General features: G+C 67.3%; 113 protein-coding genes, 1 tRNA gene, 1 other RNA gene and 1 pseudogene (2 of these 116 running past the window's edge). 70 read left to right on the forward strand and 46 right to left on the reverse strand.

Going from position 1 to position 111,193, the window contains the following annotated elements; genetic code table 11:
- The 5 genes from EGY25_RS10685 to EGY25_RS10705 form a co-directional block, all read right to left on the reverse strand.
- A protein-coding gene (locus tag EGY25_RS10685; RefSeq protein WP_135194948.1) for a beta-ketoacyl-ACP synthase III crosses the window boundary here: on the reverse strand, positions 1-121 show its beginning. The gene continues 1,031 nt to the left of window position 1, outside the view; 121 of the gene's 1,152 nt are visible here — the first part of the coding sequence; it begins with the start codon at positions 119-121; its stop codon lies beyond the left edge, outside the window.
- 90 nt (positions 122-211) lie between these two features.
- Positions 212-2,266 (reverse strand): capsular polysaccharide biosynthesis protein, encoded by a 2,055-nt coding sequence (locus EGY25_RS10690; protein ID WP_245159438.1) that lies wholly within the window; start codon positions 2,264-2,266, stop codon positions 212-214.
- A 220-nt stretch (positions 2,267-2,486) separates the two neighbouring features.
- Entirely contained in the window at positions 2,487-3,335 is an 849-nt protein-coding gene (locus EGY25_RS10695; protein WP_135194949.1) for an HpcH/HpaI aldolase/citrate lyase family protein, read from the reverse strand.
- On the reverse strand, positions 3,335-4,012 hold the full coding sequence (locus EGY25_RS10700; protein WP_135194950.1) for an SDR family NAD(P)-dependent oxidoreductase: 678 nt from the start codon (positions 4,010-4,012) through the stop codon (positions 3,335-3,337). The genes EGY25_RS10695 and EGY25_RS10700 overlap by 1 nt, the downstream gene beginning before the upstream one ends.
- Positions 4,013-4,058: 46 nt before the next feature.
- Positions 4,059-4,556: a GAF domain-containing protein gene (locus tag EGY25_RS10705; RefSeq protein WP_135194951.1), complete on the reverse strand. Its 498-nt coding sequence runs from the start codon at positions 4,554-4,556 to the stop codon at positions 4,059-4,061.
- 283 nt (positions 4,557-4,839) lie between these two features.
- Here EGY25_RS10705 and EGY25_RS10710 point away from each other — a divergent pair, with 283 nt between their 5' ends.
- The 4 genes from EGY25_RS10710 (at position 4,840) to EGY25_RS10725 (ending at position 7,696) form a co-directional block, all read left to right on the forward strand.
- On the forward strand, positions 4,840-5,109 hold the full coding sequence (locus EGY25_RS10710; protein WP_135194952.1) for a hypothetical protein: 270 nt from the start codon (positions 4,840-4,842) through the stop codon (positions 5,107-5,109).
- Between the two features lie 2 nt (positions 5,110-5,111).
- Positions 5,112-5,459: a hypothetical protein gene (locus tag EGY25_RS10715; protein WP_135194953.1), complete on the forward strand. Its 348-nt coding sequence runs from the start codon at positions 5,112-5,114 to the stop codon at positions 5,457-5,459.
- A gap of 196 nt (positions 5,460-5,655) precedes the next feature.
- Positions 5,656-6,069, forward strand: coding sequence for a TadE/TadG family type IV pilus assembly protein (locus tag EGY25_RS10720; RefSeq protein ID WP_135194954.1), 414 nt, complete (start codon positions 5,656-5,658; stop codon positions 6,067-6,069).
- Position 6,070: 1 nt separating this feature from the next.
- Complete coding sequence (locus EGY25_RS10725; protein ID WP_135194955.1) at positions 6,071-7,696, forward strand: TadG family pilus assembly protein; 1,626 nt, start codon at positions 6,071-6,073, stop codon at positions 7,694-7,696.
- Between the two features lie 161 nt (positions 7,697-7,857).
- Here the strand turns inward: EGY25_RS10725 and EGY25_RS10730 are convergent.
- A tRNA-Ile gene (locus EGY25_RS10730) sits at positions 7,858-7,933 on the reverse strand.
- Positions 7,934-8,144: 211 nt separating this feature from the next.
- On the opposite strand from EGY25_RS10730, the gene EGY25_RS10735 reads away from it, so the two are divergent.
- On the forward strand, positions 8,145-8,939 hold the full coding sequence (locus EGY25_RS10735; protein ID WP_135194956.1) for an SIMPL domain-containing protein: 795 nt from the start codon (positions 8,145-8,147) through the stop codon (positions 8,937-8,939).
- A gap of 125 nt (positions 8,940-9,064) precedes the next feature.
- On the opposite strand, the gene panD is transcribed toward EGY25_RS10735, so the two are convergent.
- Complete coding sequence (gene panD, locus EGY25_RS10740; RefSeq protein WP_135194957.1) at positions 9,065-9,421, reverse strand: aspartate 1-decarboxylase; 357 nt, start codon at positions 9,419-9,421, stop codon at positions 9,065-9,067.
- A gap of 223 nt (positions 9,422-9,644) precedes the next feature.
- Here panD and sppA point away from each other — a divergent pair, with 223 nt between their 5' ends.
- The 3 genes from sppA to EGY25_RS10755 all read left to right on the forward strand — a co-directional run bounded on the left by sppA (position 9,645) and on the right by EGY25_RS10755 (position 12,627).
- Positions 9,645-11,423, forward strand: a complete 1,779-nt coding sequence (gene sppA / locus EGY25_RS10745; protein ID WP_135194958.1) for a signal peptide peptidase SppA — start codon at positions 9,645-9,647, stop codon at positions 11,421-11,423.
- Positions 11,424-11,528: 105 nt separating this feature from the next.
- A complete protein-coding gene (locus EGY25_RS10750) occupies positions 11,529-11,852 on the forward strand; it encodes a hypothetical protein (protein ID WP_135194959.1) in 324 nt (107 codons plus the stop codon).
- A gap of 13 nt (positions 11,853-11,865) precedes the next feature.
- Positions 11,866-12,627 (forward strand): N-acetylmuramoyl-L-alanine amidase, encoded by a 762-nt coding sequence (locus EGY25_RS10755; RefSeq protein WP_135194960.1) that lies wholly within the window; start codon positions 11,866-11,868, stop codon positions 12,625-12,627.
- Here the strand turns inward: EGY25_RS10755 and EGY25_RS10760 are convergent.
- On the reverse strand, positions 12,624-12,917 hold the full coding sequence (locus EGY25_RS10760) for a type II toxin-antitoxin system RelE/ParE family toxin (RefSeq protein ID WP_135194961.1): 294 nt from the start codon (positions 12,915-12,917) through the stop codon (positions 12,624-12,626). The genes EGY25_RS10755 and EGY25_RS10760 overlap by 4 nt on opposite strands.
- Entirely contained in the window at positions 12,918-13,109 is a 192-nt protein-coding gene (locus EGY25_RS10765) for a hypothetical protein (RefSeq protein ID WP_135194962.1), read from the reverse strand. It lies immediately after the preceding gene.
- A gap of 79 nt (positions 13,110-13,188) precedes the next feature.
- On the opposite strand from EGY25_RS10765, the gene rnpB reads away from it, so the two are divergent.
- The 12 genes from rnpB (at position 13,189) to EGY25_RS10825 (ending at position 27,072) form a co-directional block, all read left to right on the forward strand.
- Positions 13,189-13,580: RNase P RNA component class A (gene rnpB / locus EGY25_RS10770), an RNA gene on the forward strand.
- A 414-nt stretch (positions 13,581-13,994) separates the two neighbouring features.
- Complete coding sequence (locus EGY25_RS10775; RefSeq protein ID WP_135194963.1) at positions 13,995-14,471, forward strand: division/cell wall cluster transcriptional repressor MraZ; 477 nt, start codon at positions 13,995-13,997, stop codon at positions 14,469-14,471.
- Positions 14,468-15,448, forward strand: a complete 981-nt coding sequence (gene rsmH / locus EGY25_RS10780) for a 16S rRNA (cytosine(1402)-N(4))-methyltransferase RsmH (RefSeq protein ID WP_135194964.1) — start codon at positions 14,468-14,470, stop codon at positions 15,446-15,448. Before EGY25_RS10775 ends, rsmH begins: the two co-directional genes overlap by 4 nt.
- Positions 15,445-15,888 (forward strand): cell division protein FtsL, encoded by a 444-nt coding sequence (gene ftsL, locus EGY25_RS10785; protein WP_135194965.1) that lies wholly within the window; start codon positions 15,445-15,447, stop codon positions 15,886-15,888. Before rsmH ends, ftsL begins: the two co-directional genes overlap by 4 nt.
- The gene (locus tag EGY25_RS10790) at positions 15,885-17,657 is read left to right on the forward strand and encodes a peptidoglycan D,D-transpeptidase FtsI family protein (RefSeq protein WP_135194966.1); all 1,773 of its coding nucleotides are present in this window, start codon (positions 15,885-15,887) and stop codon (positions 17,655-17,657) included. The genes ftsL and EGY25_RS10790 overlap by 4 nt, the downstream gene beginning before the upstream one ends.
- Positions 17,654-19,117, forward strand: a complete 1,464-nt coding sequence (locus EGY25_RS10795; RefSeq protein WP_135194967.1) for a UDP-N-acetylmuramoyl-L-alanyl-D-glutamate--2,6-diaminopimelate ligase — start codon at positions 17,654-17,656, stop codon at positions 19,115-19,117. Before EGY25_RS10790 ends, EGY25_RS10795 begins: the two co-directional genes overlap by 4 nt.
- Positions 19,110-20,528 (forward strand): UDP-N-acetylmuramoyl-tripeptide--D-alanyl-D-alanine ligase, encoded by a 1,419-nt coding sequence (locus tag EGY25_RS10800; RefSeq protein ID WP_135194968.1) that lies wholly within the window; start codon positions 19,110-19,112, stop codon positions 20,526-20,528. Before EGY25_RS10795 ends, EGY25_RS10800 begins: the two co-directional genes overlap by 8 nt.
- Before the next feature lie 9 nt (positions 20,529-20,537).
- A complete protein-coding gene (gene mraY, locus EGY25_RS10805; RefSeq protein ID WP_135194969.1) occupies positions 20,538-21,647 on the forward strand; it encodes a phospho-N-acetylmuramoyl-pentapeptide-transferase in 1,110 nt (369 codons plus the stop codon).
- A 4-nt stretch (positions 21,648-21,651) separates the two neighbouring features.
- A complete protein-coding gene (gene murD, locus EGY25_RS10810) occupies positions 21,652-23,043 on the forward strand; it encodes a UDP-N-acetylmuramoyl-L-alanine--D-glutamate ligase (protein WP_135194970.1) in 1,392 nt (463 codons plus the stop codon).
- Positions 23,040-24,218: a peptidoglycan glycosyltransferase FtsW gene (locus tag EGY25_RS10815; RefSeq protein ID WP_135194971.1), complete on the forward strand. Its 1,179-nt coding sequence runs from the start codon at positions 23,040-23,042 to the stop codon at positions 24,216-24,218. Before murD ends, EGY25_RS10815 begins: the two co-directional genes overlap by 4 nt.
- 438 nt (positions 24,219-24,656) lie before the next feature.
- Positions 24,657-25,745 (forward strand): undecaprenyldiphospho-muramoylpentapeptide beta-N-acetylglucosaminyltransferase, encoded by a 1,089-nt coding sequence (murG, locus tag EGY25_RS10820; protein WP_135194972.1) that lies wholly within the window; start codon positions 24,657-24,659, stop codon positions 25,743-25,745.
- Between the two features lie 190 nt (positions 25,746-25,935).
- Positions 25,936-27,072: a mechanosensitive ion channel family protein gene (locus tag EGY25_RS10825; protein ID WP_135194973.1), complete on the forward strand. Its 1,137-nt coding sequence runs from the start codon at positions 25,936-25,938 to the stop codon at positions 27,070-27,072.
- A 140-nt stretch (positions 27,073-27,212) separates the two neighbouring features.
- Here the strand turns inward: EGY25_RS10825 and EGY25_RS10830 are convergent, their stop codons facing one another.
- The 5 genes from EGY25_RS10830 to EGY25_RS10850 all read right to left on the reverse strand — a co-directional run bounded on the left by EGY25_RS10830 (position 27,213) and on the right by EGY25_RS10850 (position 32,978).
- Entirely contained in the window at positions 27,213-27,626 is a 414-nt protein-coding gene (locus EGY25_RS10830) for a surface-adhesin E family protein (RefSeq protein WP_135194974.1), read from the reverse strand.
- Positions 27,623-31,060, reverse strand: coding sequence for a chromosome segregation protein SMC (gene smc / locus EGY25_RS10835; RefSeq protein WP_135194975.1), 3,438 nt, complete (start codon positions 31,058-31,060; stop codon positions 27,623-27,625). The genes EGY25_RS10830 and smc overlap by 4 nt, the downstream gene beginning before the upstream one ends.
- Before the next feature lie 12 nt (positions 31,061-31,072).
- Positions 31,073-31,684 carry a thioredoxin domain-containing protein gene (locus EGY25_RS10840; protein ID WP_135194976.1) on the reverse strand — a complete coding sequence of 204 codons (612 nt, stop codon included), beginning with the start codon at positions 31,682-31,684 and terminating at the stop codon, positions 31,073-31,075.
- Position 31,685: 1 nt separating this feature from the next.
- Positions 31,686-32,330: a DsbA family protein gene (locus tag EGY25_RS10845; protein WP_135194977.1), complete on the reverse strand. Its 645-nt coding sequence runs from the start codon at positions 32,328-32,330 to the stop codon at positions 31,686-31,688.
- A gap of 96 nt (positions 32,331-32,426) precedes the next feature.
- A complete protein-coding gene (locus EGY25_RS10850; RefSeq protein WP_135194978.1) occupies positions 32,427-32,978 on the reverse strand; it encodes a DUF721 domain-containing protein in 552 nt (183 codons plus the stop codon).
- A 20-nt stretch (positions 32,979-32,998) separates the two neighbouring features.
- On the opposite strand from EGY25_RS10850, the gene mutY reads away from it, so the two are divergent.
- From mutY to EGY25_RS10865, 3 genes are read left to right on the forward strand one after another with little or no spacing between them, the layout of a single operon-like run.
- Positions 32,999-34,051, forward strand: a complete 1,053-nt coding sequence (gene mutY / locus EGY25_RS10855; RefSeq protein ID WP_135194979.1) for an A/G-specific adenine glycosylase — start codon at positions 32,999-33,001, stop codon at positions 34,049-34,051.
- Positions 34,052-34,063: 12 nt separating this feature from the next.
- The gene (locus tag EGY25_RS10860; RefSeq protein ID WP_135194980.1) at positions 34,064-34,342 is read left to right on the forward strand and encodes a BrnT family toxin; all 279 of its coding nucleotides are present in this window, start codon (positions 34,064-34,066) and stop codon (positions 34,340-34,342) included.
- Positions 34,296-34,562 carry a BrnA antitoxin family protein gene (locus EGY25_RS10865; protein ID WP_135194981.1) on the forward strand — a complete coding sequence of 89 codons (267 nt, stop codon included), beginning with the start codon at positions 34,296-34,298 and terminating at the stop codon, positions 34,560-34,562. Before EGY25_RS10860 ends, EGY25_RS10865 begins: the two co-directional genes overlap by 47 nt.
- A gap of 9 nt (positions 34,563-34,571) precedes the next feature.
- On the opposite strand, the gene EGY25_RS10870 is transcribed toward EGY25_RS10865, so the two are convergent.
- From EGY25_RS10870 to EGY25_RS10885, 4 genes are all read right to left on the reverse strand, one after another.
- Positions 34,572-36,719 (reverse strand): amylo-alpha-1,6-glucosidase, encoded by a 2,148-nt coding sequence (locus EGY25_RS10870; RefSeq protein ID WP_135194982.1) that lies wholly within the window; start codon positions 36,717-36,719, stop codon positions 34,572-34,574.
- Positions 36,720-36,868: 149 nt separating this feature from the next.
- Positions 36,869-37,984: a glycosyltransferase family 4 protein gene (locus tag EGY25_RS10875; RefSeq protein WP_135194983.1), complete on the reverse strand. Its 1,116-nt coding sequence runs from the start codon at positions 37,982-37,984 to the stop codon at positions 36,869-36,871.
- A gap of 210 nt (positions 37,985-38,194) precedes the next feature.
- Positions 38,195-39,271: a site-specific DNA-methyltransferase gene (locus EGY25_RS10880; RefSeq protein ID WP_135194984.1), complete on the reverse strand. Its 1,077-nt coding sequence runs from the start codon at positions 39,269-39,271 to the stop codon at positions 38,195-38,197.
- Positions 39,272-39,367: 96 nt separating this feature from the next.
- Positions 39,368-41,455 (reverse strand): catalase, encoded by a 2,088-nt coding sequence (locus EGY25_RS10885; RefSeq protein WP_135194985.1) that lies wholly within the window; start codon positions 41,453-41,455, stop codon positions 39,368-39,370.
- 182 nt (positions 41,456-41,637) lie between these two features.
- On the opposite strand from EGY25_RS10885, the gene murC reads away from it, so the two are divergent.
- Entirely contained in the window at positions 41,638-43,080 is a 1,443-nt protein-coding gene (gene murC, locus EGY25_RS10890; protein ID WP_135194986.1) for a UDP-N-acetylmuramate--L-alanine ligase, read from the forward strand.
- An 11-nt stretch (positions 43,081-43,091) separates the two neighbouring features.
- Here the strand turns inward: murC and EGY25_RS10895 are convergent, their stop codons facing one another.
- Positions 43,092-43,769: a hypothetical protein gene (locus EGY25_RS10895; RefSeq protein WP_135194987.1), complete on the reverse strand. Its 678-nt coding sequence runs from the start codon at positions 43,767-43,769 to the stop codon at positions 43,092-43,094.
- A gap of 92 nt (positions 43,770-43,861) precedes the next feature.
- On the opposite strand from EGY25_RS10895, the gene murB reads away from it, so the two are divergent.
- The 4 genes from murB (at position 43,862) to ftsA (ending at position 48,012) form a co-directional block, all read left to right on the forward strand.
- A complete protein-coding gene (gene murB / locus EGY25_RS10900; RefSeq protein WP_135194988.1) occupies positions 43,862-44,773 on the forward strand; it encodes a UDP-N-acetylmuramate dehydrogenase in 912 nt (303 codons plus the stop codon).
- Between the two features lie 74 nt (positions 44,774-44,847).
- Positions 44,848-45,789 (forward strand): D-alanine--D-alanine ligase, encoded by a 942-nt coding sequence (locus EGY25_RS10905; protein ID WP_135194989.1) that lies wholly within the window; start codon positions 44,848-44,850, stop codon positions 45,787-45,789.
- On the forward strand, positions 45,777-46,664 hold the full coding sequence (locus tag EGY25_RS10910) for a cell division protein FtsQ/DivIB (protein ID WP_209308034.1): 888 nt from the start codon (positions 45,777-45,779) through the stop codon (positions 46,662-46,664). The genes EGY25_RS10905 and EGY25_RS10910 overlap by 13 nt, the downstream gene beginning before the upstream one ends.
- Positions 46,665-46,719: 55 nt before the next feature.
- The gene (ftsA, locus tag EGY25_RS10915) at positions 46,720-48,012 is read left to right on the forward strand and encodes a cell division protein FtsA (RefSeq protein ID WP_135195618.1); all 1,293 of its coding nucleotides are present in this window, start codon (positions 46,720-46,722) and stop codon (positions 48,010-48,012) included.
- A gap of 219 nt (positions 48,013-48,231) precedes the next feature.
- Here the strand turns inward: ftsA and EGY25_RS10920 are convergent, their stop codons facing one another.
- On the reverse strand, positions 48,232-51,282 hold the full coding sequence (locus EGY25_RS10920) for a TonB-dependent receptor plug domain-containing protein (protein WP_135194990.1): 3,051 nt from the start codon (positions 51,280-51,282) through the stop codon (positions 48,232-48,234).
- A gap of 280 nt (positions 51,283-51,562) precedes the next feature.
- On the opposite strand from EGY25_RS10920, the gene EGY25_RS10925 reads away from it, so the two are divergent.
- From EGY25_RS10925 to lpxC, 3 genes are all read left to right on the forward strand, one after another.
- Complete coding sequence (locus EGY25_RS10925; RefSeq protein WP_135194991.1) at positions 51,563-53,617, forward strand: alpha/beta hydrolase family protein; 2,055 nt, start codon at positions 51,563-51,565, stop codon at positions 53,615-53,617.
- A gap of 230 nt (positions 53,618-53,847) precedes the next feature.
- The gene (gene ftsZ / locus EGY25_RS10930; RefSeq protein WP_135194992.1) at positions 53,848-55,440 is read left to right on the forward strand and encodes a cell division protein FtsZ; all 1,593 of its coding nucleotides are present in this window, start codon (positions 53,848-53,850) and stop codon (positions 55,438-55,440) included.
- A 186-nt stretch (positions 55,441-55,626) separates the two neighbouring features.
- Positions 55,627-56,526 carry a UDP-3-O-acyl-N-acetylglucosamine deacetylase gene (gene lpxC, locus EGY25_RS10935; RefSeq protein ID WP_135194993.1) on the forward strand — a complete coding sequence of 300 codons (900 nt, stop codon included), beginning with the start codon at positions 55,627-55,629 and terminating at the stop codon, positions 56,524-56,526.
- A 195-nt stretch (positions 56,527-56,721) separates the two neighbouring features.
- Here the strand turns inward: lpxC and pgeF are convergent, their stop codons facing one another.
- Genes pgeF through lgt form a run of 3 tightly spaced genes read right to left on the reverse strand, consistent with a single transcriptional unit; the run spans position 56,722 to position 59,463 of the window.
- Complete coding sequence (pgeF, locus tag EGY25_RS10940; protein ID WP_135194994.1) at positions 56,722-57,492, reverse strand: peptidoglycan editing factor PgeF; 771 nt, start codon at positions 57,490-57,492, stop codon at positions 56,722-56,724.
- A gap of 13 nt (positions 57,493-57,505) precedes the next feature.
- Positions 57,506-58,591, reverse strand: coding sequence for a class I SAM-dependent methyltransferase (locus tag EGY25_RS10945; RefSeq protein WP_135194995.1), 1,086 nt, complete (start codon positions 58,589-58,591; stop codon positions 57,506-57,508).
- Positions 58,588-59,463: a prolipoprotein diacylglyceryl transferase gene (gene lgt / locus EGY25_RS10950; protein WP_135194996.1), complete on the reverse strand. Its 876-nt coding sequence runs from the start codon at positions 59,461-59,463 to the stop codon at positions 58,588-58,590. Before lgt ends, EGY25_RS10945 begins: the two co-directional genes overlap by 4 nt.
- A gap of 174 nt (positions 59,464-59,637) precedes the next feature.
- On the opposite strand from lgt, the gene EGY25_RS10955 reads away from it, so the two are divergent.
- From EGY25_RS10955 to EGY25_RS10965, 3 genes are all read left to right on the forward strand, one after another.
- Positions 59,638-59,949: an accessory factor UbiK family protein gene (locus tag EGY25_RS10955; protein WP_135194997.1), complete on the forward strand. Its 312-nt coding sequence runs from the start codon at positions 59,638-59,640 to the stop codon at positions 59,947-59,949.
- Positions 59,950-60,025: 76 nt separating this feature from the next.
- Positions 60,026-60,529 carry a YbjN domain-containing protein gene (locus EGY25_RS10960; RefSeq protein ID WP_135194998.1) on the forward strand — a complete coding sequence of 168 codons (504 nt, stop codon included), beginning with the start codon at positions 60,026-60,028 and terminating at the stop codon, positions 60,527-60,529.
- 17 nt (positions 60,530-60,546) lie between these two features.
- Positions 60,547-61,335 (forward strand): pyrroline-5-carboxylate reductase family protein, encoded by a 789-nt coding sequence (locus tag EGY25_RS10965; protein ID WP_245159440.1) that lies wholly within the window; start codon positions 60,547-60,549, stop codon positions 61,333-61,335.
- Here the strand turns inward: EGY25_RS10965 and EGY25_RS10970 are convergent.
- The 3 genes from EGY25_RS10970 to EGY25_RS10980 all read right to left on the reverse strand — a co-directional run bounded on the left by EGY25_RS10970 (position 61,332) and on the right by EGY25_RS10980 (position 63,998).
- Positions 61,332-61,808: a hypothetical protein gene (locus EGY25_RS10970; RefSeq protein ID WP_209308035.1), complete on the reverse strand. Its 477-nt coding sequence runs from the start codon at positions 61,806-61,808 to the stop codon at positions 61,332-61,334. The two genes, EGY25_RS10965 and EGY25_RS10970, sit on opposite strands and share 4 nt — an antisense overlap.
- Before the next feature lie 86 nt (positions 61,809-61,894).
- Positions 61,895-63,262, reverse strand: a complete 1,368-nt coding sequence (locus EGY25_RS10975; protein WP_135195001.1) for an ATP-binding protein — start codon at positions 63,260-63,262, stop codon at positions 61,895-61,897.
- Positions 63,263-63,266: 4 nt separating this feature from the next.
- Entirely contained in the window at positions 63,267-63,998 is a 732-nt protein-coding gene (locus tag EGY25_RS10980; RefSeq protein WP_432417379.1) for a response regulator, read from the reverse strand.
- Positions 63,999-64,086: 88 nt separating this feature from the next.
- Here EGY25_RS10980 and EGY25_RS10985 point away from each other — a divergent pair, with 88 nt between their 5' ends.
- The gene (locus tag EGY25_RS10985; protein ID WP_135195003.1) at positions 64,087-64,965 is read left to right on the forward strand and encodes a branched-chain amino acid aminotransferase; all 879 of its coding nucleotides are present in this window, start codon (positions 64,087-64,089) and stop codon (positions 64,963-64,965) included.
- A 3-nt stretch (positions 64,966-64,968) separates the two neighbouring features.
- Here the strand turns inward: EGY25_RS10985 and EGY25_RS10990 are convergent, their stop codons facing one another.
- Complete coding sequence (locus tag EGY25_RS10990; RefSeq protein ID WP_135195004.1) at positions 64,969-65,604, reverse strand: NrsF family protein; 636 nt, start codon at positions 65,602-65,604, stop codon at positions 64,969-64,971.
- Complete coding sequence (locus EGY25_RS10995) at positions 65,594-66,148, reverse strand: sigma-70 family RNA polymerase sigma factor (RefSeq protein WP_348521859.1); 555 nt, start codon at positions 66,146-66,148, stop codon at positions 65,594-65,596. The genes EGY25_RS10990 and EGY25_RS10995 overlap by 11 nt, the downstream gene beginning before the upstream one ends.
- A gap of 140 nt (positions 66,149-66,288) precedes the next feature.
- Between EGY25_RS10995 and EGY25_RS11000 the strand changes: the two genes are divergently transcribed.
- From EGY25_RS11000 to EGY25_RS11020, 5 genes are all read left to right on the forward strand, one after another.
- Positions 66,289-66,582 carry a BufA1 family periplasmic bufferin-type metallophore gene (locus EGY25_RS11000; RefSeq protein WP_135195006.1) on the forward strand — a complete coding sequence of 98 codons (294 nt, stop codon included), beginning with the start codon at positions 66,289-66,291 and terminating at the stop codon, positions 66,580-66,582.
- On the forward strand, positions 66,582-67,442 hold the full coding sequence (bufB, locus tag EGY25_RS11005) for an MNIO family bufferin maturase (protein WP_135195007.1): 861 nt from the start codon (positions 66,582-66,584) through the stop codon (positions 67,440-67,442). The genes EGY25_RS11000 and bufB overlap by 1 nt, the downstream gene beginning before the upstream one ends.
- Positions 67,439-68,194 carry an HvfC/BufC N-terminal domain-containing protein gene (locus EGY25_RS11010; protein ID WP_135195008.1) on the forward strand — a complete coding sequence of 252 codons (756 nt, stop codon included), beginning with the start codon at positions 67,439-67,441 and terminating at the stop codon, positions 68,192-68,194. The genes bufB and EGY25_RS11010 overlap by 4 nt, the downstream gene beginning before the upstream one ends.
- Positions 68,195-68,198: 4 nt before the next feature.
- Positions 68,199-68,627, forward strand: coding sequence for a DoxX family protein (locus tag EGY25_RS11015; RefSeq protein ID WP_135195009.1), 429 nt, complete (start codon positions 68,199-68,201; stop codon positions 68,625-68,627).
- Between the two features lie 83 nt (positions 68,628-68,710).
- Positions 68,711-69,982, forward strand: coding sequence for a NupC/NupG family nucleoside CNT transporter (locus EGY25_RS11020; RefSeq protein ID WP_135195010.1), 1,272 nt, complete (start codon positions 68,711-68,713; stop codon positions 69,980-69,982).
- A gap of 20 nt (positions 69,983-70,002) precedes the next feature.
- Here the strand turns inward: EGY25_RS11020 and EGY25_RS11025 are convergent, their stop codons facing one another.
- From EGY25_RS11025 to EGY25_RS11035, 3 genes are read right to left on the reverse strand one after another with little or no spacing between them, the layout of a single operon-like run.
- The gene (locus EGY25_RS11025) at positions 70,003-71,112 is read right to left on the reverse strand and encodes a dipeptidase (protein WP_135195011.1); all 1,110 of its coding nucleotides are present in this window, start codon (positions 71,110-71,112) and stop codon (positions 70,003-70,005) included.
- Positions 71,113-71,154: 42 nt separating this feature from the next.
- Positions 71,155-71,661, reverse strand: a complete 507-nt coding sequence (locus tag EGY25_RS11030) for a MarR family winged helix-turn-helix transcriptional regulator (protein ID WP_135195012.1) — start codon at positions 71,659-71,661, stop codon at positions 71,155-71,157.
- Entirely contained in the window at positions 71,658-72,089 is a 432-nt protein-coding gene (locus EGY25_RS11035) for a PaaI family thioesterase (protein WP_055754103.1), read from the reverse strand. Before EGY25_RS11035 ends, EGY25_RS11030 begins: the two co-directional genes overlap by 4 nt.
- Before the next feature lie 47 nt (positions 72,090-72,136).
- Between EGY25_RS11035 and EGY25_RS11040 the strand changes: the two genes are divergently transcribed.
- The 15 genes from EGY25_RS11040 to EGY25_RS11110 all read left to right on the forward strand — a co-directional run bounded on the left by EGY25_RS11040 (position 72,137) and on the right by EGY25_RS11110 (position 86,253).
- The gene (locus EGY25_RS11040; protein WP_135195013.1) at positions 72,137-72,442 is read left to right on the forward strand and encodes a DUF3253 domain-containing protein; all 306 of its coding nucleotides are present in this window, start codon (positions 72,137-72,139) and stop codon (positions 72,440-72,442) included.
- Positions 72,443-72,576: 134 nt separating this feature from the next.
- Positions 72,577-73,209: a uracil-DNA glycosylase family protein gene (locus EGY25_RS11045; protein ID WP_135195619.1), complete on the forward strand. Its 633-nt coding sequence runs from the start codon at positions 72,577-72,579 to the stop codon at positions 73,207-73,209.
- 17 nt (positions 73,210-73,226) lie between these two features.
- A complete protein-coding gene (locus tag EGY25_RS11050; RefSeq protein WP_135195620.1) occupies positions 73,227-74,255 on the forward strand; it encodes an alpha/beta fold hydrolase in 1,029 nt (342 codons plus the stop codon).
- Between the two features lie 87 nt (positions 74,256-74,342).
- Positions 74,343-75,980, forward strand: coding sequence for a flagellar basal-body MS-ring/collar protein FliF (gene fliF / locus EGY25_RS11055; RefSeq protein WP_135195014.1), 1,638 nt, complete (start codon positions 74,343-74,345; stop codon positions 75,978-75,980).
- Positions 75,980-77,014: a flagellar motor switch protein FliG gene (fliG, locus tag EGY25_RS11060; protein ID WP_135195015.1), complete on the forward strand. Its 1,035-nt coding sequence runs from the start codon at positions 75,980-75,982 to the stop codon at positions 77,012-77,014. The genes fliF and fliG overlap by 1 nt, the downstream gene beginning before the upstream one ends.
- Position 77,015: 1 nt before the next feature.
- Entirely contained in the window at positions 77,016-77,678 is a 663-nt protein-coding gene (locus EGY25_RS11065; RefSeq protein ID WP_135195016.1) for a flagellar assembly protein FlbE, read from the forward strand.
- Positions 77,678-78,010, forward strand: coding sequence for a flagellar motor switch protein FliN (gene fliN, locus EGY25_RS11070; protein WP_135195017.1), 333 nt, complete (start codon positions 77,678-77,680; stop codon positions 78,008-78,010). The genes EGY25_RS11065 and fliN overlap by 1 nt, the downstream gene beginning before the upstream one ends.
- A gap of 40 nt (positions 78,011-78,050) precedes the next feature.
- On the forward strand, positions 78,051-79,463 hold the full coding sequence (gene flbD / locus EGY25_RS11075; RefSeq protein ID WP_135195018.1) for a sigma-54-dependent transcriptional regulator FlbD: 1,413 nt from the start codon (positions 78,051-78,053) through the stop codon (positions 79,461-79,463).
- Between the two features lie 2 nt (positions 79,464-79,465).
- On the forward strand, positions 79,466-80,362 hold the full coding sequence (gene bla / locus EGY25_RS11080; RefSeq protein ID WP_135195019.1) for a class A beta-lactamase: 897 nt from the start codon (positions 79,466-79,468) through the stop codon (positions 80,360-80,362).
- Positions 80,363-80,369: 7 nt separating this feature from the next.
- On the forward strand, positions 80,370-82,472 hold the full coding sequence (gene flhA, locus EGY25_RS11085; protein ID WP_135195621.1) for a flagellar biosynthesis protein FlhA: 2,103 nt from the start codon (positions 80,370-80,372) through the stop codon (positions 82,470-82,472).
- Positions 82,473-82,617: 145 nt separating this feature from the next.
- On the forward strand, positions 82,618-84,072 hold the full coding sequence (locus EGY25_RS11090) for a sensor histidine kinase (RefSeq protein ID WP_135195020.1): 1,455 nt from the start codon (positions 82,618-82,620) through the stop codon (positions 84,070-84,072).
- A complete protein-coding gene (locus EGY25_RS11095; protein ID WP_245159441.1) occupies positions 84,069-84,491 on the forward strand; it encodes a response regulator in 423 nt (140 codons plus the stop codon). Before EGY25_RS11090 ends, EGY25_RS11095 begins: the two co-directional genes overlap by 4 nt.
- A gap of 35 nt (positions 84,492-84,526) precedes the next feature.
- Positions 84,527-85,531, forward strand: coding sequence for a sensor histidine kinase (locus EGY25_RS11100; RefSeq protein WP_280643960.1), 1,005 nt, complete (start codon positions 84,527-84,529; stop codon positions 85,529-85,531).
- Between the two features lie 14 nt (positions 85,532-85,545).
- Positions 85,546-85,989, forward strand: coding sequence for an NUDIX domain-containing protein (locus EGY25_RS11105; RefSeq protein ID WP_135195022.1), 444 nt, complete (start codon positions 85,546-85,548; stop codon positions 85,987-85,989).
- A gap of 84 nt (positions 85,990-86,073) precedes the next feature.
- On the forward strand, positions 86,074-86,253 hold the full coding sequence (locus EGY25_RS11110; protein ID WP_135195023.1) for a CsbD family protein: 180 nt from the start codon (positions 86,074-86,076) through the stop codon (positions 86,251-86,253).
- 68 nt (positions 86,254-86,321) lie between these two features.
- On the opposite strand, the gene EGY25_RS11115 is transcribed toward EGY25_RS11110, so the two are convergent.
- Genes EGY25_RS11115 through EGY25_RS11140 form a run of 6 tightly spaced genes read right to left on the reverse strand, consistent with a single transcriptional unit; the run spans position 86,322 to position 90,231 of the window.
- Complete coding sequence (locus EGY25_RS11115) at positions 86,322-86,819, reverse strand: hypothetical protein (protein WP_135195024.1); 498 nt, start codon at positions 86,817-86,819, stop codon at positions 86,322-86,324.
- Between the two features lie 55 nt (positions 86,820-86,874).
- A complete protein-coding gene (locus EGY25_RS11120; RefSeq protein WP_135195025.1) occupies positions 86,875-88,053 on the reverse strand; it encodes a vWA domain-containing protein in 1,179 nt (392 codons plus the stop codon).
- Positions 88,053-88,355 carry a HepT-like ribonuclease domain-containing protein gene (locus EGY25_RS11125; RefSeq protein WP_167762535.1) on the reverse strand — a complete coding sequence of 101 codons (303 nt, stop codon included), beginning with the start codon at positions 88,353-88,355 and terminating at the stop codon, positions 88,053-88,055. Before EGY25_RS11125 ends, EGY25_RS11120 begins: the two co-directional genes overlap by 1 nt.
- Positions 88,356-88,374: 19 nt before the next feature.
- Positions 88,375-88,662, reverse strand: coding sequence for a nucleotidyltransferase family protein (locus tag EGY25_RS11130; RefSeq protein ID WP_135195027.1), 288 nt, complete (start codon positions 88,660-88,662; stop codon positions 88,375-88,377).
- A gap of 14 nt (positions 88,663-88,676) precedes the next feature.
- Positions 88,677-89,204: a GNAT family N-acetyltransferase gene (locus EGY25_RS11135; RefSeq protein WP_135195028.1), complete on the reverse strand. Its 528-nt coding sequence runs from the start codon at positions 89,202-89,204 to the stop codon at positions 88,677-88,679.
- Positions 89,205-89,226: 22 nt separating this feature from the next.
- The gene (locus tag EGY25_RS11140) at positions 89,227-90,231 is read right to left on the reverse strand and encodes a zinc-binding alcohol dehydrogenase family protein (protein ID WP_135195029.1); all 1,005 of its coding nucleotides are present in this window, start codon (positions 90,229-90,231) and stop codon (positions 89,227-89,229) included.
- Between the two features lie 122 nt (positions 90,232-90,353).
- Between EGY25_RS11140 and EGY25_RS16865 the strand changes: the two are divergent.
- The 6 genes and pseudogenes from EGY25_RS16865 to dxs form a co-directional block, all read left to right on the forward strand.
- A pseudogene (locus EGY25_RS16865) lies at positions 90,354-90,698 on the forward strand (histone deacetylase family protein); the annotation flags it as partial.
- 83 nt (positions 90,699-90,781) lie between these two features.
- Entirely contained in the window at positions 90,782-91,243 is a 462-nt protein-coding gene (locus EGY25_RS16870) for a hypothetical protein (RefSeq protein WP_280643951.1), read from the forward strand.
- 42 nt (positions 91,244-91,285) lie between these two features.
- Positions 91,286-91,948, forward strand: a complete 663-nt coding sequence (locus tag EGY25_RS11150; RefSeq protein WP_135195030.1) for a histidine phosphatase family protein — start codon at positions 91,286-91,288, stop codon at positions 91,946-91,948.
- Between the two features lie 48 nt (positions 91,949-91,996).
- Positions 91,997-92,248, forward strand: coding sequence for an exodeoxyribonuclease VII small subunit (locus tag EGY25_RS11155; protein ID WP_008260204.1), 252 nt, complete (start codon positions 91,997-91,999; stop codon positions 92,246-92,248).
- 79 nt (positions 92,249-92,327) lie between these two features.
- Positions 92,328-93,203: a polyprenyl synthetase family protein gene (locus EGY25_RS11160; RefSeq protein ID WP_135195623.1), complete on the forward strand. Its 876-nt coding sequence runs from the start codon at positions 92,328-92,330 to the stop codon at positions 93,201-93,203.
- A gap of 57 nt (positions 93,204-93,260) precedes the next feature.
- A complete protein-coding gene (gene dxs / locus EGY25_RS11165; RefSeq protein WP_135195031.1) occupies positions 93,261-95,174 on the forward strand; it encodes a 1-deoxy-D-xylulose-5-phosphate synthase in 1,914 nt (637 codons plus the stop codon).
- Between the two features lie 5 nt (positions 95,175-95,179).
- Here dxs and EGY25_RS11170 read toward each other — a convergent pair whose 3' ends face one another.
- Both EGY25_RS11170 and gcvA read right to left on the reverse strand, forming a co-directional pair.
- Positions 95,180-95,911 carry an NYN domain-containing protein gene (locus EGY25_RS11170; RefSeq protein WP_135195032.1) on the reverse strand — a complete coding sequence of 244 codons (732 nt, stop codon included), beginning with the start codon at positions 95,909-95,911 and terminating at the stop codon, positions 95,180-95,182.
- A gap of 32 nt (positions 95,912-95,943) precedes the next feature.
- Positions 95,944-96,873, reverse strand: coding sequence for a transcriptional regulator GcvA (gcvA, locus tag EGY25_RS11175; RefSeq protein WP_135195033.1), 930 nt, complete (start codon positions 96,871-96,873; stop codon positions 95,944-95,946).
- A 124-nt stretch (positions 96,874-96,997) separates the two neighbouring features.
- Here gcvA and cysG point away from each other — a divergent pair, with 124 nt between their 5' ends.
- The 5 genes from cysG to EGY25_RS11200 are packed head-to-tail and all read left to right on the forward strand — an operon-like array spanning position 96,998 to position 102,422.
- Positions 96,998-98,383 (forward strand): siroheme synthase CysG, encoded by a 1,386-nt coding sequence (gene cysG / locus EGY25_RS11180; RefSeq protein WP_135195034.1) that lies wholly within the window; start codon positions 96,998-97,000, stop codon positions 98,381-98,383.
- On the forward strand, positions 98,380-98,655 hold the full coding sequence (locus EGY25_RS11185; protein WP_135195035.1) for a DUF2849 domain-containing protein: 276 nt from the start codon (positions 98,380-98,382) through the stop codon (positions 98,653-98,655). The genes cysG and EGY25_RS11185 overlap by 4 nt, the downstream gene beginning before the upstream one ends.
- Positions 98,655-100,325, forward strand: a complete 1,671-nt coding sequence (locus EGY25_RS11190) for a nitrite/sulfite reductase (protein WP_135195036.1) — start codon at positions 98,655-98,657, stop codon at positions 100,323-100,325. The genes EGY25_RS11185 and EGY25_RS11190 overlap by 1 nt, the downstream gene beginning before the upstream one ends.
- On the forward strand, positions 100,309-101,388 hold the full coding sequence (locus EGY25_RS11195; RefSeq protein ID WP_135195037.1) for a phosphoadenylyl-sulfate reductase: 1,080 nt from the start codon (positions 100,309-100,311) through the stop codon (positions 101,386-101,388). Before EGY25_RS11190 ends, EGY25_RS11195 begins: the two co-directional genes overlap by 17 nt.
- Positions 101,389-101,423: 35 nt before the next feature.
- The gene (locus EGY25_RS11200) at positions 101,424-102,422 is read left to right on the forward strand and encodes a cysteine synthase A (protein ID WP_135195038.1); all 999 of its coding nucleotides are present in this window, start codon (positions 101,424-101,426) and stop codon (positions 102,420-102,422) included.
- Positions 102,423-102,584: 162 nt separating this feature from the next.
- Here the strand turns inward: EGY25_RS11200 and EGY25_RS11205 are convergent, their stop codons facing one another.
- The 7 genes from EGY25_RS11205 to flgF all read right to left on the reverse strand — a co-directional run bounded on the left by EGY25_RS11205 (position 102,585) and on the right by flgF (position 108,392).
- Entirely contained in the window at positions 102,585-104,372 is a 1,788-nt protein-coding gene (locus tag EGY25_RS11205; RefSeq protein WP_135195039.1) for a DUF885 domain-containing protein, read from the reverse strand.
- Positions 104,373-104,420: 48 nt separating this feature from the next.
- Positions 104,421-104,924, reverse strand: a complete 504-nt coding sequence (locus tag EGY25_RS11210) for a hypothetical protein (RefSeq protein WP_209308037.1) — start codon at positions 104,922-104,924, stop codon at positions 104,421-104,423.
- 8 nt (positions 104,925-104,932) lie between these two features.
- Positions 104,933-105,361: a hypothetical protein gene (locus EGY25_RS11215; RefSeq protein WP_135195040.1), complete on the reverse strand. Its 429-nt coding sequence runs from the start codon at positions 105,359-105,361 to the stop codon at positions 104,933-104,935.
- A 131-nt stretch (positions 105,362-105,492) separates the two neighbouring features.
- Positions 105,493-106,215, reverse strand: a complete 723-nt coding sequence (flgH, locus tag EGY25_RS11220; RefSeq protein ID WP_135195041.1) for a flagellar basal body L-ring protein FlgH — start codon at positions 106,213-106,215, stop codon at positions 105,493-105,495.
- Positions 106,216-106,227: 12 nt separating this feature from the next.
- A complete protein-coding gene (locus tag EGY25_RS11225; protein WP_135195042.1) occupies positions 106,228-106,845 on the reverse strand; it encodes a flagella basal body P-ring formation protein FlgA in 618 nt (205 codons plus the stop codon).
- Between the two features lie 3 nt (positions 106,846-106,848).
- Entirely contained in the window at positions 106,849-107,637 is a 789-nt protein-coding gene (gene flgG, locus EGY25_RS11230) for a flagellar basal-body rod protein FlgG (protein ID WP_135195043.1), read from the reverse strand.
- Positions 107,638-107,651: 14 nt separating this feature from the next.
- On the reverse strand, positions 107,652-108,392 hold the full coding sequence (flgF, locus tag EGY25_RS11235) for a flagellar basal-body rod protein FlgF (RefSeq protein ID WP_135195044.1): 741 nt from the start codon (positions 108,390-108,392) through the stop codon (positions 107,652-107,654).
- Between the two features lie 180 nt (positions 108,393-108,572).
- Between flgF and EGY25_RS11240 the strand changes: the two genes are divergently transcribed.
- The 4 genes in view from EGY25_RS11240 to EGY25_RS11255 are tightly spaced (at most 17 nt apart) and all read left to right on the forward strand, a layout consistent with a single transcriptional unit that may run on beyond the window.
- Positions 108,573-109,244, forward strand: coding sequence for a flagellar basal body-associated FliL family protein (locus tag EGY25_RS11240; protein WP_135195045.1), 672 nt, complete (start codon positions 108,573-108,575; stop codon positions 109,242-109,244).
- A gap of 2 nt (positions 109,245-109,246) precedes the next feature.
- Positions 109,247-110,290, forward strand: a complete 1,044-nt coding sequence (gene fliM, locus EGY25_RS11245) for a flagellar motor switch protein FliM (protein WP_135195046.1) — start codon at positions 109,247-109,249, stop codon at positions 110,288-110,290.
- Positions 110,290-110,880 carry a DUF6468 domain-containing protein gene (locus EGY25_RS11250; protein ID WP_135195047.1) on the forward strand — a complete coding sequence of 197 codons (591 nt, stop codon included), beginning with the start codon at positions 110,290-110,292 and terminating at the stop codon, positions 110,878-110,880. Before fliM ends, EGY25_RS11250 begins: the two co-directional genes overlap by 1 nt.
- 17 nt (positions 110,881-110,897) lie before the next feature.
- On the forward strand, positions 110,898-111,193 hold the 5' portion of the coding sequence (locus tag EGY25_RS11255) for a MotE family protein (RefSeq protein ID WP_135195048.1). It continues 616 nt past the right edge of the window; 296 of the gene's 912 nt are visible here — the first part of the coding sequence; it begins with the start codon at positions 110,898-110,900; its stop codon lies off the right edge, out of view.

Genomic DNA, 111,193 nt, shown 5'->3' on the forward strand with positions numbered 1-111,193 from the left:
GGGCGGCGTGGCGGGCGTTCCAGCCGTCGGCCCAGGCGTTGTAGCTGTCGACCAGCTCGGCGTTGGAGACCGACTGTTCGGGGGTGAAGAGGCCGGTGGCGGCGATCACTGCATTCGACACTTTGTGGTTCCTATCGCTCGACGCGCGGCGTCTCGCTGCTTGAGGATGTCTTGGTCTGCTTGAGGACAGTCCGTTTCCTATCAGAACGCGTCAATAGGACGGCGGCGGCCTGCGGTCGAGACTGGCGATTATGCCCGCGGCCCAGCGCTGGATCTGACCGCGCGGCGCCTTGGGCGTGGGCTGGTCGCGCGCCGCGATCAGGGCCTGGACTAGGTCTTCCGCCTCGCAGGGCCAGCCCGACGGCGTGACATAGATCGGATAATGGATCAGGGCCGCCAGGATCAGATGATCCACGGTCGCCCGGCGGGTGCGGCGCGCGAAAGTCAGCCGGTCGTCGGTCAGTCCCCATCCGGCATAGAAGGGCCGCCCATAGACCGACACGGCCTTGCCCCGCATCAGGGCCTCGAACCCGGTCAGGGAGGTCAGGGTCGCCACGCGTCGGCAGGCGTTCAGGCAGTCGACGATGTCCAGCCCGTCGGCGCTGGCGTCCACCGAGGCCATGGCCGAGGCGTCCAACTTACCGGGTCGATTGCCCGCCAGGACGTCGGGATGGTTGCGATAGACCAGGAAGGCGTCGGGATAGTCCGCCCGCGCGGCCTCGACCAGGGCGGAGTTGGTGGCCAGCTCAGGCTCGCAACCCAGCAGGATCGACTTGTCGTTCTCGACCTGGCCAACGACCAGCAGGATGTCGCGGTCGGCGGGCCAATCCGCCGGCGCCTGGCCTTTCAGATTGTATTTCGACAGGCCGGCCTGGACGATGCGCGCGCCCAGCGCTGCGGCGCGCGCCAGCTGCTGGGGTGTCGCGTCCGTCGTCTCGATCAGGGTCTCCAGCCGCGACGGGCGCGACGGGTCGTAATAGACGCCCTGATCGTCCAGGGCGACCGACAGAGCGCCCACGAAGTCCGACCCCAGGCCGCGCGAGCGGATGAAGCCATCCTCCATCCGCACGGTCAGGCCGGCGAATGCGGCCGCCGCCTGACGCGTCGCCTCACTCTCCTTGCCCGCCCACCAGATCAGCCGGCCGTTCGTGGCGGTCGCATGGGCGGCGGCGCGCGACGGCGACATGAAATACCGCATCGTCGCCTTGGGCGAGTTCAGCAGGCGGCGCACCGGCGGACGCTTGGCGGGCGCAAACCCCACCGCCGACCACGAGCCCGCCAGACGGTCGGCCCGGTCGCGCAGCGCGATCAACCGCTCCAGCGCCTGTTCCGCCTCACATCGCTCGCCCGTCACCGGATCGACATAGCGGCTGTAGGCGATCAGGGCGGCGGCGGCGACCTGTTCGATGGAGCGGACAACCCCACGCCGTCCGGTCTGAACCGCATCGGTCGTCAAGCCCCAGCCGGAATAGAAGGGCGCCCCGAAACACCGCACCGGCAGGCCGCGCAACAGGGCCTCGAACCCCAGCGCCGAGGTGACGCAGTAGACCGCATCGACCGCCGCCAGGAGGTCGGCGGGCCGCACGTCCGTGTCCACCAGGGTGACGCCGGCCAGATCCGTCACGCAGCCGCGCTTCTTGCCCGCCGCCACCGCCGGATGGCGTTTGACGATCAGCTGGGCGTCCGGTTCGTCGCGGCGGGCGGCGGCGATCATCTCGTCGAAACTCTGCGCCGTCGCCAGGCCATGGGCGATGGAGGCGTCGCCGAACGTCTGGTCCACGATCAGCACGCGGCGGCCGGGCTTCAACAGGCCCGGATCCAGTGACCCGCCCATATTGGTCTTGGACACGCCTGACGCGACGATCCGGTCGATCAGCCCCCGCGCTCGGGCGGTCATGGCCGCGTCGCACCAGTCGTCGGCCGTCTGGATCAAATGCTCCAGACGGCTGGGCCGCGTCGCATCATAATAGACGCCCAGATCGTCGACGATCAGGCTGAGGCTGGTCGCCCCCGCCTCGCCGATCCCGACCGACCGCAGGAAGCCGTCCTCCAGCGCCACATAGGGCCGCCCGTTCTTCTGCGCCCAGCGCCGCCCCGCCGCCGCCGTCTGCTTCATCCCCCAGCCCAGCACCGCCTGCACCTCGTCCCCCGGCACGCGACGCAGGTCGTAGTCGGGTAGGAAGACGTCGAGAAAGGGCACCTTCAGCACGCCGGGCGCACAGACCCAGGCCGGAATTTTCGAAGGCGTGTCGGCAGGTAGGGTCAAGGCGGGTCCGCTGAGTTTCGACGCGAGGTTTAAGGCGGTTGCAGGAATGCGGCTAGGCCCCACACCCGTCTCCTCCCCATTTCATGGGGAGGTGGCGCGGCGCGCCTTCGCGCCGTGACGGAGTGGTTCTGCGACGCATCACCGCCTCCTGTGGGACTTTCAAGAACCCCTCCACCGCTTCGCGGTCCCCCTCCCCACGATGTGGGGAGGAGACGGGCGGTCAGCCTTGCGCCCGCGCCAGCAGCGCCTTCGCCTGCTCCAGATGCAGCCGCTCGACCATGGCCCCGTCCACGCGGATGGCACCCTGGTTCCCGGCCTCCGGCTGCGCAAAGGCCGCGACCACCGCGCGGGCCTGGACGATCTCGGCGTCCGACGGCGAGAAGGCGGCCTTGGCGGCGGCGATCTGGGACGGGTGGATCAGGCTCTTGCCGTCGAACCCGTACAGCCGTCCCTGCGCCGCCTCGGCCGCCAGTCCGTCCGCATCGTCGATCCGGTTGAACACCCCGTCGATGGCCAGCAAGCCATTGGCCCGCGCGGCGGCGACCAGCATCGCCAGCCACGGCTTGAACGGCTCGCGATCCGCAGACGCCCCGGTTCCCAGCGCCCCCGTTCCCAGAGCCTTGCCCAGGTCGTTGACCCCCAGCATCAGCCCATCCAGCGCCCCGTCTGCGGATGCAATGTCGGCCAGCGTCATCAGGGCGCGCGGCGTCTCGATCATGGCCCACAGGGCGCACCCCTTGCCCAGGCCGGCGGACAGGGCGTGGACCGCCTCGGGCGTCTCCACCTTGGGCGCGACGACCAGCGTGGCCCCCGCCGCCTTCATCGCCGCCAGATCGTCCGGCCCCCAGTCCGTGTCCAAGCCATTGATCCGCACCCCCAGACGCGGCCCGAACCCGCCGCCGCGAACAGCCTCGACGGCGGCGGCGCGTGCGGCGGCCTTCGCCTCAGGCGCCACCGCGTCTTCCAGATCCAGCACGGCGACATCGCAATCCAGCGTCCGCGCCTTCTCGATCGCCCGCGCATTGGAGGCGGGCAGATAAAGGACGCTGCGGACCCGGTCGCTCCGCATCAGACGCGGCCCGTTACGGGCACCAGGGCGCCGGTCATGGCGCGGCTCTCGGGCGAAACCAGGAACAGGATCACCGCCGCCAGATCGGCCGGCGCGACCCAGGTCGCCGGATCGGCGTCGGGCATGTCCTTGCGGTTGGCGGGGGTGTCGATGATGGAGGGCAGGACGGCGTTGACGGTGACGCGGGTGGTCTTCAACTCTTCCGCCAGCGCCTGGGTCAGGGCGTGGACCCCGGCCTTGGCCGCCCCATAGGGCCCCATTCCGGCCTCGGCCTTTAGGGCGGCGGCCGATCCGACATTGACGATCCGTCCCTCGGGCGAGGCCGACAGCGCCGACAGCGCCGACCGGCTGGCGTTGACGGCGGTCGTGACGTTCAGGGCGTGCATCCGGTCCCAGGCCGGTTCGGCGTCGTCGGTCGTCTGCCAGACGAAGCCGCCGGCGATGTTCAACAGGGCGTCCAGCCGCCCGAACCGCGCTATGACCGCATCGATCGCGTCCTGCGCCTGGCCCGCGTCCGTCAGATCGACCCCGCCGACCTCCAGCACGCCCTGCGGCACGGGATGCCCCGCCGCATGATCGATGACCGCGACCTGCCAGCCGGCCTTCAACGCCGCCTCCAGCACCGCGCGGCCCAGGACGCCATGCCCGCCCGTGATTGCGACTGTCCGCTGTGTCATCCGATCCTCCATGTCGCCGGGGACCATAGAGCCGGCCGTCCTGCGATCAACCTGCCGCGAACACCCGCGCCATCAACCGCTCCAGCGCAACCTGATCCTCGGTGTCGAAGGCGGCCGGCGTCGTCGCATCCACGTCCAGCACCGCGATCAGCGCGCCAGACGCGTCCAGCACCGGCACCACGATCTCGCTGGCCGAGCGGCTGTCACAGGCGATGTGGCCGGGAAAGGCGTGCACGTCCTCGACCAGCTGCGTCTGCCGCGTCGCCGCCGCCGTCCCGCACACCCCGCGCCCGAACGCGATCCGCAGACACCCCAGCGTCCCCTGATACGGCCCGACCACCAACTCATCTTCCTTGTCCGGCGCCACGACATAGAAGCCGGTCCAGAAATAATGCGCGAACGCATCCGCCAGCATCGACGCCACCGTCGCCATCCGCGCCGTCACATTCGGCTCGCCGTCCAGCACGGCCAGGATCTCCGCCTCGACCTCCAGATAGCGCGCGGCCTTGTCCGAGGGACGATCGGTGCGAGCGACATAGGCCATGGGGGAACTCCGAGAGGGAACAGGCTGGCGATATAGGAGGGGGCTGGAAGGAAGGGGAGGGGGTAATAGGGATCATTCATAGGATCGCCGTACCTGCTTACGATGGAACACTTCGCCCGAACGTCCAGATATCGTTTCGAAAGGCAGATCGAAGCTAAGTTCGATGGGAAAGGAGCTGTATGGTCTGTTCCGTCTTAAACTCCGAATTAACCAGTCCGCCAGCAAACTGAGCGTGTGTAGATACGCGTCTTAATAGTCCCGGCTGTTTCCATAGGAGAGACCCATGGCCGCTAGACTTCAGATGATCGGTGCTGCCTTCAACGCCTGCCGCCACGTTACCGAGGGCGACGATATGGATCATATCGAACGACTCGAACAGTTGATCCTCAAACACAAACCTCTCGGCGCCGAGGATGCCAGCATCGTCCTGTTCACCGCTTTGGGCAACCTCCGCAACGGAGGGCGACCCGACGAGCTGGACGTCCACGCTGTCGAGCGCGTGATCGAATGGATCGAGCAGCAGTCGACACCGGCGCTTCAAGCCACGGGCTGACGATGTCGGTCGTGATCCTGGACGATCGCGCTTTTAGCCGGATCGCATCTTATGCGAGGGTTCATCCCGAGGTCCTCCAGTCACACTCGTCCCCGGAAGCCTTTACGCAGGCGATTTATCGCGCCAACGTCGAGGCCTTTCGGCGGCGATACCCGCAGTATAAAGACGCGCGTCCTCCGATTTGCGTCCAGTGGACCGACGAGGTTGATCCTGGCCACGTCATCAAAGCGATCGGGAGCTGGCGGTACAATGTCGCCCTGCCGGACGACCACCCTGTTGATCGCAGCATCGAGGCGATAGTCCAGCACATCGCGCAAACTCGGAAGCCGCTGGACCCTGCTCAATCATGAGGCTGGCTTCTCTTGGGATGACGCGCCTGGAGACGTCCGTGTCAGACGAATATCCCGGCGACCAAGATCTTGGTGACGTGCGCGTTTTCCTGACGCGGCTTGCCGCGTAAGTGGCAAGCACAACTGGCAACCATGGCGAGTAACGAGTCGTTATCTAGGCGTGTGGTACTATCTTGACGTGTGAGGAGCGCGTCAAATGGAACGTTCAATCCGTCGCCGTCCCGACCGCCAGGGCGCAGCCGCTGTCGAGTTCGCCCTCGTCGGTCCGCTGTTCATCGGCATTCTGATCGCCATCGTCGTCTATGGGTTCTGGTTCCTGAGCGCACAGTCCGTTCAATCACTGGCCGCAGAGGGCGCCCGCGCGGGGATCGCCGGCCTGGACGCAGCCGAGCAGACACGACTGAGCCAAGCCGTGGTGATGGCCCGAGGCCGCGACATGGGACTTCAGCCTGATCGGCTCTCCTCGCAGGTGCAGACCGATCACTCATCCTTGCGCGTCGTGGTCGCCTACGATCTCAGCGACCATCCGATCCTGCTCATCGGCGGGTTCCTGCCGCAGCCCCCCAAGACGATCGCGCGCTCGGCGGCGATCCAGATCGGGGATCAGTAGGATGATGCTGCGTCAGTTGTGGCCCGATCGCGACGGCGGCGTCGCTGTGATCAGCGCGGTTGGCGCGGCCCTGGCCTGTGTCGCGGCGGCGGTCGCCGTCGACCTCGGAGCCCTGGCGCTCCATGCCCGCAAGGTTCAGGGCGCTGCGGATCTCGCGGCCTTGGCCGCCGCCGGGCGACTGGACGGCGCCGACGCGGCCGCCCGAACGACGGTCGCGCTCAATCTCACGAACGTCCGCGTCATCGGGACTGAGACAGGCCGGTATGTGCCGGATCCGGCACGAACACCGACGGACCGCTTCGAAGCCGGCGCATCCGAGGTCGATGCGGCGCGCGTGACCGTCACCGCCAAGGCGCCGGTCTATTTTAGCCGCTGGCTCCTCGGCCGCGACGAGGTGCTGGTCACCCGCAAGGCGACGGCCGCTGCGCCGCAGACGCCGAAGGCGATGATCAGCCTCGGCTCGCGACTGGCCCGGCTGGATGGAGGCGTCGCCAATCAGGTGCTGAGCGGTCTGCTGGGCAGCCAGGTGTCATTGAGCGTGATGGATTACCGCGCCTTGGCGGATCTGGACGTCAATTTGCTTCAGTTCTCGGACGCCCTGGCCACCAAGGCAGGCGTGGCCGTTGGCGACTATGATCGCCTTCTGGCGACGGAAGTGGACGCCGGAGACGCGCTCGGCGTGGTGAAGGCGCTGGCGGGCGGACGCGACGGCGGCGCCCTGGGACAGTTGACCGCGGCGGCCGCCGGCGTGGACCTCAAGGTCGATCGCCTGATCGGCGCCGAGGTCGATGCCCGGCAGGGCTTGCGGGAAGGCCTGGACGCCGAGGTCAGCGCTTTGGATCTGGTCATGGCGATCGCAGAAATCGCGGGCGGCGACCGACAGATCGATCTCAAGCTCGGCGCCCAGGCCGGCATCGCGGATCTCAAGGCGACGCTGGCGATCGGCGAGCGGCCGAACACCTCGCCCTGGATCGCCGCAACTGCGCAAGGCGACCCCGTCCTGCGCACGGCTCAGGCGCGGCTCTACCTGCGTGCACGAACGGCGCAGTCACTATCAGGCCTGGCCCAGATCAATCTGCCGATCCTGATCGAGCTGGCACCCGCTGAAGCTCGGCTCGAACGGCTGAGTTGCGCGCCGTCGCGCGCCGTGCGCGTCGCGGCGAGGCCGGGACTGGCGCGCGCCATGGTAGGCGCGGTCGACGAAACCCGTCTGGACGATTTTAAGGCGCCCATCGCGCCGGTCAAGGCGACCCTCGCGGCCGTGCTGGGTATCTTGACGGTGAAGGGCAAGGCGGATGTCGAGATTGCGGATGTTGCGCCCCAGTCCGTCGTCTTCAACGCCGAAGACATCGCCGCACGCCGGATCAAGACCGTGAAGAGCCGGAACCTGACGACGGGCCTTGTGACCAGCCTCCTGCAGCGCCTTGAGCTCGACGTCATCGGCCTGCCCCTTGGCGGCATCGCATCGGCCGTCGGCCACCTCCTCGCGCCATTGGGGCCGGTTCTGGACAGCGCAATCTCGCCCATCCTCGACGTCCTGGGCCTTAAACTGGGAGAGGCCGATGTCGCGGTTCTCGGTCTCTCCTGCCCGGACACCGGCAGAGCGCCGCCACGTCTCGTGGGCTAGGCTGCTGGAAGGTCTGACGTTGCGAGCTGCCGGGCCATGGCCAGGATAAGCTTGCGTGCGCCGGCAGGGAGGTCCGACTCTAGCGTGATCAGTTCGTTGGCCCAAGGCGTGACGGTTTTTCAGGGATCGGTTGAGCCACTTTGGGATGGCCCGACAGGGATTGGTAGGCCCGGAGGGACTCGAACCCCCAACCAGACCGTTATGAGCGGTCGGCTCTAACCATTGAGCTACAGGCCCCCAAGGCGCGCCTCGGCGGAAGGGGTCTCGCCTAGCAGGCGCGGGCGCGGCTTGCCAAGCGGGGGCGGGCAAGAAGGCGATCTTTCGGCGATTTCACGAAGATGAACGGAAACTGCCAGGGCGCACGGGCGTTCGTTCAGGCGAGAACGGCCAAGGTCGTTGCAACGGATCGGCGAAGGCGCCGTCCTGGATCGCTTACGGAGAAGACCGCATGACCCGCACCCTGGCCGCCGCCCCCCTGAAGACCGTGTCGCTGAAGACCATCGCCCTGGGCGGCGCGGTCGCCGCCGCCGCCTTCCTGGCCGCCGCAACGCCGCGCGCCATGGCCCAAACAGCCGAACCCTCGATGGGAGCCATGCACATGATGCAACCCGCGCCGTCGCTGAACCTGTCGGCCTATGGCGAGGTCAAGGCCGCGCCCGACATGGCCACCATCACCTTCGGTGTCCAGACCGAGGCCGTGACCGCTCAGGAAGCCATGCGCGACAACGCCACGCAGATGACGCGGGTCGTCGCCGCCCTGCGCCGCGCCGGCATCGCCGAGCGCGACATCCAGACCTCGGGCCTGAACCTGTCGGCGCAATACGATTACGTTCAGAACGAACCGCCCAAGCTGCGCGGCTATCAGGCGGTCAACCGCGTGACGGTGGTGATCAACGACCTGACCAAGGTCGGCACGACGGCTGACGCCGTGGTCGCCGCCGGCGTCAACCAGATCGACGGCATCAGCTTCGGCCTGAAGGATCCGACGGTGGCCGAGAACCAGGCCCGCCAGCTGGCCGTGCGCAACCTGCAGGCCAAGGCGCAGCTGTACGCCCAGTCGCTGAACGTCCAGCTGTCGGGCATCCGCAACCTGACCGAAGGCGGCGGCTATACGCCCCAGCCGCCGATGCCGATGTTCGCCGCGCGCGCCATGTCGATGGATCGCGCCGAAAGCACCCCGGTCGCCGCCGGCGAACTGACGGTGCGGATCGACATCACCGGCGTCTACGACATCGCCCGGTGATCTGATCGGCCCAAACGAAGAAAGGCCCGCCGGCGACGGCGGGCCTTTTTGCTGGTCACTGGGACGTTGAGAGCCCCTCCACCGCTGCGCGGTCCCCCTCCCCACGAGGTGGGGAGGAGAGGGCTTCAGCCGGCGTGTTTGATCTCGTTAGCGTCGTCCAGCAGGACCACGTTGGGGTTCCACTGGCGGGCTTCTTCTTGGGGCATCTGGCCATAGGTGACCACGATGACCTTGTCGTTCTTCTGGACCAGGCGGGCGGCGGCGCCGTTGACGCCGATTACGCGCGAGCCGCGCGGGGCCTCGATGGCGTAGGTTGTGAAGCGCGCGCCGTTGGTGATGTTCAGCACATCGACCTGTTCGTGCGGATAGATGCCCGCCGCGTCCAGCAGGTCCATGTCGATGGCGATCGATCCCTCATAGTCGAGATCGGCCTGGGTCACCGTCGCACGGTGCAGCTTGGACTTCATCAGGGTGACCAGCATGGCGCGGTCTCCAAATATACGCGGGGCGCAGGCCCTCGCTCTCAGGCGGCTCATATAGGGATTTTCGAGGCCCGCATCAATCGGGGCGCCGCGCCGCAGCAAACGGTTTGCGTATGCGAACGCTAGCGCCCGTCGGATATTGCGCGACCTTCATTTGACGACGGCCCGCGTCCCCCTATGCTGGCGCGGCCATTTCCGGCCTGCGAGCGCGTTTCCCAATCCGATGAAGCAATTCTTCCTGACGGTCCTTGGTGTCTTCACCGGGTTGATCCTCTTCCTCGTCGTCATTCCCGTGGTGCTGCTGACCGTCGTCGTCGCCTCCTCGTCCAAGCCGACGACGCCGGCGAACACGGTGCTGGAACTGGACCTGCGCGAGGGGATCAGCGACCAGCCGTCATCCAATCCGTTCGCCGCCTTCGGCGGTTCGGGCCTGGCCCTGACCCAGGTCGTGGACGGCCTGCATCAGGCCCAGGGCGACAACAGCGTCAAGGCCCTGCTGATCCGCCTGCCGGAAAGCGGCATGACGCCCGCGACCGCCGACGAACTGCGCCAGGCCATCCACCGTTTCCGCAACTCGGGCAAGCCGGTCATCGCCCACAGCCAGGGCTTCGCGCCCGTCGGCGCAGTGATGTCCACCTATATGGTCGGGGCCTCGGCGTCGGAACTGTGGATGCAGAACACCGCCGGCTTCCAGGCCACGGGCTTCTCGGCCGACAGCCTGTTCTTGGGCCGCGCCTTCGAGAAATACGGCGTCAAACCCGACTTCGAACAGCGCTATGAGTATAAGAACGCCGTCAACGAATATACCCAGAGCGACTACACCGGCCCGCACCGCGAGGCCATGACGGCCTGGATGACATCCATCTACGACAGCGCCCTGGCCAACGCCGCCCGGGATCGCAAGACGACCGCTCCGGCGCTGAAGACGATTATCGAGGCCGGCCCCTATTCGGCGCCCCAGGCCCTGGCCAACCGACTGATCGACAAGGTCGGCCAGGTCGAGGAGGCCGAGGCCGCCATCAAGACCCGCGCGGGCAAGGGCGCCGAGATCGTCGAGTTCGGCAAATACGCCGACCAGAAGGGCGAACGCACCGGCTCGGGCAAGAACGCCATCGCCATCGTCGGCGGGGAGGGGGCCATCGTCACCGGTCGCGGCGGCGGCGGCAGCTTTGGCGGCGGATCATCCATCCACTCCGACGACACGGCCGAGTCCATCTACGACGCCATCGAGGACAAGAGCGTCAAGGCCATCGTCTTCCGCGTCTCCTCGCCCGGCGGTTCGCCGGAAGCCTCGGAACAGATCCTGGCCGCCGTGCGCGCGGCGCGGGCGGCGGGCAAGCCGGTGGTGGTCTCCATGGGCGCCTACGCCGCCTCGGGCGGTTACTGGGTCAGTTCGGAGGCCGACTGGATCGTGGCCCAGCCATCGACCCTGACCGGCTCGATCGGCGTGTTCGGCGGCAAGTTCGTGCTGGCCGATGCGCTGGGCCGGTTCGGCGTCGACATGCGCGAGCTGACGGTGGGCGGCCAGTACGCCGACGCCTTCTCGCCGACGCAGGCGTTCACCCCGGAGCAGCGCGCGGCCTTCGCCGGCTCGATGGACCGAATCTACGACGACTTCATCGCCCGCGTGGCGACGGGCCGCAAACTATCGCCCGACCGCGTGCGCGAGATCGCCAAGGGCCGCGTCTGGACCGGGGCTCAGGCCCTGCCTCTGGGCCTGGTCGATCAGCTGGGCGGCGTCACCGAGGCGGTGAACAAGGCCCGTGAACTGGCGAAGATTCCGTCCAACGAACCCGTCCGCTTCAAGCATTTCCCCAAGCAGCAGTCGCCGTTCGAGGCCCTGTCGGAAATGTTCGGCGTCCAGACCGAGGCCGCCAAGGCCCTGGTCATGCTGGGCGGCGTCATGGCCGATCCCCAGGCCCAGGCCGTGATGCGCCGCGTCGAAAGCGACCGTATGCGCGGCGAGGGCGCGGTGGTGCTGGCTGACCAGCCGATCTTCTGAAGGACCGCGACACACGCGACCGTGCGTCGCGGTCCATTGACCGCAGGCCCCGATGGACCGACATTGCGCGTCAGGCGTTCCTCGGATCGCCTGAAAGGATGATCCATGTTCCAGCCTGAACGTCTCGCCACCATCGGTTTCGCCGCCCGCCGCCGTCCCAATGGGATCGTGGCCTCCGTGATGTGGGTCGCCGGCATGATCGCCGCCGTCTGCGCCATGGCCGTGGGTGCGGTGCTGGCCATCTTCACCGCCGCCGCCGTGGCGGTGATCGCCCTGTTCGCCGGAGTGCTGGTCTTCCTGGTCGGACTGGTCATGCGGACCCGCCGCAACATGACGCCGCGTCGCCGCAACGGCGATCCCGACCTGATCGAGGCGCACAAGGTGGACGGCGCCTGGGTCGCCTATGGCTGGGAACGCAACGGCCGCTGAACGGGCGCCCGCCATGACATCCTACATCGACGCGCCTTCGCCCAACTTCGACGCGCGCCGTGCGCCGCCCGACATGCTGGTGCTCCACTATACGGGCATGCAGACGGGCGAGGCCGCTCTGGCACGTCTGCGCGACCCGGAAGCCAAGGTCTCGGCCCACTATCTGGTCGAGGAAGACGGCCGCATCTTCCAACTGGTCCCCGAGGAACGGCGCGCCTGGCACGCCGGTCGCGGGGTCTGGCAGGGCGAGGACGACTGCAACGCCGCCTCCATCGGCATCGAGATCGTCAATCCCGGCCACGAATTCGGCTACCGCGCCTTTCCCGAGGCCCAGGTCGCGGCGGTCATCGCCCTGATCGACGATATCCGTAGCCGCTGGAGCATTCCCGACAACCGCATCATCGCCCATTCCGACCTGGCGCCGGACCGCAAGGAAGATCCCGGCGAACTCTTCCCTTGGAAGCGTCTGGCCGAGGCCGGCCATGGCCTGTGGTTCGAACCGGCCCCCGAACGGATCCAGGCCCTGGGCGGCCTGCTGCAAAAGGGCGATCAGGGCATCGGCGCCATGGTCCTGCGCGCCGGCCTGCACCGTCTGGGCTACGGGCTGAAACCCGGCGGCGACTATGACGCCGAGACCGAAACCGCCGTCCGCGCCTTCCAGCGCCACTGGCGTCCGGCCCGCATCGACGGCGTCGCCGACGGCGAAACCCGCGCCCGCCTGGTCGGCCTGCTCCAACTCGCCAGCGCCGAGAGCGTCACGGGCGTGCTGAACTAGAGGTCCGCGCGGTCCTGGAAGGGGCTGTAAATCCGCACGACGGAGACTCTTCGCGCAACCTCGTCCACTTCATAGAATATGCGGTGGCCCTCGACGAGCCTCTCGCGCATGCCGTAATCGCCGACAGGCCAGCGCAACGGCGAATCTTTCAAATCGAGCAGGGCTTTACTGATCTTGCTGTAGCGTGCCGATCCACGCGCGCCGCTTCCCGGTTGCAGCAGCCAGGCCTTGGCCTCCGAGATGTCTTGTTGAGCGCGCGTCGCGATCCTCAGGACATACCGACGCGCCATTCAGCGAGCGGCGGCCTCTGCTTCCGCAATTTCGCCTTCCAGCCAGCGGTCGGCTTCATCGCCTTCGATAAACCGGCCGGCAGCAATGTCAGCCAAACCTTCGTTCAAAAAGGCACGCATGCGCTCCAGCCGCGCATCGCGTTCGGCTGACGTTTCGTCGTCACGGGCGGGTTTTGAAACAGCGGAGGCCATGACGGGATCATATCGCAATCGGCGCGATCATGCATCGCCGATATTGACCCTCATCGCCTCAGGGCGCATCTAGCGCGCGCCAGACGGCTGGGCGGTCGCGGCGGACTTCGCGTCCGTCGAGGAAAGTCCGGGCTCCACGGTGAAAAGGCGGCGGATAACTTCCGCCCGGGGCGACCCGAGGGATAGCGCCACAGAAAGCAAACCTCCGGCCTTGCGAGGCCGGTAAGGGTGAAAGGGTGGGGTAAGAGCCCACCGCGTGCCTGGCAACAGGGACGGCATGGCAAGCCCCGCCTGGAGCAAGACCAAATAGGGACATCGCGCGGGGTTCGCCTCGCGGGGCTCACCGCCTCAGATGTCCGGGTAGGTCGCGAGAACCGGTCAGCAATGGTCGGTCCAGAGGAATGATCGTCGCCGATCCAGGCTTTAAGCCTCGGAGCGGAACAAAACCCGGCTTACAGGCCGTCTGGCATACTTTTTTACTGGGCCTATCGCGCTTCGCGCTGCTTGAGGCCGTTGGGTGGGGCTTCCCGCATCGCCGATGCGGCGGTGGTTTGCGCGTCGCCTTGGTCCGAGTTCGGATTATCCCCGCATTTCAGCGTTCTGGCGGCAGGCCCCCAGGTTTGCAGTCGTTAACCTATTGTCTGTTCAAGGAAGGTTAGAACGCTTCACAGCCTGTGAATACTTCATCTGTTCCGTGTATGTTCCTGCTGTTCGACCGTGCTTAAGTCGTCACACGTCAAAACATGGTTAAATCTTGGCTTCGATCCCATTGAGGCCCATCTGATCCCATGCTATCCCACAATCATGATTTGGGGCTGAGAGGCGGGCGCGGCGGGCGTTCGTCAGGGCATCTAGGGGCGGGCCGAAAGGTTCGATTGGCAGGGCGTGTTTCTCTCGACCTATGAGAAGCAGCTGGACGGCAAGCGCCGTCTCCTCATCCCCAACGACTTCCGCACGACCGAAAACGGCGCAGCCAGCGGCGTCTTCATCTTCCCCTCGATCGAAGCGGACTGCCTGGAAGCGGGCGGCGACCGCCTGTTCGCCGCCTATGCCGAAATGATCGAGGCCCTGCCGTTCGGCTCCGAAGAGCGTTCGGCGCTGGAGTGGCAGGTCATGGGCGAGCAGGTGCGCCTGGCCTACGATTCCGGCGGCCGCATTACCCTGCCCGAAGCGCTGTGCAACGAAGCGGGCCTGGACGACACCGTCGTCATCGTCGGCCTGAATGACCGGTTCCAGATCTGGTCGCGCGAGAAATGGGCGGCCCGCCGCGCCGAGCAGCGCGCCTTGGCCAAGGCCGGCATGGCCCAGATCGGCGCCCTGAAACTGGCGGCACAGATGAAGCTGGCGGGAGGCGGATCGTGACCGACGCCTCCACCAACGCGCCCCACGCCCCCGTCCTGCTGGCCGAGGTGATCGAGGCCCTGGCGCCCGCGCCCGGCGATATCGTGATCGACGCCACCTTCGGCGCCGGCGGCTATACCCGCGCCATCCTGAAGGCCGGCGCCCAGGTCATCGGCCTGGATCGCGATCCGACGGTCCAGCCGCACGCCGACGCCGTCGCCCATGACTTCCCCGGCCAGTTCCAGCTGATCCGCACCCCCTTCTCGGGTCTGGCCCAAGCCTTCGCCGATAGCGGCAAGGCAAAGCTGGACGGCGCCGTCTTCGACATCGGCGTCTCTTCGATGCAGCTGGACCAGGCCGAGCGCGGCTTTTCCTTCATGCGCGACGGGCCGCTGGACATGCGGATGTCCGATGAAGGCGCGACGGCCGCCGACATCGTCAACGGCTGGGACCACGGCTCTCTGGCCCATATCTTCAAACTGTATGGCGAAGAGCGTCAGTCGGGCCGCGTCGCCACCGCCATTCTGCGCCGCCGCGTCGAGCGACCCTTCGACCGCACCCTGGATCTGGCCGAGGTGGTCGAAAAGGCCCTGGGCGGTCGTCGCGGTGCGCCGATCCATCCGGCGACGCGTGTGTTTCAGGCCCTGCGCATCGCGGTGAACGACGAACTGGGCGAACTGGAGCGCGGGCTGGAGGCGGCCGAGGCGACCCTGGCCCCCGGTGGGCGTCTGGCCGTCGTCACCTTCCATTCGCTGGAGGACCGGATCGTCAAGGCCTTCATGACCGAGCGCACGGGCAACAGCCCCGCCGGCTCGCGTCACGCCCCCATGGCCGTCGATCCGCGCAAGCCCAGCTTCACGCTTCAGTTCAAGGGCGCGCGCGAGGCGGGCGACGAAGAGCGTTCGACCAATCCCCGCGCCCGTTCGGCCAAGCTGCGCGCCGCCGTCCGCACCGACGCCCCGGCCTGGGGCAAGATCGGCGGGGGAGCCGCCGCATGACCACGGCGCCCTTCTTCACCTATTCCCGCACCGCCCTTCAGCGCCTGTTCGACTGGAAGGTGCGCGGCGTGCGCTGGATCGAGATCATCGGCGTGGCCCTGGTCGCGATCATGATCGTGTCGGTCTATGCGGCCAAGGCGGCGGCGGCGCGCGAGAGCAGCCGCATCGCCCAGCTGGAACAGGACATCCGCGAGAACGGCCAGCGGGTCCGCCTGCTGCGCGCCGAGGTCGCCCGCCTGGAACAGCCGGCGCGTCTGGAGGCCCTGTCGCGCCAGATCGGCATGGCCCCCGTTGACGTGCATCGCCAGGCCAAGGAAGCCCAGCTGACCGAGCTGAAGCCCGCGCCGGTCCCGGCCGCACCGGCGACCCCCGCCGTCGCCCCCGCTGCGGCTCCCGCCGCAGTTGAAGACGCCGCCCCCGCGCCGGAGCCGGCGCAATGAGCGTTCAGGACCACCGCTATCACCGCCCCGCGCCGGGCGTCGATCTTCAGGGTCGCCTGTCGCCGTTCTGGCGCGGGCTGTCGGAACTGATCTGGCGGCTGGAGCACGGGTTCGAGCGCGCCCGCGCCGACGCGCGTCCGGAAGAGGACACCCGCGTCCGCATCTTCCTGATCCTGATCGTCTTTTCCTGCGTTTTCGGCGCCCTGGCCGTCGGCGCCTCGTACAAGGCCCTGTTCGCAGAGGCGAACGGGCGCGGATCGGGCGTCAATCCGAACGCCCTGGTGCGCGGCGACCTGACGGATCGCAACGGCGAACTGCTGGCCACCAACATCATCCACTACGGCCTCTATATCGACCCGGCCCAGATCTGGGATCGCGACCTGGCCTATCGCCAGCTTCGCCGCGCCGTGCCGCGTATCTCCAGCGAGCGGCTGAAGCGCGTGCTGGCCAGCGATCGTCGCCTGATCGCCCTGACCGGCCTGACGCCCCAGGAAAAGGCCGCCGTCCACGACCTGGCCCTGGGCGGGGTCACGTTCGAACCCGAGGACCGCCGCGCCTATCCGCTGGGAACCTCGGCCGTTCACCTGATCGGCGACGCCGACACGGGCGGGCGAGGCGTGTCCGGCGCCGAGCTGGCCTTCAACGACGAGATCCGTGCGGCGGGCCAGCGGGGCGAAAGCTTCCCCCTGTCCATCGATCTGCGCGTCCAGGGCGTGCTGGAAAACGAACTGGCCGCCGCCGCCATCAAGGCCCAGGCCAAGGGCGCCGTCGGCATCGTCACCGACGTCCAGACCGGCGAGGTCCTGGGCATGGCCAGCTGGCCGACCTTCAACTCGGCCGATCGCAACGCCGCGCCCGACGGCGCCACGCTGAACCGCGCCGTCTCGGGCCACTACGAGATGGGGTCGGTGTTCAAGACCTTCACCGTCGCCGCCGGCCTCGACACCGGCCGGGCCGACATGAACACCCTGTTCGACGCCTCCCAGGCCTTCCAGATCGGCGACCGCAAGATCAAGGACTTCCACGCCCAGAACCGCGTGATGAGCCTGGAAGAGGTCTATCTGCACTCGTCCAACATCGGCACCTCGCAACTGGCGGTGCAGATGGGGCCGGACACGATGCGGGACTATTTCCGCCGCCTGGGCCTGCTGGACGCCTCGACCATCGAGCTGAAGGAATCGGCCAAGCCGGTCGTGCCGCGTCGCTGGGACAACTCGACCCTGGCGTCCCTGTCGTTCGGCTACGGCATCATGATCACCCCGGCCCAGATGGTTCAGGCCATGGGCGCCCTGACCAATGGCGGACGGATGATCCCGCTGTCCCTGCGCAAGGGCGGCGCGCGCGGCGTCCAGCCCCAGCAGGTCGTGACCGAGGAAACCTCGCGCACCATCCTGGACCTGCTGCGTCGCAACGTGGTCAAGGGTTCGGGCGGGTTCGCCGATGCGGCCGGTCTTCGGGTCGGCGGCAAGACGGGCTCGGCCAACAAGCTGGTCAACGGTCGCTACGACCCCAGCCACGCCTTGGGCTCCTTCGCGGCGGTCTTCCCTGTCGACGGCCCTTTGAACGGCAAACGCTACGCCATCCTGATCGTCATGGACGAGCCGGGGACCTATCCCAAGACCGGCGCCTATGTCGCCGCGCCGGCCGTGAAGAACATCGCCGACCGCATCGCCGGCTTCCTGGGCGTGGAGCGCCGCGAGGATCGCTGGCGCACGGCCCTGGGCGAAAAAGTGCCGGAGTATCAGGATGTGGCGGGGGACGGTCTGTGAGCGCCCTTCACCTGTCCGACCTGTTGCGCCGCGACGTGTCCTCGGACCCCATCATCACCGGTGTGACCGCCGACAGCCGCAAGGTCGCCCCCGGCGCCCTGTTCGTCGCCCTGCCGGGCACGGCCGCCGACGGCCGCGCCTTCATCCCGCAGGCCTTGGCGCAAGGCGCCGCTGCGGTGCTGGCCCCGACCGATACGCCGGACGGCGCGGCGCCGGTCCTGGTCACCTCGGGCGACGTGCGCCGGGCCTACGCCATCGCCGCGCGCGGCTTCTACGGCGTCCAGCCCAAGACCTGCGTCGCCGTCACCGGCACCAACGGCAAGACCTCGGTCGCCACCTTCTGCCGCCAGATCTGGGCCGGCGTGGGTCACAAGTCCGCCAGCATGGGCACCCTCGGCGTCATCGGCCAGAAGGGCTCAAAGACCTACGCCCTGACCGGCCCCGGCCTGACCAGCCCCGACGCCGCCGAGGCCGCGCGCCTGATGGCCGAGCTGGCCAGCAAGGACGTGACCCACGTCGCGCTGGAGGCCTCGTCGCACGGCATCGACCAGCGGCGCCTGGACGGCGTGGCGTTGAAGGCCGCCGCCTTCACCAACCTGACCCAGGACCACCTCGATTATCACGGCACGATGGAGGACTATCGCGCCGCCAAGATGCGCCTGTTCGAAACCCTGCTGCCGCGCGGCCGCACCGCCGTGCTGAACGCCGATTCCGACGCCTATTCCGCCTTCGCCTCGGCCTCGATCATGGCGGGCCTGGGCGTGATGGGCGTGGGCGAGCGCGGGCGCGACCTGGCCCTGATCGGCCGTCGCGCGACGCCGGAGGGCCAGCGCCTGACCCTGGACGTGCGCGGCCAGGTGCATGAGATCCTGCTGCCTCTGGCCGGCGCCTTCCAGGCTTCGAACGCCCTGGTTGCGGCGGGCCTTTGCATTGCGGCCGGTGATCCCGCTGACGCCGTGATCGGCGCTCTTGAAGGCCTGACCGGCGCCCAGGGCCGCCTGCAACGGATCGGCGCCAATGACGCCGGACGCGGTGGCGAGGTCTATATCGACTACGCTCACACCCCCGACGGGCTGGAGACGGTTCTGAACGCCCTGCGTCCCCACGCCACCGGCCGGTTGATCGTGGTGTTCGGCGCGGGCGGCGACCGGGATCGCGGCAAGCGGCCGCTGATGGGCGCCATCGCCGGGCGTCTGGCCGATGTCGCCATCGTCACCGACGACAATCCGCGTTCGGAAGATCCCGCCGCTATCCGCGCCCAGGTTCGCGCCGGCTGCGCCGACGCCATCGAGATCGGCGATCGTCGCGCCGCCATCGAGGCCGCCGTCGAAATGATGCGTGATGGGGATGTGGTGATCATCGCCGGAAAAGGGCATGAACAGGGTCAGATCGTCGCGGGCGTGACCCACCCCTTCGACGACGCCACCGTCGCGTCCGAGGCCCTGTCGTTGAATGCCTGATACATCCGCCCGCCCACTCTGGACGGCCGCCGAAGTCGCCGCCGCCACGGGCGGCGTGCTTCATGGCGACGACCGCCCGATCACGGGCGTGACCTACAACAGCCGTGAGATCGGCCCCGGCGACCTGTTCCTGGCGCTGAAGGGCGCGCGAGACGGGCATGAGTTCGCAGGTGACGCCTTCGCCGCCGGCGCCGCGACCGCCTTGGTCGAACACGCCGTCGAGGGCGGCGCCTATGTCGTCGTCCCCGATGCGCTGCACGGCTTGGAGTCCCTGGGCGTCGCCGCCCGCGAGCGCGCGCCCCATGTCAAACGCGGCGCCGTCACCGGCAGCGTCGGCAAGACCAGCGTCACCCAGGCCATCAAGGCCGGCCTCGACCTCGCCGGTCCCGCGCATGGCTCGATCAAGAGCTACAACAACCACATCGGCGTGCCCCTGACCCTGGCACGGATGCTGGTCCAGACCCAGCGCGCCGTGTTCGAGATCGGCATGAATGCGCCCGGCGAGATCGCGCCCCTGTCGCGCTTCGTCGCCCCCCACGCCGCCTGCGTCACCACCGTCGGCCCGGTCCATATCGAAGCCTTCTCCGACGGCGAGGCCGGCGTTGCGCGTGAAAAAGCCTCCATCTTCCAGGGTCTGGTTCCCGGCGGCGCGGCCGTAGCGAACGGCGACGTCGCCTTCTCCGATGTCCTGTGCGACGCGGCCAGGTCCGTCGGCGCGCGCCTGCTGACGTTCGGCACGGACGCCGGCCATGACGCCCGCCTGCTTGACTTCCGCCCCGATGCGGAAGGGGCGTCGGTCGCCGCCGAACTGTTCGGGCAGCGGATCGACTATCGCCTGGCCCAGTCCGGCGCCCACTGGGGCCTGAACAGCCTGTGCGTCCTGTTGATGCTCGACGCGCTGGACGTGTCGCTGGACACGGGCCTTGAGGCTCTGGCGGGTTTCCAGCCCCTGGCGGGACGCGGCCAGACCCGCACCGTCACCCTGGCCGACGGCGCCTTCACCCTGATCGACGAAAGCTACAACGCCAATCCGCTGTCGATGGCCGCCGGGTTCAAGACCCTGGGCGCCCGCACGACCTCGGGGCGCCGCGTCGTGGTGCTGACCGACATGCTGGAACTGGGCGACCAGAGCCGCGATCTGCACGAAGGCCTCGCTGCCCCCATCGACTCGGCCGGTCTGGACTTGGTCCACGTCGCCGGTCCCGAGATGCGCTGGCTCTATGACGCCCTGCCGGTCTCGCGACGCGGCGTCTGGCGCGCGACGGCGGCGGAACTGGCGGCCGAGGCGGTCATGCTGGTCGCGCCCGGCGACGTCGTCATGGTCAAGGGCTCGAACGGGTCCAAGGCGTCGCTGGTGGCCAAGGCTCTGGCCGATCTGCAAGGCCGCGACATGCCGCCCGCGACGCGATAGGGAAGCCGAATGTTCTATCTGCTGTATCTCTATTACGCCGACGTGGCGGACCAGTACCCGCTGCTGAACCTGGTCCAGTACCAGACCGTGCGCGTCGCCCTGGCCATGGCCACGGCCATGATCGTCGCCGTCGCCATGGGCAGCCGCTTCATCAACTGGATCCGCACCAAACAGGGCCGGGGCCAGCCGATCCGCGACGACGGCCCCGTTTCGCACCTGTCCAAGGTCGGCACCCCCACCATGGGCGGGCTGATGATCCTGGCCGGCATCGGCGTGGCGGTCTTCCTGTGGGGCGATCTGACCAACCCCTACATCTGGATCGTCAGCTTCGTGACGGCGGCCTTCGGCGTGCTGGGCTTCATCGACGACTACGCCAAGGTGACCAAACAGACCTCGGCCGGCCTGACCTCGAAGCAGAAGCTGCTGGCCCAGACGGTCGTCGCCGTCGTCGCCGGCGTCCTGACCGTGCTGTGGATGACGGTCTCGCCGACCTCGCCGGGTCTTGAGACCTCGATCGCGTTTCCGTTCTTCAAGGCCGTGCTGCTGAACGTCGGCTGGTTCTATGTGGCGTTCGCGGCCTTCACCATCGTCGGCTTCTCCAATGCGGTGAACCTGACCGACGGGCTGGACGGCCTGGCGACCGTGCCGGTGATGATGGCGGCGGGCGCGTTCGGCGTGATCAGCTACCTCGCCGGCAACTTCGTCTTCGCCCAGTATCTTCAGGTCCACCACGTGCCAGGCGCGGGCGAACTGGCCATCTTCTGCGCGGCCATGATCGGCGGCGGCGCGGGCTTCCTCTGGTACAACGCCCCCCCGGCCAAGATCTTCATGGGCGACACCGGTTCGTTGGCCCTGGGCGGCGCCCTGGGCGCCATCGCCGTCACCACCAAGCACGAGCTGGTTCTGGGCATCGTCGGCGGCCTGTTCGTCGCCGAGGCCGCCTCGGTCATGATCCAGGTCGGCTATTACAAGCTGACCAAGAAACGCATCTTCCTGATGGCGCCGGTCCACCACCATTTCGAGAAGATGGGCTGGCCGGAATCCACCGTCGTCATCCGCTTCTGGATCATCGCCGGCGCCCTGGCCCTGCTGGGCCTGTCCACGCTGAAGCTGCGCTGATCCGATGATCCCCGTTCCCGGCTTTGAAGGCAGGCGGGTCGCGGTCTTCGGCCTGGGACGGTCGGGGATCACGGCCGCGCGCGCGCTCCAGGCCGGGGGCGCGATCCCCATCCTGTGGGACGACAGCGCGGCGGGCCGGATGCAGGCCGAGGCCGAAGGCTTCGCGGTCGAAGACCTGACCACGGCCGACTGGTCAGCCTTCGCCGCCCTTGTCCTGTCGCCCGGCGCGCCCCTGACCCATCCCAAACCGCACTGGAGCGTCGACAAGGCGCGCGAGGCCGGCGTGCCCGTCATTGGCGACGTCGAACTGTTCGCCCGCGCCCTGGCCGCCCTGCCGAAAGACCAGCGTCCCCGCGTCGTCGCGATCACCGGCACCAATGGCAAGTCCACGACAACCGCCCTGATCGGCTGGGTGCTGAAGTCGGCCGGTCTGACGGTCCATGTCGGCGGCAACATCGGCATCGGCGTCCTGGCCCTGCCCGAACCGACGCCCGACGCCGTCTATGTGATCGAGGTCTCCAGCTACCAGCTGGACCTGACCACCACCTTCGCCCCCGATGTCGCCATCCTGACCAACATCTCGCCCGACCATCTCGACCGTCATGGCGGAATGGAGGGCTATGTCGCGGCCAAGCGCCGAATATTCCAGAACCTAGACGATAAGGATTTGGCGTTGGTCGGCATAGACGATGATTGGGGATTGGACCTTTCGCGGGAGATCGTCTCCGACGGATGGCCAATTCTTGAGATCGCCACGACGCCGAACAGGTCGGGGAGAATCATCGCCTCTGGTTGTGTGCTGACGAAGGACGGCGAACCGATCGCCGACCTCTCCGCCGCCCGCTCGCTGCCCGGCCGTCACAACGCCCAGAACGCCGCCTTCGCCTATGCGACCGCCCGCGCCCTGGGCGTCTCCCACGACGCCGCCGTCGCCGGCCTGCTGTCCTTCCCGGGCCTGGCCCACCGCATGGAGGCCGTCGGCCGCCTCGGCCCGGTCCGCTTCATCAACGATTCCAAGGCCACCAACGCCGATGCCGCGCGTCAGGCCCTGTCTTCCTACCCCTCCGTCTTCTGGATCGCGGGCGGCGTGCCAAAGGCCGGCGGCATCGACGACCTGGTCGACCTCTTCCCACGCGTGACCAGGGCCTATCTGATCGGAGAGGCGGCCGAGGCCTTCGCCGCGACGCTGGCCGACGCCCCCCACGTCATTTCCCGAACCCTGGACGCCGCCGTGGCCGCAGCCGCCGCCGACGCCGCATCCGCCGGCGGAGAACAGATCGTCCTGTTGTCCCCCGCCTGCGCCAGCTTCGACCAGTATCCAGACTTCGAGGCGCGCGGCGAGGCCTTCCGCGCCGCCGTCCTGGCCCTCGGGGCCGTCCCGGAAACGGCGTCATGAGCGCCCCCTACACCCCCGCCTTCTCGCGCAACGACCAGAGCCACGTCGCCCAGTGGTTCTGGACCGTGGATCGCGGCCTGCTGGGCGCCGCACTGGCGCTGATGGGCTTGGGGGTGGCGCTCAGCTTCGCCTCCAGTCCGGCCGCCATCCTCGCCGATGAATCGATCACCGACCCCTTCCACTATTCCTGGCGCATGATGGTCTTCTCGGGCCTTGGCCTGAGCCTGATGCTGACCAGTTCGCTGCTGTCGCCGCGCGGGGTGCGCCGCATCGCGGTCCTGGCCCTGTTCGGCGCCATCCTGGTCATGATGGCCCTGCCGTTCATAGGCGACACGGTGAAGGGGGCCGCCCGCTGGGTGAACTTCGGCCCGTTCAGCCTGCAGCCGTCCGAGTTCGCCAAGCCCGGCCTGATCGTTTTCGCGGCCTGGATGTTCGCCGAGGCGCAGAAGGGGCAGGGGGTGCCCGGCGTCACCATCGCCTTCGGCTTCTACGCCCTGACCGTGTCCCTGCTGCTGATCCAGCCCGACATCGGCCAGACCCTGTTGATCACCACCACCTTCATGGCCGTCTTCTTCATGGCGGGCGTGCCGTTCAAGTGGATGGCGGTCTTGGCAAGCGCCGGCATGGCGGGACTGGTGTCGCTGTATTTCGTCTTCGGCCACATGCGCGACCGCCTCAGCCGCTTCTTCTCGCCCGAGACCACCGACACCCACCAGATCGATAGCGCGTCCGAGGCCATCCGCGCCGGCGGCCTGCTGGGTCGCGGCATCGGCGAGGGCGTGATGAAGCGCCGCGTGCCGGACCTGCACACCGACTTCATCTACTCCGTCGGCGCCGAGGAGTTCGGCCTGATCCTCAGCCTGATCATGATCGGCCTCTACGCCTTCATCGTCATCCGGGGCATGCGCCGGGCGATGAAGCTGACCGACCCGTTTGAGCAGACGGCGGCGGCGGGCCTGTTCATGCTGATCGGCTTGCAGGCCTGCATCAATGTGGCGGTGAACCTGAACCTGATCCCGACCAAGGGCATGACATTGCCCTTCATCAGCTACGGCGGCTCGTCCATGCTGGCCATGGGCCTGACCATGGGCTTCGCCCTGGCCCTGACCCGCCGCCGCCCCGGCGCCTACGAACCGGGCGCCAGCCTGCCGGGAAGACGGCGGCGGTTGCTTTAACCCCACCCATCTTTCGTCATCCTCCGGCGCGAAGCGACCGGGGGACCCAGCGGCGCGCGAGAGCGCGACCCGAAGGGCGGCGCGTAGCAGCCAACCTGTCGCGGACACCACTTTCAAGAACCGCGGCGGACGCATCGCCTTCGGCGCCGCTGGGTCCCCCGGTCTCCTACGCTCGCGGGAGGATGACGAAAGAGGGGGGGCATCTGACGTTGTTCAAAACAAACACTCGAACGATCCCAACCGCTTAACACCGACCAGCCGCTTTCTCCTGCCCACACCCCAAAACCGTGCGATGCTGTCGCCGACCGTTCCGCCCCCCGACCGCTCGCCGACGATTTCAGACGAAGTGCACTAATTACACCCTGTTTTTCGCGCCCCCGCCGTCTGAATTTCAGACGAATTGCACTATTTAGACCCTCTTTTTTCGGAGCCCGCCCCATGACCAAGCTCTGCGTCGTCGCCGCCGGCGGCACCGGCGGCCATATGTTCCCGGCCGAGGCCCTGGCGCGCGAGTTGGCGGCGCGGGGCTGGCGCGTGGTGCTGGCGACCGATCATCGGGGCGAGCAATACGCCCACGCCTTCCCGGCCGAAGAGCGGCTGGCGCTGGACGCCGCCACCGGCTCGGGTCCGCTGGGCCTGATCAAGGCGGGGGTCGCCATCTTCAAGGGCGTGGTCCAGGCGCGGACGGCCTTCGACCGGCTGGGCGCCGACGTGGTCGTGGGCTTTGGCGGCTATCCGTCCGCGCCGGCTCTGGTCGCCGCCGTCACGTCTCAGCGCCCGACCGTGATCCATGAGCAGAACGCGGTCCTGGGCCGCACCAACCGTATCCTGGCCCCCTATGTCGGCCAGGTCGCCTCGTCCTTCCCGACGCTGGAACGGGCGCCGGCCAAGGTCCAGGGTCGCTCGCATGTCGTCGGCTCGCCTGTGCGCGCCGAAATCCGCGCCCTGTTCGACCGCCCCTATGTCGCCCCCGCCGGCGACGGCCCCATCCATGTGCTGGTGACCGGTGGCAGCCAGGGCGCCCGCATCCTGTCCGAGACCACGCCTCGGGCTTTGGCCGCATTGCCCGAGGCCCTGCGCCGTCGCCTGAAGGTGCAGCAGCAGTCGCGGCCCGAGACGCTGGAGGCCGCGCGCCAGATCTATCTGGAGGCCGGGATCGAGGCCGAGGTCGCCCCCTTCTTCCGCGACATGGCCGAGCGGCTGTCTAGGGCGCATCTGGTGGTGGGCCGTTCCGGCGCCTCGACCTGCGCCGAACTGGCGGTCGCGGCCCTGCCGTCCGTCCTGATCCCGCTGAAGATCGCCACCGACGACCACCAGCGCCTGAACGCCAAGGCCCTGACCAATGCCGGCGCGGCCGAGGTCATTCTGGAAGACGACCTGACCGTCGACCGCCTGGCCTCGGCCCTGACCGCCGTCCTGTCCGATCCGACGCGCCTGTCCGCCATGTCCGCCGCCGCCCGCTCCGTCGCCATCCCCGACGCCGCCCAGCGCCTGGCCGACCTGGTCGAGGCGACGGCGGGGCGGTGACATCTTGTCTCCTCCCCACTTGTGGGGAGGGGGACCGCGAAGCGGTGGAGGGGCTCTTGAAGTCCCACAGGCGCTTGCGATGAGGTCAGAACCCCTCCGTCACGGCGCAAGATGCGCCGCGCCACCTCCCCATCGCTTCGCGATAGGGAGGAGACCTCAACCCTCTCGGACCTGATGCGTTAGGAAGCCCATGCCTCCCGAAATCATCGCCGTCACCCGCCAGATCCGCGCCCTGTGGCACCGGTTCGACTGGCTGCCCGAATGGGCGGTCGTCATCCTGGTCCTGCTGGTCTTCGTCGGCGGCGGCTGGCTGACGCACAAGATCGTCTTCGCCATCCTGCGCCGGGTGGTCAGGAACAAGGACGTCTTCTGGCGCGGCGTGGTCGAGCGCGCCCGGATCAAGCTGCGCGTGCTGATCATCATCATCGGCATCGGCATCGGCGTGACCGTCTCGCCCATGGATCCCGGCCCGTCCCAGGACATCCGCAACATTCTTCAGTTCCTGTTCGTCCTGACCCTGGGCTGGCTGGCGTCAGGCATGCTGGACATGTGGTCGGTGATGCACCTCAAGCGGTACAATATCGCCGTCGAGGACAATCTGCTGGCCCGCAAACACCTGACCCAGACCCGCATCCTGCAGCGGGTGGCCAAGGTCGTCCTGTTCATCGTCACCGTCGGTCTGGCCCTGATGACCATCGCCGGCTTCCGTCAGTGGGGCGTCAGCCTGCTGGCCTCGGCCGGGGTTGTCGGCATAATCGCCGGTCTGGCGCTTCAGCCCATCCTGACCAACATGGTCGCCGGCATCCAGATCGCCCTGACCCAGCCCATCCGCCTGGATGACGCCGTCATCGTCGAGAACGAGTGGGGCAATGTAGAGGAGATCACGGCGACCTATGTGGTGGTCAAGCTGTGGGACTGGCGCCGGATGGTGCTGCCCCTGTCCTATTTCATCACCACGCCGTTCCAGAACTGGACGCGCGAGAACGCCCGCCTGATCGGCGTGGCCTTCTTCTACGTCGATTACGAGGCGCCGATCGACAAGTTGCGCACCGCCTACGAGGGCATCGTCAAGGCCTCCAAACACTGGGACGGCGACGTCCAGGTGATGCAGGTGACCGACATCACCGAACGCGTGCTTCAGGTTCGCTGCCTGGCCAGCGCCCGCTCGGCCGGCATCGCCTTCGACCTGCGCTGCGAGATCCGCGAGAAGCTGATGGCCTTCATGCGCGACGACTGCCGCGAGGCCCTGCCGCGCGATCGCATCGAATGGCCGCAAGGGGAAGATAGGTCTGCATCTCTCCCTCCCCGTACCGGGGAGGGTGGCTGAGCGGAGCGAAGCCGGGTGGGAAGGGCAGGGCGACGTCCCACTGACCTTTCTGCATCAGGCAGTTGCGTCCCTGCCGGGCCGCCCCCACCCCGTCGCTGCGCGACGACCCTCCCCGGAGCGGGGAGGGAGAGCTGTTGTCTCTAATCCGCCAGAGCCGCCTGTCCTCGCCTGATCGCTTCGTCCAGCGACAGAGTCTCGGCGGGCCGCTCGGCCGCGCAGGCGATGTCCAGCAGTTCCGCCGCATCCCCGCCGGGCGCGGCGGCGTATGGCGGGGCCGGATCGGCCGTCGCCGGGCCTTCGGTCTCGTCGGACTTCAAGGATGCGAAGTCCAGCCGGTCCGCCGTCTTCGCCCGGCAGTCGAAGGCCCATCGCGACCAGCCCCCGACATAGGTCACGTCCCCGACCTTGAACCCCACCTCTGTGACCTGAAGCTCGCGCATCTGGGCCATGTCGCCCGTGCGTTCGATGGAGGCGACGTCGGCGTAGATGGCGAACCGGCCGACGCCGGTCTCGACCAGTTGGGGATCGATCAGGGCCAGCAGCAGGGCGATCATGCGACCAGGGTCTCCGCCTGGTGCAGGTCCACGCTGACGAGCTGGCTCATGCCGCGTTCGGGCATGGTGACGCCGTAGAGACGGTCCATGCGGCTCATGGTCACCGGATTGTGGGTGATCACGATGAAGCGGGTGTCGGTGCGGCTGCGCATCTCGTGCAGCATGCGGCAGAAGCGGTCCACGTTGGCGTCGTCCAGCGGGGCGTCCACCTCGTCCAGCACGCAGACCGGGGCGGGGTTGGCCAGGAAGACGCCGAAGATCAGGGCCGCCGCCGTCAGGGCCTGTTCGCCGCCGCTCATCAGGCTCATGACCGACAGCCGCTTGCCGGGCGGGCAGGCGTAGATCTCCAGCCCCGCCTCCAGCGGATCGTCGCTCTCGACCAGTTTCAACTCGGCCTGGCCGCCGCCGAACAGGGCTTCGAACAGGCTCTTGAAGTTGGCGTTGATGACGTCGAAGGCGGCGACCAGCCGCTCGCGGCCCTCGGCGTTCAGCTCGTCGATGCCGTCGCGCAGCTTGGCGATGGCTTGGGTCAGGTCGATCCGTTCCGACTTCATGCTGTTCAGCCGGTCGCCGTATTCGACCGCCTCGTCTTCGGCGCGCAGGTTGACGGCGCCCAGGGCCTCGCGCTCGCGCTCCAGCCCGTACAGAAGGCTCTCGGCGCCGGCGGCGTCGGGCGGGCGGGCGATGGCGTCGTCGGTCAGTTTACGGCCCAGTTCATCGGGCGACATCTGGGCCGTCTCGCGCAGGGTGGTCTCGGCCTCGGTCAGCTTCTCGGCGGCGGCCTCGGCGCGGGCGGACAGGCCGGCGCGGGCTTCGCGGGCCTGCGACGCGGCGGTCTCGGCGGCGCGGGATGCGCGATCGGCTTCGGTCGCCGCCGTCTCGGCCACGGCCATCGCGTCGGACGAGGCCTGTTTGCGCTGTTCGGCGGCGGTCAGCGTGTCCAGCAGCTTGCCGCGCTGTTCGGCGAAGCCCTGGGGCGCGACCTCGGCCTGTTTCAGCAGGGCGGCGGTCTTGTCCGCGTCCTTGCCCAGGGCGGCGACGCGGGCGGCGCTGTCTTTGGACCGCGTGACCCAGCCGTCGCGGGCGCGAGTCAGGCTGCCCAGCCGCTGCTCGCGGCTTTGACGGTCGCGAGCCTCGGCGTCGCGGTCGGAGCGGGCGGTCTGGGCGGCGAGGCGGGCTGTGTCGGCGGCGGCGCGGGCGGCGGTCAACTCGTCGCGCAAGCCCGACAGGGTCTCCGATGGAGCCTCCGTGGTCTGGGCGGCGTCCAGCGCGGCCTGGGCCTCGGCGACCTCGGCTTGCAGTCGGGTCACCGTGTCGTCCAGGGCCTGGGCGCGGGCCTCGCGGCGGGCCTGTTCGCGGGCCAAGGTCTCGACGCGGTCTCGGGCGGCGGCGACAGCCTTGTCGAGGGCGAAGGGTTTCAGGCGAGCGGCCTTCACCGCCTCCTCGGCGGTGCGGAAGGCGTCGGTGGCGGATTTCTGAGCGGCTAGCGCCAGATCGAGGGCGGGGCGGCCCTTGTCGATGTCGGCCTCCAGCTCTGCCAGCCGCGTGCGCTGGGCCAGGCGGACGGCGGCGGGGCGCGGCGCCTCGGCGCGGCTGACGAAGCCGTCCCAGCGATAGAGGTCGCCGTCGACCGTCACCAGGCGTGCGCCGGGAGGCAGGGCCTGGGCCAGTCGCGCGGCGTCGGCCCTGAGCGCGACGCCGCACAGGGCGAGGCGCGCGGTCAGCTGCTCCGGCGCTTGAACATGGTCGGACAGCGGCGTGACCCCGGCGGGCCAGAACGTGTCAGGGGCGTCCGCCCCGCCCCAATAGGCGGCGGCCTTCGCGTCCAGCGCCGCGTCCAGATCGTCGCCCAGGGCGGCGGCCAGGGCGGCCTCATAGCCCTTGTCGGCGCGGACCTTGTCCAGCGCAGGCGGATGGTCGCGCTTGCCCGTGACCAGCAGCTGGGCCAGGCCCCGCGCCTCGGTCTGCAACCGGCCCAGCCGGTCCTCTGCGGCGCGGGCGGCGGTGCGGGCCTCCTGCTCGGTTCGGGCCAGGTCGCCACGCTTGGCTTCGGCGGCCTCGACGGCCTCGCGGGCGGCGGCGAGGTCGGTCTGGGCCTTCTCAAGCGCCTGGCGGGCGGTCTCCAGCTCGGGCGTCTCCAGCGGACCCAGGGCCTCGCGTTCGCGCTTCGCCTGATCGTGCTGGCCGGTGACGCGGGCCAGCCGGGTCTCGGCGTCGCGCTTGCGCGCGGTCTCGGCGTTGGCGCGGGCTTCGACGGCGGCGAGCGTCCCGGCCAGACGTTCGACTTCGCCGTCGGCGGCCTTGCGGGCGTCCTCGGCGGCGGCAAGGGCCTTGTCCAGTTCGGGGCCGCGCTCGGGGGCGGCGGCGATCTCGGCCTTCAGCCGCGTCAGTTCGTGGTCCAGCCGGTCCAGTTCGCGCTGGGCGTCGGCGGCCATGTTGGTTTCACGCTCGACGTCGGCGGCGATGCGGGCGGCCTCGGCCTTGAGCCGGTCCACCTCGGCGCGGGCGGCCTGTTCGGCCATGTCGAGTCGGTCGCGCTCCAGGCTGGCGCGGTGCAGCAGGGCCGACGCGACGGCGTCCTCCTCGCGCGCTGGCTTCAGGGCTTCCTGAGCGGCCAAGGCGGCCGTCTGTGCGGCGGCGGATGCGGTGGTCGTCTCGGCGACCGCACGGTCGGCGTCGCGCAGTTCCTCGGCGGCGGCTTCGGCGGCCAGTCTGGCGTCGTTCCAGCGGACGAACAGCAGCGCGGCCTGAAGGGCGCGGATCTCGGCGGAGATCTTCTTGTACTTCTCGGCCTGGCGGGCTTCGCGCTTCAGCCGGTTCAGCGCCGTCTCCAGCTCGCGGCCGATGTCGTCCAGCCGGTCCAGATTGGTCTCGGCCGCCTTGAGGCGCAGCTCGGCCTCGTGCCGACGGGTGTGCAGGCCGGCGACGCCGCCCGCCTCTTCCAGGATACGGCGGCGGTTCTGCGGCTTGGCGGCGATCAGTTCGCTGATCTGGCCCTGGCGGACCAGGGCGGGGGAGTTGGCGCCGGTCGAAGCGTCGGCGAACAGCAGCTGGACGTCGCGCGCGCGGACCTCCTTGCCGTTAATGCGGTAGGTCGAGCCCTGGCCCCGGTCGACGCGGCGCGACACCTCCAGCACGGGACTGTCGGTAAAGGGCTGGGGCGCGCGCCGAGCAGCGTTGTCGATGGTCAGGCTGACTTCGGCATGGCTGCGCGGGGGGCGACCCGCCGCGCCGGCGAAGATGACGTCGTCCATGCCCTGGCCGCGCATGGCCTTGGCCGAGTTGGCGCCCATGACCCAGCGCAGGCCCTCAAGGACGTTGGACTTGCCGCAGCCGTTGGGGCCGACAACGCCGGTCAGGCCGGATTCGATATGCACCTCCGCCGGGTCGACGAACGACTTGAAGCCGACGAGCCGGAGGCGCTGGAACTGCATCGTCCTGGCGGACTACCGGAGCAGAGGGTCGATGGCGGCCGAGAGGGCGTCCAGCGAATGGTCGGCGACGGGCTTGCCGTTGACGAAGAAGGCGGGCGTGCCGGCGACGCCGGCTGCATCGGCGCCCGCGATCTGGGCGTCCAGTTCAGCGCGGATGGTCGGGCCGTCCAGGCAGGTCTCGATCTGTTCGCGCGTCTTGCCGCTGGCGGCGATGCCGGCCGCGAACCAGGGTTGAGGCCCCGTGGTGCGCAGATTGGCCTGGTCGCGCATGAAGACGCCCGCCACGTCGAAATAACGTTCGGGCGCGGCGCACAGGGCCACAGCAGCTGCGGCGGCGGCGACATTGGCGGGCTGGGTCGGCAGGTTGCGATGGACCAGCCGAACCTTGCCGGTGTCGATATATTTGGCCTTGAAGGCCGGCAGCACGCTGTTGTGGAAGTCCGCACAGTGCGAGCAGGTGAAGGACGCGTATTCGATCACCGTCACCGGCGCATCCGCACGACCCAGGACATGGTCCTGGGCCGTGACGGGCGGGGGCGCATCGGCGGCGAAGGCCGGCGCCGCCAGACCCGCGGCGGCCAGTGCGACGAAGACCGATAGCGAGAGGGCGGCGCGGCGGATCATCCTATTTGGCCAGTTCGGCGTCGATGGCGGTGGACAGGTCGGCCAGGCTGGCGCCCTCGCCGCCGGGGGTGATGACCTGGGTGTCGTTGACGTAGAAGGCCGGGGTGCCGGTCACGCCCTGGGTGCGGGCGGCCTGGACGCGGGTTTCCATGGCGGCGACGGCGTCCTTGTCGGTGACGCAGTCGTTGAACTGCTGCTCGGACATTCCGGCGGCCTGGGCGGTGCGCAGCAGCCACTCGCGCGGCGACGAGGTCAGCATCTCCTGCTGGGTGGCCATCAGCTGGTGGACGACGTCGAAATACTTGTCCGGGCCGGCGCAGCGCGCGATCAGGAAGCCGGCGGTGGCGGCGTCGACCGGCGGGGTCGGCAGTTCGCGGAAGATGTAGCGGACCTTGTTGGTGTCCACATATTTGGCCTTGAACGCGGGCCAGGTGTTCTTCTGCCACAGGGCGCAGTGGGGGCAGGTGACCGAAGCGTATTCGACCACGGTGACCTTGGCGCCTTCCGGCGCGCCCAGACCCATGTCGCCCTCTGCCGCGCCCTTGGCGCCGCCGCCGCACGCGGCCAGGGCCATAGTCGCCAGAGCGGCGCCGGTGATGGCCGCACGACGGCTCATGCGGACGAAGCGGGATTCAGTGTCGGCCATGGGACTTCCTTGATCGGATCGTTGGCGAATGGTGGCGCGATTCCCCCGGAGCGGCGCAACCCCAGACTAGTCGAGAACAGGTGCGGCGAAGTTTTGTCAATCCTGCCTGTCGGTACGCGAAAGCGCGACGCGGCCCAGGCGGGCGAGGGCGGCGCGGAGATCGTCGGGGGCGGAGGCGATGGAGGCGGCGAGATCTGCCTCGGCCTGGGCAGGCAGGGGCGGCGGCTTGGCGCTGCGTTTGGGGCGCGAGGCGGCGTCTTTCAGCGGGGCGACCGGCCCCTGTGCGATGCGCAGGCGATCGACCGTTCCGGCGCCCAGGAACAGATTGACGCGGGCCAGGATGTCTTCCGACTGATGCTGGATCAGCAGGGCGGCGGCGCCGGCGACGCGCAGCTCCAGCACGCCGGGTTGGCCGCCCTTGCCCTTGGTCAGTTTCTGGGGTCGGGTGACGCGGGCCAGGCGGTCGCCGACGATCTCGCGCCAGCGGGGCTCCAGCGCGCCGGCGCCCCGTCCGAACTGCTCGTCCAGCTTCTTGATCAGGGGCGTCAGCGCCTTGCCCGCGCGCGGCGCCGGCCGGGGGACCGGACGGGTGCGGCGGCGAGACAGAATCTCGCGGACCTCGGCGTCTGTGGGCAGCGTGCGGCGCATGGGTCTATATAGCCCGGTCCATGGCTTGCGTCTCTCCCGACATCGTCCTGATCCGATCCCGGCTGCTGGCCTGGTACGACGCCCATGCGCGCAGCCTGCCGTGGCGGGCGGCCGTGGGCGCGGCGCGGACCGAGCCCTACCGCGTCTGGCTGTCGGAGGTCATGCTGCAGCAGACGACCGTGCCGCATGCGACGCCCTATTTCCACGCCTTCACCACGCGGTGGCCCACGGTGTCGGATCTGGCGGCGGCCGAGGATGCGGAGGTGATGGGGGCCTGGGCGGGGCTGGGCTACTACGCCCGGGCTCGCAACCTGCTGGCCTGTGCGCGGGCGGTGGCGGGCGAGCATGGCGGGGTGTTCCCGGATACGGAGGCCGGCTTGCTGGCCCTGCCGGGGGTGGGCGCCTATACGGCGGCGGCCGTGGCCTCCATCGCCTTCGACCGGGCCGCCAATGTGGTGGACGGCAATGTCGAGCGGGTCATGGCGCGGCTGTTCGCGGTCGAGACGCCGGTCCCGGCCGCGCGACCCGAACTGAGGCGGCTGGCGGGGCTGTTCGTAACCGACGAGCGGCCCGGAGATTGGGCGCAGGCGTTGATGGATCTCGGGGCGACCGTGTGCCGGCCCAAGTCGCCGTCATGCGGGGCCTGTCCTGTGGCGAGCGAATGCCTGGGCCTGGCGAGCGGCGACCCGGCCCGTTTTCCGCTGAAGACCAAGAAGGCGGATCGGCCGCACCGGCGAGGCACAGCCTATGTCCTGGTCGACGATCAGGGTCGGATCGCGGTGGAGACGCGGCCGGACAAGGGGCTGCTGGGCGGAATGCTGGGCCTGCCGACCAGCGACTGGACGACGGACGCGCCGTCAGGGGCAGCCCCGATCGATGCCGATTGGTGCGAGGCGGGGGCGATCGAGCATGTCTTCACCCACTTCAGTCTGACCCTGACGGTGATGACGGCGCGCGGCGAGGCGGACGGTCTGTGGCGCTGGATGCCGGTCGAGGCGGCGCGCGCGGCCCTCCCCACCGTGTTCGCCAAGGCGCTGGATCGGGCGACCGTTGAACCCGATCTATTTTCGTAGTAACAAAAATACGTGCGCATCACCTTCGATCCGAGCAAGCGCGAGCGAACCTTGGCCGAGCGAGGGCTGGATTTCGCCCGGGCGGCGGCTGTGTTCGACGGCGATCATCTGACGTTCGAGGATGATCGTCATGACTATGGAGAACGACGCCTGATCACCATCGGGCCTTTGACTGACAGGATGGTGGTTCTGGTTTGGACGCCGCGCGGCGAGGCGCGCCACGTCATTTCGATGAGGAAGGCCAATGACCGTGAACAACGACGCTACGAAGACCGCCTGGGTCGATCCTGACGACGCGCCCGAGCTGGACGACGCCTGGTTCGAAAAGGCGGATCACCATCGCGGAGAGGTGCTGGTCCGACGGGGCAGACCCAAGGGCGCGGATAAGGTCTCGACCACCATACGGTTCGACGCCGACGTGCTGGCCGCGTTCAAGCAGGACGGCGCCGGGTGGCAGACCCGCATGAACCAGGCTCTACGCGAGTGGCTGGCCAGGAAGTCGGCGGCCTGACAACGCTTGTCACCGCAGGGTGCGGATGGCGACCCTGCCCTGTTTATGATTGGGGATGACGACGGCGCGGCCGCCGGCGTGCTGGATGTTCAGATCGACGACGGAGCCGCCGACTTCCAAGCCGGTGATCCTGAGGCGATCAAGGCCGGCGGGCAGGACGGGGTCGGCCAGATCGACCGTCTCGGTCCAGGCGTCGATGGATAGGCCCAGCGTGGCCTGCAGCATCAGGAAGACCGAACCCGCCGCCCAGGCCTGGGGCAGGCAGGCGACCGGATAGGCGATGGGCGGCTCGCCCGGTTCGCGGGGGAAGCCGCAGAACAGTTCGGGCAGTCGCAGGTGGAAATGGGCGGCGGCGGCGTAGATCTCGGCCAGGATTTCCGAGACGGCCTCGCGCTCTCCGTAGTTGGCCATGCCGGCGGCGGCCATGGCGGTGTCGTGGGGCCAGACCGAGCCGTTGTGATAGCTCATCGGATTGAAGCGGGCCTGACCCAGCTCCAGCGTGCGAATGCCCCAGCCGGTGCGGAACTCGGCCGACAGCAGGCGTTTGGTGACGCGGCGCGCACGCTCCAGCGACGGCAGGCCGGTGAACAGCAGATGGCCGGCGTTGGAGGCGATGGCGCGGCATTGCTCGCCGTCACCGTCCAGGGCGACCGCATAGAAGCCCTCGTCCTCCATCCAGAACCTGTCCTCGACCAGGGCGCGGACCTGTTCGGCGCGCATCCGCCATTCTGTCGCGCGGTCGTCGTGCAGGCGTTCGGCCAGGTCGCCCAGCGCGCGCCAGGCGGCGAAGGCGTAGCCCTGGACTTCCAGCAGGGCGATGGGCCCCTTGGGGAAGCGGCCGTCGGCGTGGAAGATGGAGTCTTCGGAATCCTTCCAGCCCTGGTTGGATAGGCCGGTGTCGGCGCCGCGCTGATAGTCGATCAGGCCGTCGTTGTTGCTGTCGCCATAGTCGCGCATCCAGTCGGCGGCGGCGATCAGATTGGGCCAGAGCGTGCGGATCAGGTCCAGATCGCCGGTGCGGTTGGCGTAGGCGCCGGCCAGGGCCACGAACAGGCAGGTCGTATCGACCCCGCCGTAGTAGAGGCCGAAGGGGACCTCGTGCAGGGCGCTCATCTCGCCGCCGCGCGTCTCGTGCATGATCTTGCCGGGCTGGCTGTCCTGGAACAGCGAGGTCTCGGTCGCCTGGCGGCTGGCCAGATAGGTCAGGACGCCCTTGGCCAGGGACGGGTCCAGCCACAGCATCTGCCAGGCGGCGATGATGCCGTCGCGCCCGAACGGGGTCGAGAACCAGGGCGTGCCGGCATAGGGATAGGGGCCGGTCGGCAGGTCGGTGGTCAGCAGGGCCATGTCTGCCCGCGACTGATCCAGCCAGTCGTTGAAGCGCGGGCTGCGCGGGCCGCGCACCGAGGCGCCGCGCCGGCGCTTGGCGCGCATGGCCAGGCGCGCCTGGACGGCGTTTAGACGCCAGCGCCCGGCGTCCGGCGTCTCGCAGGCATCGACGCCGCATTCGATGAACAGGTCCATCGAGCGCCCCTTGGGCAGGCTGAACATGAATTCGGCGCGCTGGTGCGTCAGGCGGGCGGGCGGCTCGGAGAAGGCGATACAGCTGGAACGATCGACATCGTCCAGGCCGGTGTATCGGAATGTGACGCGGCGGCCGTCGGTGGTCGGGGTGTGGATGGTCCCGCGCTTGGCCCGAGGCGTGCCGCGCACCTGGAAGATGTCGGCGAAGTCGGCACCGAAGTCGAAGGCCAGCGGCAGAAGGATGTCCTCAACGCCATGATTGACCATGCGGATGCGCTCGAACATCCGTCGGCCCCAAAGGAAGCGACGCCGCTCGATATGCAAGACGCCGGCAGGGGCGGACCTGCCGCCCATCGGGGGCAGGGGGCGGTTGGTGGTGTGGCAGGAGAAGAAGACGTTGTCCTGGCTGACGCCGGAAGACAGCCGCGACGGCTTTTGCAGACCGACCGTCATGGCCCAGCGCGACAGGACGCGCGTATCGTCGGCGAACAGGCCGTCGGCGCCGCCCTTCATGTCGCCCCAGCCGTCCGCGACCAGGAAGGTGTCGCCGTCCTTGAGCGCCATCAACTGTTCGAGGCCGGAAGCCTCGACGGTTTCGCCGGCGGTCAGTTGGGTGGAATAGGCGTCGTCCATGCGGTCTCTTCCCCGTCGTTTGAGGCCTCGGCCGAACGTGTCGCACCCGAATGCGGCGCTCAGGGGCCGCTTGAGTGATCAAATGAAGCAGGCGACGGAGAGTTCATCTCCATCGCCTGTTTTTCTTCGATAATCGTCGGCTGCGACGCTTAGGCGATGGCGGCGAAGCTGCGATCTTCTTCGATGGGACGCAAGGGCGTAATCACATTGCCCAGCGGCGCATCGGCGAAGGGACGACGGGCCAGCAGGTCGCCGTAGACATCCAGGTAGCGGCGGGCCATGGCGGTGGCCGAGAACCGCAGGTCGAAACGGGCGCGAACAATCTGGCGGTCCAGCAGATGGGCGCGGCCGGCGGCGGCGATCGCCTGTTCCATCGTGTCCACCAGGAAGCCTGTGGCGCCGTCCTCGATGATCTCGGGCGTCGAGCCGCAGCGGAAGGCGACGACCGGCGTGCCGCAGGCCATGGCCTCGATCATCACCAGGCCGAAGGGCTCAGGCCAGTCGATGGGGAAGAGCAGGGCGTCGGCGCCGCCAAGGAAGGCGGACTTCTGGTGGTCGCCGATCTCGCCGATGAACTCGATCAGGGGATTGCCCTCGACCATCGGACGGATCGTCTCTTCCCAATAGCGTTTGTCGGCGGCGTCCACCTTGGCAGCCATCTTCAGGCGCTTGCCCAGTTTGGTGGCGATTTCGATGGCGCGGTCGGGGCGTTTCTCGGGCGAGATACGGCCCAGGAAGGCGAGGTAGCCCTCGGACTTGGGCGAAAACAGATACTGTTCGCTCGGCATGCCGTGATGGACGGTCGCCTTCCAGTTGGCGAAATGAAGGGGCTTGCGCTGGTCGTCCGAGATGGAGACCAGGCCGAACTCGCTCCAGCGGGCATAAACGCCGGGCAGGTCTTTCATGTCGAGGCGACCATGCAGGGTCGTGATCGTCTTGTCCGCATACTGCCGGAACAGCGGGAAATGGATCATGTCGGTGTGGAAGTGGATCACGTCGAACTCGTTGGCGCGGTCCATCACCTCGCCCAGCATGGACAGGTGGGCGGCGAGGTCGGATTTGAGCGGGGCGGGATCCAGGCGGATGGCCTGATCGCGGACGGGCACCAGACGCGCTTTGGTGTGGGCGTCGGCGCTGGCGAACAGAGTGACGTCATGGCCCAGATCGACCAGGGCGTCGGTCAGATGCGCGACGACGCGTTCAGTGCCGCCATAAAGCTTCGGAGGGACGGCCTCGTAAAGCGGGGTGACCTGCGCGATCTTCATGATGTTGTGCTCCGACCCCGCACCGGCGGGGGCCGCGGACAACAATGGTCTCGCAACTGCGAAGTTCCATCACGACTTGCGAATTTTCACATAGGTTTCGGTGGGTTAAAGCAAAGCTGAGCCCGTTTTCGTGTGCGAAATCGTACGTATCGGCCGCGCATTGCCGGCTAAGTGCTTGATGTGACTGATGCGACGTGGGGTCGCATCCGCTTACATCGCGGCGCGAACCTCGGAGCGCAGGGCGTCGATGGATTTTAGGCCCTGGTCTGTCTTGAAGCGCCAATAGGTCCAGCCGTTGCAGGCGGGGGCGTTTTCCAAGAGGGCGCCCAGTTTGTGAATCGAGCCGCTGAGCGAGCCGGACACCAGCGAGCCGTCCGCGCGGACGCGGGCCTCGCGCTCGCCCTTGGGGCAGTACAGACGGTCGCCGGCGTTCAGCAGGCCGGCCTCGACCAGGGCGCCGAAGGGCACCTTGGGCTCGGCGCGTTTGGAGCCTGTGACGATCAGGTCTTCGGAGCGGGCGGGGATGACCGAGGCGATGCGGGTCTCGGCGACATCGGCATAGGTCTCGTCACGCTCGATGCCGATATAGTGGCGGCCCAGGCGTTTGGCGGCGGCGCCGGTCGTGCCGGTGCCGAAGAAGGGGTCCAGGATCACGTCGCCGGGGCGGGTGGCCGACAGCAGCACGCGGTGCAGCAGGGCTTCCGGCTTTTGCGTCGGATGGGCCTTCTTGCCGTCGGCGTCCTTGATCCGCTCCTCGCCGGTGCACAGGGCGAAGGTCCAGTCGGACCGCATCTGGGTGTCTTCGTTGAAGGCCTTCATCGCATCGTAGTTGAAGGTGTAGCGCTTCTGATCGCGGCTCTTGGCGGCCCAGATCAGGGTTTCGTGGGCATTGGTGAACCGGGTGCCCTTGAAGTTCGGCATCGGGTTGGACTTGCGCCAGATGATGTCGTTCAGCACCCAGAAACCCAGGTCCTGGATCGCCGAACCGAGGCGGAAGACGTTGTGATAGGAGCCGATCACCCAGATCGAACCCTCCGGCTTCAGCACACGGCGGCATTCGGTCAGCCAGGCGCGGGTGAAGGCGTCGTAGTCGGCGAAGCTGGCGAACTTGTCCCAGTCGTCGTCCACAGCGTCGACCTTGGAGTTGTCGGGACGCAGCAGGTCGCCGCCCAGCTGGAGATTATAGGGGGGGTCGGCGAAGACCATATCCACCGAGGCATCGGGCAGGCTCTTCAGCACTTCGATGCAGTCGCCACGGTGAATGACGTCGGTCTTCAGATCGGACATGGAAACGCGGCCCCGGAACAATGAGACCGCTATGGTGAATCCTTGTGGTTAAGGTCGGGTAACCGGCGCGAGGAGATCGCGCCGGTTCCGTTTTTTCTAGGCCAGCATGCGCACCTTGGGCTCGCGATCCCACTGGCGGGTGCGGGCGGGGGCGAGGAAGGCCTTGGCGTCCTTGGACAAATCGATCACGCCTGCGTCCGCCTCGACGCCCGCCTTGTCCAGCAGGGGCTGGGCCTCGGGGGTGTGGCCGACGGCCTTGAGGTGACCGAAGGCGTCCTTGGCGAAGTCGACCGCGGCGCCTTCCTTCAGCAACTGGGCGCAACCGTCCTCGGACAGGACGATGGCGACGGCGTCGAACAGGACTGAAGGGCTGCCGGCCAGCTGACCGTCGGCAGCCAGGGTCTTGCCGCCCTTCAGCTTTGCGCCGCCGATCTTGGGCGCGACGATGAAGACCGAACCGCCGTCGCCCTCGACCGTCGCACGAACGGCGTCGATGACGGCACCGTCGGAGCCGTCGGCGACCAGGATGGCGACCTTTCGGCCCTTCAGCGTGTCGGGATATTTGCCGACGATCCGCAGGGCAGGCGAGGCGGCCAGATCGATGGGGGCGACGGCCGGTTCCGACGCCTTGGGCAAGGGCAGGTTCAGGCCGTCGGCGACGCGCTGGGCTAGCGTCTCATCCACGTTCTGCAGATTGGCCAGAACGCGCTCGCGTACGTGGGACAGAGACACCTTGGACAGTTCAAACACGATGGCGCTGGCCAAATGGGCCTGTTCGATCTCGGTCTGGGAGCGGAAGAAAAGCCGCGCCTGGCTGTAGTGGTCGGCGAAGGTTTCGGCGCGCAGCCGGACCTTCTCGCCTTCGACCGGCACGGGCGCGGTGCGGAAGCCGCCCTTGGGATCTTCGCGCGGGCCGCCGTCCTCGCCCGCCTCGGCCAGGCTGTTGGGTTCATAATTGGCGCGGCCCTTGGGCACGGCCATCTGCATGTGACCGTCGCGCTGGAAGTTCTGGAAGGGGCAGCCCTTGGCCTGGTTGATCGGGATCTGGTGGAAGTTGACCGTGCCCAGGCGCGACAGCTGTGTGTCCTGGTAGGAGAACAGCCGGCCCTGCAGCAGCGGGTCCTCCGAGAAGTCGATGCCCGGCACGATGTTGGTCGGCAGGAAGGCGACTTGTTCCGTCTCGGCGAAGAAGTTGTCGGGGTTGCGGTCCAGGACCATGCGGCCGATCACGCGGATCGGATGATCCTCTTCCGGCACCAGTTTGGTGGCGTCCAGGATGTCGAAGGGCAGGGCGTCGGCCTGTTCCTGGGTGAACAGTTGCACGCCGAACTCCCATTCGGGGAAGTCGCCCTGGTCGATGGCTTCATACAGGTCGCGGCGGTGATAGTCGGGATCGGCGCCGGCGATCTTGACCGCCTCGTCCCAGCAGGTCGACTGCGTGCCCAGCTTTGGCCGCCAGTGGAACTTGACCAGGGTCGTCTCGCCGTCCGCGTTCAGCAGGCGGAAGGTGTTGACGCCGAAGCCTTCCATCATGCGCAGGCTGCGCGGGATGGCCCGGTCCGACATGGCCCACATGATCATATGGGTGCTTTCCGGCATCAGGCCGATGAAATCCCAGAAGGTGTCGTGCGCGCTGGCCGCTTGGGGGTAGCCCTTGTCCGCTTCCATCTTCACCGAATGGATCAGGTCTGGGAACTTGATCGCGTCCTGGATGAAGAAGACGGGGATGTTGTTGCCCACCAGGTCCCAGTTGCCCTCGGTCGTGTAGAATTTGACGGCAAAGCCGCGCACGTCGCGCGGGGTGTCCACAGAGCCCGCGCCGCCGGCGACGGTCGAGAAGCGGGTGAACAGCTCGGTCTTCTTGCCGACCTCGGTCAGGATCTTGGCGGTGGTGACGTCCGACAGGCTGTCGGTCAGTTCGAAGAAGCCGTGCGCGGCCGAGCCGCGGGCGTGGACGATCCGCTCGGGGATCCGCTCATGGTCGAAATGCTGAATCTTCTCGCGAAGGATGAAATCCTCCAGCAGGGTCGAGCCGCGCGGCCCCGCCTTCAAGGAGTTCTGGTTGTCGCTGATCGGCACGCCGTGATTGGTCGTGGTGCGGGTCTCGGGCGTGCTTGCGGTCTGATGCAGTTCGCCGGCGTTGCCGAGCGTGGGCGCACCGGCGGGGGTGGGGGTCTTGGCCATCTGGAACCTTGGGGGCGACGGCGTCGACAGGAGTGCGGCGCGCGTTAACAGCACAACGCGACGGGGATGCGATAGTTCTGTGCGGCATCGCGCACAGGCGGCGCGGTCATCGCCCTCAGAAAAGTTCGCTCCGTACGCGGCGCGCCCTTCGCATGCGGCGAGGCGGAGTCTATGACGCGACGATGATCGCACGCCTTCGCCCCGTTCCATTCGACCTCGGTCCCGTCCATTTCGTCGGCATCGGCGGCATCGGCATGAGCGGCATCGCCGAGATCATGCTGAAGATCGGCTATTCGGTGCAGGGCTCGGACGCCAAGGCCAGCGCCAACACCGAACGCCTGGAGCAGCTGGGCGCTCGCATCTTCATCGGCCATGACGCCGCCCATGTAGGCGAGGGCGTCTCGGCCGTGGTCTATTCGACGGCGGTCAAGGCCGAGAACCCCGAGATGAAGACGGCGCGCGAGCGTCGCATCCCGCTGGTGCGACGGGCCGAGATGCTGGCCGAGCTGATGCGGCTGCAGTTCTCGATCGCGGTCGGCGGCACCCACGGCAAGACGACGACGACCTCGATGGTCGCGGCCCTGCTGGATGCGGCGGGCCTGGATCCGACGGTGGTCAACGGCGGCATCATCAACGCCTATGGCACCAACGCCAAGGTCGGGGACGGCGACTGGATCGTGGTCGAGGCGGACGAGAGCGACGGCAGCTTCCTGCGCCTCAAATCGACGGCGGCCATCGTGACCAATATCGATCCCGAGCACCTGGACCACTACGGCGACTTCGACGGGGTGCGGAAGGCCTTCATCGATTTCGTCGAGAACATCCCCTTCTACGGCTTCGCCGCCGTCTGCCTGGACCATCCGGAGGTGCGGCGGCTGGTCGCCGCCATCGATAACCGGCGGCTGGTCACCTATGGCGTCAATCCGCAGGCCATGGTGCGGGCCGAGAACATCGACATGGGCGCGGACGGCTGCCGCTTCGACGTGGTCTTCCATGGGGCGGGCGCGGACGCCGACGAGACGCGGATCGACGGCCTGTATCTGCCCATGGCCGGGGGGCACAACATCGCCAACGCCCTGGCCGCCATCGCCGTGGCGCGCGAACTGAACGTGGCCGATGAGGCGATCAGGACCGGCCTGGCCGGCTTCGGCGGGGTCAAGCGCCGCTTCACCACGACGGGCGTGGTCGGGGGCGTGCGGATCGTGGACGACTACGGCCACCACCCGGTCGAGATCGCCGCCGTTCTGAAGGCCGCGCGCCAGGTGGTGCAGAACGCCGAGGGCGACGGCCGCGTCATCGCCGTGGTCCAGCCGCACCGCTACACCCGCCTGCGCGACCTGATGGAAGAGTTCTCGACCTGCTTCTCCGACGCCGACGCGGTGATCGTGGCCGACGTCTATGCGGCAGGCGAGGCGCCACTGGACGGGGTGGACAAGCATGCGCTGGTGGACGGCGTCCGCCGCTTCGGTCATCGCTCGGTCCAGGCGCTGGATGGCGTCGAGACCCTGCCGACCGTAATCGCGGGCGAGGCCAAGGCGGGCGATCTGGTCGTCCTGCTGGGCGCCGGCGACATCACGAGCTGGGCCTATGCCCTGCCGGGGCAGTTGGAGGCGTTGAACGGCTGACGGCCCTCGCCTCAGAGATAGGCGAGGATCATGTTGCCTGCGATGAAGGCTAGGAAGCCAGCCATCACAAAGGCGGTGGCGAAGGAGGACAGCCACTCCTGTCGCCCGCGGATGCCGAGCACCTCCTGTTCACTCAGGCCTCCGGCGGCAAGCCGTTTCCGGTCCGCTTCGAACAATGGGATGAGGCAGACGAAACATAGCGCCATCGGCAAGAAGACGATGACCAGTTGAACCAGGCTGGAAAAAGACGCCCGACCTGCGCTGAACCGCCAAAGGAATGAGGTCAGTGCTTCCTGATGGCCCAAAGGGGCGTAGGCGGCGATCAACGAGCTCATTCCGACCAGATACAACAGAGCGTAGACCGCGATCTGGCGCGCCCTCCACTTGATCGGTGGAGGTGGCTGGGTGGGCTCTGAACCAAAGCCTGGCATCTCCTCGCCGAGCAGGAGTTCGCCAGCCGCCTGCTTGCGCCGGATGTGCCAGAACCATCGATAGGTCGCGGCGTGCAGAATGGGCAGGCCGATTACGGCGACGAACCCGACCAGAATCAGGTTCAAGACTTCCTCGGCGGTGATGGCGATCGCAGTGTAGGTGTTTACGGCGTAGACGAGCCCGATCCAGCCCATCAGCATGACCGCCGTCAGAACCATGGAGAAGGCGAGAATCTTGACCACTTGAACGGGTTTCATGACGCGACCCTAGGCGATGCAAGACGGGGCAGGCCAGCGGCCTTCTTCGTCTATGCTTTGACTTCGGCGCCGGCGCCGTTATCGGACATCGCATGACCCTGAGTGACGATCTTCCTTCCGTGCGCGGCAAGCTGCTGTGTGGCGAGCCGCTTGGCCCTTACACCTGGTTCCGGGTGGGCGGCGCGGCCGAGGCCTTGTTCATCCCGGCGGACGCCGACGATCTGGCGGACTTCCTGAAGACGCTGGACCCGGCTGTGCCCGTGACCGTGCTGGGCGTCGGTTCGAACGTCATCGTGCGCGACGGCGGGGTCGAGGGGGTGGTGATCCGCCTGGCCGGCCGGCCTTGGGCGCAGATCACGACGGACGGCGATACGATCACGGCCGGCGCAGGTGCGCTGGATTCCATGGTCGCCAAGGCCTCGGCCAAGGCGGGGATCGCCGGGCTGGAATTCTATGCGGGCATTCCGGGCACTGTCGGCGGCGCCCTGACCATGAACGCCGGCTGTTATGGCTCGGAAACCAAGGACGTGCTGGTTTCGGCCTGGGGACTGAACCGCAAGGGGGAGCGGGTCGATTACGCTCTGGCCGATTTCGGCTACACCTATCGCCATAGCCAAGCCCCGGCCGACATCATCTGGATCGAGGCGACCTATCGTGGCGCACCCGACGCGCCCGAGGCCGTTGCGGCCCGCATCAACGACATCACCAGCCGCCGCGAGACCACCCAGCCGATCAGGGAAAAGACCGGCGGTTCGACCTTCAAGAACCCGCCCGGCCATTCGTCATGGAAACTGGTCGACGAGGCCGGCTGGCGCGGCAAACTGCACGCCGAGACCGGCGGCGGCGCCATGTTCAGCGACCTGCACTCCAACTTCATGATCAACCCCGGCGAGGCCACCGCCGCCGACATCGAAGGCCTCGGCGAGGCCGTGCGCGCCGATGTCCTGACCAAGACCGGCGTTCAGCTGGAGTGGGAGATCAAGCGGATCGGCCGAGTGCGCTGATCCCAGCATTAATTGCGCGCTTGCCGCGAATGATTGACGGCCTGTTAAACATGTAGGCGGCAATCGGATACACCATGGCACGCGCTTTCAAAGACCTTCATGTCGCCGTCCTGATGGGCGGGCTTTCCGCAGAGCGGGAGGTTTCGCTGTCGTCGGGCGAGCAGTGCGCGCAGGCGCTGGAGCGACAGGGCGTACGCGTCAGCCGCGTGGACGCCGGGCGCGACCTGGCCAATGTGCTGTCCGGCCTGATCAAGCCCGATGTCGTGCTGAACTGTCTGCACGGCGCCTGGGGCGAGGACGGCTGCGTCCAGGGCGTGTTGGAGACGCTGCGGATTCCCTATACGCATTCCGGCGTGCTGGCCTCGGCCCTGGCGATGGACAAGGACAAGTCAAAGGCCGTCTTGCGGGCGGCCGGCATCAAGGTTCCGGGCGGAGGTCTGTATGATCGCCACGAGGTCGCCAGCCGCCACGTTATCGACCCGCCCTACATCATCAAGCCGAATGCCGAAGGCTCGTCCGTCGGGGTCTTCCTGGTGCCCGAAGGAGCCAACGGCCCTCAGGCTGAGGTCGGCTATCCGGAATGGCCCTATGGCGAGCAGGTCGTGGTCGAACCCTATATCGCCGGCAAGGAGCTGTGCGTCACGGTGCTGGGCGAACCAGCCGGGCCGCGCGCCCTGACCGTCACCGACATCACCCCGACCAAGGGTTTCTACGACTACGAGGCCAAATATGCGCCGGGCGGTTCGGTGCATGTCCTGCCCGCCGTCCTGCCTGCCGCTGTGTTCGAAAAGGCCCTGCGCCAGGCCGAGGCTGCGCACGTCGCCATGGGGTGCCGGGGCGTGTCCCGATCCGACTTCCGTTATGACGATGTTAAGGACGATCTGGTCCTGTTGGAGGTCAATACTCAGCCCGGCATGACCCCGACCTCGCTCGCGCCCGAGCAGGCGGCCCATACCGGAATGAGCTACGATGATCTGGTTCGTTGGATGGTGGAGGACGCCTCATGCCCGCGGTAGTTCGCGGCGGTCGGCGACAGAGTTCTAATCAGGCTCCCCAACGCGGCGCGGCTCCCAAAGGGGGAGGGCGGTCGCGTGGCGGGGCCAAGAACGCGTCCGCCATTCCCGGCAAGATGGCCGCCATCGGCCGTATCGACATTTCCCCCCGCACCGCCGTGATCGCCCTGGGCGCCGGTGCGCTGCTGCTGGTCGGCGTTCTGGCCACGGGCGCCCGCGCCGAGCGTATCGGCGCCTCGGTCTCGCACGGGGTCGACAATCTGACGGCGGGCATGGGTCTGACGCTCAAGCGCGTGCATATCACCGGCGCCTCGTCCGAGGCCGAGCCGGCGATCCAGCAGGCCCTGGGCCTGTATTCCGGCCAGCCGATCACCAGCTTGGATCTGGACGCCATTCGCGACCGGGTTCAGGGCGTGGGCTGGGTCAAGGAGGCGCGCGTGGTGCGCCTGTTGCCCGACACCCTGATCGTCGAGGTCAAGGAACACGACCGCCTCGCGGTCTGGCAGGAAGCCGGTCAGATCAAGGTCATCGACGCGCGGGGCGAAGTGATCACGGGCGCCGACGCGCGCCGATATCCGACCCTGCCGCTGGTCGTGGGCAAGGGCGCCGATGTCGCGGCGGGCGAGATCCTGCCGCTTCTGGCCCAACGTCCGCGCCTGATGGGGATGGTGGACGCCCTGGTGCGCGTGGACGAGCGCCGCTGGGATCTGCGTTTGAAGGATGGCAGCCTGATCCAGCTGCCCGCCACCGAACAGGAGGCGGCCCTGATCCGCCTCGATGCGCTGGACCAGCGCGAACGCCTGCTCGACCTGGGCTTCGCCCGTGTCGATCTCAGAACCCCGGACGAGGTCGCGGTGCGACCCACCGGCGACGCCTAGGAACATCAAGATCATGACCAAGCAACGCGGAGCGGCGAACGATCAGGGTCGGGGCATGGATCCTCGCGCCGGTCGCGCGCCCGTGATCGCCGCGCTGGACATCGGCCAGTCCAAGGTCTCGTGCTTCATCATGAAGCCCGACGGCGTGCGTCACGCCGACCGCACCATCCGCGTCGCCGGCGCGAGCCACGTCCAGTCCAAGGGCGTCAAGGGCGGGGCGATCATCAATATGGACGAGGCCGCCCAGGCCATCGGCCATGCCGTCGAACGCGCCGAGCGCGCGGCCCAGAGCCCGGTCTCCGGCGTCGTCGTGACGACCGCCATCGGCCAGATGGCCAGCCACCGGGTGCAGGCGCGGGTGTCGCTGGGCGCCAATCCGGTCGGGGACGCCGATCTGGCGCGCGCCATCGGCATGGCCCTGGCCCAGATCCGCCTGCCCAACCGTCGGCCCATCCACGTCCTGCCCATCGCCTGGTCGGTCGACGGCGCGCGCGGCGTGCATGATCCGCGTTCGATGCGCGGCGGTTCGCTGGGGCTGGACCTGCTGGTCGTGTCCATGGCCGAGAACGTCTTCACGACCCTGAGCCACTGCCTGGAGCTGGCGCATCTGGACCTGCAGGGCGTGGCCGCCGCGCCCGTCGTATCGTCGTTGGCTGCGCTGGAAGAGGACGAGATGGACCTGGGCGCCGTCTGCATCGACATGGGCGGCGGCTCGACCAGCGCCGCCGTGTGGGGTGGTCGGTCCCTGCTGCATATCGAAAGCCTGAACGTCGGCGGCGATCACGTCACGTCCGACATCGCGCGCGGCCTGTCCACGTCAAAGGCCGGGGCCGAACGGTTGAAGACGCTGCACGGTTCGGCCATGGCCAGCGCCAACGAGGACCGCGAAATGCTGGAGGCCCCGCCGCGCGGCGAGGACGCCTCCGCCGGCCCGGTCATCGTCCCGCGCGCCATGCTGAAGACCGTCATCGCCCCCCGCGTCGAGGAAACTCTCGAACTGCTGCGCGATCGACTGAAGAACGCCGGCGTGGGCCTGGAGCCCGGGGCGGGCCTGGTCCTGACCGGCGGCGCCAGCCAGCTGAACGGCGTGCGCGAACTGGCGGTGCGCGTCTTCGACCGCCCCGTCCGCCTCGGAAAACCCCAACGGGCGCCACATTTGGCCGACGCCGCCTCCGGCCCCGCCTTCTGCGCCACCGCCGGCGTCCTGCTCCGCGCCGCCTACGGCCCGCGCGAGGCGGTGTCCGCCAGAAAACTGATGGCGCGCCAGATTACGGCGGCGGATGCGCCCCGGATTCACCGCGGCAACGTGGTGGGGCGAGTGGCGGGTTGGCTGCGCGAAAATCTTTAAGCGTCCTCCCTCTGCTGGACGCAAAGGTGTCCTCTCAATCCATGATCGGTAGTGTCTCAGTCTTGAGGCGGCTTGAGCGCGCGCAGGCGGCAGGGTGACGCGCGCTGGCTAAGGTACGGCGCTTGGTGAGCGGACTGGTTGCCGCGGGGCCTTAAAAAAGAAAGGGCGGCAGGAGAACCTGCCGCCCTTTCCTTCTTCAGTCGCCGAAGCGACGTCGGATTAGAACGAGTAGGAAACCGTGAAGGTCGCCGACCGGCCCTGCCAGTCATACTGGCTGGCCAGAGGCGTATTGCCGATACGGCTCGATCCGCTCTGAGCCGACACCAACGGGGGGTTTTCGTCGAAGATGTTCCGGATACCCAGTTGGATGGTGACATCATCCATACGGCGACGGATCGACATGTTGTGGCTCATGTAGAACGGCGTGGCGCGTTGATACCAAACCGGCTGACCCAGGTAGGTGCCCGTGTTCCCCGGAACTGCGAAGAACGGTGCGTTGTCCGTCTCTCCCACGAAGTCGATGCTGTAGAAGCCGGTCCAGTCACCCCGATCAAAACGAGCCGAAGCCTGGCCGTTCAGTTCCGGATTGCCGATCTGACCTTCCAGTTGCGAAGCTTCAGCATCGCCGAACGTCTGTTGCGTCCAGTCCAAGATGTAGCTCGCGCGTGCGTTCAGTGTCAGGTCACCGGCCGCGAACTCCTTGGTGTAGCGGACGTTCAGGTCCAGGCCTTCGCTCATCTGCTGCGAGATGTTCACGTAGCTGTCGTTGACGTCCAGGATCTGCAGATAGCGGGTCGAGTCCGGGTTCAGATCGCGGGTGAACAGTTGGCAGAGCGCTTCATTGGGGAAGTTCTCCGAGGTCAAGCAACCCGACACGATGTTGCCGGCGCCGAACTGGGCCACCTGATCGTTGATCTCGATCTTCCAGTAATCCAGAGCGATGCTGAGGTTGGTGAACGAGGGCGTCCAGATGAAGCCCACCGAAGTCGACTTCGCGGTTTCCGGGTCCAGGATGCCGGCGCCACCGCCCGTGGTGATCAGAGCGGAAGACGCACCTGCCGCGCCGTACTCTTCCGGAACGCCGGAAGCCAGGCAGTTGGCCTTCAGCACGTCATTGCTGGAGTCCTGATAGTTGATGCAGGGGTCGATGTTGGTTTGGGCGAGGAAGCTGGTCTGGTTGGCCAGGAACAGTTCGTACAAGGCCGGCGCGCGGAACGACGTGCCGTACGATGCGCGAAGCCGATACTCCGGCGTGATCGCCCAGTTCAATCCGACCTTGTAAGTCGAGTTCTCACCATACGAGTCGTAGTCCGAGTAACGACCCGAGACGTTCAGCGTGAGTTCGTTGGCCAGCGGCAAGGCTCGCAGCAGCGGGATGTCCAACTCGCCGAACAGTTCCTTCACGGTGTCCGAGCCAGTCGTGCGGCCGGCTGCGGTTTGGCCCCAGAGGTTGCCGTTACGCTGTTGCTCACCGGGATTGTCGTCGATCTCTTCCTTGCGGACGTGGAAGCCCAGAGCGACGCCCAGCGGACCGGCCGGCAGGTTGAACAGCTCGCCGGAGATCACACCTTCGATGTAGGAGTGTTCGTAGGTCGTGGTGCCGGTCTCGTAGCCCAACAGGAAGGCTTCTTCCTCGGCAGTCAGTTGACCGTTTTCGACTAGGTTCTGGCTATACCAGTTCACGCCGCCGGTGGGGCAAGCGCTCGCCGTTTGCAGAATGAAGAGGTCGCAATTTCCGGCTGCGACGAACTCGTCATCGCGGAACGCACCGGCGTTGCCTTCCAGATCTTCGCCGAACCAAGCCAGCAGGCCCGCCGCAGCTTCTACGCGGTCATTGTAGAAGAAGTTGCCGCCGTAGGTGCCCTTCGAGCGGCTGTATTGCCCCGCCAGTTCCCAGTCCCAAGTCCGGTTGGCGAACTGGAAGTCACCGCGGAAACCGCCCACGCCACGCCAGTACTCGACTTCCTGCTTGTCGTCCGAGTTCACCAGGGCGACCGGGGTCGTGTAGTGGCACGCAATGCCGCTGGTGCCGTTGCAGACGCCGCCAAACGGATTGAGCGTGTGCATCGGTGACGTGGCGGGAAACAGCTGACGCCAGCTGTGTTGCTCGGATTCACGCTTGTTATACAGCAGTTCGCCGAACATCTCGATGTTCGGGGTCAGGTCGTAACCGCCGAACAGGCTGAGGCTGGTGCGCTTCACGGGCGAGATGGCGGTCCGGCTGTCGTAGCGATCGCTATGCAGCGGGTATTCGGCAGTGGCGGCGCGACGGACGGCTGTCGGCTGAGCGGTGATCGAGCAGGCGCCGGTGCCGCCGGCGACCAGATGGAAGCCTGCGATGTCGCAACCGGTATAGCCGCCACCGGCGACCGCCGAGGAGCTGAAGATGTAATCGCCCGCGCGGGCGATACCGGCGGTGGCCTGCTGGGTCCGCAGGATTGCGTTCAGCGTACCCGTGCACTTGTAGGTGCCGGTGGTCGGATCAATGACGTCGCCGCGGATCGTCAGGTTCTCGTCGAGGAAGTTGAACTCCTGCGGGCACTGGAAGTAGTCACGATCGCCGAACAGCAGTTCCTTGCGCTCATAGTAGTCGGCGCCAGCGGTGATGTAGCCGCGATCGAACGATTTTCCGAAGCTGCCGTTGACCCGATATTCTTCACCGCCGCCTTCGAGAGGCTGGTTGGTGTAGAACTCGACGTTGCCGCCGTCTTGGTTGGTCTTGGTGATGATGTTGATGACGCCGGCGACGGCGTCGGAGCCGTAGATCGAAGATGCGCCATCGGTCAGGATTTCAACCCGCTCAATTTGAGACGACGGAATCGTGTTCAGGTCGGTCGGGCCGACCGTGCCCCGCACGCCGGCGGGACCGACGCGACGGCCATTAACCAGCACCAGGGTGCGCTGTTCGCCCAAACCGCGCAGCGAGATCGTGTTGACGCCTGGTCCGCCGGTGGTGACGAAGCCCGTGAAGAAGTTGTTGATCTGGGTCGCGTTGTTCGCGGCTGAGGAGGACTGGAGAATCTCGGTCGTGTCAGCCAGCCCTTCCAGAGCGGCCTGTTCCGAGGTGATGACCTGAATAGGCTGCGAGCTGCTGTACTCGCTGCGGCGGATGCGCGTTCCGGTGACTACGACTTCCTCGACCTGAGCGGCTTCTTCTTGCGCCTGCTGGTTCTGGCTAGTCTGCGACTGTGCCATCGCCAGCGACGGAGCCATGATCGCCATGCCGGCGATGATGGTGGTCGCAAGCAGATTTTTCCGACTGCAATTCATGGTTCAGATTCCCCAACAACAAATATAAATTCAGCACGTCGCGACGCGCTGAAGGACACCGCTGTTCTTGCAATGAATGTGGGCGGGGACCAAGGTAAATGTGTTCGTTGGGTGTCAAGTTGATGTCGAATGTCACTTTGATATCACGCAGCGGTAATAAAATCTGATGGTATGGCGATGCGTTGACTACGATCATGAGCGGCGCTTGCCTGGCAGGGGGTAGAATGTTTGGATATGTAGGTTGCGGCTTTAGTAGCTTGCGAGGGGGCATGTTAGAGACATGAATTTAAAGATGAAATGGTGGAGCCCTCTGGCTATCGCTGCAGCGGCGTTAATCGGATCCGTACAGTCCGCCGCCGCGATAGCGACCTCCGCAGAAGCGAGTGTGCCGACGGCGGAAGCTTTTGCGCGCCGTCCTGCCATCGGGTCTGTCGATGTTTCGCCGGACGGGAAACATGTTGTGGCCGTAATATCGCCAGATGGGAAAAAGCGGGTCGTCGCCATATGGGACACCGCCGACATGGAAAAGGCTCCGTTCATCATCGGTTCGGACGATGAGCGTGCCGATGTGGTCGGGGCGCAGTTTATAAAGAACGACCGGCTTTTCGTTTCCACGCAGCAGCTGAGGGATTTCAACCCATTCACGGGCCAGCGTGAGCGCAGCTTCCTGCAGCGGTCGCTGATCTTGACCCTGGAGGGGCAGCCCGCCCGCACCTCGCTTCAGTTCGACGGCCTGAGCGACACGCAGCAGGCTGTCGTGGGCGTCGGTCGCCTGATCAGCGACCTCCCACAGGACCCGCAGAACATCATTGTCGCCGACCCAATGCGCGGGGACAAATATCGCCTCAATCTTTACAGCGGGCGTGCAGAGCGTATCGAGCGGGGCTCGGAGCGCTTCAGTAGCGAAATCGCAGACATGAATGGCGATATCCGCGCCAAGTCTGAGTTCGATTTTGACAACGGGGCCGCCTATATCGGTCAGTGGTTGAAGCACCCCGACACAGGCGAATGGGCGGAGCATTTCCGTTATTACGCCCGCGACCGTCAGCCGATCGAGATTGCCGGCTTCTCCAACGATCCGAACATCGTATTCGTCAGCAAGACGGAAGGGCGCGATCGGTCGGCGATTTACGAGTACAAGATTCGCGAGCGCCAGTTCGGTGACGTCGCTTTTGCTCACCCCTTGTTCGACGCCACTGGTGTGGTGCGCTCGCGCGCCAAGGCTGATTTCGGCGAAGTCGTCGGTTTCGCCTATGACGGCGAACGTCCACGCACCTTCTATACCGACCCGAACCTGGATCAGGCATATAAGGATCTGCGTCAGGCGCTTAACATCACGACCGTGCCGGTCTCCTGGACCGACATCGAAACCGGCGAACGCAGCCGGTTTTCCGTCGGCGATGGCGCGGATATTTCCCTGACGGCGACCTCCGATGACCGCTCAGTCATTATAATAGCAAAGTCCGGGCCGCGCGTGCCGCCTGAGTATTACATCCTCGCCGGCGGGAGAGTGCGTCTGCTCGGGCGGGCTTATCCCGAACTGCAGGCTGCGACGTTGGGCGACACAACGCTGATCCAGTACGAAGCGCGCGACGGTCTTATGATTCCGGCCTTCCTGACCAAGCCGGATCCGGCCGCCTATGGCGCAGGCCCGTATCCGACAATCATTACGCCGCACGGTGGTCCGTGGGCGCGTGACAACCTGTCGTGGGATGTCTCCGGCTGGACGCAGTATTTCGCAGCGCGTGGCTACGCCGTCCTTCAACCGCAGTTTCGCGGATCACAGGGATGGGGTGAGCGTCTGTGGCGCGCGGGAGACCGTGAATGGGGCCGCAAGATGCAGGACGATAACGACGATGCCGCGCGCTATCTGATCGCCCAAGGCGTGGCGGCGCCGGATCGGATCGCAATGCACGGCTACTCCTATGGCGGCTACGCTTCCATGATGGCTGCAGTTCGCTCGAACAACATCTATCAGTGCGCCGCCGCCGGCGCTGGCCCCGCGACGATCGCTCTCTTCAAGAAGGGTACGTTCAACAGTCGTTTTCTGCGGGAATTCCAGCACCCTACAGCTGATGGTGAAGACCCGCTGCGTCGCGTCAACGAGATCAACGTTCCGTTGTTCCTGTATACAGGCGACCGCGACACACGGGTTCTTCCGGCGGAATCGGAAGCAATGGCGGCGGCCATGCGGTCCGCCGGAAAACCGGTGAAGCTGACCATCCTTCCCGACATGGAGCATACGCTGAATACTTGGACGCCGGAAAACTTCGCGAGCATCCTCACGAGCGTAGAGACCTTCTTCAAAAACGACTGCGGCCCAGGCGGCCTGTAAGCCGCTGAGTTTCGCGACTTGAAGGGGGCGAGCCGCAGGCTCGCCCCCATTTTTATGGGTAAAGCACCGGCGAAGCTGGCTTTTATGCTTTCGCGGAGGCCGACTCACATTATCGCCCTAACCTTCTCTTAACCTTCATGGGTGCAATCCTTAACGCGCTCATAACCAAAGCGATTCGGCGGGGGCGGTCGGTTGGTTTGAAGGGGCGGGTCAGCAGGTCGGAAAAAGAAATGTCGCTTTCATTGGTCAAGCCGCAACACACTGAACTGAAGCCCCGCATCGTCGTGTTCGGCGTCGGCGGCGCCGGCGGCAACGCCGTGAACAACATGATCGACGCCGGCCTCGAAGGGGTCGAGTTCGTCGTTGCCAACACCGACGCGCAGCACCTCAGCTTCGCCAAGACGGATCGTCGCATCCAACTGGGCGAGACCATCACCCAGGGCCTGGGCGCCGGCGCCCACCCCGAGGTCGGCATGAACGCCGCCGAGGAATCCGCCGACGAAATCCATCAGCACCTGGAAGGTGCGCACATGGTGTTCATCACCTGCGGCATGGGCGGCGGCACCGGCACCGGCGCGGCCCCCGTCATCGCCAAATGCGCACGTGATCGCGGCATCCTGACCGTCGGCGTCGTGACCAAGCCCTTCACCTTCGAAGGCCGCCACCGCATGCGCTTGGCCGATGCGGGCGTCGCCGAGCTGCAGCGCTATGTCGACACCCTGATCGTCATTCCGAACCAGAATCTGTTCCGCGTCGCCAACGAACGCACCACCTTCGCCGACGCCTTCGGCATGGCCGACCAGGTGCTGCACTCGGGCGTGCGTTCGATCACCGACCTGATGATCCTGCCCGGCCTGATCAACCTGGACTTCGCCGACGTTCGCGCCGTCATGTCCGAGATGGGCAAGGCGATGATGGGCACGGGCGAGGCCTCGGGCGACGACCGCGCCCTGCTGGCCGCCCAGAACGCCATCGCCAACCCGCTGCTGGACGAGACCTCGCTGAAGGGCGCCAAGGCCGTGCTGGTGAACATCACCGGCGGTCTGGACATGACCCTGCTGGAAGTCGACGAGGCCGCCAACGCCATCTCGGCCGAGGTGGACGGCGACGCCAACATCATCTTCGGCGCGGCCTTCGATCCCGCCCTGGACGGCAAAATCCGCGTCTCGGTCGTCGCCACCGGTATGGACGAGGGCGAGATCAAGCGTATCGAACCCATAGCCCCGCCGGCCGCCAGCGCGCCGCTGGCTGGCCATGACGCCCGCCGTTCGGCCGGCGGTCTGTATGGCACGCAGCCGTCGCGCGCGCCGGAACCGACGCGGGATACGTATCGCGAGCCGGTCCGCGCGGAAGCCCCGCGTACGCCTGAGCCCCGCATCGAGGCGGCGCCGGTCGTGCCGACCTTTCAGTCCCCTGCCGCTCGCGAGCCGGAACCGCGCCCCGAGCCGGTGATCCGCGTCGCCGAACAGCAGCCGCGCGCCCTGGATCCCATCGTCGATCCGTGGGTCGAGGAATATGAGACCCGCGCCCCCGCGCCCCGCGTCGCGCCTCAGGGCGACCTGTACGCCGAACGTGAACGCGCCGCGCCTGTCGCGCAGCCGCAGGCGGACGACGGTTATGACGACCGCGATCACCGTCGCAGCGGCTGGAGCCTGTTCGGTCGCGGCAAGCGCACCCAGCCTCAGCACGAGGCCTCCTATGCACCCCAGCCCATGCATCAAGCACGTGGGTCGGTCCAACCGGCGCAGCAATCGGAACCGGAGGCGGGACAGGCCGATGACGACCTGGAAATCCCATCCTTTCTCCGCCGTCTGGCCAACTAGACAACCCAAATGACGATGGAACGCCCCGGAGCCCGGCTCCGGGGCGTTCTTCATTTCAGGCGCTGTGCCAGAGCGAAACAATCCGAAACCGGACTTTGATTTCGCGGTTGCGGCGCCCCGGCTAAAAGACATGCAGGGCGTAATCCGCACGGCGTGCGGCGCGAATAACGAAGAGCGAGTTCAGGTTTGTCGGTCAGGAACGACCATCACGAACACACCATCGTCGCACCGGCCATCATCGCCGGCGTCGGGGTGCACACCGGCCGCCGCGTGCGGCTGGCGGTTCGTCCTGCGCCCTCGGGCACGGGCATCGTCTTCGTGCGCACCGACATCACCGACCGCGACAACCGCATTCCGGTGTCGGGCGAGGCCGTCGTGGACGCCCGCCTGAACACCATGATCGAGAACGGCGCGGGTGTTCGTCTGTCGACCATCGAACACCTGATGGCCGCCTTCGCCGCGCTGGGCGTGTCGAACGCCGTGATCGAGGTGGACGGGCCCGAGCTGCCGATCCTGGACGGATCGGCGCTGGAGTTCGTGCAACTGCTGGACCGGGCGGGCTTCCGTCCGCAGCCGACGCCGCAGCGCTATATCGAGATCCTGGAGACGGTCCACGTCACCGAGGGCGACAAGCACGCAGCCCTGCTGCCTTGCGACCGCTACGAGATGCGGTTCGAGATCGACTTCCCGTCTGCCGTGATCGGCAATCAGGTGATCGATTTCGTCGTGGACGAGCCGACCTTCCGCAAGGACATCATGGCCGCCCGCACCTTCGGCTTCGCCCATGAGGTCGAGGCCCTGCGTCAGGCGGGACTGGCGCGCGGCGGCTCGCTGGAGAACGCCGTGGTCATCGACGGCGACGACATCCTGAACCCCGGCGGCCTGCGCATGGAACGCGAATTCGTGCGTCACAAGGCGCTGGACGCCATCGGCGACCTGTATGTGCTGGGCGCGCCCCTGCTGGGCCGTTACGAGGGCTACAAGGCCGGGCACGCGCTGAATAACCGTCTGGTGCGGGCGCTGCTGGCTGCGCCGCATGCGTGGCGCGAAGTGACGCGGGTGCCGGAGCTGGCGCGGGTGGGCTAAGGGATGAGGTTACGCTCTCTGTCCCTGAAGTCGCGCGTTTTTGAATTCGTATCCTCTTTAGATCGTCATCCTAGGCCTTGTGCCTAGGATCCATAGACTCGTTCGATGAGGGTGAGCGCTGCCGCCTCCACCGGGAGTCTGGATCCTAGGCACAAGGCCTAGGATGACGGTTCAGGTGAGGGGCGAGGCCCTGGATCAGGCGCCGATCACGCTGATCAATCGTCCAAAGTCGGGCTCGCCGTGCTGAAAAGCGCGGCGGTTCGAATAGAACCGGTCCGCGTCCACACAGGTGTCGTGGCCGGTCCAGACGGCCTGACCGACGCCGGCTTGCTGGAGACGCCACAGGACGAAGCCGGGCAGGTCGAACCGGCGTTTGTCGTCGGTCTCGCCGGGGTGGAAGAAGCGGTCGGCGCCGGGGTCGTGGTGGGTGAAGCGGTCCTCGAAATCGACGCCGACCTCATAGCTGGCGGGGGCGATGCACGGGCCGACTACGGCCAGGGTGCGGCGGGGATCGGCGCCCAGGGCCTGCATGGCGGCGACGGCGGAATGGATCACGCCGCCCAGCGCGCCCTTCCAGCCCGCATGGACGGCGGCGACGATGCGGGTCTCGGGATCGGCCAGCAGCACCGGCGCACAGTCGGCCGTCAGGACGGAACACAGAAGACCAGGCTCGGCCGAGACGACGGCGTCGCCCTCGGGACGGTCGCCATGCCAGGGACCTTCTGCGACGCGGGCGACGGCGGAATGGATCTGGTAGCAGCCGTTCAGATGGTCGGCGTCGGCATTGAAATGGGCGGCGACGCGGCGGCGGTTCTCGGCGACGGCGGCGGGATCGTCCTGTGAGCCGACGCCGGCGTTCAGGCCGTCGTAGATGCCGGTCGAGACCCCGCCCGCGCGGGTGAAGAAGCCGTGGGCGATGCCGGCGGCGGTCAGAAGCGGGTGGGTGATGGGGGGCAGATCGCTCATGCCCCCACCTATATCAGGCGTCCCAGCCGGGCACGACCAGGGATCGGGGCGCAAAGATCGCGGCGGCCTTGAACAGGTTTCCCATCTGGTCGTCGCCGGTCAGGCGGTCGAGCTGGCGCGCGATGACGGCGGCGGCGGCGGGCCGGCTGGTCGCCAGGGCTTCGGCGCGGGCCTGGATGCCCAGCAGACGCAGGAACTCGCCCTGGGGCAGGCAGCCGGTGACGTCGGCCCCGGTGCGGACGGCGGCTTCCATGACCAGGGGGAAGTCGGCCCATTGGGTCAGATCGGCCTCGCCCGGCGTCGACAGGGGATCGACCTTCTGGTGACGGCGCAGGGCCTGGAGGGTGTCGCCGGCCTCGGGCCGGGCGCGGCCGTAGTCGATCAGCAGGGCCGCGCCCGATGCGGCCTTCATCAACAAGCCCAGGTCGCGACCGAAGAGGGCCTGCTGCTCCGAGATTTCGAGGATGCCGCCCGGCGCGATGTCGAAGTCCGGCTTGTGGAAGCCGCCGGAGACGGCGGTCAGGCCGAAGATCAGGTCGCCGTCGTCGGTGACGCCGATGCGGCGTTCGGCCCAGCCGCCGTCGGTGCGGACGAACTGGCGCGCGGGCATGCAGTCCAGCACCTCGTTGGCGATCAGGATCACGGGGGCGTCGGTCTCGATCCGCGTCAGGTCGCGCACCCAGCGGGGCGACAGGTCGGCGCCGGCTAAAGCCTTGGCTTGAAGATCGCGCAAGGGTGCGCTGGGTTCGATCAGGATCAGGTCGCAGGCTTCCAGGAAACCGGGGACCAGGCGGGCGGCGCGCAGGGCGTCGCTCATCAATGTGCCGTCGCCGGGGCCGACCTCGACCAGGCGGAAGCGTTCGGGTGCGCCCAGCCGGTTCCAGGTCTCGACCGCCCACAAGCCGATCAGTTCGCCGAACATCTGGCTGACCAGGGGGGACGTGATGAAGTCGCCGCGTGCGCCCAGGTCAGGACGCGACGCATAGTAGCCGCCCTTGGGATCGTGCAGGCAGCGGGTGACGTAGTCGGCGACGGTCATCGGACCCGTCAGGGCGATCTCTCGCGCCAGACGGGTCTTGAGGGTTTGCGCCTCGCTCATGCCTCAGCGGCGACCGGGGGACGCTTCCACGCGCGCCAGATCAGCCAGGCGCCGACCAGGATCATCGGGATCGACAGCATCATCCCCATGGTCAGACCCAGCGGGAAATCGGGCATGCCGAAGTCGGGCTCGCGCACATTTTCCAGCGCGGCGCGGCAGACGCCGTAACCGACCAGGAACAGGCCGGTGATGTAGCCGGGCTTCTTGAGCAGATCGAACTTCCAGATCGCAATGGACAGGACGGAGAGGAGAACGATCCCCTCCAGGCCGGCCTCATAGAGCTGGCTGGGGTGGCGGGGCGCGTCGCCGGCGGGGCAGAAGCCATACATCTGTTCGATACGGGCGTTGCAGAAGCGCACGGCCCACGGAACCGTCGTCTCGCGGCCCCACAGCTCGCCATTGATGAAGTTGGCCAGGCGGCCGAACATCAGGCCGATCGGGACCACAGGAGCGACCATGTCGCCGAGGCGCAGCATGTCGATCTTCTGCGAGCGGGCATACAGTGCGATGGCCACGACCACGCCCAGGAAGCCGCCGTGGAAGCTCATGCCGCCGGTCCACAGCTGGAACAGTTCGAACCGTTCGCCCAGCGTCTGGCCGGTGAACAGTTGGCCGTACATGACCGGCTTGTAGAAGAGGGCGTAGCCGAGCCGGCCGCCCAGGATGATGCCCAGCACGATCCACAGCACCAGGTCGTCCAGCTGCGTCGTGGTGACGGGCGGCTTGCCCGGCGCCCACAGACGCTGGGTCTTGGCGAGGCGCGCGGCATACCACCAGCCCAGGACGATGCCGGCGACATAGGCCAAGGCGTACCAGCGGATCGGAAGCGGTCCGAGGTGGATCAGAACCGGATCGAATTCGGGAAAGGGCAAGGGGCGTTCCTGTGAAGGGCAGTCTCTGAAAGGCGGTTTAGCAAGCGTCGCTGCGTCCGTCGCCTGTGAAGACGAATAACAACGCCTTGATGGCATCCGCGAAGCAGCAGAAAGAAAGGTTTCGTTCACCATAGTCGGTGAACCTTCGTTAACGACGTTGAGGTCGGAGCCGCCATGCAGACCCGCAATCCCATCCTGGACGAGTTCGCCAAACTGACGACCGGCGCCATGGGCCTGGCCCAGGCCGCCGGCGAAGAGGCCAAGACCGCCTGGCGCGCCCAGGCCGACCGGATCGCCGCCGAGATGGACCTGGTCCGCCGTGACGAATTCGATGTGCTGAAAGACGAGATCGCCGCACTGCGGGCCGAGATCGCGGAGCTTAAGGCGGCCTCGAAACCTGCCGCCAAACCGGCTGCAAAGCCCGCCAGCAAGCCTTCTGAGGGAACGTCCACAGATGGAACTCAACCCGGGGACGCAGCCGGTTGAGCCGAATCTGCGAACAGGCTTACCGTTCTGTTAATGCCCGCGATTCTCGCGGACGCAGCTCGAATCGAGACTATTGATGGATATCGCCCGGCCAGAGGAAGTGGACGTGCCCTTCGACCCGCTTGAGGTCGTCGAGCATGTTCTTACGGCCGAGAATCTTCCGTTCGACCGCACCGATGACGGCGACCTGGCCTTTGCTCTGGCCGGCGACTGGAAGGATTATGAGCTGTGGTTCGCCTGGCGGCCCGAGGGCGACTGCCTTCAGCTGTGCTGCGCGCTGGACCTGAAGGTGGCCAAGAGCCGCAAGACCGCCGCCTATGAGCTGGTTGGCCTGATCAACCAGCGCACCTGGATGGGCCATTTCGAAGTCTGGGCCGACGACGGCGAGATCGTCTTCCGTCACTCGCTGGCTCTGCCCATGGGCGAGCGCCCGACCCTGGCCCAGGCTGCGTCCATGATCGACGCCGCCATCGAGGCCTCGGATCGCTACTACCCCGCCTTCGACTTCATGGTGCGCGGGAACAAGAAGCCGCAGGAGGCCATCGACGCCTGCCTGTTCGAGACCGTCGGCACCGCCTGATGCCAAACGCGGCTTCTGTGTCGGGTCCTGTCGTCCTGGTCGGCTGCGGCCGGCTGGGGTCCGCCATTCTGGAAGGCTGGTTGCTGAGCGGGACGGTGGCCGCGTCCGACCTGATCATCCTCAGCCCGTCGGAAAAGCCCGCCGCAGAGACCGCGCGTGCAAAGGGCGCGCGAATCAATCCGCCGCTGGAGACGCTGACCGACGCCGCCGTCATCGTGCTGGCGGTCAAGCCGGCCCTGTGGCGCGAGGTGATGGCCCCGCTGGCGCCGTTCCTGAACGATCGGGCCGTCATCCTGTCGGTGATGGCGGGCGTGACCGCGCCGACCCTGGCGGAAGGGATCGGCGGCTGGCCCATCGTGCGGGTGATGCCGACGACCGGCGTGTCGCGCGGACGCGGCGTGGCCTCGGTCTGGTCGGCGGATGCGCGAGCTGGGGACATCGGGCGGGCGCTGTTCGAGCCGATGGCCGAGACCGTGGTGCTGGCCGACGAAGTCCTGATGGATGCGGCGACGGCGGTGGCCGGATCGGGCGCGGCCTATTTCTACGCCTTCACCGAGGCCCTGGCGCGGGCCGGGGAGGCGGCGGGTCTGGATGCGACGACGGCGGATGTGCTGGCACGCGCGACCCTGAGGTCCGCAGCGGATTCGATGGGCGACGATGGGCTGGAGGCTCTGATCGCCCGGATCGCCTCGCCCGGCGGCTCGACCCGCGCCGGGCTTGACGCCATGGCGAAGGACGGCCGCCTGACGGCGATGCTGGACGAGACGGTCGCGGCGGCGGTGAAACGCAACCGCGAAATGGGTTAGAAGCGCCCGCGCTCGATCTGGTTGCCGAAGCGCTCGAAGGCGCGGTCGGCGTCACGCCAGACGCTGTAGCCCCAGACGTCGGCGATGTTGGGCGAGAAGTAGGAATATTGCACCGGCAGGGTCTGGCCGTCCGCCGTGACGATCTCGCCCTTGATCGCAGCGCCGCCGATCGAGATGCTGTTGATCGGGTCGAGGCCCGGCGTCTGGCGCACCTGCTCCATGGTCGGACGGTTGGGCTTCAAATCGACCAGGATCAGGTTGGCCGTGGCGCCGGGGTAGCGTTGCTCCAACGCCTTGCCGACCTCGGCCTGAAGCCCGGCGATCTGTTCGTTGACCTCGCGGTCGCCAAGCTTCTCGACCTGACGCTGAAGTTCCGGGCCGACCGTGACGTTGACGGTCGGGGCTTGCGCCTGGGCCATGGCGGCGGCTGCGAGGGTCGCGGCCAGGGGTGCAAAGAAGGCAAGTCTACGCATCGAATTCATCTCCAAGCCCTGTCGGAATCAAGATGACCCTTGCGGCGCCGTTTCGCTAGCCCCTGACCGGCGAAAGCTGAAAGGCCTCAGACGGTCTCGGCGACCGTGACGGTTCCCGGAACGCGAATCGTGGCCTTCAGCCCGCCCATGTCGCTGCGGTCCAGGGCGACGTCGCCGCCGTGGCCGCGCGCCACGTCGCGAGCGATGGCCAGGCCCAGGCCGACGCCCTTGCGGTTCTGATTGCGGGAATCGTCCAGGCGCGAGAAGGGGCGGAAGGCCTCGTCATACATGGCCTCGGGGATGCCCGGACCGTCGTCCTCGACGATGATCTCAAGCCCGCCGGACGCCAGGGCGCGGCCCGACAGGCGCACGTGCTCGCCGTGCGAGGCGGCGTTGCCGGCCAGGTTCACCAGCGCGCGCTTGAAGGCGAGGGGGCGCACGGACGCGGTCAGGCCTTCGGGGACCAAGACCTGGACCTCGGCGCCGACGCGCCGGGCGTCCTCGCCGGCCGCCTTGAGCAGATCGGAAATCGAGACCGGCTTGGGCGGTTCGCCGGCCTCGCCCCGAGCGAAGTCGAGGTATTCGTCGATCATATGCTCCATCTCGTCCAGGTCGCCGCGCATGGCGGCCTGGCGCTTGAACGGCGGGGCCAGGGCCAGTTCGAGACGCAGACGGGTCAGGGGCGTGCGCAGGTCGTGGCTGACCGAGGCGAGCAGGGCGGTGCGCTGGTCGATATGGCGCTGGATGCGGTCGCGCATGGCCATGAAGGCGACGGCCGCGGCGCGGACCTCGCGCGCGCCATGCGGTTTGAACCGCGGCACGGTCTCGCCGCGCCCGAAGGCCTCGGCCGCGTCGGCCAGCCGCTCGATGGCGCGCACCTGGTTGCGGATGAACAGGATGGCCACGCCCATTAGCAGGACGGTCGCCACCGCCAGCCACAGGACGAAAATGTGGGCCTGGGTCGCCACGGCGCGTTCGCGTGGGGCGATGATGCGAAGGACGCCCTGCGGCTCCTGCACCTGAATGTCGACATAGGCGGGGTAGCGGGTGGTGTCGAACCAGTAGGGGCGGTCCACCCTGGCGTCCAAGGCCTTGTCCAGCACCCGGTCCACCACGCCGATGGCCCCGCGCCGCTCCTCCGTCGGCAGGGTGCGGCCTTCCTGAAGCACGATGGACAGGGACATCGACCGCTCGGCGCGATTGGCCAACTTTTCCAGGTTGGCCGGGCTGGGATCGTCCTCATAGGTTTCGACGGCCCAGGCGATGTCGCCGGCCAAGCCTTCGGACAGGCGCGCGGTCACGGTCTGCCAGTGGGCGTCGAAGAAGACCCAGGTCACCGCCATCTGCATGACCAGCACCGGCAGAACGATGATCAGCAGCGACCGGCCCCACAGCGAGGTCGGCAGGCGCCGCTTCAGGAACCGCGGCCACAGATAGGCGGGCAGCAGCCGCATCGGATCAATCGGGCGCCAGCATATAGCCGACGCCGCGCACCGTCTGGAGATAGCGCGGGTTCTTGGGATCGACTTCCAGCTTGCGGCGCAGGCGCGTCACCTGAACGTCCACGGCGCGGCCGGTGATGTCGGCGGTGTCGGGAGACAGGCTCATCCGCTCCACCGGAGCGTGGGCATGAAGCGCCAGGGTCTTGAGCAGCTGCGCCTCGGCCTCGGTCAGGCGCTGGGGAACGCCGTCGCGGATCAGCTCCAGCCGTTCCATGTCGAAGACGGCCGTGCCCAGCTTGATCTCCTTGGGACCGATCGGCTTGCCGCCGGTGCGGCGCAGGATGGCGTCGATGCGCAGCACCAGCTCGCGCGGTTCGAACGGCTTGGACATATAGTCGTCGGCCCCGCGCGACAGGCCCTCGATCCGGTCCTCGGGATCGCCGCGCGCCGTCAGCAGCAGCACCGGCGTCTTGGACAGTTCGGCCTTGCCGCGAACCCAGCTGGTCAGGTCCAGTCCGCTTTCGCCCGGCATCATGACGTCCAGCACGACCAGATCGAACTCGATCAGCTCCATCATCCGCTTGGCGGCGGCCGCGTGGGCGGCGCCGGTGACCCGGTAGCCTTCGCGCGCCAGAAATTCCTTCAGCAGCTCGCGGATGCGATCATCGTCATCGACGATCAGCAGATGGCGGCCCACGCCGGGGCCGGCGATGGGGCCCGAACGGCCGTGCGAGCGCGATTCCGTCATGCTCATGCGACGTTTCCCCCGCTGCGGGCGTTGACCTGAGCGATTCGTGAGGCTCTAACACCGTCAATTTCGCGGGAGACGTATTTCAATGGCCTTCGTTCCTTTCGACGATCGTGACGGCTGGATCTGGGTGAATGGCGATTTCGTCCCCTGGAGGGAAGCGAAAACGCACGTTCTGACCCATGCCCTGCACTATGGCTCGTCGGTCTTCGAGGGTGAGCGTATGTACGCTGGCGAAATCTTCAAGCTGACGCAGCATTCCGAGCGCCTGAAGCGGTCCGCCAACCTGCTCGACTTCGAGATACCCTACAGCGTCGCTGAAATCGACGCCTTCTGTAAGGAAACCTGCGCCAAGAACGGCCTGACGGACTGCTACGTGCGTCCCGTCGCCTACCTCGGCCCGGAACAGACCAGCGTTTCGGCGCTGAACAACAAGGTCCATCTGGCCATCGCCGTGTGGGACTGGCCCAGCTATTTCGACCCCGAGGTCAAGGCGCGCGGCCTGAGACTGGAATGGGCCAAGTGGCGTCGCCCCGATCCGGCGACGGCGCCGACGACGGCTAAAGCCGCCGGTCTGTACATGATCTGCACCATGTCCAAGAACACGGCGGAGCGTAACGGTTTCGCCGACGCCCTTATGCTGGACTGGCGCGGCTATGTCGCCGAGGCGACCGGCGCCAACGTCTTCTTCATCAAGGACGGCGTCATCCACACGCCCAAGGTCGAGCACATCCTGGACGGCATCACCCGCCAGACGGTCATCGACATCGCCCGCGAGAAGGGCATCGAGGTCGTGGTGCGCGACATCCTGCCGGAAGAACTGTCGGGCTTCTCCGAATGCTTCCTGACCGGCACGGCCGTCGAGGTGACGCCGGTCGCCGAGGTGGGCGAGTATCGCTTCACGCCGGGCGCCCTGTCGCTGGACCTGATGGACCACTACGGCAAGCTGGTGCGCGGCCAGCTCTGAGCCCTACCATCGCAGGGTGAAGCGGCCGATCACGGCGCCGATCAGGCCGGCGGCCGCGACGCCCAGCGTATACCAGGTAGCGACGAAGGCCGCCGTCGCTTCCCCGCAATGCAGCAGGCCATAGGCGGTGGCGGCGATACCGCCCGTCGCCACCCCTAACGCAAGACCGGCCGCCGTCGGCCGCGTCGGCGCAAGCCGGCGCGTTGACAGGAACACCAGCGGCGCGGCGAAGGCCGAGACCAGCACGATGTTTCGACCGCAGATGGTCCAGGTCTGGCCCAGCCAGCCGGCCATGCGCGCGTCAGGCGGGGTCAGGCTCATCTCGACGGCGCCCCACAGCGCCGCGACCGCCACAACGGAAATCAGGGCAAGCGCTGCGGGCCGGGCATCGACGCCCGGCCGACCCAGCCGTGTCGCCAGCCAGATCGCGCTCGTAGTCAGGGCGGCGGTGTAGAGTCCCTTCAGCCACGGCGTCGGCGCCTGGAGCGCCTGCGTCAGGTCGGGACGCACCCCCAGCAACAGGGCCACGGCCGTCACGGCGGCCAAGCCGGCCCCGGCCAGCAGCGCGGCGTTGGGCCGTGCGGGCCGCGCCGGCTCAAGCCCGGCGGCCAGGGCGTCGATCAGGTCTTCAGTCTTCATCGGGTTTCACGCTGGCGACCAGCGTCTTCATGGAGCGGTGGACGCTGACCTTGGCCGCGCCCTCGGTGAAGCCGTTGCGGGCGGCGGCCTCGGCCAGGCTGAAGCCGCCGATGCGGACGTCTTCGACCAGACGGCGCTGGCGCAGCGGCAGGATGGACAGGACCTTGGTCAGGTCGCGGCGGACGACGCCGTCCTCGACCGTATGTTCGGCCAGCAGGACGGAAGCCTCTTCCAGCGGCACGTCATGGCGACGACCCAGGCGGCGGAAATGGTCGATCAGCTTGTAGCGCGCGATCGCATAGGCCCACGCTGTGAAGGGCAGCGACCGGTCATATGTCGCGCGCTTGGCGTGAATGGCGATCAGGCAGTCCTGCACGAGATCCTCCGCATCGGCCTCATGACCGATCAGGCGACGTTTGAAGAAAGGGGTCAGGGCGCCGCGCATTGCGGACAGCAGGGCGCGCCAGGCCACGGGGTCTCCATCGAGTCCTCGCAACATCAGGCTTTTGAGCTCGGCTTCCTTGTCGACCACGCAGCATCCCATTCGCGCCGGACAGGCCGGAGGTTACAGGTTTGGAGCCGAAATCCGACAAAATATTTCTCGTAACCTTCGCCGCATCGACGCCGAAACCTCTCCTGTCAGGTCGCTCCGCTTCGGACGGCCCTCACCCAGGAGACGAACCCATGAATACCCCCACCAAAATCATGATCGGCGCCGGCGCCCTTCTGGCCCTCGGCGCCAACGCCGCCGCCGCCCAGAACCGCCCGACGGCCCAGCAGGAAAACGCCATGGAGAAATGCTACGGCGTGGCCAAGGCCGGTCAGAACGACTGCGCCGCCGGCCCCGGCACCTCCTGCGCCGGCACGTCGGTGCGGGACTATCAGGGCAACGCCTGGAAGCTGGTCGCCAAGGGCACCTGCGCCTCGATCCAGACGCCCAAGGGCAATGGTTCGCTGAGCCCGATCGCGAACCGCTGATGTCCGCCTTTCCGACTGCCGGGCTGGGTCTGAAGCCCCAACACTATGTGGAGGCCGAGGCCTGCCCGGCGGTCGGGGGCCCCAACGGCTTGCAGGACGGACTGTGGTTCGAGGTGCATCCTGAGAACTACATGGTCGACGGCGGGCCGCGTCTGAGCTGGCTGGAGCGCATTCGTGCGCGTCGGCCCCTGTCGCTGCACGGCGTCGGCCTGTCCCTGGCCGGGGACGAGCGTCCCGACCGCGCGCACCTGGCCCGTTTCCGCGCCCTGATCGACAGGTTCGAGCCCTTCGTGGTGTCCGAACACTTGGCCTGGTCGCGGCGTGGAAACGTCTATCACCCCGACCTGCTGCCCGTGCCGCGCAGCCGCGAGATGCTGACCCTGGTCTGCGACCATGTCGAAGAGGCGCAGGAATATCTGGGCCGACGCATTTTGATCGAAAATCCCACTGCCTACCTGCCGATGGCCGGCCATGAATGGGACGACGTCGACTTCCTTGTCGAGATCGCCCGACGCACCGGATGCGGCCTGCTGGTGGACGTGAACAACGTCCATGTCAGCGCCGCCAACATGGGCGGATCGGCCGAGGCCTGGCTGGACGCCGTGCCCGCCGATCTGGTCGGAGAAATCCATCTGGCGGGGCATCGGCCCGATCCGGTGTGGGGCGAGGCCTTGCTGATCGACAGTCACGACGCCCCGGTCGCCGAGGCGGTCTGGCGGCTCTACGAGCGGTTGATCGGCCGCATCGGCGGGCGGCCCACACTGATCGAACGCGACGGCGACGTGCCGGAGTTCGCCGAGCTGCTGGGCGAGCAAGCCCGCGCCGCAGAGGCCCTGATGTTGGCGGAGGCCCTGGCATGACCGCCTTTCACGCCGCCTTCGAGACCGCGCTGAACGGCAGGGTCGACGACCTGTGGCCGCATCTGCAGCCAGACGACCGGACGCTGGGCGCCATCGCCGTCTATCGCAATACCGCCGTCAAGGGTCGGATCGACGCGCTGGAGGCCAACTATCCGACCGTGTCGCAGATGGTCGGAAGCGAATGGTTCCGCGCCGCGGCGCGCGAGTTCGTCGAGGCGCAGCCTGGCGACGATCCTGTGCTGGCCGCCTATGGCGCGGACTTCCCCGACTGGCTGGCCCGGTTCGAGCCGGCGCGGGACATGCCCTATCTGGCGCCGGTCGCTCGCCTGGACCGCGCCTGGACCGAGGCGCACCTGTCGCCGGACGCCTCGCCGATGAACGCCCGTCACGCCGCGACGCTGGGCCTGGCCCTGACCGGCATGCCCGCGCGCCTGCATCCGTCCGTGCGTCTGTTCTGGTTCGACTGGACGGCGCCGTCGCTGTGGCTGGCGCATCGCTATCCGACGGCAGGCGCTGAACTGGCCTGGCGCGCGGAGCCGCAAGGCCTGCTGATCCAGCGACCCGACGCCGAGGTCCGGGCGCGGCTTTTGAGCCGCGCCGAATGGGCCTTCCTCGACGCCTGCCAAAAAGGTCGCCCGTTCGGCGCAGCCGCCCTAAGCGCCCAGTCGGCTCAGCCCGGTCTGGACGTCCCCGCTCTTTTCGCCGGTCTGATCGCGATCGGCGTCTTCGAAACCCCGCTCGCCAGAGGCTGAAATCATGACCGCCATCGCCCGCATTCATCAGCGCATCACCGACGCCGTTCCGGAATGGCCGCTGGCCCTTTTGCTGCGCGTCGGGATCGCCGCGCCCTTCTTCCTGTCCGGGCGCACCAAGGTTGACGGTGTGCTGACCCTGTCGCCCTCGACGCAGTATCTGTTCGCCGAGGAGTATCACGTGCCGCTGCTGGCGCCCGACGTGGCGGCATATATGGCGACCTATGCCGAGCACGCCCTGCCCATCCTGTTGGTTCTGGGATTGCTGACGCGGCCGGCGGCCATCGGCCTGTTGCTGATGACGGCGGTGATCCAGGTGTTCATCATTCCTACCGGCTGGCCGACGCACCTGCTGTGGGCCGGGCCGCTGATCTATCTGATCGCGCGCGGACCGGGCGCGGCGAGCCTGGATCGGGTTCTGAAGCTCGACTGAGGCCGCGTCCCCCTTGCCAGCCGCGTCAACTTGTCCTTGAAGCGTGCAGACGGCCGCAGCGCGCGGCGTGGGGATCGCCTTTCATGTTCAGTCTTCTGAACCTCCAGAGCCTGTTCGGCCTGGTCGTCATCGTCGCCGTCTGCTGGGCGTTCTCCGAGAACCGTCGCGTCTTCCCGTGGAAGCTGGCGATCGGCGCCGTCCTGGTTCAGGCTGGTCTGGTCCTGGCCCTGTTCGCCATTCCGGGGTCGCGCGCGGTCTTGACGGCCGTGACGGGCGCCATTGACGGCCTGGCGGTCGCGACGTCGCAGGGGACGCGGTTCGTGTTCGGCTATCTGGGCGGCGGCGATCAGCCCTATGCGGTGCAGAACGAAGGCGCCCTGTTCACCTTCGCCTTCAACGTCCTGCCGCTGATCATGGTGATCTCGGCCCTGTCGGCCTTGCTGTGGCACTGGAAGATCCTGAAGTGGCTGATCCGCGGCTTTGGCCTGCTGTTCCAGCGCACCATGGGCCTGGGCGGCGCCTCGGCCCTGGCGGTGGCGGCCAACATCTTCCTGGGCACCATCGAAAGCCCGATCGTCATCAAGGCCTATCTGGACAAGCTGAGCCGGTCCGAAATCTTCCTGATGATGACCGTGGGCCTGGCGACGGTCGCCGGTTCGACCATGGTCGCCTACGCCAGCATCCTGTCCCAGACCCTGCCCAACGCCGCCGGCCACGTTCTGGTCGCCTCCATCGTCTCGGCGCCGGCTGGCGTGCTGCTGGCGCGGATCATGGTGCCGGAACCCAACAAGGAAGCCATCCAAGCGATCAGCTACGACTCGGCCCTGAAATACGACAGCGCCATCGACGCCATCTCCAAGGGTACGTCCGACGGCCTAATGGTGGTGCTGAACATCTCGGCGGTGCTGATCGTCTTCGTGGCCCTGGTGGCCCTGGTCAACGTCATGCTGGGCGGCTTCATCGTCTTCGGCGAGCCGCTGACGGTCGAGCGTATCCTCGGCGTCCTGCTGACGCCCCTGGCCTGGCTGATCGGCGTCGATGCGCGAGAGGCGGGGCAGGCCGGCTGGCTGCTGGGCGTCAAACTGGCCCTGACCGAGTTCGTGGCCTTCATCGACCTGGGCAAGATCCCGGCCGACGCCATGAGCGAGCGCACGCGGATGCTGATGACCTACGCCCTGTGCGGCTTCGCCAACATCGGTTCGGTGGGCATCACCGTGACCGGCCTGTCGGTGCTGATGCCCGAGCGGCGCGAAGAGGTGTTGGGCCTGATCTGGAAGGCCCTGTTCGCCGGCTTCATGGCCACGGCCATGAGCGCGGCCATAGTGGGCGTCATGCCGGCGGCCGTGTTCGGCTGATCGAACCCGGCCGGGCGGCCTCAGGCCGTCCAGGTCTCGGCGAAGACGCGCTGGAAGTTGCCGCCCAGGATCTTGTCGATGGTTCGGGCGCGATAGCCACGCTTGACCAGACCGTCGGCGATGACGGCGCAGCGGTCGGGGCGGTTCAGCCCCGTAACGAACGGCGGCGGCCCTTCGCCCGGCGCGGCGACGCCCGAGGCCTTTCGCTGTTCCAGGCTCGCGTTCCACTGGGCCATGCTTTCGGGCGAGGTGTCGAATGGCCAGAGCAGGGCGTCGCTGCCGATCCCGACATGGTCCTCGCCGCAGATTTCCAGGGCGTGGCTCAGGTGGGCGAAATAGACGTCGAGCGACGGCTGGGCCGGCGCCGTCGTCAGATAGCTGAGTTCATAAATACCCATGACGCCGCCGCCCAAGGCCAGGGCGCGCATCAGCCGGTCGGACTTGTTGCGCGGATGAGCGTGGACGACGCTGGCTCCGGCATGGGTGATCAGGACGGGTTTGGTCGAGGCTGAAATGGCGCCGAGGCTGGACAGTTCGTCGCTGTGGCTGACGTCTATGGTGACGCCACGGGCGTTCATGCGGGCCACCGCCTCGTGGCCCAGATTCGTGAGGCCTGTGGAGGTCGGCGACATCGCGCCCGAGGCGAAGGGGGTGGTCAGGTTGTAGCTCAGGCCCATCACCAGAACGCCGGCGGCGCGGAACTGGTCGATGGCGTCGATGTCGCCCTCCAGCATTTCGGCCGCTTCGAACGAATAGATGATGCCGAGTTTGCCGGCCGCCTTGGCGCGCGCGAAGTCCGCCGTCGAGGCGATCTTCATGTAGATGTCGGGATTCAGCGCCACGGTCTTGTCGATGGCGGCGATGGAGGCGGCGGTTTCGGCCCGTGTCTCGCCGCCGGATCCGCCGATGGTCAGTTTGGCCGCTGTCAGGCCCGACGCCTTGATGATGTCGCGCGTCTCCTGGTCCAGAGGCGTGTCTGGATCGATCGGCAGGACCAGATTGCCGTTGATCACGATGGCGTCGCGATAGACGCGCGCGGCGTCCACGGTCGAGGGGCGAGGCAGGCCCGCACAAGCTGTGACGGACGAGGCGGCGGCTGCGCCCAACAGGATGCGACGCGTGATGATCATGGCTGCAAGCTCAGACTTGAATGAATATTCGTAGGTGCCTACCTATTCATCGTCGGCGGTCTTCGGGTCCAGTGAAATTTTGGACAGAATCCTGTCGAACATGGAGCGGCGGTCCAGGGCGTCGTCGAGACGGTCGAGCAGATCGACCAGATCGCCCGCTTCGGCGTTCAACTCCACCGCCGCGTCGCTGAAGGCATTCCACAAAGGCGTCAGTTCGGCCGCCAGGGCCTGGCCGGCAGCCGTCAGGCGCAACAGCCGCCGTCGGCCGTCCTCGGGGGCGGTCGCTGACTCGACCAGGCCGCTTTTTTCCATCGAGCGACTGGCCTCGCTGACCGAGGCGTGGGTGATGCGCAGAATGGCGGCGATCTCGCCGACCGCCATGGGTCGGTCGTGTTCGACTAGCTGGCGCAGGATGCCGTACCAGCGCTGCTCGAACTCGATTCCCTGGGCCGCATAGACCCGCGTGCCGTCCCGATCGATCCGTTCGGAGGCCCGGCGCAGGCGCGCGCCTAGAGCCGCACCGCCGAAACTGCGGCTATAATCCGTCACCGGGGCGTGAATTTGCGGATGACGCCGGAGAAGGTCATCAGCAGGCGGTCGCCGGTGTTGATCTGGCCGCGCACGAAGATCAGGCTCTTGCCGGCCTTGGTGACCTGGCCGGTGGCTTCGATCAGTTCGCCGACATAGCCGCCGTCGATGAAGGTCGAATCCAGCTGGACCGTGACGCCCGAAGCGCCCTCCATCTCCTGATAGGCGATCTGGAACATGGCGATGTCGGCGAATGTCATCAGGCAGCCGCCGTGCATCCGGCCGCCCGCGTTCATGTGCTTCTGCTCGGCGCGGAAGGCGCAGCGCATATGCCCGTCGGGGTCAGGCTTGCCGTAGAATGGGCCGACGACGGTGTCGAAGGTGTCGTGCAGATCGTAGGTCTGCCAGCCGGCGAACTCGCCCTCTGTGATGGTGATTTTCTTGGGCATGCAGACTTGGCCTTACTTATGGGCGTGCGTTGCAGCATATAGGCGCAATGAGCGATCCGATCGAAACCGCAATCCTGAACAAAATTGCTGCGCTTGAGCCCGGCAAGAGCATTGAGCCCGCCGAAGTGGCCAAAGAGCTACAGCCGGAGCAGTGGCAGCGCATGCTGCCCAAGGTCCGCGCCATCGCGCTGAGCCTGATGCGCCAGGGCAAGCTGACCATCACCAAGAAGGGCAAGCCGGTCGATCCGGACCACGTCCGCGGCGTGACGCGCCTGCGTCAGGCGACCGAGGAAGAGACGGCCCTGGCTCTGAGCCGTCGTCCGCCCGCAGCCAAAGACGACATCGAGGATTAAGCGCTCCGCTCATCCCCGCGAAAGCGGGGACCCAGTCCTTTCGTGAGGCAAGGCGTTTGGGATCGATATCGCTGAAAATCGGCGAAGGGGGAGCGCCCAAAGATCTGGGTCCCCGCTTTCGCGGGGATGAGCGGATCGGGGGTAATCTCGACGATGTCCTGAGCGACATCCGCGCCTGTCGCGCCTGCGCGGGCGTGTTGCCGCACACGCCGCGTCCGGTGGTGCGGGTGTTTCCCGAGACGCGGCTGCTGATCTGCGGCCAGGCGCCGGGGCGGCGGGTGCACGAAAGCGGCCTGCCGTTCACCGATCCGTCGGGCGACCGGTTGCGTGACTGGATGGGCGTGGACTACGAGACCTTCTATGCCGACCGCCGCATCGGCGTGGCCGCCCAGGCCTTCTGCTATCCGGGGACGGCGCCCAAGGGTGGAGACTATCCGCCGCCGACGCGGTGCGCGGACCTGTGGCGGCCGCAACTGCTGGACGCCCTGCCGCAGATGGAACTGACTCTGCTGGTCGGCGGCTATGCCCAGGCCTGGGCGCTGGGGGATCGGGCCAAGCGCAACATGACCGAGACGGTGCAGGCGTGGCGGGACTATGCGCCTAACCTGCTGGTGTTGCCGCATCCGTCCTGGCGCAATACGGCCTGGCTGAGGAAAAACCCGTGGTTCGAGGCGGAGGTGGTTCCGTATTTGCGGGAACGGGTGCGTTCGATCCTGAGTTCTGCGACCGCTCGTCCTCGCGAAGGCGGGGACCCAGTTCTTTCGTGAGGCGATGCGTGGGACCAATGGTTTTGCAGTTCTCCAAGTTGATCCCGCTGGCGGCTGCGCTCGCCCTGTCCGCCTGCGCCACGCCCCATATCCAGTCGCCGTTGACGCCGCCGCCGGGGTTTGCGGGCGCGCATGTCGAGGATCGCGCCCTGGTCATGTCGGACGGCGCGCGTCTGCCCTATCTGCGGTGGGGACCGACGGATCGCGCGCCCTGGGCGGTGATCGTGGCGCTGCACGGTATGAACGATCACGACGCCAGCTTCCGTCTGGCCGGCCCTTGGTGGGCCGAGCAGGGGATCGAGACCTGGTCCTATGACCAGCGCGGCTTCGGCGCGGCGCCGGGGCGGGGCGAGTGGGCCGGCGAACAGAGAATGACCGACGATCTGCGCGAGATCACGGCCATGGCGCGGGCTCGCTATCCGAACGCCGTCATCGCGGTGGTGGGCGAGAGCATGGGCGGGTCGGTGACGGCGGCGGCCTTTGGCTCGGACAATCCGCCCGATGCGGATCGCGTGGTGTTGCTGGCGCCCGGCGTCTGGGGCTGGTCGACGCAAGGTCCGCTGAACAGCGCGGCGCTGAACATCGCGGCGCGAGCGCTGGGCGACGTGGCGCTGGAGCCGCCGGAGTTCATCACCCGCGACATCCACGCCTCGTCCAATACGCTGGAACTGATCCGCAACGGGCGCGATCCGATGAGCATTCTCGCGACGCGGTTCGACACCGTCTATGGGCTGGTCGATCTGATGGAGACCTCGTCGCGCAGCCTGGGCCGCATCCGGGGCGACGCCATCCTGATGTACGGCGCCCACGACGAGGTGGTGAAGAAGGGACCAATGCGGCTGGCCTTGCGACGGGCCGAGGCCGAGGGCGGCACGTTGCGCACGGCCTGGTATCCGAACGGCTGGCATCTGCTGAACCGCGATCTGGACGCCGAGATCGTCTATCGCGACGTGGTGTCGTGGCTGAGAGACCCAAAGGCGCCCCTGCCATCGGGCGCGCCAGCCGTCTTGCCACAGCTGGACCGCAAGGCTTCGGCCGTTCCGTAACCTCTCTTAACGCGACGTTTACCATCCAGGCGGCATTTTCTGCCTAGCGGGGCGTCTGTGTCTCCCGCGTGTATGGGGCGGGGACGCGTGGGCGGCTTCACAGCGGCGTTGCAGAAGTTCGGGATCGGCCGTCTGGCCGCGGTCCTCGGCGTCGCCGCGGGCGTGGCCGCCGTGCTGGTCGCCGTCATGCTGCGCATGGGCCAGGCGCCCGATGCGCTGCTCTATTCCAACTTGGATCTGCGCGAAGCCAGCGAGATCACCACAGCGCTTGATCAGGCCGGTATCAAATATACGTCCAAGGGCGACGGCTCGACCGTCATGGTCAACCGCGACGACGTGGGCACGGCGCGGATGCTGGTGGCCGAGAAGGGTCTCGTGACCTCGGGGTCGGTCGGCTACGAGCTGTTCGACAATCAGTCCGTTCTGGGCCAGACCGAGTTTCAGCAGCAGTTGAACGAGCAGCGCGCGCTGCAGGGCGAACTGTCGCGCACCATCATGTCGATGCGCGGTATCACCGCCGCCCGCGTCCACATCACCATGCCGCGCCGCGAGATGTTCACCTCCGCCGCCGGCGATCCGACCGCCGCCGTTCTGGTGGGGCTGGGCGGCCGCGATCTGAGCGCGGATCAGGTGCGGGCGATCCGCAACCTGGTGGCCTCGTCCGTGCCGAACCTGAAGCCCGATCGCGTCACAGTCGCCGACCAGAACAACCGCACCCTGGCCGCCGGCAGCGACGACGGGACCTTCTCCTCGGCTTCCGCCGCCGAGGCCAAGGGCAATACCGAAAGCCAGCTTCAGGCGCGCATCAAGGACATCGTCGAAGGCGTCGTGGGCATCGGCTCGGCTCGGGTTCAGGTGACGGCCGACATCGATCAGAGCCGCGCCACCACCCAGGAAGAGAAGTTCGATCCCGATGGCCAGGTCGTCCGTTCGACCACCACCAACGGCTCGCAGTCCGCCGACAACACCGCCCAGCCCGACGGCGGCGTGACCGCCACGAACAACATCCCCGGCGGCGCGGCGCCCGGCGCCACGCCGGCCGGTTCGACCAACAGCGAGAACGCCGAGACCACCAACTACGAAATCTCCAAGACCACGACGACCACGACCAAGGAGCCGGGCGAGGTCAAGAAGCTGGCCGTCGCCGTCGCCGTGGACGGCAAGTGGACGCCCGCCGCCGATGGCAAGGGCGAACCGACCTATGCGCCGCGCACCGCCGAGGAAATCGCCCAAATCAAGTCGCTGGTCGCCGCCGCCGCCGGCATCGACGAGACGCGCGGCGACAAGATCGAGGTCATCAACGTCCGCTTCAACCACGACACCGGCATCGCCGGCGGTCTGGAGGGCAAGTCGTCGATACTGGACTTCTCCAAGAACGACATCATGCGCTTCGTCGAGCTCGGCATACTGACGGTCGTCGCCCTGCTGCTGATCTTCTTCGTGCTGCGTCCGCTGCTGAAGACGGCCTCGGGCGGGACGAACCTGCCGGCCGTCATGGGCTCAAACGGCATGCCGGTGACGACGGTGGCGACAACGGTGATCGGCGCCGACGGACAGCCGCAACTGGTCCAACTGCCCGCCCCGACCGAGATGGACCAGAAGATCGACATCGCCCGCATCGAGGGTCAGGTGAAGGCGTCGTCGGTCAAGAAGGTCGCCGACTTCGTTCAGGCCCATCCCGATGACGCCGCCGGCATCCTGCGCACCTGGGTGGCCGAAGGCTGATGGCGAAGCTGGTCAACAAGAAGGCTGCGATCGACGACCCCAACAAGCTGACGGGGCCGGAGAAGGCCGCCGTCATTCTGCTGGCGCTGGGCGAAGAACATACCGCCCTGTGGGAGCGTCTGGACGACGACGAGGTCAAGGAGATCTCGCAGGCCATGGCGACGCTGGGCAATGTCAGCGCCGAGGCCGTCGAGGCCCTGATGATCGAGTTCGTCTCGGGCCTGTCGGGATCCGGCTCGGTCATGGGCAGCTATGAACAGACCCAGAAGCTGCTGGCCGCCTTCCTGCCCAAGGATCGCGTCGACGGCCTGATGGAGGAGATCCGGGGTCCGGCTGGTCGCACCATGTGGGACAAGCTGGGCAATGTGAACGAGGCCGTCCTCGCCAACTATCTGAAGAACGAATACCCCCAGACCGTCGCCGTCATCCTGTCCAAGGTGCGCTCGGACCACGCCGCCCGCGTCCTGACCAGCCTGCCCGAGGACTTCGCCCTGGAGTGCGTGCAGCGGATGCTGCGCATGGAGCCGGTGCAGCGCGAGATCCTGGACAAGATCGAGGCGACGCTGCGCACCGAATTCATGTCGAACCTGGCGCGCACCTCCAAGCGCGACAGCCACGAGATGATGGCCGACATCTTCAACAGCTTCGACCGCCAGACCGAGGCTCGCTTCATCGGCGCCCTGGAAGAGCGTAATCGCGAATCGGCCGAGCGCATCCGCGCCCTGATGTTCGTGTTCGAGGACCTGTCCAAGCTGGACCCCGGCGGCGTCCAGACCCTGCTGCGCGGCGTGGACAAGGATTCGCTGGGCCTGGCGCTGAAGGGCGCCTCGGAGGGGCTGCGCGAGATGTTCTTCTCCAACATGTCCGAGCGCGCCTCAAAGATCATGCGCGAAGACATGGAATCGATGGGCCCCGTGCGTCTGAAGGACGTCGATGCGGCGCAGATGGCCATGGTTCAGGTCGCCAAGGACCTGGCCGCCAAGGGCGATATCATGCTGGCCGGCCAGGGCTCCGACGACGAGCTGATCTACTGACATGACCCAGTCCCCCGAAATCCGTCACCTCTTCGCCTTCGACACCGAGTTCGACGCCGACGGCACGGTCGTGCGCCCCGGCGCCTGGACGCCGGCCAAACGCTCCTATCTGCCGGCCGAGGTCGATGCCCTGGTGGCGCAAGGCCGGCTGGAAGCCCGCCAGCAGGCGCTGGGCGAGATCGAGAACATCCGCGCCATGGCCCTGAGCAACATCGCCCAGTCGGTGGCCTCGGCCATGCCGACGCTGAAGGCCGTGGCCCAGGCGCATCGCGAGCAGTCCGCCGACCTGGCGCTGGCCGCCGCCCGCGCCATCGGCGGGGCCGCGCTGGAGCGTTTCCCGCAGGCGCCGCTGAAGGCCGCGCTGGAAATGCTGGCGCAGGAGATCGACGCCTCGCCGCGTCTGGTCGTTCGGACCTCGGGCCTGGACGACGAGGCGCGCGCCCTGATCCAGCAGGCCTGCGCCGACAGCGGCTTCACCGGCGTGGTCGCCTTCCGCGATGAGCCGGGCATGGCGCAGGCGGCCTTCCAGCTGGAATGGGCCGATGGCCGCGCCGACCATGATCCCAAAGGGTCGGCCGACCGTGTCGCCGAGGCGCTGACGGCCGCCCTGGCGGCCGAGGCCGGACACTCCGAATCCCTTCCCGTCGACAGGAGCATGTTCTGATGGCATCCGACGACCTGGCGCTGGAGGAATTCTCCAGCCTTTCCGGCCCGCCGCCGATCGACGATCACGGCGACAAGACCGCCGCCGACCTGGCCACCGTCTTCGACGTGCCGGTCAATATCTCGGCCGTTCTGGGCAAGTCGCACATGTCGGTGGCCCAGTTGCTGAAGCTGAACAAGGGATCGGTGCTGGAGCTGGACCGCAAGGTCGGCGAGGCGATCGACATCTTCGTCAACAACCGCCTGATCGCGCGCGGCGAGGTCGTCGTCGTCGACGACCGGCTGGGCGTGACCATGACGGAAATCATCAAGACCGAGGACAGCGGCGCCTGACGGGCGACGCGTTCGAAACAAAGATTAGAGGAGAAGAACGATGCGTCTTCTGGTGGTAGGCAGACTGAGCGGACAGCTCGCTTCGGCGGTGAAGATGGCCATGGCGCACGGCGCCAAGGTCACCCACGTCGAGCGCGCCGACCAGGCGACCGAACAACTGCGCCGGGGACAGGGCGCGGACCTGCTGATGGTCGATTATCAGCTGGACATCGCCGCCCTGATCGCCGCCAACGAGGCCGAGCGGATCACCATCCCGGTCGTGGCCTTCGGCATCGACGCCGATGCGCGCGAAGCCGCCGCCGCGATCAAGGCCGGCGCCAAGGAGTTCATCCCGCTTCCGCCCGACGCCGAACTGATCGCCGCCGTCCTGTCGGCCGTCGCCGATGACGAAAAGCCGATGATCTCGGCCGATCCGTCGATGAAGGCCGTGCTGCAACTGGCCGACCAGGTCGCGCGCTCGGAAGCCTCGATCCTGATCACCGGCGAAAGCGGCGTCGGCAAGGAGGTGATGGCCCGGTATCTGCACGAGCATTCGCGCCGCTCCGAACGCCCCTTCATCAGCGTCAACTGCGCCGCCATTCCCGACAATCTGCTGGAATCCGAACTGTTCGGCCACGAGAAGGGCGCCTTCACCGGGGCCGTCGCGCGCCGCATCGGCAAGTTCGAGGAGGCCGACGGCGGTACGCTGTTGCTGGACGAAATCTCTGAGATGGACGCCCGGCTTCAGGCCAAGCTGCTGCGCGCCATCCAGGAACGGGTCATCGACCGCGTTGGCGGCTCCAAGCCCGTCTCGGTCAACATCCGCATCATCGCCACCTCGAACCGCGATCTCGCCAAGGCCGTGGCGGAGGGCGTGTTCCGCGAGGATCTGCTGTATCGCCTGAACGTGGTGAACCTGCGCCTGCCGTCCTTGCGCGAGCGTCCGGGCGACATCGTGGTTCTGGCCGACCACTTCATCAAGAAATACGCCGCCGCCAACGGCGTGCCGGTGCGCCCGATCTCGGCCCAGGCGCGACAGGCCATCGCCGCCCACCGCTGGCCCGGCAACGTCCGCGAGCTTGAGAACGCCATGCACCGCGCGGTGCTGCTGGCGACGGGACCCGAGATCGATGTGGACGCCATCCGCCTGCCGGACGGTCAGCCGCTGTCGGGGCAAGGCGCGGGCGCCATGACCGGCCATGCCTATGATGGCGGGCAGGGGGGCATCGCCGCCCGCGCCGCCCAGGCCGCCGACGCCGTGACCCGCAGCTTCGTCGGCCAGACGGTGGCGGCGATGGAAAAGACCCTGATCCTGGACACCCTGACCCACTGCCTGGGCAATCGCACCCATGCGGCCAATATCCTGGGCATCTCGATCCGCACCCTGCGCAACAAGCTGAACGAATACTCCGATGAGGGCACGGCCATTCCTGCGCCCATGAGCGGCGTCTCGGCCTCGGGCTACGCGGCCTGAGAATGGCCACCGGGTTCGATCGCAGGACGCTGATCGGCGGGGCGGGCGCGCTGGCGCTTGTCGGCTGCTATCCGCGACGTGACGAACCCAAGGCGGAAGAGACCCCGCAACCTTTCCTGCTGAACGATCTGGAAGAGCGCCACGGCGGACGGTTGGGCATGGCGGCGCTGGATGTCGGCAGCCAACGCCGGGTGTCCTGGCGCGGCCAGGAGCGGTTCGCCTTCTGCTCGACCTTCAAGGCCTTCCTCGCCGTCGCCACGCTGGAGCGTGTGCAGCGCGAGGAAGAACAATTGGACCGCGCCGTCGCCGTCACGCGAGCGGACATGATCCCCCATGCGCCGGTGACCGAAAAAGCCATCGGCCGCACCCTGACGATCCGCGAACTGATGCAGGCGGCGGTCGAGGTCAGCGACAATCCGGCGGCCAATATCCTGATCCGTGAAATGGGTGGAATCGCCGTATGGCGTTCGTGGTGGCCGACGTTCGGCGACACCACCACCGTCATCTCGCGACTGGAGCCGGACCTGAACACCGCCCTGCCCAACGATCCGCGCGACACCTGCCTGCCGGACCAGACCATCGCCAACATCCGCGAGCTGGCGTTCAGCGATCGGCTTACGCCTGAGCATGATCAACTGATCACCGGCTGGATGATCGGCTCGCCGACGGGCGCGAACCGCATCAAAGCGGGCGCGCCACAGGGCTGGACCGTCGCGCACAAGACCGGGACCGGATCGAACGGCGCCACCAACGACATCGGCATGCTGACGCCGCTGTCGGGTTCGCCGGTTCTTATGGCCGCCTATTTCACCGGCGCGCCCGAGGCGACGGACGACCAACGCGACGCCGTGATCGCCGAGGCGACGCGCCGCGCTCTGAAGGCGCTGGGCCGTGACTGAAACGCCCATGATGATGAAGGACGGCATGGCGCGCCCCACCGGGCGCGACGTCCTGGGTTGGATCAACCGCGGCGAAGTGCTGATGGCGGTGAGCGTAATCGGCGTGATCATGCTGCTGATTCTGCCGGTTCCGAAGATGCTTCTGGACCTGCTGCTGGCCTTCTCGCTGGTGTCCAGCGTGCTGATCCTGATGACCGCCGTGATGATGAAGCGGCCGCTGGACTTCGCCATCTTCCCCACGGTGCTGCTGGTCTCGACCCTGTTCCGCCTGGGTCTGAACCTGGCCTCGACGCGTCTGATCCTGACGCACGGTCAGGAAGGCCACGATGCGGCAGGGCAAGTCATCAACGCCTTCGGGCAACTGATGATGGGCGGCAACTTCATCATCGGGGTGATCATCTTCGCCATCATCCTGGTGGTGAACTTCGTCGTCATCACCAAGGGCTCCACCCGGATCGCGGAGGTCTCGGCCCGCTTCACCCTGGACTCCATGCCGGGCAAGCAGATGGCCATCGACGCCGATCTGTCGTCCGGCCTGATCACCGAAGACCAGGCCAAGATCCGCCGCAAGGAACTGGAGCAGGAATCGACCTTCTTCGGCGCCATGGACGGCGCGTCCAAGTTCGTGCGCGGCGACGCCGTCGCCGGCCTGATCATCACCTTCATCAACGCCATCGGCGGCATCCTTATCGGCACGATCCAGCACGGCATGCCGGCGATGGAGGCCGCCAACACCTATGTCCAGCTGACCATCGGCGACGGCCTGGTGACGCAGGTCCCGGCCATCATCATCTCCATCGCCGCCGGCTTCCTGGTGTCCAAGGCCGGCGTCGAGGGCACGGCGGACAAGGCCATGGTCACGCAGTTGGCCACCAACCCGGTCTCGCTGGGCGTCGTGTCGGGCGCGGCCGGCCTGATCGGTCTGATCCCCGGCATGCCTCTGCTGCCGTTCGCAGCCCTCGCCATCGGTTCGGGCTTCATGGCCTGGAGGCTGGGTCGTAACCGCCTGAAGCCGCAACCGACCGAGGCGGAGATCGCCGCGACCGCCGCCGCCGCCAAGCCCAAGGAAGACGTCGAAGAGCCCATCTCCAACATCCTGACCATCGACGAGGTGAAGATCGAGCTGGGCTATTCGCTGCTCAGCCTGATCAACGATCTGGAAGGCCGCCGCCTGACCGATCAGATTCGCGCCCTGCGACGCTCGCTGGCCCAGGAATACGGCTTCGTCATTCCTCAGGTGCGCATCCTCGACAACATGCGCCTGCCGACCCAGGGCTACGCCATTCGCATCAAGGAGATGGAGAGCGGCGCGGGCGAGGTGCGGCTTGGTCATCTGATGGCGATGGACCCGTCGGGGCGTCAGGTCGAACTGCCCGGCGAGCACATGCGCGAGCCCGCCTTCGGTCTGCCGGCCACCTGGATCGAGGACGGCATGCGCGAAGAGGCGACGTTCCGGGGCTACACCCTGGTCGATCCCTCGACGGTGCTGACCACCCACCTGACCGAGATACTGAAGGACAATATGGCGGACCTGCTGTCCTATGCGGAGGTGCAGAAGCTGCTGAAGGAACTCGGCGCCGAAGAGAAGAAGCTGGTCGAGGAACTGGTTCCCAGCGTGGTGACGGTCACCACCCTGCAACGTGTGCTTCAGGCCCTGCTGCGCGAGAAGGTGTCGATCCGCGATCTGCCGGCGATCCTGGAAGGGCTGGCCGAGGCCGCGCCGCACAGCTCCAGCGTGACCACCCTGGTCGAACATGTCCGCGCACGCCTGGGCCGTCAGCTCTGCTGGCAGAACAAGGACGGCGAGGGCGCGCTGCCGATCGTCACCCTGTCGCCGGAATGGGAGAACGCCTTCGCCGAAAGCCTGGTAGGGCAGGGCGAGGACAAGCAGTTGGCCATGGCGCCGTCGCGGCTTCAGGACTTCATCCGCGCCGTTCGTGACACCTTCGAGCGCATCGCCATGACGGGCGAAAATCCTGTCTTGCTGACCGGGCCGATGACCCGGCCCTATGTGCGGTCGATCATCGAGCGCTTCCGCGGCCAGACCGTCGTGATGAGCCAGAACGAAATCCACCCCAAGGCACGGTTGCGTACACTGGGTCAGGTCTGATAACGGCCTGGAAACACGGTGGATTCAGTTTGACGTTTGACGCGGCGCAGCACGCCGCTAAAGCTCCACCGTCATGATCCCAAGCCCCCGATCCCAATGGTCGCGATTGCGCGACTTCATGCGCACATCGTCGCTCGCGCGGTCCATGTCGGCGATGCTGATCCTGGTCTTCGGCCTGCTGATCCTCGTCAATGCGACGACCTTCGTGATGATCCAGCGGACGGCGTCGGTGAACCAGACCATCGAGCATGCTCAGCAGATGCGGCGGGCGTCTCGTACCACGCTGATCTCCATGCTGAATGCGGAGACCGCACAGCGGGGATTCCTTCTGACCGGCCGCAGCGATTTCCTTCAGCCCTACCGCGACGCAAGGGCTGAGATGGAGCCGGCTGTGGCCTTCCTTGACGAGGGCGCGATCCAGGACCCCACGCTGAAGGCGCCTATCGAACGTATCCATCGTCTGGCGGACCTGAAGTGGGCCGAGATGGAACGGACCGTGACCTTGGCGCAGCAGGGGCGGATCGGCCAGTCGATCCAGTCCGTAAGGTCGGGCGAAGGCAAGCGCTATATGGACGAGCTGCGCGTCGCCGTGGAGGATTTCGACACAATCAAATCGACCCGGATCGCCGAGCGCAGTAGGGCCTCCGAGCGGTTCGGCGTCCTGACGGTGACGATGAACGCCATCGCCGGCCTGCTGGTGATCGTCCTGGCGCTGCTGTCGGCCTGGATGGTCCGGCGCTACGTGTCCGAAATCCAGGGCGCGCGCGCGACGCTGGACGCCGCCAACGCCGGGCTGGAGGACAAGATCCGCGAACGCACCGGGGACTTGATGCGCGCCAACGAGGAAATCCAGCGCTTCGCCTATATCGTCAGCCATGACCTGCGCGCGCCCTTGGTCAACGTCATGGGCTATACCTCCGAGCTGGAGCAGGCGGGCAAGATCGTCGACAAGGCCATTGCCGACGCCGAGAAGACGCGCGCCGTCGATCCCGACGTCGTCATGGCGATCCGCGAGGACATGCCTGAGGCCATCGGCTTCATCCGCGCCTCGACCGAGAAGATGGACCGGCTGATCAACGCCATCCTGAAGCTGTCGCGCGAAGGCCGGCGCAATCTGCTGCCGGAGACGCTGGACATGACGGCGATGGCCCAGAACATCGCCAACAGCGTCCACCACCAGACCGAGGCGTCGGGCGCTCGCATCGAGGTCCAGCCTCTGCCCGAAATCGAAAGCGACCGGATTTCGATGGAGCAGATCATGGGCAACCTGATCGACAACGCCGTCAAATATCTGGACGTCAGTCGGCCGGGCGAGATCGTGGTGTCGGGCGAGGACGTGCCCGGCGGCTGGGTCGTCTATCGGGTCGCCGACAACGGTCGGGGCATTGCGCCGCGCGACCACGAACGGATCTTCGAACTGTTCCGTCGGTCCGGCAAGCAGGACCGGTCGGGCGAGGGGCTGGGCCTGGCCTTCGTGCGCAACAGCGTGCGCCGGATCGGCGGCACGATCGACATCGAGTCCGAGCTGGGTAAGGGCTCGACTTTCCTGCTGAAATTCCCCAAACGACTGATCCTAGCTGAACCCGGAGGCGCGCTGTGACGCAACCCGTCAAAATCATCATGGTCGAAGACGACCACGGCCACGCCAAGCTGATCGAAAAGAACATTCGGCGCGCCAATATCAATAACGAAATCAAGCATTTCGACGAAGGTGGAGCGGCGCTGGACTATCTGTTCAGCGAAGAAATTCTGGCTAACGGGCCGCTGTTGATCCTGCTCGATCTGAATCTGCCGGATATGTCGGGAACTGACATTCTGGAGAAGGTGAAGAGCAACGACCGCCTGAAGCGTGCGCCGGTCGTCGTGCTGACGACTACGGACGACAAGGTCGAGATCCAGCGCTGCTACGACCTGGGCTGCAACGTCTACATCACCAAGCCGGTGGATTATGAATCCTTCGCCGGCGCCATCCGCCAACTGGGCCTGTTCCTGTCGGTCATCCAGGCGCCGGAGATCTGACGATCGAGACGCCGCAGCCTATCCGCCTGCTCTACATCGACGACGACCGGGGCCTGTCCCGGCTGGTTGAGAAGGAGTTGGGGCGTCACGGCTATGCCGTCACCTGCGCCCCCGACGGGGATGCGGGGCTGGAGCTGTTGCAGCAGCATGAGTACGATATCTGCGCCCTGGACCATTACATGCCGGCCCGCGATGGTCTGGATGTCCTGCCCGACATCCTGGCGCTGAACGCGCCGCCGCCCGTCGTCTATGTGACGGGTACGCAGGATGGGCGGATCGCGGTGGCGGCCTTGCGCGCGGGCGCGGCCGACTACGTCATCAAGGATGTGTCGGAGGACTTCACCTCCTTGTTGCGCTCGGCGTTGGAAGACGCCCTGCTGCGTCGCAGGCTGCAGCGTGAGAACGACCTGGCGCAGGAAGAAATCCGCCTGGCCCGCGACCGGGCCGAGGCCATGCTGCGTGAGGTGAACCACCGCGTCGGCAACTCGCTGCAACTGGTGTCCAGCTTCATGTCGCTGCAGATGCGACACGTGACCGATCAAGGCGCCAGGGATGCGCTGCGCGAGTCTCAGGCGCGCATCGAGGCCGTCGCCCATGTTCACCGCCGCCTCTACACCTCTGGCGACATGAGCACCGTCGCCATGGACGAATATCTGGTGGGGCTGATGGACGAGCTGTCCAAGTCCATCGGGCCTGACGAGGGATCGCCCAAGTTGACCTTGGACGCCGAACCCCTGTCGGTCACGACCGACCAGGCGGTGTCCATCGGCGTCATCGTCACCGAACTGGTCACAAACGCCGTCAAATACGCCTATGCGCCGGGGCAGGGGGGCGAAATCCGCATCCATCTGCGCCGCGAGGGCGAGAACAAGGTCGCCCTGATGGTCGAGGACGACGGCCCCGGCATGGGCGACGGTACGCCCAAGGGCACCGGCCTGGGCGGCAAGATCATCTCGGCCATGGCCTCAGGTCTTCGCTCGGCCGTCGAGTTCGACGGCGCCCACAAGGGCGTGCGCGCTCGGCTGTCGTTCGACCTCTAGGGTCGGTATCCGTCATGTTGCAGTTCGGCGTTCGCAAACCCGCTTCCGACCATCGTCACCGCGCCACGGCGTTCGGCATCGTCGAACGCGACGGCCTGATCGCCTGTGTCCGCGTCGAGCGCGAAGCCGGTCCCTATTTCGATCTGCCGGGCGGCGGTGTGGATGCCGAGGAGACCGAGGTTCAGGCCCTGAAGCGCGAGTTCGTCGAAGAGACGGGCCTCGACATCGCGCCGCTGAACCGCATCGCCGAGGCCAGCCAGTATTTCGTCCGCTCGACGCGCGAGCCCGTGAACAATGTCGGCGGCTTCTGGACCGCGACCATCATCGCCGAAAACCCGGATGCGAAATGCGAAGATGACCATACCCTGGTGTGGCTGGATCCGACCTTCGCCCTATCGCGGCTGAGGCACGATTCCCACGCCTGGGCGGTCGCTGTGTGGCTGCGTCGCGCAAGCTGAGCCTTACGGAACGGGCGCACGGCTGCGCCGTTTCCTTTTCAACCCGCAACGCCCTGTCGCGGCTATTGAAAACGGAGAGTCCAGATGGCTGATCACGATCGTGTCGAAGGCGCCGCCAAGAACATCGGCGGCAAGATTAAGGAAGCCGCCGGCAAGGTGACCGGCGACAGCAAGCTGCAGGCCGAAGGCAAGGCCGACCAAGTCGAAGGCAAGGTCCAGAACACCGTCGGCGGCGTCAAGGACAGCCTCCGCGACAAGGCCTAAGCCCCACTAGAATTGCGCGAAAATAGGAAACGCCGTCCGCGAAAGCGGGCGGCGTTTCTGCGTTTCGATCAGTCCTTGTCGCCCCAGAGATTGATCGACAGGCCCTTGCTGTCCTTCGCATCGACAGGGCGGCATTCCGAACTGAACCCGCCTTCGACGGGGCGGGGACGGCAGTCCATTTCCCGCAAGGCCGACGGCGCGCTGGCCGCCCGCGACTGTGGGCCGCACTGAACGGCATAGGCCGAGCCGCCGGCGTTGGCCCGGATCATCTGACAGTCGCCCGCCATGCCGCTGGGACGCAGGGCGTCCGGCAGGTCAGACCCCATGGCCAGGGCCAGTTGTTCGCGCACCTCGGTCTGGCAGACCTCCATCGACGTGGCGCCGCGCACCAGCGGACTGCAGCGCGCGCGCTCGAAGCCGAAGGGATCGGCCAAGCCCCACGCAGGCACGGAATGTTGCACCGTCGGCGCGGGCGTCTCGACCACGGGAGCTGGCGCAAGCGCCTCCCACACGACGCTGGAGGCGGGTTGCTGAAACAGAAGCAGGGCGAATGCGGCGGCGATCATGGAAAGGGCCCCTCGATGTAATCGCCAGGGCAGGAACTCGCCCAAGACACGAAACCTACCTTGTCAGGGCGCGCATCGCCTTGTCGAGACCTTCCAGCGTCAGGGGGAACATCCGCTCCTCCATCACCTCGCGCAGCAGGCCGACCGAGGCGGTGTAGCTCCAGTAGCGTTCCTGCACCGGGTTCAGCCAGATCGACTTCTCCCACTGCTGCCGGGCGCGTTTCATCCAGACGGCGCCAGCCTCCTCGTTCCAGTGCTCGACCGAGCCGCCAGGCATGGTGATCTCGTACGGCGACATGGTCGCGTCGCCGACGAAGATGGCGCGCCAGTCGCCCGGATATTTGTGCAGCAGGTCCCAGGTCGGAATCCGCTCGGTGTGGCGACGCCGGTTGTCCTTCCAGACGCCCTCGTAAAGGCAGTTGTGGAAGTAGAAGAACTCCAGGTTCTTGAATTCGGTCTTGGCGGCGGAGAACAGTTCCTCCACCAGCTTGATGTGCCCGTCCATCGAGCCGCCGATGTCGAGGAACAGCAACACCTTGATCGTATTGCGCCGCTCGGGCCGCATGCGAATGTCCAGCCAGCCCTGGCGTGCCGTGCCGTCGATGGTGCCGTCGATGTCCAGTTCTTCCGCCGCACCCTCGCGGGCGAACCGGCGCAGGCGACGCAGCGCCACCTTGATGTTGCGCGTGCCCAGTTCGACCGTGTCGTCCAGGTTCCGGAACTCGCGCTTCTCCCACACCTTGACCGCCCGGCCATGCTGGCCCGGCCCGCCGATGCGCACGCCTTCGGGATTATAGCCACCTTGGCCGAAGGGGCTGGTCCCGCCCGTGCCGATCCATTTCGAGCCGCCGGAGTGCCGTTCGTGCTGTTCCTCCAGCCGCTGTTTCAGCGTCTCCATCAGCTTGTCGAACCCGCCGAGCGCCTCGATCTGAGCCTTCTCCTCGTCGGTCAGGTATTTCTCGTTCAGCAGCCGCAGCCAGTCTTCGGGAATGTTGGTCGTCAAATCCTCTCCCGCCCCGACCGATTCCACTCCCTTGAACACGGTCCCGAACACCTGATCGAACCGGTCATAGTGTTTCTCGTCCTTGACCAGGACCGCGCGCGACAGGTGATAGAAGGTCTCGACCTCTCGCCCGGCCAGGTCGCGATCCATGGCCTCTATCAAATGGAGCCATTCCTTCATCGACACCGGAACCTTGGCGTCACGCAGGGCGGTGAAGAAGGGGAGGAGCATCAGAGGTTTTCGAGCGCTTGCGCCAAACGGGGCACTTCAATGCTGGCGATGGCCCAAATGACGCTGAAATCGGTTGATCCGTAATCGTGCGCCAATCGGTGCCGAAGGCCCAACATGCCGCGCCAGTCGATGTCAGGGAGCTTTCCAGTCACAGCGGGCGACAATTTTCCTGCGGCCTCTCCGATGATCAAAAGCCTGAAGGCCGTCGCATCCCGCCGCAGAGAATCGGCTTCGAACGCGTCGGATGAAAGTCCGTCGATATAGCGCGCAATCCAATCGGTCGATTCGCGGATATCCGCCAAAAGGCCGCGATCTGCGCGGTCAGACCTCAACACAGTCCCTCAACGCGGACGCGCGAACGTGGGGGTTGCGGAGGCCCTTCGACGTAAGGAGGTCAACATCCTTGCCGACCTTATCCGTCAACTCCTCGGCAAGACTATAGAACCGCAGACCCAACGGTTGCGACAAGTCCACCAGCAGATCCACGTCGCTGTCCGGGCCCGCTTCGTCGCGGGCATAGCTGCCGAACAGGCGCAGGTTGACGATGCCCTGTTCTTCCAGCCAGGGCTTCAGCTCACGCAGCTTTTCCAGCAGTTCGGCGCGGGTCATGCCGACAACATAGTCTATCCGCGCCGCAAGATGAACTCACGGTCGCGCCAGGCGCCGACGGGGTAGTCGTATTCCCCGGCCTTCTCGAAGCCGTAGGCGGCGTAGAGGCGCTGGGCCTTGTCGTTGCCGCTCCAGACGCCGATCCACAGCGGGCCTTGGGTGTGCGCCTCCATCCAGTTCAGCGACAGGGTCAGCAGCTTCGTGCCCAGGCCCAGACCCTGCGCGGCCTTGGACACATAAAGGCGGCGCAACTCCATGTGCTCCGGTCGGGCCTCGGGATGGGGCAGGCCGTTGGGACCCGCGTTGGCGAAGGCCAGTAGCTCGCCGTCCCGCTCGGCCACCCACCAGGCTGCGCCGGGCTCGGCCAGCTTCTTCAGGGTCGGTTCCACGTCAAAGCTGGCGTCGAGGAATGCGTTCAGATCGGCCTCGGGATAGGGGATGCCGAACCCCTCGACGAAGGTGTCGACGAAGGTCTGACGACCCAACGCGCCGAGGGCGGCGGCGTCTTCCATGCGGGCAGGGCGGATTACGATCTCGGTCATCATCCGCCCATAGAGGCAGAGGTCAAAAGCCGTCCAGCGCGATCTTGCCTATTGTCGCGCCGCTTTCCAGCTGGCGGTGACCCTCAAGCAGATTTTCGACCGACAGCGCGCCGAGGTTTTCGGTCAGGGTGGTGCGGACAACGCCGGCGTCCACCAGATGCGAGACCTCGGTCAGCAACCTGTGCTGTTCGATCATGTCGGGGGTCTGCTGCACCGGTCGGGTGAACATGAACTCCCAGACGAAGCCGGCCGCCTTCTGTTTCAGCAGTTCGACCGGCAGCCCCTTGAAGTCGTCGATGGCGCCGATAACGCCCTGCACCGCCACCGCACGGGCCAAGGCTTCGAAATGGGCCTGGGTGTGGGTCAGGGATGCGATATATTTCGGCGCGCGCTCGCCGGCCGCCGTCAGGGCGTCGTCGATCGGGCCGGAGTGATCGATCACCGCGTGGGCGCCCAGGTCCAGGCACCATTGGCGGGTTTCGGGACGCGAGGCGGTAGCGACGACACGCAGCTTGGTGACGGCGCGGGCGATCTGGATCAGGGCCGAGCCGACGCCGCCGGCGCCGCCGACGATCAGCAGGCTCTCGTCTTCGTCCTTGCCGGCCTTCAACCGGTCGAACAACAGCTCCCAGGCGGTGATGACCGTCAGGGGCAGGGCGGCGGCCTCTGCGAATGTCAGGGACGCGGGCTTGGGTCCGACGATCCGCTCGTCCACACCTTGGCGTTCCGCATTGGAGCCTGGCCGGTCGATCTGGCCGGCGTAGAAGACCTCGTCCCCGACCTTGAACAGGCTGGCGTCGTCGCCGACGCCGATGACCACCCCGGCCGCGTCATAACCCAGGATGCTGATCTGGCCTTCCTCGGGCTGGCGGCTGGCGCGAACCTTGGTGTCCACGGGGTTCAGGCTGACGGCCTTGACCTGAACCAGCAGGTCGCGTGGGCGCAGGATCGGTTCGGGCGCGTCGAAGGCGACCAGGGCGGCGGGGTCGGTCGCGGGGCGGGGGCCGGTCGTGCCGATGGCCTTCATGACGATCTCCTCGGGCTTGTTTCGTCGCCTTGCACATCGGCTTGCGATAGGCTGGCCGCAAGGCGCATCCGAGAAATGACCAACCCGCCATGAACCCTCTGCCGATCTTCACCCATCCTTCGATGCTGTCTCACGCACCGGGCGCGGGACATCCCGAAAGTCCCGAGCGTCTGAAGGCGGTGTTGGACGCCTTGGCCGACGCCGGGCTCGCCGGCGACCGGCGGGCGGCGACCCCGGCCGAGGTCGCGGATCTGGAGCGGGTGCATCCGGCCGCCTATGTCGCGCGTCTGCTGGACGCGTCGCCGGTCGAGGGGATGATCCCGTTGGACGCCGACACCATGCTTTCGCCCGGCAGCGTGCCGGCCGCCCGTCTGGCTGCGGGAGCGGCGATCGACGCGGTGCGGGCCGTGGCGCGGGGCGAGATGAACCGCGCCTTCGCCGCCGTTCGCCCGCCGGGACATCATGCCGAGCCGGATCGGGCCATGGGGTTCTGCCTGTTCTCGTCCGTCGCGATTGCGGCGCGCGTGGCGCAATCCGAAGGATGGCGCGGGTGGCGGTGGTGGATTTCGACGTCCACCACGGCAACGGCACCCAGGCGGCGTTCGAAGACGACGACAGCCTGTTCCTGGCCTCCATTCACCAGATGCCGCTCTATCCCGGCACGGGCGCGGCGTCCGAAACCGGCGTCGGCAATATCGTCAACGCCCCGGTCGTTCCCCATGCGGCGCGAGAAGACTGGCGCGCCACCTTCGCCGGCGGGCTGATGCCGGCGCTGGAATCGTTCCGGCCCGACCTGATCCTGATCTCGGCCGGCTTCGACGCCCACAGGCGCGATCCGCTGGCGCATCAGTCGCTGGAGGCCGAGGATTTCGCCTGGGCGACGCGTGCGATTCTGGAGGTCGCGCGTCGGACGTGTTCGGGCAAGGTTGTGTCGGCGCTTGAGGGCGGTTACGACCTTGAAGGACTAGGCCGCTCTGCGGTCGCCCACGTCGCCGCGCTCGGGGAGGACTGAGGACGCTTTAACGCCTTGAAACCAAAGGCCCGTCCGTTTGTCATGTCAGCCCCCGCCCTGTCCCTCGATTCGACCGAACCGTCCGTGTCCCCGCCTGATGCCGCGGGATCCGTCGGCGCGCTTGTGTCCCTGCGACCCGGCGCCATCACCCTGACGCGCCACGGCGAGCCGGCCCTGTCGCGCAAATGCCTGATCACGGCGCGCCAGTACGGCGAGTGGTGGGCGAAATACGAGATCGGCGGTCTGCTGGCCGGTCAGACGCCCCCGCCGGAACTGGTCGCCGCCGCGCAAGGCGCCGGCGCCATCTACGCCTCGACCCGCCAGCGCGCCCAGGAAACCGCCGCCGCCGCCGCCGCCGGGCGCGAGGTGATGGCCGATGTCATGTTCATCGAGGCGCCCCTGCCGCCGCCGCCTATCCCTGAATGGATCAAGCTGTCACCCAAATGGTGGGGCGTGGTGTCGCGCTTCTGGTGGCACGCCTTCGACCATCACGACGGACAGGAGACCCGCGCCCAGGCCGAGGCGCGCGCCGATCAGGCAGCGCAAAAGCTCATCGCGCGAGCCGAGAGTGGCCAGGACGTGCTGGTCTTCGCCCACGGCTATTTCAACCATATGGTCGGTCGTGCGCTGAAGGCCGACGGCTGGAAACTGGTCCACAACCAGGGCTTCAAATATTGGTCTCAGCGGCGCTACGAGAAACGATAGCCGCTTCTGACGTTGATGCGGCGGTTGCGCCCCATTAGGGTCCGCGCCATGACCGACACCGCCGCCGCCATCCCCGCCGATCTCAGCTTCGAAGACGCCCTGCAGCGGCTGGAGACCATCGTGTCCCGCCTGGAGTCCGGCCAGGCGCCGCTGGAAGAATCCATCGCCCTGTATGAAGAGGGCGCCAAGCTGAAGGCCCACTGCGAGGCGCGCCTGAAGGCGGCCCAGCTGCGCGTCGAGAAGATCGTCGTCGGCCCGGACGGCCAGGCCAAGGGCGTCGAGGCGGCGTCGTTCGAATGATCAATCTGTTCCGCGTCAGGTCGGCAATGGGCGGCCGGTCTTGAACCGCGTCATCGCCGCCAACTCGCCGGAACAGGCGGTGATCGACCGCGTGGCCGAGGTCGCCGATTTGGTCACGGTCGCGCTGGATGAACTGCTGCCGCGCGCCGAGGGCCCCGAATCGCGTCTGACCGAGGCGATGCGTTATGCCGCGCTGGGTCCCGGCAAACGGTTGCGGCCGTTCTTTGCGCTGGAGGCCGCGCGCCTGTTCGACATCGACGAGCGGTCGGTGCTGCGCGCCGCCTGCGCCCTGGAATGCGTCCACGCCTACAGCCTGGTTCACGACGACCTGCCTTGCATGGACGACGACGACATGCGGCGGGGACGTCCCACCGTCCACCGCGCCTATGACGAGGCGACGGCGGTTCTGGCCGGCGACGCGCTTCAGACCGCCGCCTTCGACATCATCCTGCACGAAGACACCCACGACGATGCGGCCGTGCGGTGCGAACTGGCGGCGCGGCTGTCGCTGGCGTCCGGAGCTCGCGGCATGGCGGGGGGTCAGATGATCGATCTGCTGGGCGTGCGTGACGACCTGGGCGGCGTCGCGCGAATGCAGCGGCTGAAGACCGGCGCCCTGTTCGCCTATGCGTTCGAAATCCCCCTGATCATCGCCGACGCCTCGATGTCGCAGCAGCACGCCCTGATCAGCTTCGCCCACGATGTCGGCCTGGCCTATCAAATCGTCGACGACCTGCTGGACGCCGAGGGTTCGGCCGAGGAGATGGGCAAGGCGGCGGGCGGCAAGGACGCGGCCCTGGGCAAGACCAATTTCGTCACCCTTCTGGGTCTGGAAGCGGCGCGACACAGGGTCGCGCATCTCGCAAACCAAGCCCGGTCGCACCTTGAGCCGTTCGGCGAAGACGCCGAAATCCTCAGGGCCAGCGTGGACTTTGTGCTAAAGCGCCGGTCCTGATACGAAACGTTGACGCGACCTGCGGGTTGATCAATCAGACTTTCCAAGGTTTTACGGCTGATGCCCGACACCCCGCTTCTCGACACCGTCAAATTCCCGGCCGACACCCGGGCCTTCGATATCGCCCAGCTGAAACAGCTGGCGCAGGAAGTCCGCGCCGAGACGATCGATGCGGTGTCCGTCACCGGCGGACATCTGGGCGCGGGGCTCGGCGTGGTCGAACTGACCACGGCGCTGCACCATGTGTTCGAGACGCCCAAGGACATCCTGATCTGGGACGTCGGCCATCAGTGCTATCCGCACAAGATCCTGACCGGACGGCGCGACCGCATCCGCACCCTGCGCCAGGGGGGCGGCCTCTCGGGCTTCACCAAGCGCAGCGAGAGCGAATACGACCCCTTCGGCGCCGCCCACGCCTCGACCTCGATCAGCGCCGCCCTGGGCTTCGCCGCCGCGCGTGATCAGAAGGGCGAGAAGAACCGCGTCGTTGCGGTGATCGGCGACGGCTCCATGTCGGCCGGCATGGCCTATGAGGCGATGAACAACGCCGCCGAGGCGACCAGCGGCCAGTTGATGGTCATCCTGAACGACAACGACATGTCCATCGCGCCCCCGGTGGGCGGGATGAGCGCCTATCTGGCCGGCCTGGTGTCGGGCGGGGCGTATCAGAACGTCCGGCGGCTGGGAAAATCCGTCGCCCAGCACCTGCCGCGCCCCTTCCGCAAGGCGGCCAAGAAGGCCGAGGAATATGCACGCGGCATGGTCACCGGCGGCACCTTCTTCGAGGAGTTGGGCTTCTATTACGTCGGTCCCATCGACGGGCACGACATGGACAATCTGGTGCCGATCCTGAAGAAGGCGGCCGCCATCGAGGACCGGCCGGTGCTGGTCCATGTCGTCACGCAAAAGGGCAAGGGCTACACCCATGCCGAGAGCAGCGCCGACAAACTGCATGCCGTGGTCAAGTTCGACGTGGTGTCGGGCAAACAGGCCAAGGCCATCTCCAACACGCCCAGCTACACCAAGGTGTTCGGAACAGAGCTGATCAAACACGCCAGGATCGATCCGTCGATCGTGGCGATCACGGCGGCCATGCCGTCGGGCACCGGTCTGGACCTGTTCGGTCAGGCCTTCCCGGAGCGGACCTATGACGTCGGCATCGCCGAACAGCATGCGGTGACGTTCGCGGCCGGGCTGGCGGCGGACGGGATGAAGCCGGTCTGCGCCATCTATTCCACCTTCCTGCAACGCGGTTACGATCAGGTGGTCCACGATGTGGCGATCCAGTCGCTGCCGGTGCGGTTCGCCATGGACCGTGCGGGTCTGGTCGGTTCGGACGGAGCGACCCATGCCGGATCGTTCGATATCGGCTTCATGGGCGCGCTGCCCGGCATGGTGCTGATGGCCGCCGCCGACGAGGCGGAGCTGGCGGCGATGATCTCGACCTCGCTGGCCATCGACGACCGGCCCAGCGCCTTCCGCTATCCGCGCGGCGACGGCGTGGGCGTTGAGATCCCCGAACTGGCTGCCCCGCTGGAGATCGGCAAGGGCCGGATCGTGCGCGAGGGCACGTCGGTCGCCATCCTCAGCCTGGGCACGCGCCTGCAGGAATCGTTGAAGGCGGCGGACATGCTGGCGGCCAAGGGCGTGTCGGCGACGGTGGCGGACGCCCGGTTCGCCAAGCCGCTGGACGCCGACATGATCCTGCGTCTGGCGCGCGAGCACGAGGCGCTGATCACGGTCGAGGAAGGCGCCATGGGCGGCTTCGGCGCCTTCGTGCTGCAACTGCTGGCCGAGAAGGGCGCGTTGGACGGGGGGCTCAAGATCCGCACCCTGAACCTGCCCGACGTCTTCCAGGATCAGGATGCGCCGATGGCGATGTACGCCCAGGCCGGCCTGAACGCCGAACACATCGCCGCCGCCGCGCTTCAGTCCCTGGGCGTGTCCGCCAGTCAGGCCGTCCGCGCGTAACTTCGTCACGCGCGGTCGCGAATCCGCATCGCGCCGCGTTCGCCGGTCTCGACCTCGAACCGGCCGGTCGCGCGGATCAGGTCCGACAGTTTGGCGTAGCCATAGGTGCGCTGGTCGAAGTCGGGATGGGCGTTGCGCAGCCGATTGCCGATGCCGCCCACCGCCACCCAGCCGTCGCCGTCCTCGTCCATGTCGGCGATGATGGCCGCGATCAGTCGCGCCGCCTCTGACGGCTTGCGCTTGGTCGCAGGCGTTTCGGCGACCGCCGACTTGGCGCCGGCGTCGACTGGAACAGGCGCGATCAGATTCTCGGTATAGATGAAGCGGGTGCAGGCCTGGCGGAAGCTTTCGGGCGTCTTCTGCTCACCGAACCCATAGACATCGACGCCTTCCTCGCGGATGCGGGCCGCCAGTCGGGTGAAGTCGGCGTCCGACGACACCAGGCAGAAGCCGTCGAACCGCCCCGAATGCAGCAGGTCCATCGCGTCGATTACCAGGGCGATGTCGCCCGAGTTCTTGCCCTTGGTGTTGGCGAAATTCTGCTGGGGCTGGATAGCGAAACGGGCCAGGACCCGCGTCCAGCCGGCGATCTGCGGGCTGGCGAAGTCGCCGTAGATTCGCCGCGCCGAGGCCTCGCCCAGGGTGGCGATCTCGTTGAACAGCGCCTCTGCGATCCGGGCGGAGGCGTTCTCGGCGTCGATCAGGACGGCGAGGCGCGGGGCCTTCTCGTCAGCCATGGCGGGTGTCCTTTTCGATATGAGGCCTGAGCCTACAACTGACCCATCGTATTGTCGTGATCCACGGCCTGTTTCTTCAGCCAGCCGACGAAGGCGGTCGCGCTGGGCGACGGCGGGCGGTCCCGGGGCTGGACGACGTAATAGGCGAACCCGACCGCTTCCGAACCGTCAGGGAAGGGCGCGACCAGCCGCCCCGACGCCAGGTCCGCCTGGGCCAGGGTGCGTTTGGCCAGGGCCACGCCGCGTCCCGATATGGCCGCCTCGATCAGCAGGCCCGACTGGTTGAAGCGCGAGCCTCGACGCGGATCGGGATGGCGAATGCCGCGCGCCTTCAACCACATGGCCCAGTCCGGTCGGCTGGGATCGCCGTCGTTGGACATGTCGTGCAGCAGGGTATGGCCGATCAGGTCGCCCGGCTTGCGGATCGGTTTGTCGCCGTCCATCAGCGATGGGGCGCAGACGGGCAGGACCGTCTCGGTCATCAGCCGGTCCACGGTCAGGCCGGGATAGTCGCCGGGGCCATAGCGAACGGCCAAGTCCACCTTGCCCTCGGTCAGGTCGGCCGGCTCCATGTCGGCGGAGATCCACAGCTCGATCTCGGGATGGGCGGTGTGGAAGTCGTCCATGCGCGGCATCAGCCATTTGGAAGCGAAGCCCGGCGCGACGCTGATCGACACCTGTTTGCGGCGCGGCGGCTCGCGCAGCAGGGCCGAGGCGTCCATCAGCCGTTCGAACCCCTCGCGCAACAGCGGCACGGACGAGCGGCCAAGGTCCGTCAGTTGCAGCCCGCGCGCCTCGCGCACGAACAACGGCCCGCCCACGATGTCCTCCAGCAGGCGGATCTGCTGGCTGACCGCGCCGGGCGTCACCGACAGTTCGTCGGCGGCGCGCGAGAAGTTCAAATGCCGCGCGGCGGCCTCGAAGGCGCGCAGGGCGTTGAGCGGGAGCAGGGATCGGACCATCGCGGATAGAAATCCTATCAGCGAGACAAAGGCAATCTGGTTTGCGGCTCTGGACGGGGAAGACGATGGTTCGCGCCCTGCCGTCGTCCCTGTTTCCTCTCCCGACGGCCCTGAAAGCAAGACGATGCGTGTATTCCTCGCCTCCATTCCGCTGGAGGCCGCAAAGATCGTGATCATCGGCGGTGGCGAGCCCGCCCTGGCGAAGCTGCGACTGTTCCTCAACACGCCGGCCGAGGTGGTGTGGTTCGCGCCTGACGGGGCGCCGCCCCGGATGGAAATCCCGCTGTGCGCGCCGGCGCCGGTGCTGCGGACGCCCGAGGCCGAGGATCTGGCGGGCGCGCGGCTGGTCTTCATGGCGTTGGACGATGCGGATGAGCTGACGCGGCTGGGCGCCCTGGCGCGGGCGGCGGGTGCTCAGGTCAATGTCGTCGACAAGCCGCATCTGAGCGACTTCCAGACCCCGGCCCTGATCGACCGCGACGAGGTGGTGATCGGCGTGGCGACCGGTGGATCGGCGCCCATCCTGGCACGCGACATCCGCACCGCGATCGAGGGCGTGCTGCCGGCCGGTCTGGCCAATGTGGCCCGGCTGGCGCGCGAGCTGCGCGACACGGTCAAGGCCAATGTGCCCGACTTCATGGCGCGGCGTCGGTTCTGGGAGAAGGCGTTTCGGGGACCGGCCGCCGATCTGGCCGCGGCGGGCCGCACGGCCGAGGCGCGACGCGAGATGCTGCGGCTGCTGAATTCGGCCGCGCCGGAACAGGGCGTCGTCCATATCGTCGGAGCGGGGCCGGGCGATCCCGAGCTGCTGACGCTGAAGGCGCTGCGGGTTCTTCAGGACGCCGATGTCATTATTCACGACCGTCTGGTGCCGGACGCTGTGCTGGAGCGGGCGCGGCGTGACGCCAAACGCCTGTATGTCGGCAAGGCGCGCGGCGAACATTCGGTGCCCCAGGATCAGATCGAGGCCCTGATGATCGAGGAGGCCAAGGCCGGCCACCGGGTCGTGCGGCTGAAGGGCGGCGATCCCTTCGTCTTCGGACGCGGCGGCGAGGAGCTGGAGGCCATGCGCGCGGCCGGTGTGGCGGTCTTTGTGGTTCCGGGCGTGACGGCGGCCCTGGCCTGTGCGGCCTCGGCGGGGATTCCGCTGACCCATCGCGACCACGCCCAGGCGGTGACCTTCGTGACGGCCCAGGCCAAGCCAGGCGGGATCGACGCTGACTGGTCGCGACTGGCGGGGCCGAACCATACGCTGGCCATCTATATGGGCACGGACCGGGCCGAAGAGACGGCCGCCCGTCTGATGGCCGCCGGGCGGTCTCCCTCGACCCCCGTGGCCGTCGTCGAGAATGGAAGCCGACCGGACGAACGGGTTCTGACCGGGCGACTGGACGGGCTGGGCGCCTTGGTGCGGGGCGCGTCCCTGACCGGTCCCGCCCTGCTGTTCGTCGGCGAGACGGCGGCCTTCTCGGCCGTTCAGATCGATACGCGAGACGAGGTCGCGGCGTGAAGATCGTGACGGCGAACCGCCTGTCGGACGGCCGCGTCATTTATGCGGGCGCGGACAACCAGCCGGTGGAGCAACTGGCCCAGGCCTCGGTGCTGGATGAGGCGACGGCCGAGGTCGTGCTGGCCGAGGTCGCCGCGCGACCCGACGTCTTCGTGAACCCCTATCTGGTCGAGGTTCAGGACCACACGCCCTCCGGCCGGGACCGACTGAAGGAACGGATCCGCGCGACGGGGCCGACCGTGGGCAACAGCCTGGTGCGGGAGCCCGCCTGATGTATCGCTATGACGAGTTCGACCACGCCCTGGTGCGTGAACGGGTCGAGGAATTCTCGGACCAGGTGGCGCGCCGCGCCTCGGGCGCCCTGACGGAAGACGAGTTCAAGCCGCTGCGGCTGATGAACGGGGTCTATCTGCAACTGCACGCTTATATGCTGCGGGTCGCCATTCCCTATGGGACGTTCAACAGCCGCCAGATGCGCCGGCTGGCCCATATCGCCCGCACCTATGACAAGGGCTACGGCCATTTCACCACGCGGACGAACATCCAGTACAACTGGCCGGCCCTGACCGACCTACCGTCGATCCTGAGCGATCTGGCCGAGGTCGAGATGCACGCCATCCAGACGTCGGGGAACTGCATCCGCAACACCACGACCGACGTCTTCGCCGGCGCTGCCGACGACGAGATCGAGGATCCGCGTCCCTGGTGCGAGATCATCCGCCAGTGGTCCACCATCCACCCCGAGTTCTCCTTTCTGCCGCGCAAGTTCAAGATCGCGGTGATCGGCGCCGAGAAGGACCGGGCGGCGATCCGCACCCATGATGTGGGGCTTCAGATCGTGCGCGGCGCGGACGGAGGAACCGCTTTCCGCGTCTTCGTCGGCGGCGGGCAGGGCCGTCTGCCCCATATCGGCCAGGAGATCGCATCCAGAGTCCCGGCGGCGGACCTGCTGGCCTATCTGACCGCCATCCTGCGGGCCTGGAACCTGCTGGGGCGGCGCGATAACATCCACAAGGCGCGGATCAAGATCCTGGTCGCCTCGGTCGGGCTGGAGGCCTTCCGCGAGGAGGTGGACAAGCACTACGCCACGCTGCGCCACGAGGATCTGCGCATCCCCGAGGACGAGGCGGCGCGGATCCAGGCCTATTTCGCGCCTCCGCCGTTCGAGGCCCTGCCCAAGGCCAGCGCGCCGTTCGACCGCGCCCTGCTGGCCGACCCCGATTTCGCCCGGTTCGCGCGCAACAATGTGCGGCGGCATCGCCAGTCAGGCTATGCCTCGGTGGTCGTCTCTTTGAAGCCGGTCGGCGGCGTGCCCGGCGACATCACGGCGGATCAGATGGACGCGGTGGCGGACCTGGCCGAACGCTATTCCTTCGATGAGCTGCGCGCCGCCTATGAGCAGAATCTGGTCCTGCCGCATGTGAAGCTGGACGAGGTGCCGGCGCTGTGGCGGGCGCTGCACGAGGTGGGCCTGGCGACAGCCAACGCCGACTTGGCGACCGACGTCATCGCCTGTCCGGGACTGGACTATTGCAGCCTGGCCAACGCCCGGTCGATCCCGGTGGCCCAGGCCCTGTCGAAGCGGCTGGCCGACATGGACTATCAGGAGAAGCTGGGGCCGGTCCGCATCAATATGAGCGGCTGTATCAACGCCTGCGGCCACCACCATGTCGGCCACATCGGCGTGCTGGGCGTCGATCGCAAGGGCGAGGAATACTACCAGATCACCGTCGGTGGTTCGCCCGACGAACAGGCGGCCTTGGGCGACATCGTGGGCAAGAGCCTGCCGGCGGACGAGGTCGTGCCCGCGATCCAGCGCACCCTGGACCGCTATCTTGAAATCCGCACGGACGGCGAGCGGTTCATCGACACGGTGCGCCGTGTCGGTCCCGATCCCTTCCGCGACGCCATCTATGAGACGCTCGATGCTGCAAACGCTTGAGGGGGGCCAGAACGGACCGCGGCTGTCGGTCACCACGCCGCTGGAGGAGGTCGAGGCGGCCGCTGCCGTGACCGACGTCCTGGTGTTGGATTTCGACGCCTTTCGCGACGGGCGCGGCTTCTCGCTGGCGGCGGTGCTGCGTGAGCGGGGCTATGCCGGGCGGCTGATCGCGGCGGGCAAGGTGCTGCCGGACCAGGCGCGGCACCTGCGCCGCTCGGGCTTCGACGCGGTCGAACTGGCGCCGGGCGCTGACACGACGGCCTGGGACCGGATGGATCAGGCGTTCAGCGCATCCTATCAGCCCGCCGTCGATCCCGCGCCGACCATCTGGCAGCGGCGGCGTGCGGCGTCCAACGACCGCGATCTGGATGCGCTGGCGGATCGGCTGAACCGCGAGACGGCGGGAAAGGACGCGTCCGAGATCGTGAAGGCGGCGCTGGACCCGGCGTTGGGTCTGCGGGTCGGCGCCATCTCGTCCTTTGGGGCTGAGTCCGCGGCTTTGCTGGACATCATCGCCAGTGAGAACAGGGACGTGCCGGTGGTCTTCCTGGAGACCGGCCAGCATTTCCTGCAGACCCTGTCCTATCGTACCCAACTGACCAAGGCCCTGGGCCTGACCGACGTGCGGCTGGTCACGCCGGATGCGAGCGAGAAGGCGACGCTGGATGCCCGCGACGACCTTTGGAAAACGAACGCCGACGCCTGCTGCGACTTGCGGAAGGTGCGGCCCCTGGCGCGGGCGACGGCCGGGTTCAACGCCCTGATCACCGGGCGCAAACGTTATCAGGCGTCGACACGGGCCAAGCTAAAGCCGTTCGAGGTGCTGGACGGGGTTCTGCGGATCAACCCGCTGGCGAACTGGGACGCCGACGACGTCGAGGCCTGGCTGGACGAGAACGACCTGCCGCGTCACCCGCTGGTTGAGCAGGGCTATCGCTCCATCGGCTGCTGGCCTTGCACGCGGGCGGTTCAGGACGGTGAAGATACGCGCGCCGGGCGATGGTCGGGGATGGACAAGGTCGAGTGCGGCATCCACCTAGGCAGGCGTCAGGTCGCGGCCTGATCTCCTGTCGTTCGACCTCGCCTGAAAGCTGAAACGTGTCCGTTACCAAGTCCGTCATCGACCTGATCGGCAATACGCCGCTGGTGCGCCTGAACCGTCTGTCCGACGCGACGGGCTGCGAAATTCTGGGCAAGGCGGAGTTCATGAACCCCGGCGGCTCGATCAAGGACCGCGCCGCCCTGTCGATCGTCCAGGGCGCGCGGGCGTCCGGCGCGTTGAAGCCGGGCGGGACCATCGTCGAGGGCACGGCGGGCAACACCGGCATCGGCCTGGCCCTGGTCGGCGCGGCCCTGGGGCATCCCGTGGTCATCGTCATTCCACGCACCCAGTCGGAAGAGAAGAAGTCGGCCATCCGGTCGCTGGGCGCGCGCCTGGTCGAGGTGGATGCCGCCCCTTTCTCCAGCCCCAACCATTTCGTCCATTATTCCGGGCGTCTGGCGTCTGAGCTGAACGACAGCGAAGAGGCCGGCGCGGTCTGGGCCAATCAGTTCGACAATACCGCCAACCGCGACGCCCACTACACGACGACTGGTCCGGAGATCTGGGAGCAGACGGGCGGCAAGATCGACGCCTTCGTCTCGGCCGTGGGGTCGGGCGGCACCATCTCAGGGGTCTCCGCCTATTTGCGTGAACGCAAGCCCGAGGTGAAGATCGCCCTGGCCGACCCGGCGGGCGCGGCCATGTTCAGCTGGTTCACCAAGGGCGAGATGAAGGGCGAGGGCTCGTCCATCACCGAAGGCATCGGTGTGGCGCGGATCACCGGCAATCTTGAGGGCTTCAAGCCAGACCACGCCTATCGGATTGAGGATGCGGAATTCCTGCCGATCCTGTTCGACCTGGTGAAACATGAGGGCCTGTCGCTGGGCGGATCGGCGGGGGTCAACATCGCCGGCGCCGTGCGGTTGGCGCGCGAGATCGGGCCGGGCAAGACCATCGTGACCTGCCTGTGCGATCCGGGCTCGCGCTATGCGTCCAAGCTGTTCAACCCGGACTTCCTGCGGTCGAAGGGACTGCCGGAACCGGACTGGGCGTAAACGTGTCGTGTCCTCCCCATGAAATGGGGAGGGGGACCGCGAAGCGGTGGAGGGGCTCTTGAAGTCCCACAGGCATTTGCGATGCAGTGCAGAACCCCTCCGTCACGGCGCTGAAGAAGCGCCGCGCCACCTCTCCGCAAAGCGGGGAGGAGACAGGTTTGGCTACTTCGCCTTCTGCTCCGCGATCCAGGCATCCATGCGCTGGTCCAGCAGGGCCAGCGGCAGCGGTCCTTCCGTCAGAAGCGCGTCGTGGAAGGTGCGCACGTTGAACTTCGGCCCCGGCTCCCGCTCGGCCCGCGCGCGGATTTCGCGCAGGCGGATCTCGCCGATCTTATAGGCCGTGGCCTGGCCCGGCCAGCCGATGTAGCGCTGAAGCTCGGTCTCGATATTGTGGGGCGCCAAGGCCGAGTTGTCGCGGAAACAGGCGCGGGCCTGTTCCTCGCTCCAGCCCATCCAGTGCAGGCCGGTGTCGGCCACCAGACGACAGGCCCGCCACATCTCGTAGGACAGGCGGCCGAACCTTTCGTAGGGCGTGCGATAAAAGCCCATCTCCTCGCCCAGATATTCGGCGTAAAGGCCCCAGCCCTCGGTGAAGGCGCTGACATTGGCCTGGCGCCGGAAATAGGGTTGGCCCTTGGCCTCCAGCTGGAGGGCGATCTGGATGTGGTGGCCGGGGACGGCCTCGTGCAGGGTCAGGGCGGGCAGCTCGTAAAGCGGGCGTTGGTCCAGCTTGGACGTGTTGACGATGTAATGGGCGGCGACGCCGTTCTGCATCGAGCCGCCGTTGTAGCGGCCGGTGGTGTAGTTTTCCTCGATCTGCGGCGGGACCGGCTGCACGTCATAGGGCAGGCGGGGCAGGGTGGCGAACAGGGCCGGCAGGCCGCCGTCTGCGCGCTTGGCCATCTCCGACGCCTTCTCGATCAGGGCCTCGCGCGTGGAGGCGTAGAACTGGGGATCAGTGCGCAGGAAGGCCAGGAAGCCGGCGAAGTCGCCGGTCCAGCCGGCGGCCTTCATCTCCACATCCATCCGGGCGCGGATGCGGGCGACTTCGGACAGGCCGATCTGGTGGATCTGGTCCGGCGTCAGGTCGGTGGTGGTGTGGCCCCGCACCAGATAGGCGTAGATGTCCTTGCCGCCCGGACGGTTGCCTATGCCGGGTTCGACCGGCGCCTTGGGCAGATAGTCGGTCTCAAGGAAGGTCAGCCAGGCCTGGCGGGCCGGGACGATGATGGTGGCGACCGCCGATGCGGCGTCCGCCGTCAGCCGGTCCTTGTCGGCCTGGGGCACGGTGGCGGGCAGGGTGCTCAACGGCTTGAGCAAGGGCTCGGCGTCGGGCGTGATCGCCACGTCGTTGCGCGCGTTGGCCAGGGCGCTTTCTGTGACGGAACGGGCCTGGACCAAGCCGGTCTCCAGGCCGCGCCGGGCGTTTTCGGTCGTCTGGGCGTAGATGTTTCCGAAGCCCTCGATCCGCCTGATATAGGCCTCGGCTTCAGCGATGGAGTTCAGACGCGTGCTTCCACCGATGTAGAGCGCCCAGGTTCCGGGGCCGCCCTCGCTGTCGAACGCCAGACGCGAGGTGTCGTAGTCCAGCCCCTCCAGGCTGCGGTTCAGGGTGTAGAGCAGGAAGGCGTGGTTGATGCTACCGGCGTGGGAAAGACTTGCCGGGTCGATGGCCTTCAGCCGGGCGACGAAAGCCTCCAACGGCGCGCGCTGGGCCAGTTCGAACGCGCGCGAGAGGTCGGGAAGACGGCCCATGGCCTCGACGTCGCCTTCGCCGCTGGCGGACAGAGGGTCGACCGCCTTCAGATAGGTTTCATAATCGGCGATCAGGGCGTTCAGCGCCGCGTCCGCCGGTGTGGCCGCGACGGCGGCGGGCGGCGTCTGAGCGACCGCGACCAGCGGCGACGTGCTCGCGAGCACGGCCGTGACGGCCAAATGGGAAAACTTCATCACGCCCCTCCTCTTAGGGGGGCACGCAAGCCGAGCGTGACCGGTGCGTCAACCGCAGACGATGAAGAACTGCTCGATTCCCGCCTTGGCGGCCGGGTGTGCGGCGTAGATGTGGCGCTCATCGTCAGACCAGGACGCGATCCAGCCCAAGCGGCGGAAACGCTGGAAGACCGGATCCTTGCTCTTGGCCAGGGCGGTCAGCAGTTCGCCGTCATGCACGCCCGCCGGTTCCGAGGCGGCGGGATAGCGTTCGGTGTCGCCGCCCGATTCGAGATGGATTTCGCGGCCGGGCTTTTCGCTGGCCGCCGTCAGCTCCAGCGCGCCGGAGCCGGCCTTGCAACGCAGGTGCAGTTTGACCTCGTCGCTGTTGGCGACGCCGTAGGCCAGGATCGCCTCCGGCCCATCGCGGTTCAGGAACCAGTCGTAGCCGGGCATGGGCGCCGGCGCCGGACCCGGCGCCGCTACATTTGCGGTCGGGGCGGGCGCGTTGGTGGCGCAGCCTGCCAGGGCGGACAGGGCGATCAGGGGCAGGATCAGGCGAGACAGACGCATGGGCTTTCCTATCCGGCGCAGCGGTCGGCGAAGCGACGAAGCTTGGCCAGATGGGGGCGTTCGACCGTGATCGTGTCGGCGGCGTCGCCGACGGCGACGGTCATGCGGCCGGACGCGACGAAGGCGGAAAAGGCGGGGTGATCCACCGGGATCGCGGTCTCCAGCTTGCCGCCGCGACCGACGCGGGCCTCGCTGGTGGCGGTCATGCCGCCGGCGGTGATGCGGGCGAAACCGGCCGTCGCATCGTCGCCATAGACCGCGACCGAAACGGCCCCCGAACCCGGTTGGCATTGCAGGGTGGCGCGCAGATTGGCGGTGTCGGGAACTTCGTTGGCCAGGACCAACGGCCCGTCGCCTTCGTACAGACTCCAGGTCCAGCCGGCCGTCGGCGCGGCCTGCATGGCGACCGCCATCACGGCGGAAAGAATAAGCATCATGTGTCGGCCCCCGCCGACAACGCGCATCGCCGCGTCGCCCCCAATGTCGTCAGACCCGGCCGTAACCGCAATAGACCAGACCGCCGCATCAAGGCTGAACGCGGTTATCCGTCAACGGTTCACGGCGGCGATCAGAACGGGCTGAAACGCTCGACCAGAGCCTGGGCGGCCGGTGCGCCTTGGACGCGGCTGATGTCGCCGCGACCGCCGTAGGAGATGCGGGCTTCGGCGATCTGGGTGTGGTTGATGGCGTTGGCGGACGAAATGTCCTCGGGCCGCACGATGCCGGCGACAGTCAGTTCGCGGACCTCGCGGTTGGTGCGCACTTCCTGCCGACCCTGGATGACCAGATTGCCGTTGGCCAGAACGTCGGTGACGACGGCGGCGATGGTCAGGGAGACTTTCTCGGCGCGCGTGACCGAGCCGTTGCCTGCCGACTTCAGATCGCCTTCCATCCCGACCATGGCCGACGGGTCGAATCCGCCGGGGAAGGCGCGGCCCAGGCTGCTTTCCAGGCCGAACAGGTTGTTGACGCCGCCGCTGATCTCGTTCGAGCGCGACCGCTGGGTCGAGTTCTGGGTCTGGGCGCGGTCGTCGATGTCGATCTTGACCGTCAGGATGTCGCCGATGTGGCGCGCGCGCTGGTCGCCGAAGAAGGTGCGGGCGCCGGTGCGCCACAGGCTGTTGGCGCTGGCGGGGGCGGTGTCGCGCGCCGGCAGATAGGTCTGCTGCGCCGGAATAAGCGCGGCGGGATAGCCGATGGGGGCCAGTTCGGGACCGCGCACCGTCTCGGCGACAGTCGAGCAGGCGGCCAGCGGGGCCAGGACGGCGAGGATCAGGATGGTCTTACGCATGACGAGGATTCCCTAGCGGGCGGCGAACTGTTGGGGATTGGCGCGGGCGCTGTCGGCGCCGGGGCCGGCGATGGCCTGGCCGGGACCGGAGGCGACCGCATCGATGACGCGGTTGGAGGTGGTGTTCATGATGGCGACGGGTTCGCCCAGACCGGCGCTGCGCATCGCCTTGCCCATGACGGCCAGGTTTACGCCCCCGACCTGATAGGTGACGCGGACCATGTCGTTGCGGGCGATGACCTGCGATGCGGCGCCGGGGCGATAGGCGGCGCGGGCGATAGGCTGGCCGGCGGATTGAGCCGCAGGCTGGAACGCCGCGTCCGACGTCGTCTGGACCGGGCCGGTTGCGCGACGCACGGCGACGCGGCGCAGACCGTTGGGATTGCTCCAGTCGAGGCCGGCCTGGCGGGCCAGGGCCTGAAGCTGGCCGGCTTCCAGCACGACCGAGGGGCCGACGCGCTCGGCGACGGCGACATTGGCGGCGGCGCCCGCGCCTTCGAACAGGTCGCCCAGGGTGACCCGGCCGTCGTCATCGACGGGATTGGCGCGCAGGACGACGGGGCCGGCGAATGCAGCGCTGGCTGTGGCGCTGACGGCGGCGGCGAGCAGAAGGGAACGGATCAGGATCATGGTTCAGCTCTTCACTTGCGAGGCGACCGACAGCATCTGGTCGGCGGTGCTGATGACCTTGGAGTTCATCTCATAGGCCCGCTGGGCCACGATCAGGGCGCTGATCTCCGACACGGCGTCGACGTTCGAAGACTCCGTATAGGCCTGCATGACCTGGCCGAAGCCCGCATCGCCGGGCGTGCCGACGATGGCCGGGCCCGAGGCGGCGGTTTCCAGCAGCAGGTTGTCGCCGATGGCTTCCAGACCGGCTTCGTTGAAGAAGTTGGCCAGTTCGATCTGACCGACGGTGGTCGGCGCGGTCTGCCCGGCCTGCGTCACCTGCACCAGACCGGTCTTGGAGATCGACAGTTTGGTGGTGTCCTGCGGAATGGTGATCGCCGGTTCCAGCAGATAGCCGTCGTCGGTGACCATCTGGCCTTCCGGGCTGACCTGCAGGTTGCCGGCGCGAGTGTAGCCCAGCTCGCCCGAGGGCAGGGTGATCTGGAAATAGCCCTTGCCGTCGATGGCCATGTCGTAGGGGTTGCCGGTCGCCTGGGGCGTGCCCTGTTCGGTGATGCGATAGACCGCGCCAGCCTTCACGCCGGCGCCGATCTGGATGCCGGTCGGGACCACGGTGCCGGCGGCCGAGGACTGGGCCCCCATGCGTTCGACGTTCTGGTAGAGCAGATCCTGGAACTCGGCGCGCTGCTTCTTGAAGCCCACCGTGTTCATGTTGGCGATGTTGTTGGAGATGACCTCCACGTTCAGCTGCTGGGCGGCCATGCCCGAGGCGGCGGTGCGAAGTGCGCGCATTGTCCGGGGCTCCCTTAAGCGGCCTTGCCGAGGCGCTCGACGGCGCGACGGCTAAGGTCGTTGGTGTTTTCGATCATGCGCGAGATGCTCTCGTAGGCGCGGCTGATCTCGACGAGATTGGTGATTTCGATCAACGAGTTGACGTTGGACGATTCCAGCGATCCCTGGTGGACCTGGGCGTCCGCCGCCTCGATCGGCTGGGTGTTGGAGTTGTTGCGATACAGGCTGTCGCCGCCCTTCTCTAGGACGCCTAGCGCCTCGAAACGAACGACCGACAGGCGGCCGGTGACCTGGCCTTCCTGGGTTATGGTGCCGTCGGCGCCGACGCTGGGCGCGCCCAGGTTGGGGTCCAGGACGATCTCCGCTCCGCCGCCCAGGACCGCCTGGCCCTGTTTGGTGGTCAGCCGCCCTTCCGGGTCCATGGTGAAGGCGCCGTCGCGGGTGTAGGCCTCGCCGTTCGCGCCGTCGCGCACGGTGAAGAAGGCGCCCTCGCCAGCGATGGCGAAGTCCAGGGCGCGGCCGGTCTGCTGCATCGATCCTTGGCCGAAGTCGCGGCCGACGCCGTTGTCCAGCACGAAGCTGGCCGAGGGACGGATGGAATCGTTGCGGGCGCGCTGACCGATCTCGGTCCCGAGCATCAACTGCTCGACCTTGAAGCCGGTCGTGTTGGCGTTGGCGACGTTGTTGGCCACGATGTCCAGTTCGCGGCGCAGCGTCATCTGGCGTGACAGTCCAATATAGGCGGCGTTTTCCACGAGTGGCGTGCTCCTTCGCCCTCGTCCCTCGCAACGGCCGTGCCAACAGGGTTAATCCAGGTGGAATGCGGGTTTGAGCGCCATCGACCCCCGAACGACCCGGCAAATCCTGCCCATTGTAAACGTCGCGTTAACCAAACCCGACGATCCTCGTCATGAGAGAGTCTCCGGGGCGCGCGCATGTTCAAGTTTGGCAAGAAGAAGGGCGATCCCGCTGCGGACGCCAATCTGCCTGCCGTGAAGGAGGGCGAGGCCGCTGTCGAAGGCGACGACGCCGCGCCCAAGAAAAAGAAGCTGCCGCTGCTGTTCATCATCGCGCCTGTCGCGCTTCTGGTGCTGGGCGGGGGCGGGGCCGCCGCCTTCTTCATGCTGAAGCCCAAGCCTGCAGAGGCGCACGGCGCCGAGGCCGAAGCGGGTCACGGCGAAGAGAAGGCGGACAAGAAGGCCGAGCACGGCAAGGAAGAGAAGAAGGAAGCCGGCGGTCACGGCGGCGCCGAGGGCGGCGAGGCGGACCCGTCGCTGGGCGTCATCGCGCCGGGGCCTGACGGCGTCACCTTCTACACCCTGCCGGACATGGTCATGAACATTCAGTCGCCCGACGGTCGTCCGACCTTCCTGAAGCTGAAGCTTACGCTGGAGATGCAGGACGCCGAGGTGGCGACCCATCTGCAGGAAGAGATGCCGCGTCTGCAGGACATGTTCACCGGCTTCGTGCGCGAGCTGCGCCCCGAGGACCTGAGCGGTTCGGCCGGCACCTATCAGCTGCGCGCCGAGATCCTGCGCCGCGTCAATCTGATCGCCGCGCCGGGCAAGGTCGACGCCGTGCTGATCGAAGAAATGCTGGTGCAGTAGGCATGACCGACACAGCCCAGCTCGACCCGTTCGGCGGTCTCGGCGATCCCGGCGACGCCCTGTCCGAACGCGTCCTGAACCAGGACGAGATCGACAGCCTGCTGGGCTTCGACCTGGGCGACGACGACGGCTCCGAACGCTCGGGCATCCGGGCGATCATCAACTCCGCTCTGGTCAGCTACGAGCGGCTGCCGATGCTGGAGATCGTGTTCGACCGCCTGGTGCGGTTGATGACGACCAGCCTTCGCAACTTCACCTCGGACAACGTCGAGGTCAGCCTGGACAATATCTCGTCGATCCGGTTCGGCGACTATTTGAACTCCATCCCGCTGCCGGCCATCCTGGCGGTGTTCCGGGCCGAGGAGCTGGACAACTACGGCCTGCTGACGGTCGATTCGAACCTGATCTATTCGATCGTCGACGTGCTGCTGGGCGGGCGTCGCGGCACGGCGGCGCTGCGCATCGAAGGCCGGCCCTACACCACCATCGAACGTGTGCTGGTGCAGCGGATGGTCGAGGTCGTGCTGAACGACGCCCGCCAGGCGTTCGAGCCCCTGACGCCCGTCCACTTCAACCTGGACCGGCTGGAGACCAATCCGCGCTTCGCCGCCATCGCGCGCCCCGCCAACGCCGCCATCCTGATCAAGCTGCGCATCGACATGGAAGATCGCGGCGGGCGGATCGAGCTGCTGCTGCCCTATGCGACGCTGGAGCCGATCCGCAAGATGCTGCTGCAGCAGTTCATGGGCGAGAAGTTCGGCCGCGACAATATCTGGGAAGGCCACTTGGCCACCGAGCTCTGGACCACAGAGACCGAGGTCCGCGCCGTGCTGGACGAGCAGATGATGCCCCTGTCCAGCGTGCTGAACCTGAAGGTCGGCGACACCCTGATGCTCAACGCCACGCCGGATTCGGAGGTGTCGATCCGCGCGGGCTCTATCCCCCTGACCACCGGCCGTATGGGTCGCAAGGGTCAGCACATCGCCATACGCGTCGAAGGGCCGGTCAATCCCGAAGTCGCCGCCCGCCTGGGAGTGAATGTCTGATGGCCGGAATGATCATGGACGCGGTGCTGATGCTGCTGCTGGTCGCAGCGGTGGGCTACGGCATCAAGCTGGAACGCAAGCTGGCCGCCCTGCGCGCCGGTCAACTGGCCTTCGCCCAGGCGGTGACCGAGCTGAACGCCGCCGCGGGTCGCGCCGAGAACGCCCTGGCCACCCTGCGCGCCTCGGGCCAGGAGACGGACCTGCTGCACGACCGCATCATCAAGGCGCGTGAGGTCAAGGCGCAGCTCGAAACCCTGATCGCCCGCGCGCCGGCCGCGGCACCCGTTCGCATCGTCGAGGACGAGCCGGCCCGCCGCGCGCCTGCCGCCGTCGCCGCACCCGCCCCAGCCGTGACTGCGACCGAAGACGAGGAACGCGCCGAGCGCATGGCCGCTCTGGCCGAGCGTATCCAGGGCATGGCCAGTCCCTCGACCAGCCATCGCGCCGCCGCGACCGCCGCCCCGGCCGGTCGCGACAATGTCGCCGCCATCGTTCAGGCCCTGACGGCAGGACGCTCCGCTAACCATTCCGCCAAACAAAGCCTCAACGCCGCGCGTCGTAATCTCGACGACGACCTGTTCGCCGCCTGAGTTCGGAACCCCATTTCATGGCCCGTCTACCCCGCCTTCTGCCCCTGATCGCCATCGCCATCGGCGGGGTGGTGGCCGTGCGCGCCATCGGCGTGGCGCCCGGCCTGTTCGACGGCGCCAAGGCCTGGGCCGAGGAGGCGGCGCCTGCCGCAGCCGGCGCGCCGGTCAAGCCTGTGCTGCCGGGCACCTGCTCCGCCCTGTCGCCCGATCAACTGGCCCAGCAGGCCGGGATTTCTCCCGCCGAGCTGAAGATCATCCAGTCGCTGTCGCAACGCCGCGCGGCGCTGGACGCCCGCGACCAGGACTTCGCCAC

The organism is Brevundimonas intermedia (assembly GCF_004614235.1).
GTDB classification, from domain to species: domain Bacteria; phylum Pseudomonadota; class Alphaproteobacteria; order Caulobacterales; family Caulobacteraceae; genus Brevundimonas; species Brevundimonas intermedia_A.

Coding starts and splice junctions, on each gene's coding strand:
- sppA (WP_135194958.1), top strand. CDS start 9,645: ATGAAGCAATTCTTCCTGACGGTCCTTGGTGTCTTCACCGGGTTGATC.
- EGY25_RS11150 (WP_135195030.1), top strand. CDS start 91,286: ATGTCAGCCCCCGCCCTGTCCCTCGATTCGACCGAACCGTCCGTGTCC.
- mutY (WP_135194979.1), top strand. CDS start 32,999: ATGGCTTGCGTCTCTCCCGACATCGTCCTGATCCGATCCCGGCTGCTG.
- EGY25_RS11020 (WP_135195010.1), top strand. CDS start 68,711: ATGTTCAGTCTTCTGAACCTCCAGAGCCTGTTCGGCCTGGTCGTCATC.
- EGY25_RS10880 (WP_135194984.1), bottom strand. CDS start 39,271: ATGTCCGATCTGAAGACCGACGTCATTCACCGTGGCGACTGCATCGAA.
- flhA (WP_135195621.1), top strand. CDS start 80,370: ATGATGATGAAGGACGGCATGGCGCGCCCCACCGGGCGCGACGTCCTG.
- ftsZ (WP_135194992.1), top strand. CDS start 53,848: ATGTCGCTTTCATTGGTCAAGCCGCAACACACTGAACTGAAGCCCCGC.
- EGY25_RS10710 (WP_135194952.1), top strand. CDS start 4,840: ATGGCCGCTAGACTTCAGATGATCGGTGCTGCCTTCAACGCCTGCCGC.
- fliN (WP_135195017.1), top strand. CDS start 77,678: ATGGCATCCGACGACCTGGCGCTGGAGGAATTCTCCAGCCTTTCCGGC.
- bla (WP_135195019.1), top strand. CDS start 79,466: ATGGCCACCGGGTTCGATCGCAGGACGCTGATCGGCGGGGCGGGCGCG.
- EGY25_RS10905 (WP_135194989.1), top strand. CDS start 44,848: ATGGCACGCGCTTTCAAAGACCTTCATGTCGCCGTCCTGATGGGCGGG.
- EGY25_RS11090 (WP_135195020.1), top strand. CDS start 82,618: ATGTCGGCGATGCTGATCCTGGTCTTCGGCCTGCTGATCCTCGTCAAT.
- EGY25_RS11250 (WP_135195047.1), top strand. CDS start 110,290: ATGGCCGGAATGATCATGGACGCGGTGCTGATGCTGCTGCTGGTCGCA.
- EGY25_RS10705 (WP_135194951.1), bottom strand. CDS start 4,556: ATGGCCTATGTCGCTCGCACCGATCGTCCCTCGGACAAGGCCGCGCGC.
- EGY25_RS11205 (WP_135195039.1), bottom strand. CDS start 104,372: ATGAAGTTTTCCCATTTGGCCGTCACGGCCGTGCTCGCGAGCACGTCG.
- EGY25_RS10945 (WP_135194995.1), bottom strand. CDS start 58,591: ATGAGCGAGGCGCAAACCCTCAAGACCCGTCTGGCGCGAGAGATCGCC.
- EGY25_RS10870 (WP_135194982.1), bottom strand. CDS start 36,719: ATGGACGACGCCTATTCCACCCAACTGACCGCCGGCGAAACCGTCGAG.
- flgH (WP_135195041.1), bottom strand. CDS start 106,215: ATGCGTAAGACCATCCTGATCCTCGCCGTCCTGGCCCCGCTGGCCGCC.
- EGY25_RS11115 (WP_135195024.1), bottom strand. CDS start 86,819: ATGATCGCCGCCGCATTCGCCCTGCTTCTGTTTCAGCAACCCGCCTCC.
- EGY25_RS10990 (WP_135195004.1), bottom strand. CDS start 65,604: ATGAAGACTGAAGACCTGATCGACGCCCTGGCCGCCGGGCTTGAGCCG.
- ftsA (WP_135195618.1), top strand. CDS start 46,720: ATGGATCCTCGCGCCGGTCGCGCGCCCGTGATCGCCGCGCTGGACATC.
- cysG (WP_135195034.1), top strand. CDS start 96,998: ATGCGTGTATTCCTCGCCTCCATTCCGCTGGAGGCCGCAAAGATCGTG.
- EGY25_RS11135 (WP_135195028.1), bottom strand. CDS start 89,204: ATGACCGAGATCGTAATCCGCCCTGCCCGCATGGAAGACGCCGCCGCC.
- EGY25_RS10830 (WP_135194974.1), bottom strand. CDS start 27,626: ATGATCGCCCTGCTGCTGGCCCTGATCGATCCCCAACTGGTCGAGACC.
- fliM (WP_135195046.1), top strand. CDS start 109,247: ATGACCGACACAGCCCAGCTCGACCCGTTCGGCGGTCTCGGCGATCCC.
- EGY25_RS10735 (WP_135194956.1), top strand. CDS start 8,145: ATGACCCGCACCCTGGCCGCCGCCCCCCTGAAGACCGTGTCGCTGAAG.
- EGY25_RS11050 (WP_135195620.1), top strand. CDS start 73,227: ATGGTTTTGCAGTTCTCCAAGTTGATCCCGCTGGCGGCTGCGCTCGCC.
- EGY25_RS10760 (WP_135194961.1), bottom strand. CDS start 12,917: ATGGCGCGTCGGTATGTCCTGAGGATCGCGACGCGCGCTCAACAAGAC.
- EGY25_RS10800 (WP_135194968.1), top strand. CDS start 19,110: ATGCCTGATACATCCGCCCGCCCACTCTGGACGGCCGCCGAAGTCGCC.
- flbD (WP_135195018.1), top strand. CDS start 78,051: ATGCGTCTTCTGGTGGTAGGCAGACTGAGCGGACAGCTCGCTTCGGCG.
- EGY25_RS10980 (WP_432417379.1), bottom strand. CDS start 63,998: ATGACGGAATCGCGCTCGCACGGCCGTTCGGGCCCCATCGCCGGCCCC.
- fliG (WP_135195015.1), top strand. CDS start 75,980: ATGGCGAAGCTGGTCAACAAGAAGGCTGCGATCGACGACCCCAACAAG.
- EGY25_RS11240 (WP_135195045.1), top strand. CDS start 108,573: ATGTTCAAGTTTGGCAAGAAGAAGGGCGATCCCGCTGCGGACGCCAAT.
- EGY25_RS11105 (WP_135195022.1), top strand. CDS start 85,546: ATGTTGCAGTTCGGCGTTCGCAAACCCGCTTCCGACCATCGTCACCGC.
- murG (WP_135194972.1), top strand. CDS start 24,657: ATGACCAAGCTCTGCGTCGTCGCCGCCGGCGGCACCGGCGGCCATATG.
- EGY25_RS11000 (WP_135195006.1), top strand. CDS start 66,289: ATGAATACCCCCACCAAAATCATGATCGGCGCCGGCGCCCTTCTGGCC.
- EGY25_RS10895 (WP_135194987.1), bottom strand. CDS start 43,769: ATGAAACCCGTTCAAGTGGTCAAGATTCTCGCCTTCTCCATGGTTCTG.
- mraY (WP_135194969.1), top strand. CDS start 20,538: ATGTTCTATCTGCTGTATCTCTATTACGCCGACGTGGCGGACCAGTAC.
- EGY25_RS10985 (WP_135195003.1), top strand. CDS start 64,087: ATGGCCTTCGTTCCTTTCGACGATCGTGACGGCTGGATCTGGGTGAAT.
- EGY25_RS10825 (WP_135194973.1), top strand. CDS start 25,936: ATGCCTCCCGAAATCATCGCCGTCACCCGCCAGATCCGCGCCCTGTGG.
- EGY25_RS11225 (WP_135195042.1), bottom strand. CDS start 106,845: ATGATCCTGATCCGTTCCCTTCTGCTCGCCGCCGCCGTCAGCGCCACA.
- murB (WP_135194988.1), top strand. CDS start 43,862: ATGACCCTGAGTGACGATCTTCCTTCCGTGCGCGGCAAGCTGCTGTGT.
- EGY25_RS11110 (WP_135195023.1), top strand. CDS start 86,074: ATGGCTGATCACGATCGTGTCGAAGGCGCCGCCAAGAACATCGGCGGC.
- EGY25_RS10840 (WP_135194976.1), bottom strand. CDS start 31,684: ATGATCCGCCGCGCCGCCCTCTCGCTATCGGTCTTCGTCGCACTGGCC.
- panD (WP_135194957.1), bottom strand. CDS start 9,421: ATGCTGGTCACCCTGATGAAGTCCAAGCTGCACCGTGCGACGGTGACC.
- EGY25_RS11130 (WP_135195027.1), bottom strand. CDS start 88,662: ATGACCCGCGCCGAACTGCTGGAAAAGCTGCGTGAGCTGAAGCCCTGG.
- murD (WP_135194970.1), top strand. CDS start 21,652: ATGATCCCCGTTCCCGGCTTTGAAGGCAGGCGGGTCGCGGTCTTCGGC.
- EGY25_RS10875 (WP_135194983.1), bottom strand. CDS start 37,984: ATGAAGATCGCGCAGGTCACCCCGCTTTACGAGGCCGTCCCTCCGAAG.
- EGY25_RS10995 (WP_348521859.1), bottom strand. CDS start 66,148: ATGGGATGCTGCGTGGTCGACAAGGAAGCCGAGCTCAAAAGCCTGATG.
- murC (WP_135194986.1), top strand. CDS start 41,638: ATGATCGCACGCCTTCGCCCCGTTCCATTCGACCTCGGTCCCGTCCAT.
- EGY25_RS11170 (WP_135195032.1), bottom strand. CDS start 95,911: ATGGCTGACGAGAAGGCCCCGCGCCTCGCCGTCCTGATCGACGCCGAG.
- EGY25_RS11015 (WP_135195009.1), top strand. CDS start 68,199: ATGACCGCCATCGCCCGCATTCATCAGCGCATCACCGACGCCGTTCCG.
- EGY25_RS11120 (WP_135195025.1), bottom strand. CDS start 88,053: ATGCTCCTCCCCTTCTTCACCGCCCTGCGTGACGCCAAGGTTCCGGTG.
- smc (WP_135194975.1), bottom strand. CDS start 31,060: ATGCAGTTCCAGCGCCTCCGGCTCGTCGGCTTCAAGTCGTTCGTCGAC.
- EGY25_RS11210 (WP_209308037.1), bottom strand. CDS start 104,924: ATGCGTCTGTCTCGCCTGATCCTGCCCCTGATCGCCCTGTCCGCCCTG.
- EGY25_RS10910 (WP_209308034.1), top strand. CDS start 45,777: ATGCCCGCGGTAGTTCGCGGCGGTCGGCGACAGAGTTCTAATCAGGCT.
- EGY25_RS10815 (WP_135194971.1), top strand. CDS start 23,040: ATGAGCGCCCCCTACACCCCCGCCTTCTCGCGCAACGACCAGAGCCAC.
- EGY25_RS10960 (WP_135194998.1), top strand. CDS start 60,026: ATGGATATCGCCCGGCCAGAGGAAGTGGACGTGCCCTTCGACCCGCTT.
- EGY25_RS10920 (WP_135194990.1), bottom strand. CDS start 51,282: ATGAATTGCAGTCGGAAAAATCTGCTTGCGACCACCATCATCGCCGGC.
- bufB (WP_135195007.1), top strand. CDS start 66,582: ATGTCCGCCTTTCCGACTGCCGGGCTGGGTCTGAAGCCCCAACACTAT.
- EGY25_RS10885 (WP_135194985.1), bottom strand. CDS start 41,455: ATGGCCAAGACCCCCACCCCCGCCGGTGCGCCCACGCTCGGCAACGCC.
- EGY25_RS11040 (WP_135195013.1), top strand. CDS start 72,137: ATGAGCGATCCGATCGAAACCGCAATCCTGAACAAAATTGCTGCGCTT.
- EGY25_RS10975 (WP_135195001.1), bottom strand. CDS start 63,262: ATGCGGCTGCTGCCCGCCTATCTGTGGCCGCGGTTCCTGAAGCGGCGC.
- EGY25_RS10725 (WP_135194955.1), top strand. CDS start 6,071: ATGATGCTGCGTCAGTTGTGGCCCGATCGCGACGGCGGCGTCGCTGTG.
- flgG (WP_135195043.1), bottom strand. CDS start 107,637: ATGCGCGCACTTCGCACCGCCGCCTCGGGCATGGCCGCCCAGCAGCTG.
- EGY25_RS11215 (WP_135195040.1), bottom strand. CDS start 105,361: ATGATGCTTATTCTTTCCGCCGTGATGGCGGTCGCCATGCAGGCCGCG.
- EGY25_RS11065 (WP_135195016.1), top strand. CDS start 77,016: ATGACCCAGTCCCCCGAAATCCGTCACCTCTTCGCCTTCGACACCGAG.
- EGY25_RS11140 (WP_135195029.1), bottom strand. CDS start 90,231: ATGAAGGCCATCGGCACGACCGGCCCCCGCCCCGCGACCGACCCCGCC.
- EGY25_RS10715 (WP_135194953.1), top strand. CDS start 5,112: ATGTCGGTCGTGATCCTGGACGATCGCGCTTTTAGCCGGATCGCATCT.
- pgeF (WP_135194994.1), bottom strand. CDS start 57,492: ATGAGCGATCTGCCCCCCATCACCCACCCGCTTCTGACCGCCGCCGGC.
- EGY25_RS10790 (WP_135194966.1), top strand. CDS start 15,885: ATGAGCGTTCAGGACCACCGCTATCACCGCCCCGCGCCGGGCGTCGAT.
- EGY25_RS10755 (WP_135194960.1), top strand. CDS start 11,866: ATGACATCCTACATCGACGCGCCTTCGCCCAACTTCGACGCGCGCCGT.
- gcvA (WP_135195033.1), bottom strand. CDS start 96,873: ATGGTCCGATCCCTGCTCCCGCTCAACGCCCTGCGCGCCTTCGAGGCC.
- ftsL (WP_135194965.1), top strand. CDS start 15,445: ATGACCACGGCGCCCTTCTTCACCTATTCCCGCACCGCCCTTCAGCGC.
- EGY25_RS10970 (WP_209308035.1), bottom strand. CDS start 61,808: ATGCGTAGACTTGCCTTCTTTGCACCCCTGGCCGCGACCCTCGCAGCC.
- EGY25_RS11155 (WP_008260204.1), top strand. CDS start 91,997: ATGACCGACACCGCCGCCGCCATCCCCGCCGATCTCAGCTTCGAAGAC.
- EGY25_RS10845 (WP_135194977.1), bottom strand. CDS start 32,330: ATGGCCGACACTGAATCCCGCTTCGTCCGCATGAGCCGTCGTGCGGCC.
- EGY25_RS11025 (WP_135195011.1), bottom strand. CDS start 71,112: ATGATCATCACGCGTCGCATCCTGTTGGGCGCAGCCGCCGCCTCGTCC.
- EGY25_RS10850 (WP_135194978.1), bottom strand. CDS start 32,978: ATGCGCCGCACGCTGCCCACAGACGCCGAGGTCCGCGAGATTCTGTCT.
- EGY25_RS11195 (WP_135195037.1), top strand. CDS start 100,309: ATGCTGCAAACGCTTGAGGGGGGCCAGAACGGACCGCGGCTGTCGGTC.
- EGY25_RS10700 (WP_135194950.1), bottom strand. CDS start 4,012: ATGACACAGCGGACAGTCGCAATCACGGGCGGGCATGGCGTCCTGGGC.
- EGY25_RS10750 (WP_135194959.1), top strand. CDS start 11,529: ATGTTCCAGCCTGAACGTCTCGCCACCATCGGTTTCGCCGCCCGCCGC.
- EGY25_RS11190 (WP_135195036.1), top strand. CDS start 98,655: ATGTATCGCTATGACGAGTTCGACCACGCCCTGGTGCGTGAACGGGTC.
- EGY25_RS10695 (WP_135194949.1), bottom strand. CDS start 3,335: ATGCGGAGCGACCGGGTCCGCAGCGTCCTTTATCTGCCCGCCTCCAAT.
- EGY25_RS10765 (WP_135194962.1), bottom strand. CDS start 13,109: ATGGCCTCCGCTGTTTCAAAACCCGCCCGTGACGACGAAACGTCAGCC.
- EGY25_RS10720 (WP_135194954.1), top strand. CDS start 5,656: ATGGAACGTTCAATCCGTCGCCGTCCCGACCGCCAGGGCGCAGCCGCT.
- EGY25_RS11010 (WP_135195008.1), top strand. CDS start 67,439: ATGACCGCCTTTCACGCCGCCTTCGAGACCGCGCTGAACGGCAGGGTC.
- EGY25_RS10865 (WP_135194981.1), top strand. CDS start 34,296: ATGACCGTGAACAACGACGCTACGAAGACCGCCTGGGTCGATCCTGAC.
- EGY25_RS11035 (WP_055754103.1), bottom strand. CDS start 72,089: ATGCCCAAGAAAATCACCATCACAGAGGGCGAGTTCGCCGGCTGGCAG.
- EGY25_RS10955 (WP_135194997.1), top strand. CDS start 59,638: ATGCAGACCCGCAATCCCATCCTGGACGAGTTCGCCAAACTGACGACC.
- EGY25_RS10925 (WP_135194991.1), top strand. CDS start 51,563: ATGAATTTAAAGATGAAATGGTGGAGCCCTCTGGCTATCGCTGCAGCG.